This window comes from Stenotrophomonas sp. LC732, from assembly GCF_052446685.1.
Taxonomy (GTDB): domain Bacteria; phylum Pseudomonadota; class Gammaproteobacteria; order Xanthomonadales; family Xanthomonadaceae; genus Stenotrophomonas; species Stenotrophomonas muris.
On record NZ_CP199214.1, the window covers coordinates 107,501 to 219,124 of the forward strand.

The window sequence follows — 111,624 nt, forward strand, 5'->3', positions numbered from 1 at the left end:
AGTACGAGAGGACCGGAGTGGACGAACCTCTGGTGTTCCGGTTGTCACGCCAGTGGCATTGCCGGGTAGCTATGTTCGGAAGCGATAACCGCTGAAAGCATCTAAGCGGGAAGCGCGCCTCAAGATGAGATCTCCCGGGGCACAAGCCCCCTGAAGGAACCATGTAGACTACGTGGTTGATAGGTCAGGTGTGTAAGTACAGCAATGTATTGAGCTAACTGATACTAATGATCCGTGCGGCTTGACCATATAACCTCAAGTTGCCTTGGCTTTACGACAACGTCGTAAGAGCATCCAAGTGCACGCTACGTCACAAGAACTATGCGAGGCTGGCGCCTTGTCCCACCGGGACGAGTGCGACGCTCCAAAAGCCTCCCTGGTGAAATTAGCGCTGTGGAACCACCCGATCCCATCCCGAACTCGGAAGTGAAACGCAGCTGCGCCGATGGTAGTGTGGCTCAAGCCATGCGAGAGTAGGTCATCGCCAGGGTTTACACCCAAAACCCCGCTGCTTGCGCAGCGGGGTTTTTCTTATTAAGTGAAGGCACTGCATTTTGCGGGTCCCTTCCGCCCCAAGGGCAAGATCGCGAAGCTGGCGCTGCAAGCGCTGCTGCAACCGTCTCCCTGGTGAAATTAGCGCTGTGGAACCACCCGATCCCATCCCGAACTCGGAAGTGAAACGCAGCTGCGCCAATGGTAGTGTGGCTCAAGCCATGCGAGAGTAGGTCATCGCCAGGGTTTACACCCAAAACCCCGCTGCTCATGCAGCGGGGTTTTTCTTTGTGCGCAGAAAGTGCAGGTAGTGCCGGCCGCTGGCCGGCAACCCGATGGCGTTGCATAGCCCGGTAGATCCACGCCATGCGTAAGTGCTCCGCGAGGAGCATGGCGCCAACCAGGGTTGGCCGCTACCAATCGATTGCCGGCCAGCGGCCGGCACTACCGGCAGATCCACACCAACCGTGGATGAGCCGCCGACGGTACGCAAAAGAAAAGCGGCGCCCCGTGGGGCGCCGCTCTGCTCTCAACAGTGCTCAGTCGAGCATGGCCCGACTTTACTTGGCCGGGACCTTGTCCTTCATCATCGCGTCGCGGGCTGCCTTGAACGGATTGCCTGCATACCAGTTCGGCCAACGATCGCCACCGGCCAGTTCCTTGCCCACGCCGTACATCAGCTGCAGGTCTTCGACGGTGCCGTCCAGCTTCCAGGTGGCGGCGTCGAACTCGTCCTTCGGGCCGTGGTAACGGTTGGCGCCGTAGTCCGCCGCCGCCTTGCGGCCCGCGTCCACGCCACCCTCGCGCAGGTCTTCGCCGCCATCGGCGTACAGGGCCGGCACACCCGCTTTTGCGAAGTTGAAGTGATCGGAGCGGAAGTAGAAGCCACTCTGTACCGAGGTCTCACCGTGCAGGGTGCGGTCCTGAGCGGCGGCCAGCGGCTTGAGGATGTCCTCCAGCTCCGAGCTGCCGAAGCCGGTGACGGTCACGTCCTTGGCACGGCCGGCCACCGACATCGCATCGATGTTGATCACGCCGGCGATCTTGTCCAGCGGGAAGGTCGGGTGGGCGACGTAGTACTTGGAACCCAGCAGGCCGGACTCCTCCAGGGTCACCGCCAGGAACACCACCGAACGCTCCGGCTTCGGCTCCTGGTGGGCCATGGCTTCGGCCACTTCGAGAATGCCAGCCACGCCGGTGGCGTTGTCGACCGCGCCGTTGTAGATGTTGTCGCCGGTCTCACCCTCATGCTTGCCCAGGTGGTCCCAGTGCGCCATGTACAGGACGGCCTCGTCAGCGCGCTTGCTGCCCGGCAGCACGCCGACCACGTTGCGCGACTGCTTCTGTGCGATCTGGCTCTTCAGGTCGACCGCAGCGGTGGCCTTCAGCGGCACTGGCTTGAAACCGCGCTTGCTGGCGTCCTTGTAGGCCTGGGCGAGGTCCAGGCCGGCACCGGCGAACAGCGCCTTGGCCGCGTCGGCGCTCAGCCAGCCCTGTACCGGGATGCGCGCTTCCGGGTCATCCTTGGCGGGCAGGTCGTACTGCGGGCCAGCCCAGGAATTCTTCACCACGTCCCAGCCGTAGGACGCGCCGGCGGTGTCGTGCACGATCAGCGCGGCGGCGGCGCCCTTGCGGGCGGCCTCCTCGAACTTGTAGGTCCAGCGGCCGTAGTAGGTCATGCGCTTGCCGTCGAACAGCTTCGCGTCGTCGACGTGGAAGCCCGGGTCGTTGACGAACATCACGACCGTCTTGCCCTTCCAGTCCTGACCGGCGTAGTCGTTCCACTTCTGCTCCGGCGCATCGACGCCATAGCCGACGAACACCAGGTCGCTGGCATCGACCTTCACTTCGGCCTGGCCGGTACGGGTGCCGACCACCATGTCGGTGCCGAACTTCAGTTCGGTGGTCTTGCCGCCCTGGGTGATCTTCAGCACGGTCGATTCATCGGCCGTGGTCTCGGTCATCGGCACATCCTGGAACCAGCTGTCGCCGTTGCCGGGCTGCAGGCCGATGCGCTGCATCTGGTCGCGGATGTAGTTGACCGTCAGTTCTTCGCCCTCGCTGCCCGGGGCGCGGCCTTCGAACTCATCCGAAGCCAGGGTCTTGACCATCTCGGCGAAGTCGCCGGCGTTGATCTCCGGTGAGAACTGATGGGCGGCCGGCTTCGCGGCAGCGGTATCGGTGGGCGGCGTGGCAGCCGGCGTGGATTCGCCTTTGCAGGCACTGAGCGCGGCCGCGGCGGCCAAGCACAGGAGGAGTTTGCGGGGCATCGTCGATTCCTGGAGAACAAAGGGCGGTCGCATCTCATGCGCGACCGGTAAACGCGAGTATCACTGAAGCGGCGGGTGCGACGGGTTCAGTCGGCCGGCGCGGTTTCGGTATCGAACGGGATCGGCTCGGCCCCGGTGACCGGGCCGATGCGTGCGGTGCGATGCACGTACAGCACCACCTCGCGCTCGAACTGCAGCGGCCCACTGACGACCGCGTTGGGGCCGATGATCACGCGCGGCTTGCGGCTGGCGGTGAGCGAGACACTGAAGTTCGGCTTGCGCACATGCACGCCGCCGTTGACCTGCGAACCGATGCCGACGGTGATGTCACCGTTGACGGTCTCGACGTCTTTGCCGACGCGGCTCTCGACCAGGCCGATGCCGCCGTTCACGGTCTCGACGCCGCCTTCGATCTGGCTGCTGCGATCAGTGAAGATGCTGCCGTTGACGGTGCTGACGCCACCGCTGGCGATCACTTCACGACCCAGGCGGACACCGCCGTTGACGGTCTCGATCTTGCCGGTGCGTGCGCGGTCGGCAACCTTCACCCCGCCGTTGACGGTGTCGATGCTTCCGGTCTCGACGCCTTCGCCGACGCGGATGCCGCCGTTGACGGTGTCCAGCTTGCCGTAGCGTTGGCCGGGTTCGGCGCTGATGCTGCCGTTGACCTTGCTGATGTTCTCCTGGGCGCAGACCGGCCCGGTGACCAGCAGTACGCCCAACAGCAGCGGAATGGATAGAGTTTTCATGGGAACCTCGATGGATGTGCGGCTGGCAGGCCGCGTGCGGAGATGTCACCATTCCCCGGTACCCCCCGCAACTGCCTGAAGTCACTGGAAAGCCCTTGCGCGACAACGCCTTCCCATCACGCCGACATCACATCGCCGCCGTACGCGGCGGGCGCTGGCTGCTGCTGGGGCTGGCTGTGGCGCTGGCCCTGCCCCTGCCGGGTGCTGCGCAGACCACCCGCGAGACCGAGCGCAAGCTGCAGAAGCTGCGTACCGAGCTGAAGGGCGTGGCGCAGGAGCGACGGCAGATCGAAGGGCAGCGTGGCCAAGCATCGCAACAGCTGCGCGAGGCCGACGAGAAGGTGGCACGCACCGGCCGTGCGCTTGCGCAGACCGAAGCGGCGCTGCGCGAGCAGGCCCAGGCCCTGGCCCAGGCCGAGCAGCGCCGCAGCAGCCTGCAAACCAACCTGGCCCAGCAGCACCGCGAACTGGCCGGCCTGCTGCGCGCGGCGTATCAGCTTGGCAATCACGCACCGCTGAAGCTGCTGCTGTCGCAGGACACGGTGGCCGATGCCAATCGCGCCCTGGCCTACCATCGTTACCTGCAGCGCGAACGAGCGCAGCGCATCACCACGCTCACCGCCGACCTGAAGGAACTGGAAGCGCTGCAGGCGCAGATCGCCGAGCGCAAGCAGAAGCTGCAGGGGGCGCAGCAGGACCAGAAGCAGCAGGCAGCGGCGCTGGCGGCCGACCGCCGTGACCGCGCGCAGACCGTGGCCTCGCTCGACGAACGCTTCAAGGACCGGCGCGAGAAGGAACAGGCACTGGGCCAGGATGCCAAGGCGCTGGAAACGCTGCTGGCCAATCTGCGTGCCGCTGCCGCCCGGGCCGAAGCCGAGCGTCGCGCGGCGGCACGTCGAGCTGCTGCCGAAAAGGCCGCTGCCGAGCGGGCCGCACGCCAGGCGGCCGCACAGGGCCGGCCACCTCCGCCGGCAACCAAGGTTCCACCTGCGGTGGCGTCGGCACCGGCACCGAAGGTCGGCGGCCTGGGTTGGCCGTTGTCCGGCAACCTGCTGGCCCGCTATGGCGGCAAGCTGCCCGATGGCCGTACCAGCAGCGGCGTGCTGATCGGCGCGCCGGCCGGCAGCACCGTCACGGCCGTGGCCGACGGCACCGTGGTGTTCTCCGACTGGATGACCGGCTACGGCATGATCCTGATCGTCGACCACGGCAATGGCTACATGAGCCTGTATGCCCACAACGACACCCTGCTGAAGGATGCCGGCGCACGGGTCAGCCGCGGTGATGCGGTGGCCAAGGTCGGCAATTCCGGTGGCCAGGGCGTCACCGCGCTGTACTTTGAGCTGCGCCGTGGCGGGCAGCCGGTCAACCCGGACAGCTGGCTGCAGCGGCGCTGAATCCAGGCCTGCCGGATGCGAGTTGGATTCAACGGGAATTTAGCTGTGCTTCGCGCATAATCGGTGCATGTGCCTTGGGCACGATGCCAACGTCGACAGGAGTGATCCATGCGCGCAGCCCGTACCGCCACCCTCTTGCTGGCCCTGTTGCCAGCGCTGTCCTGGGCGCAGCAGACCGCGCCCGCCCCGAGCCAGGAAACCAGCGGGCAGGCAGCGAACAGCGAGGAGGCGGTGACCTCGAAGGTGCCGCTGGAGGACATCCGCCGTTTCGTGGCCGTGTACAACGCGGTGCGCGCCGCCTATGTCGATCCGGTCGATGACAAGAAGCTGATGCAGTCGGCCGTGCGTGGCCTGCTGCTCGACCTCGATCCGCACAGCACCTACTTCAACAAGGAAGACGCGCAGGCCTTCGACGAGCAGGCCAATGGTGCCTACGAGGGCATCGGCGTGGAGCTGCAGCAGCAGCCGGACAACGCCAGCATGAAGGTGATCGCGCCGATCGACGACACCCCGGCGGCCAAGGCCGGCATCCTCGCTGGTGACCTGATCATCGCCATCGACGGCAAGCCGATCAGTGCGATCGATGCCAGCGAGCCGCTGCGCGGCCCGGCCGGCAGCAAGGTGGTGCTGACCATCGTGCGCGAAGGCAAGCCCAAGCCGTTCGACGTGAGCCTCACCCGCCAGACCATCCGCGTGACCAGCGTGCGCAGCCGCCTGCTGGAACCCGGCTATGGCTACATCCGCCTGAGCACCTTCCAGGCCGATACCGGTTCGGACTTCCAGAAGCACGTGCAGCAGCTGCAGAAGCAGTCCGGTGGCCAGCTCAAGGGCCTGGTGCTGGACCTGCGCAGCAACCCGGGTGGCCTGCTGACCGCTGCCGTGCAGGTGGCCGATGATCTGCTCGACAAGGGCAACATCGTCAGCACCCGTGGCCGCATCAGCATCAGCGATGCACGATTCGACGCGACCCCGGGCGACCTGCTGAAGGGCGCACCGGTGGTCGTGCTGGCCGATGCCGGTTCGGCCAGTGCATCGGAAGTCCTGGCCGGCGCGCTGCGCGACAACAAGCGGGCGCGCGTGGTCGGCAGCCGTACCTTCGGCAAGGGCTCGGTGCAGACCGTGCTGCCGCTGGACAACGGTGATTCGGTGAAGCTGACCACCGCGCGCTATTACACGCCCAGCGGCAAATCGATCCAGGCCACCGGCATCGTGCCGGACGTCGAGCTGAAACCGGCCGCCACGCCGGCCGAGGATGCACTGCCGGCCAGCCTGAGCGACTACAGCGAAGCCACCCTGCCGGGCCATCTGCGCGGCGATGACGAAGGCACCGAGGGCTACCACGCCGGTGCGGTGCTGCCGGGCGATGGCCCGATCAACGACGCGCTGGCCGAGCTGAAGAACCCAGGCTCGGTGGCCGCACGGTTGAAGGCCGAGGCCGCCAAGGCGGATGCGGCCAAGGCCGCGAAGGCCGCTGCGGCGAAGCCGGAAGCAAAGCCCGAAGCAAAGCCGGAAGCAAAGCCGGAAGCAAAGCCCGAACCCGTCCCGGCCAAGCCTTGATTTTGTAGAGTCGAGCCATGCTCGACTGATCTACGAACGAGCGGGTGAGCGTGGAGCCGGCCAGCGGCCGGCACTACCAGGGGTCAGAATCCGTGCCGCTTGCGCAGGCGGCGCGCGATCGCGGCGCGCACGTACACGCCATACACCACGCCGAACACGAAGCCGCCGATGTGCGCCCACCAGGCCACCATGCCGAAGCTGGGGCCGATATGGGCGAACACCACCTGCAGCGCGGCCCAGACGCCGATCAGCAGGTAGGCCGGGGCGCGCACGAACTCCAGGAACAGGCCCAGCGGGATCACCACGCCCAGCCGGGCACCGGGGAACAGGGCCAGATAGGCGCCGATCAGCGCCGACACCGCGCCGCTGGCGCCGATGATGATCTGGTCCGGGCTGCCCATGGTGTAGATCGCCACCAGGTTCGATACCGCGCCGCCCACGAGGAACAGCAGCAGCAACCGCCAGGGTCCCAACACCCGCTCGGCGGGGAGGCCGAAGATCAGCAGGAACACCAGGTTGCCCAGCAGGTGCGACCAGTCGGCGTGCAGGAACAGCGCAGTGAACAGGCGCAGCACGCTGCCGTCCTGCAGGGTCGCCCACCAGTCCAGCGGACGGGTCAGGCCGGTGGACAGGGCGCCCCAGTCCAGCCAGAGACTGCCGCGGGCATCGTCCGGGCGCGAGATCGACCACAGGAATGCCAGCCACAATGACGCGAACAGCACGGGCGTGGCCCAACGCAGGGCCGCCTTCTTGCGCGACGGGAGGGAGACGAACATGCCAATAGCCTAGCGTGCGGCCACGTTCGGTGGGGACGGTCCTGTTCAGCTTTTGAGACGAAAAAACCGCCTGCGCTGTTATTGTTTCATTAACAGCTCTGGGTAATACTCGCATACGGCGTCGTATGTCGGGAGGGGAATCCGGCGCGCTCCGATGGGTCCCAGGACCCGGCGGGCGCAGGCGCACTCAGAGCACCATCACCGCTTACCGGAGAGAGAACTACGATGCAAACCGCTTCCACCATTGCCCGACTGACCCTGCTGGCCGTCGGCGTTGCCGGTGCGCTGGCCGCCGCCGATGCCAATGCTGCCGCCTTCCAGCTGAAGGAAAACAGCGCCAAGGGCCTGGGCCGCGCGTTCGCCGGCTCCACCTCGACCGAAGGTGACGCCTCGGTCATCGCTACCAACCCGGCGTCCATGCGCCTGCTCGACGGCACCCTGGTCCAGGGCGACGTCAGCGCCATCAGCTTCGGCGCCAAGTTCCGCGGCCAGGGCAAGTACGCCAACGGCGCGCCGATTTCCGGTGGCAACGGCGGCGACGCCGGCATGATCGCCCCGGTTCCGGCCGCGTACTTCCACGTGCCGTTCGGCGAGAACGACAACATGCACTTCGGTGCTTCGCTGACCGTGCCGTTCGGCTTCAAGACCGAATACGACCGCGACTGGGTCGGCCGCTACAACGGCGTCAAGACCGAGCTGCAGGCCATCGACCTGGGCGTGGCGTTCTCCTATGACGTCAACCCGTACCTGTCGTTCGGTGCGTCGGTGTTCGCCGAGCGCCTGAACGTCGACCTGACCAGCGCTGTCGACACCGGCACCGCGATCAACGCCACTGCCCAGCGCACCGCTGCGGCGCGTGTGCTGGCTGCCGGCGGCACCGCGGCCCAGGCTGCGGCGGCGTCGCAGGCGGCTGCACGCCAGGCCGCCCAGCTCGGCTTCTCGCCGGGCACCGCCGATGGCTACCTGCGCATCAAGGGCGATGAAGTGTCGGTCGGTTACACCCTGGGCATGACCGTCACCCCGGTGGAAGGCACCAACATCGCGTTCAGCTACCGCTCGAAGGTCGAGCACAAGATCACCGACGGCAAGGCCGATTTCACCATCCCGCAGAATGCGGCGGCCTTCCTGGCCACTGCTGCCCCGGGTACCTTCATCGACAGCAACGGTCGCGCGACCATCACCCTGCCGGCCAGCGCCACCGTGGGCTTCACCCACCGTGTGAACGACCAGTGGCAGATCATGGCTGAAGTCACGCGCACCGCGTGGAGCAAGTTCGACCAGGTCGTCGTCGATTACGACTCCAACCAGCCGGACAGCGTGCTGCCGTTCCACTACCGTGACACCACCTTCGCGTCGATCGGTACCGATTTCCGCGTGAACGACAAGCTGACCCTGCGCGGCGGCCTGGCCTATGACCAGACCCCGACCACCGATGCCCACCGCGACGTGCGCGTGCCGGACACCACCCGCAAGTGGATGTCGCTGGGCATGACCTACGCCGCTTCGGACAAGATGGAATACAGCGTGGGCTACACCCACCTGTTCACCAAGGATCCGAACATCACCTCGACCTCGGCCACCGGCAACACCGTGACCGGCAAGTACAAGGTCAGCGGCGACGTGCTGGCGGCGTCGATGCAGTACAAGTTCTGATTCGGGCGATTGCCTGGAGCAGTACGAAGGAGGCCCCGCGCAAGCGGGGCCTTTCTTTTTGTGGGGACGGGCCGGGGCGTCCACGCAGCGCACGGATCCACGACAATAGCGACATGAACCTGTCCGATCCGAACTTCCAGCTGGAGCTGGCTGCCAACATCGCCGTCGCCGGCTCGATCCTGCTGGCCGGCCGCAACAACGTGCACACCTGGTGGCTGGGCATCGTCGGCTGCGCCTTGTTTGCTGCCGTGTTCGAACGATCGCATCTGTATGCGGACATGGTGCTGCAGTTCTTCTTCATCGCCATCAGCGTGCTGGGCTGGTGGCAGTGGCTGCGTGGTGACCATGGCGCGCCGTTGCCGATCACTTCATTGCGGCCGCGCGCCTGGGCCTGGCTGGCGCCGCTGGCGGCAGTGGCCACGTTCGGCTACGGCTGGATGCTGACCCGCCTGACCAATGCCTATGCGCCGTACATCGATTCGGCGGTGCTGGTGTTGAGTGTGATCGCGCAGGTCCTGATGATGCGACGCAAGCTGGAATCGTGGTGGGTATGGCTGCTGGTGAACACCGTTGCGGTGCCGCTCTACTACAGCCGTGGCCTGCACCTGACCTCGATCCTGTATGTGGGCTTCTGGATCAACGCGCTGGTCGCCTTGCGCCATTGGCGGCACCTGATGCGGGACGAGGCCCGGGCGGCCGATGCCGCTGCCTGAGCGCGTTGCACGCGGCCTGGTGGTGGGCAAGTTCTGCCCGCTGCATCTCGGCCATGAACGACTGATCGACTTCGCCGCCACGCGCTGCCAGCAGCTGCTGGTGATCGGCTGGTCGCAGCCGGGCTTTGCCGGCTACAGCGCTGCGCGCCGCGAGCGCTGGTTGCGTGCGCGTTTCCCGCAGGCCACGGTAGCGGTGCTTGACGACGCGCGACTGGCCGCATTGTGCACGCAGCATGGCTTGCCGGTGCGAGCGCTGCCGCAGGACAGTGATGACGAACAGGTGCAGCGTGACTTTACCGCCTGGCTGTGCCTGAACCTGTTCGGTGGGCCGGTGCAGGCGGTGTACACCGGTGAGGACTACGGTGACGGCTTCGCGCAGGCGCTGGCCACGCACTTCGGTGCGCCGGTACGCCATGAGCGGCTCGAACGCGCATTGGACGTCGGGCAGGCCTGCGGCACCGAGCTGCGCAGCGATCCGCATGCGCATCGCCATGGGCTCGCACCGCAGGTGTATGCCGACCATGTACAGCGCGTGGCCTTCATCGGTGGCGAGTCCAGCGGCAAGACCACGCTGGCCCGCGTGCTGGCCGAGCGTCTGCAGACTGTCTGGGTGCCGGAGTATGGCCGCACGCTGTGGGAGCAGCGAGGCGGAGAGCTGACGCCGGGCGATCTGCTGCGCATCGCAATGACACAGCCACAGCACGAAGACGAAGCTGTGCGGCGTGCGCATCGCTGGCTGTTCTGCGATACCACGCCGCTGGTGACGCTGGGCTACAGCGGCTGGATGTTTGGCACGGCGCCGCAGCCGCTGCGGCAAGCGGCACGACGACGCTACGACCTGCTGTTCCTGTGCGCGCCGGATATTCCGTTTGACCAGGATGGCACGCGCGTGGGCGAAGCCTTCCGGACGCAGCAGCATGCGTGGTACCTGGAGCAGCTGCAGGCAGAGGGTGTCGAGCATGTGCTGCTGGAAGGCGATCTGGAGACGCGCATCGCACGCGTGCAGGGCGAGCTGGCGAAGCGGGCGGACAATCGGTTCAGTGTCGCCTTGCCTCTGTAGAGCCGAGCCCACGCTCGGCTGCGCCAGAAAAGCCGAGCATGGGCTCGGCTCTACAGCCAGGAAAGCCGAGCGTGGGCCCGCCTCTACAGGAAGCAAAGCACAAAAAACCCCGCGTTCGCGGGGTTTTTTGTTTACTGCATCAAGCAGGCGATCAGTCGCCCAGGGTCAGCAGCGAGGCGTTGCCGCCGGCGGCTGTGGTGTTCACCGTCACCGTCTTTTCGGTAGCGAAGCGCAGCAGGTAGTGCGGGCCGCCGGCCTTCGGGCCGGTGCCGGACAGGCCCTGGCCGCCGAACGGCTGCACGCCGACCACCGCGCCGATCTGGTTGCGGTTGACGTAGACGTTGCCGACGTGGACGCCGTTGCTGATGCGATCAACGGTCTCGTCGATGCGCGAATGCACGCCCAGGGTCAGGCCGTAGCCGGTGGCATTGATCTGGTCGATCACCGCGTCGAGCTGGTCGCCCTTCCAGCGGATCACGTGCAGGACCGGCCCGAAGATTTCCTTGTGCAGCTGGCCCAGGTCCTTCAGTTCATACGCGCGCGGTGCGAAGAAGGTGCCATTGGCCGCTTCGGCGGACAGCTCGGCGGCCGCGATCAGGCGCGCTTCGCGGTCCATGCGCTCGGCGTGGTCCTGCAGGATCTTCAGCGCGTCGGCGTCGATCACCGGGCCGACGTCGGTGGACAGCAGGCCCGGGTTGCCGACCTTCAGTTCCTTCATCGCGCCGGCCAGCATGGTCATCACCTTGTCGGCGATGTCGTCCTGCACGAACAGCACGCGCGCGGCCGAGCAACGCTGGCCGGCGGAGGTGAAGGCCGAACCGATCGCGTCCTTGACCAGCTGTTCCGGCAGCGCCGAGGAGTCGGCGATGAAGGCATTCTGGCCGCCGGTCTCGGCGATCAGCACACCGATGGCGGCGTCACGCGCGGCCATGGCGCGGTTGATCGCACGTGCGGTGTCGGTGGAGCCGGTGAAGGCCACGCCGGCCACGCGCGGGTCGGCGGTCAGTGCGGCACCGACGGTGGCGCCGTCGCCCGGCAGGTACTGCACCACCTCGGCCGGCACGCCAGCTTCGTGCAGCAGCTTCACCGCGTAGTAGCCGATCAGGTTGGTCTGTTCGGCCGGCTTGGCGATGACGCTGTTGCCGGCGGCCAGTGCAGCAGCGACCTGGCCCAGGAAGATCGCCAGCGGGAAGTTCCACGGGCTGATGCAGACGAACACGCCGCGGCCGTGCAGCTGCAGCTCGTTGGACTCACCGGTCGGGCTGGGCAGCTTCTCGGCGTGGCTGAACTGCTCGCGCGCCTGCTTGGCGTAGTAGCGCAGGAAGTCCACGGCTTCGCGCACTTCGGCGATGCTGTCGGGCAGGCTCTTGCCGGCTTCCTTCACGCACAGCGCCATGAACTCCGGCATGCGCGCTTCCAGCTGGTCGGCGGCGTGCTCGAGGATGGCGGCGCGGCTGGCGGCCGGGGTGCGGTTCCAGGCCGGCTGCGCGGCTACGGCATTCGCCAGCGCCTTCTGCACGGTGGCGGCATCGGCGGCCAGCCACTGGCCGACCACTTCGCGGGTGTCGGCCGGGTTGGTCACCGGCAGCGAGGCGCCGGCCGGGTTCGCACCCGGCACCAGCGGGGCGGCCTGCCACGGCTTCACGGCCGCGTTGAGCTGCTCGGCGAGGGCGCGCAGTTCGTTGTCGTTGGCGAGGTTGGCGCCCATGGAGTTCTTCCTGTCGTGGTTCTGGCTGCGCAGCAGGTCTACCGGCAGCGGGATCTTGGGATGCGGAATCGAAGCGAACGAGGCGACCATCTCGACCGGATCGCGGATCAGGTCGGCGATCGGCACGCGCTCATCGGTGATGCGGTTGACGAAGCTGGAGTTGGCGCCGTTTTCCAGCAGGCGGCGCACCAGGTACGGCAGCAGGTCTTCATGCGAACCGACCGGGGCATACACGCGGCAGGGCAGGCCCAGGCGATCGGCCGGCACCACTTCGGCGTACAGGTCATCGCCCATGCCGTGCAGCTTCTGGTGCTCGTACACGCCACCGTTGGCGATGCTGCGCACCGCAGCGATGGTGTGCGCGTTGTGCGTGGCGAACATCGGGTAGATCGCGTCGGCATGGGTGAACAGGCGCTTGGCGCATGCCAAGTAGGACACGTCGGTGTTCTGCTTGCGGGTGAACACCGGGTAGCCCGGATAGCCTTCGATCTGCGCGCGCTTGATCTCGGCATCCCAATAGGCGCCCTTGACCAGGCGCACCTGCAGGCGGCGACCGGCGCGGCGCGCCATGTCGGCCAGGTGGTCGATCGTGTACGGTGTGCGCTTCTGGTAGGCCTGCACGACCACGCCGAAGCCGTCCCAGCCGGCCAGCGAGGCGTCGGAGAACACCTGCTCGATGATGTCCAGCGACAGTTCCAGGCGGTCGGACTCTTCGGCGTCGACGGTGCAGCCGATGCCGTAGCTCTTGGCCAGCTGCGCCAGCTCCAGCACGCCCGGCACCAGGTCCTTCAGCACGCGCTCGCGCTTGGCGTGCTCGTAGCGCGGGTACAGCGCCGACAGCTTGATCGAGATGCCCGGTGCGTTGTTGACGTCGCCATCCGGGCGGCCGCCGCGGGCCTTGTGATCACCGCCAATGGCGTGGATCGCGCGACGGTAGTCTTCCAGGTAGCGCAGCGCGTCCTTCATGGTCAGCGCGCCTTCGCCCAGCATGTCGAAGGAGTAGCGGTAGTTCGCGTTGTCGCCCTTGTGCGAGCGCGACAGCGCCTCGCTGATGGTGCGGCCCATGACGAACTGGTGGCCCATGATCTTCATCGCCTGGCGCACGGCCAGGCGCACCACCGGCTCACCGACGCGGCCGACCAGGCGCTTGAACGCGCTGGGCGCATCGGCGCGGGTGGCGTCGTTCATCTGTACCAGCTTGCCGGTCAGCATCAGGCCCCAGGTGGAGGCGTTGACCAGCACCGAGTCGCTGCCGCCCAGGTGCTTTTCCCAGTCGGCATCGGCCAGCTTGTCGCGGATCAGCTTGTCGGCGGTGTCCTGGTCCGGAATGCGCAGCAGCGCTTCGGCCACGCACATCAGCAGCACGCCTTCTTCGCTGCCCAGGTCGTACTGGCGCATGAAGGCTTCGATCGCGCCCTGGTCCTTGGCACGCACGCGCACGCGGCCGACCAGGTCGGCGGCCAGCGCCTGCACCCTGGCCTGCTCGTCGGCCGGCAGCCGGGCCTGCGCCAGCAGCTCGCGGACGTGGCTGGCCTCGTCCTTCAACCAGGCATCGGTGATGGCCTGGCGGAACGGGTTGGGGGGCGCCGGCAGTTCCGGCGACAGCAGCGCGCCGGGACGCTGGGCGTCGCTGGCGGCAGGGGAGGAGGAAGGTGCGTTCATGCCGGTCCGGCCAATGGAAAACTTGGCGATTTTAATCATTTTTGCGGGTTGCGGAAGTGCCCCGCAGCCACCTTAGTGAAGGGCTGATAGCCCCTAATGGTGGTGGATTCAGCGTGTTCAGCAAGCCCGGCAATATTTGTGCTGAATTCGGCATTCGCGCCGCCGACCCCATGCTGTGTTGCAGCATGGGAAAAAGTGTGAATGCACCCTTGCTACCGGCGAGAGGGCGGGGCTACCATCGAGACGTTTCCCGCGGCAGGAACGCGGTTGCGACATGATCGAGGTGCTTCCAGCTCCGGATGGGTCAGGTACGCAGCTGCGGCTGCGTCCCCCACGGGCGCTCGATGCCCGGCAGTTCGTCCTGTTGTTCACCGTGTTGTCGGGTGCGATGTGGCTGGTGTCCGCCCTCGGGTGGTTGGCCGGCAGTGCATTCGCCCCCCTGTTCGCGCTGCTGTACAGCCTGGTGCTGGCGGCGGCACTGCGTGCCTTGTGGCGCAGCGGTGAACGGCAGGAGGAGATCCGGGTAGTGCCGGCGTACGTGGAGGTCATCCCCGTACCCGGTGGATCGCCGGTGTTCCGGGCCCACCCCCACTGGGTGCGCCTGCTCACCGGCGATGAGAGGGTCCGGCTGGCATCCAGCGGCCGGCAGGTGGAGGTGGGGAGTTTCCTCGCGCCGGCCGAACGTCAGACGCTCGCAGAGACACTTGAAAGCTTGCTCGCCGCCAGCGATGGCGGCAACCGACGACGCTAAGGGTCTAGGCAATGAAGCAAAGCAGCAGGTGGGGCACGAAGTGCGTTGCAGTGGTCACCGCCATGGTGGCCGGGGGACTGATGCCGGCGTTGGCCTGGGCCCAGGCGGCCGATCCCAAGCCGTGGCAGCTGAACATGGGCAAGGGGGTGACCCAGACCTCGCGCCTGGCCTGGGAATCGAACAATCTCTCGTTGATCATCTGCACGGTGATCGGCGTCATCGTGTTCGGCGCGATGGCCTACGCCATCTTCAAGTTCCGCAAATCCAAGGGGGCAGTCGCCGCCACCTTCAGCCACAACACCAAGGCCGAGATCATCTGGACGGTGATCCCGGTGATCATCCTGATCGTGATGGCGTGGCCGGCCACGGCCAACCTGATCAAGATGTACGACACCCGCGATGCCGAGATGACGGTCAAGGTCACCGGCTACCAGTGGATGTGGAAGTACGAATACCTCGGCGAGAACGTCACCTTCACCAGCCGACTGGACCGCGAGTCCGACCGCGTGCGGCAAAGTGGCATCGTGCCGACCCGTGAAAGCCATCCGCACTACCTGCTGGATGTCGACAACCGGCTGGTGCTGCCGGTCGACACCAAGGTGCGCTTCGTCATCACCTCCGACGACGTGATCCACGCCTGGTGGGTGCCGGCGCTGGGCTGGAAGCAGGATGCCATTCCCGGCTTCATCAACGAAGCCTGGACCAGCATCGAGCAGCCTGGCGTGTACCGCGGCCAGTGCGCCGAGCTGTGCGGAAAGGACCACGGCTTCATGCCGATCGTGGTCGAGGCGGTGTCCAAGGAGGAATTCAAACAGTGGCTGGCGCAGCGCAAGCCGGCGCCGGCTGCCGCGCCGGCCACGCCTGCGGCACCTGCCGAACCGGCTGCACCGGCGGGCGAGGCGCCGGCTGCGCCTGCTGCTGCAGAAGCGGCCAGCGCACCTGCCACTGCAGCCAGCGGCGCGTGATGTAAAGCCCGCGGCCGCCCGCGGCCGTGGTGACAACCGATTCTGAGAGGTGTTTTGCAATGGCGCACTCGGCAGTTGGGCACGACGATCACCATCACCAGCAGAGTTTCTTCGAGCGTTGGTTCTTCTCGACCAACCACAAGGACATCGGCACGCTGTACCTGGGTTTCAGCTTCATCATGTTCATCATCGGTGCGGCGATGAGCGTGGTGATCCGCGCCGAGCTGGCACAGCCCGGCCTGCAGTTCGTCAAGCCCGAGTTCTTCAACCAGATGACCACCGTGCATGCGCTGGTGATGATCTTCGGTGGCGTGATGCCGGCCTTCGTCGGCCTCGCCAACTGGATGATCCCGCTGCAGATCGGCGCGCCGGACATGGCGCTGCCGCGCATGAACAACTGGTCGTTCTGGTTGCTGCCGGTGGCCTTCAGCCTGCTGCTGCTGACCCTGTTCCTGCCCGGTGGTGCGCCGGCTGGTGGCTGGACGCTGTATCCGCCGCTGTCGCTGCAGGGCGGCTACAACGTGGCCTTCAGCGTGTTCGCTATCCACGTGGCCGGCATCAGTTCGATCATGGGTGCGATCAACATCATCGCCACCGTGCTGAACATGCGTGCGCCGGGCATCGACCTGCTGAAAATGCCGATCTTCTGCTGGGCCTGGCTGATCACCGCGTTCCTGCTGATCGCGGTGATGCCGGTGCTGGCCGGTGCGGTGACCATGCTGCTGACCGACAAGTTCTTCGGCACCAGCTTCTTCAACGCCGCCGGTGGCGGTGACCCGGTGATGTACCAGCACATCTTCTGGTTCTTCGGGCACCCCGAGGTCTACATCATGATCCTGCCCGCCTTCGGCGTGGTCAGCGAGATCATCCCGACCTTCAGCCGCAAGCCGCTGTTCGGCTACCAGGCGATGGTATACGCCACCGCGGCGATCGCGTTCCTGTCGTTCATCGTCTGGGCCCACCACATGTTCACCGTGGGCATGCCGCTGGGCGGCGAGATCTATTTCATGTTCGCCACCATGCTGATCTCGATCCCGACCGGCGTGAAGGTGTTCAACTGGGTCAGCACCATGTGGCGTGGCTCGCTGACGTTCGAGGCACCGATGCTGTGGTCGGTGGCGTTCGTCATCCTGTTCACCATCGGTGGCTTCTCCGGCCTGATGCTGGCCATCGTGGCGGCCGACTTCCAGTACCACGACACCTACTTCGTGGTCGCGCACTTCCACTACGTGCTGGTGACCGGTGCGGTGTTCGCGCTGATCGCCGCGGTGTACTACTGGTGGCCGAAGTGGACCGGGCGCATGTACAGCGAGAAGTGGGCCAAGGTGCACTTCTGGTGGTCGATCGTGTTCGTCAACCTGCTGTTCTTCCCGCAGCACTTCCTCGGCCTGGCCGGCATGCCGCGCCGCATTCCCGATTACAGCGTGGCGTTTGCCGACTGGAACCTGATCAGCTCGATCGGTGCGTTCGGCATGTTCGTCACCCCGTTCATGATGGCCGCGATCCTGCTGTCCTCGCTGCGCAACGGCGAGAAGGCCGAAGCGCGTTCCTGGGAGGGTGCACGCGGCCTGGAATGGACGCTGCCGTCGCCGGCACCGGCGCACACCTTCACCACCCCGCCGACCATCCGCCCGGGGGATCTGGCGCATGACGACATCACGCATTGAGGTGGGGCATGCATAACGAGAGCCCGCTGCAGACCTGTAGAGCCGAGCCATGCTCGGCGGATGAGAAGCAGCCGACCAGCGGTCGGCTCTACCAGGGCGGAAGCATCGAGCAGCAGCGCCAGCGTGCGAAGCGCACGGCGGTGTGGGTCGGCGCCATCGCTGTGCTGGTCTACGTCGGCTTCATCCTCAGCGGGGTGATCGGCCGATGAGCGAGGCACCGGCCAGCACACCGTCACGCAGTGCCGGGCTGCCGCGCCTGATCGGCGTGGCGGTGGCGGTGTTCCTGCTGACGTTCTCGCTGGTGCCGCTGTACCGCATCGCCTGCGAGAAGGTGTTCGGCGTGCGCCTGGAACGCGGTCCCGGTGGCGAAGCCAGCGCAGGTGCCGCGGCCGGCAAGCGCACCGTGCGGGTGGAGTTCGATGGCGGCGTCAATTCGCGACTGCCGTGGTCGTTCCATCCTGAGCAGCTGACCATGGACGTGGTGCCCGGCGAGCTCAACGAGGCGCTGTACTTCGCCCGCAACGACAGCGCAGCTGCCGTGGTCGGCAGCGCGGTGCCTTCGGTGGCACCGGCGCGTGCGTCGGGCTTCTTCAGCAAGACCGAGTGCTTCTGTTTCACCGCGCAGACGCTGCAGGCCGGCGAGAAGCGCGACATGCCGGTGCGCTTCATCGTCGATCCGGACCTGCCGCCGGAGATCAGGACGATCACCTTGTCCTACACCTTCTACCGCAACGACGCGCTGTCCGATCGGCTGGCTCCGGCCGCCACCTCGGACGGCGCGCACGCCGCACCCTGACCCGGATACCGACATGGCCCAGACACCGACCGACGCCAACGTGTACTTCGTCCCGGCCCAGAGCAAATGGCCGTTCGTGGGTTCCATCGCCATGATGGTGACCATGGTGGGCGTGGCCAGCTGGCTCAACGATGCCAGCTGGGGACGCTGGACGTTCTACATCGGCATCGCGATGCTGGTGCTGACCCTGTTCTGGTGGTTCAGCGACGTGGTGCGCGAATCGCAGGCCGGCAACTACAACCACCAGGTCGACGGATCATTCCGGATGGGGATGATCTGGTTCATCTTCTCCGAGGTGATGTTCTTCGGCGCGTTCTTCGGCGCGCTGTTCTACACCCGCAACCTGGGCCTGTCGTGGCTCAGTGGCGAAGGCCGTGGGGTCATGACCAACGAGCTGCTCTGGCAGGGCTATTCCGCCGGATGGCCGACCAATGGCCCGGCGGCGATCGGTGGCGCGTTCCAGACCATCCCGGCCTGGGGCCTGCCACTGATCAATACGTTGATCCTGTTGACCTCCGGCGTGACCCTGACCATCGCCCACCACGCACTGAAGGCCGGCAACCGCCGCCAGCTGCTGATCTGGCTGGGCCTGACCGTGGTGCTCGGCCTGGGCTTCCTGACCCTGCAGGCAGAGGAGTACATCCATGCCTACAAGGAACTGAACCTGACGCTCGGCTCCGGCATCTACGGGTCGACGTTCTTCATGCTGACCGGCTTCCACGGCGCGCACGTGCTGCTGGGCACGATCATGCTGATCGTGATGTGGCTGCGTTCGGCCAAGGGACACTTCACCCGCGACAACCATTTCGGTTTCGAAGCCGCCGCGTGGTACTGGCACTTCGTCGACGTGGTGTGGCTGATGCTGTTCCTGTTCGTCTACGTGCTTTGATCAGGCGCGCATCGGTGGTCTCAGCCGCCGATGCCGTGTGGTTTGATCCAGCCCATGTAGATGCTCACGATCACCAGCAGGATCAACGCTACCGACACCGCGATGCGGCGCGTCAGTGCATTGACCGTGCGCTTGGTCTGGCCGCGGTCGACCAGCAGGTAGTACAGGCCGGCGCCCAGATTCCAGACGATGACGATCAGAAACGCGATTACCAGCAGGGTCTTCAGCGAATCACTCATGCGCGGCTCGAGGGCAGGGTGGATGTGCCTATCTGACCGCGTTTGCGCGGACTTGTCATGATGCGCCAGCACACGCGCGTGTTCGGATGGTTGCTGGCCGTGCTGGCGATGGCCGGATTCACCGCATTGGGGCTGTGGCAGCTGCAGCGCATGCATGCCAAACAGGCAATGTTGGATGCACAGGGTCCAGCCGTGGCTCAGACGCTGTCGCTGGCCCAGGCGCTGGCCGCACCGGGCGCGTTGCATGGCGTGGCCGACCATGGCCGCTTCCTGCCCGGCGTGGTGCTGCTGGACAACCAGATCCGGCATGGCCGCGCCGGCGTGAAGATCTATCGCCCCTTCCGCAGTGACGACGGCAGCGTGCTGCTGGTCGACCTCGGTTGGCGTGCGCTGCCGCCAGATCGCACGCTTCCGGAGGTGCCGTCGCCGCCTTCGCCGGTGGCCGTGCGCGGGCTGCTCGCGCCGCCACCGTCGGCGGGACTGCTACTGGGCCCGGCGTTCTCTGCTACCGGTGAGGCCGGGCGCTGGCTGGCCAGCCGGTTGCCGGACGACGGGCTGGCGCGCGCGCTGGGGCTGCAGGCGCTACCCGACCGCGTGCTGAGGCTGGACCCGGCGCTGCCCTTTGGCGACGAGCGCGATCTGGACCTGCTGCCGAACACGCTGCCGCCTCAGCGCCACCTGGGCTATGCCGTGCAGTGGTTAGGGCTGGCCCTGACCGTGCTGGTGGTGGCCGTGGTGCTGGAGCGGCGGCGGAGGCGCGTGATTACCCGGTAGTGCCGGCCGCTGGCCGGCAACCCCCGCAATCCTGGATGCCGGCCAGCGGCCGGCACTACCGGCATCCCCTATCCAACCATGAGAAAATGCCCCGCATGAACACTGCTACGTCCCCGCAGGCGCGCGGTTCCGGCCGCCGGACCCTGGTGCTGCTGTTTGCCGTGTTCTTCGGGGCGATGGCACTGGCCGCCGTGCTGCGCTTCTCCGGCTGGCAGCCGACCGGGCACCGCAATGCCGGCCAGCTGCTGAAGCCGCCGGTGGACCTGCGCCAGCAGGCGCCGACCCTGGCCAGCGGCCAGTCCTACCCCTGGAACCCCGAGGCCCGTACCTGGCGCCTGCTGGTGGCGCCGGCCGGTGCCTGCGACGCGCAGTGCGTCACTTTGTCGCAGGGACTGGGCAAGGTGTGGCAGCTGTTCGGCCATAACGCCGATAATGTCGAGATCCTGTGGCTGGGTACGCCACCGGCGTCGATCGCCTCGCTGCCCGCGCTGCGGCCGCTGGCTCCGTCGCCAGCCCTGCGCGCGGCGTTGCCGGGCGTCGACGATCCGGCGGGACTGCCGGTCTACGTGATCGATCCGAACGGCTTCGTGATCATGCGCCATGCCCCGGGTTCCGACCTCGGTGGCCTGCGCAAGGACATGGCCACGTTGCTGAAACTGAAGTGAGTCCCGTTTGATGAGCCTTTCCGCGCGTCCGGCGCTGCACCGCAATTTCCACCGCCTGGCGTGGTTCGCCATGATCATGACCGCGAGCACGATCATGTTCGGCGCCTTCGTGCGCCTGTCCGATGCCGGCCTGAGCTGCCCGGACTGGCCGACCTGCTATGGCCAGGCCACTTGGCCGCAGCACGTGGAAGAGACCATCGGCCACCCGGCGGCGGAGATCCGCCCGCTGGAGACCCACAAGGCCTGGCGAGAACAGGTGCATCGCTTCCTGGCCGGCGCGCTGGGCATCGAGATCCTGACCCTGGCGCTGCTGGCCACGCGCAAGCGACGATTCGGAAGCACGGCGGTGGTGACCGCCTGCGTGCTGGTGGCCGCCGGCATACCGCTGTACATGATGGGCTGGCACGGCACCGCCAGTGCCCTGGCCTTGACCGGCGAGGCGATCCTGCTGATCGCCGCGCTGCGCTGGAGCAACATCGATCTCGCACGTGCGGCGCTGCTGACCTTGGCGGTGGTGATCTTCCAGGCCCTGCTGGGCATGTGGACGGTGACCCTGCTGCTCAAACCCATCGTGGTGATGGGCCATCTGCTGGGCGGCATGCTGATGTTCGGCCTGCTGGTGTGGATGGCCTGGCGCGCGACGCACATGCCGATCACCCTGGCTGAAGCGCCGAAGCTGAAGTGGCTGATGCGCATCGGCGTGGCGGTGCTGGTTACCCAGATCGCGCTGGGTGGTTGGGTCAGCGCCAACTACGCCGCACTCGCCTGCGGCGGTGGCAGCGCCTCGCTGGACAACTTCCCGCGCTGCGCCAACCAGTGGTGGCCGCAGCACAACTTCGTCGAAGGCTTCACCCTGTGGCGCGGCATCGGCGTGGATTACGAAGGCGGTGTGCTGGATGGCGCTTCGCGCATCGCCATCCAGATGGCGCACCGCCTGTTCGCGGTGGTGGTGGCCGTCTACCTGCTGTGGCTTGGCGTGCGCCTGTTCCGGTTGCCGAGCATGCGTGGCTGGGCCAGCGCGCTGATCGCGCTGCTGGTGCTGCAGGTCACGCTCGGCATCCTCAACGTGAAGCTGGCGCTGCCGCTGGAAGTGGCCGTGGCCCACAACGGCGTGGCCGTTGCCCTGTTGTTCGTACTGGTCAGCCTGCTGGCCCGCCTGCGTGCCCCGGACTGATTCCATGTTTTCCAATTACCGCCAGTACTGGGACCTGACCAAGCCCAAGGTCGTCGCCCTGATCGTCTTCACCGCCCTGGTCGGCATGGTCCTGGCCATCCCCGGCGTGCCGAGCTGGGAGCAGGTGCGCGCCGGCCTGCTCGGCTTCCTCGGCATCTGGCTGGCGGCCTCGGCCGCGGCCGCCATCAACCAGCTGCTGGACGCGCACATCGATGCGCAGATGGCGCGCACCTCGTGGCGCCCGCTGGTGGTGGGCAAGGTCAAGCCGTGGCAGGTGCTGGTGTTCGCCGGCGTGCTGATCGTGCTGTCGATGACCCTCCTGGTGCTGTGGGTGAACCTGATCACCGCAGTGCTGACCTTCGCCTCGCTGATCGGCTACGCGGTGATCTACACCGTGTACCTCAAGCGTGCGACCTCGCAGAACATCGTCATCGGTGGCCTGGCCGGCGCGATGCCGCCGATGCTGGGCTGGGCCGCAGTGACCGGCATGCAGGGTTCGTCGGACTGGGCGTACTCGTCGCTGCTGGTGCTGATCATCTTCATCTGGACCCCGCCGCACTTCTGGGCGCTGGCGATCTTCCGCCGCGAGGATTACGCCAAGGCGGAGATCCCGATGCTGCCGGTGACCCACGGCGTGGCGCACACCCGCAAGCAGATCATGGTGTATTCGGTGGTGCTGGCGCTGGTCTGCCTGCTGCCGTACCTGGTGGGCATGAGTGGTGCGTTCTACCTGGGCGGCGCGATCGTGCTCAACGCCGTGTTCCTCTGGTACGCCTGGCGCATGCTCGACCCGCCGGACGAGCTGTTCTCGATGAAGATGTTCTATTACTCCATCGTCTACCTGATGGCGCTGTTTGCCTTCCTGCTGGTGGACCACTGGATCCTGCCCTGGTTGTGACCTCGGGGTCGGATCCCCGAAGGGGCTCTGACCCCACCTGATCGCGCGGACATCCTCGCATGACGTGGATCACCTTGAACCGCCGTCTCGGCGTCGCCATTGCTGTTCCTGACCCCAGGGAAAGGAAGCAGCAGGGATGCATTCGTTCTTCCGTTGGACCACCGCGCTGATGCTGGCGCTGGGCATGGCCGTGACCGCGCATGCCGACGACACTACCGCGCAGATCCGCCAATACGCCGCTGGCCATCGCATGCTGGTGCTGGGCGAATTCCACGGCACACGCGAGACGCCACTGCTGGTGCGGCAGCTGGTGGACGACTACAGCCGCAATGGCGCGCCGGTCCTGCTGGCGCTGGAACTGCCACGCGCCGAGAACCCTGTGCTGCGCGACTATCTGGAATCCGATGGCGGGGCCGCGGCGCGCCAGCACCTGCACGGCCGCGCGTTCTGGACCGTACGCGACGACCAGCACGATGGTCGCCGCAGCCGCGACATGCTGGCGATGATCGAAGGCCTGCGCGCGCTGAAGGCGCAGGGCCGCGCGATCGAGGTGGTTGGCTACGACGTCAATCACAGTAACGGCGGTAGCCAGGCCCGCGATGACCGCATGGCCGCCGAACTACGGCGCCTGTACCAGCGCCTGCCCGATGGTGCACGGATGGTTGTGCTGACCGGCAATGTCCACGCCATGCTGCAGCGCCCCGCCGATGCTCCGCCGGAAATGCAGACCCAGCCGATGGCATCGGTACTGCGCGACCTGGATATCTACAGCGTGCGGCTGGAAGCGTTGCGCGGCCACTTCTGGGGATGCATGGACCGCTGCAAGGCGCTGGCGCTGCTCGAACGGCCCGCGCGTGCGCCGGAGGTCAACACCCACGCCGGCCGCGAGTACGACCTGTGGGTGTGGATGCCGCAGCTGAGCGTGGGCACGCTGGTGGAGCCGTGAATCCACGCATGGCGTGGATCTGCTGTAGATCCACGCCACGCGTGGATGGATTTCCGGGTCAGGGCTTGCGCCGCGCATACCGCTGCGCGATCACACCGCAGACGATCAGCTGGATCTGGTGGTAGATCATCACCGGCAGCACGATGGCGCCCAGGCTGCCGCCGGCGAACAGCACCTTGGCGATCGGCACGCCGGTGGCCAGGCTCTTCTTCGAGCCGCAGAACACGATGGCGATCTCGTCCTCGCGGTTGAAGCGCAGGCGACGGGCGATGAAGGTGATCAGCGGCATGGCGATGCCCAGCAGCACAGCGGCCACGATGGCCACAGCCAGCAGCGACAGCAGCGGGGTCTTGCTCCACAGGCCTTCGGTCACCGCTTCGCCGAACGCCGAGTACACCACCAGCAGGATGGTGGCCTGGTCGGTGTAGCGCAGCAGCGCGCGCTGTCGTTCCACCCAGCCGGCAATCCACGGCCGCAGCAGGTGGCCGGCCACGAACGGCACCAGCAGCTGCAGCATGATGCCGCCGATCGCATGCAGCGGATCATGGATGCCGCCCGAGGTGCCGGCCAGCGCGGTCAGCAGCAGCGGGGTCAGGAACACGCCGAGGATGCTCGACAGCGAGGCGCTGCACACCGCTGCGGGCACGTTGCCATGCGCCATCGAAGTGAACGCGATGGACGACTGCACGGTGGAGGGCAGGGTGCACAGGAACAGCACGCCGAGGTACAGCTCCGGGGTCAGCAGCCAGCCCGACAGTGGCTTGAACATCAGCCCCAGCAGCGGGAACAGGATGAAGGTGCAGGCCAGGATGGTCAGGTGCAGCCGCCAGTGCAGCATGCCGCCGATGATCGACTCGCGCGGCAGGCGCGCGCCATGCAGGAAGAACAGTGCAGCGATGGCGACGGTGGTGACATCGTCGAGGACGATGGCGGCGGCGCCCTTCATCGGCAGCAGCGAGGCCAGGCCGACGGTGCACAGCAGGGCGAGGGTGAAGTTGTCCGGTCGCAGGCGCGACCACCAGCGGGTCATGGTGGGCAGGGTCCTTGGTGCGGAGGGTTCAGGGCGAGGTGACCGGCGTTGCCAGGCGTTGGCGGGTGGCGGCTTCCAGCGACTTCAGGCCAGCACGCTGGCCCAGCTGAAGGGCCTGTTCGGGGCTGGCATGTTCGTACCGTGCATTGACCAGGCCGAGCACGGCGCCGGCGCGGTTGCCGGACGCACAGTGCAGCAGCACCGGCCCCTGGCTCTGCTGCAGGGCCAGGTGCACGGCGCGCACGTTGGCCGTATCCAGGCCATCGGCGCCGGCCACCGGAATGCGCACGTAGCGCAGGCCCAATGATTCGGCGAGGCGGGTTTCATCGAAGCCCCGGTCCTCGCTGGGCTGGCGCAGGTCGATCACGGTGCGCACGCCCTGTGCAGCCAAGGCCTGCAGCTGTGCGGCGCTGGGCTGGCCGCCGGCATACAGGCCGGGGCGGACTTCGTTGAGGGGCGCGTCTTCGGCCAGGGCCGTCAGTGACAGGCAGAGCGACAACAACAGCAGGCAGGTCAGGCGCAGCAGCATGGTCTTCTCCGTGAAAACGTTCTGCCGCTACAGGCGCAGTCCGGCGCGCGCCTTCAGCAGCTCGCGCAGTTCGTACTTGTCAGTATCGTCCAGGCCCTGCTGGCGCTGCTTTGCCAACAACTCCTCCAGACGTTGCACCAGCAGCTGTTTCTCCAGCTGTGCCACTGCGTCGTGCAGTTCCTGGGTCCAGCTGGCCTCGGTGCCGGGCAGCGTCTGTGCGGCCAGGGTATGCAGCGAGGCCTGTTCCTCGCGCCCGTCGAAGTGTTCCAGCAGGGCGCCGGTACTGATGTCCGGGCGCTGTTCGACCAGCCCCAGCAGCTCCAGCAGCAGTTCCACGCCGGGCAGGCGCAGGCCCTGGAAGTGGTGCTTGCCGCCCAGCGTCAGCGCCAGCGACGGCTGCTGCAGCAGTACGGCGATCGCGCCGCGCACCAGGCTGCGCTTGGCCACGGGCTGGATCGTCCGCTGCGGCTGGCGTTGCGGCATCGGCGCGCGCGTGGCCTGGGCAGTACCGCCCAGGCCGGTCAGCTGCGCCAGCTGCTGCTTCATCAGGTCGCCAAAGGCGCCGTCGGGAATCTGCGCCAGCATCGGCTTGGCGCGTTCGGCCAGGCGTGCCTTGCCATCGAGCGTGCCCAGGTTGATCTCGCGGGTCAGTTCGTCGAAGAAGAACTGCGACAGCGGCGTGGCCTGCTTCAGGCGCTCGTTGAACGCTTCGGCGCCTTCCTTGCGCACGATGGTGTCCGGGTCTTCGCCATCGGGCAGGAACAGGAAGAAGGCCTGGCGGCCATCCTTCATGCGCGGCAGCACCGATTCCAGCGCCTTCCAGCCGGCGCGGCGGCCGGCGGCGTCGCCGTCGAAGCAGAAGAACACGTCCGGTGCGTTGCGGAACAGCAGCTCGGCATGGTCCGGCGTGGTCGCGGTACCCAGCGTTGCCACCGCCTGGGTGACGCCGAACTGGAACAGCGAGACCACGTCCATGTAGCCCTCGACCACGATCAGCCGCTCGATCTTCTGGTTGGCCTGGCGCACCTGCCACAGGCCGTACAGTTCGCGGCCCTTGTGGAACAGCGCGGTCTCGGGCGAGTTGAGGTACTTGGGGCCGTCGTCCTTCTCGAACACGCGGCCGCCGAAGGCGATCACCCGGCCACGGCGGTCGAAGATCGGGAACATCACCCGGTCGCGGAACTTGTCGTAGACGTGGCCGCGGTCGTTCTTCGAGAACAGGCCGGCGCGGTCGAGCAGCTTCATGCGCCGCTCGTCCTTGCCCAGCGCGTCGCGCAGGCCGCTGTAGCCATCCGGTGCGTAACCGATCTGGAAGCGTGCGCGGTTCTCTTCGTCCACGCCACGCCCATCCAGGTAGCTGCGGGCCTTCTCGCTGCCCTCCAGGTTCTTCTGGAAGAACTTGGTCGCCGCGTCCAGCGCCGAGTACAGCTCGCGGCTGTCGTCCTGCTGCTGCGGGCTGCGCGGATTCTCGTTGCGCGGCACTTCCATGCCGGCGCGCTTGGCCAGTTCATCCACCGCGTCGAGGAACTCGAGGCGGTCGTAGTTCATCAGGAAGCTGATCGCGGTGCCGTGCGCGCCACAGCCGAAGCAGTGATAGAACTGCTTGGTGGGCGAGACCGTGAACGACGCCGATCGCTCGTCATGGAACGGGCAGCGGGCGGCGTACTCCTTGCCCTGGCGCTTCAACGGCACGCGGCTGCCCACCACCTCGACGATGTCGGTGCGGGCGAGCAGGTCGTCGATGAAAGCGTCGGGGATACGGGCCATGGGCAACAGGGCAGGGCGCGGTGCAGGACCACGCGACGGAACCGGGGGCGGTCGGCCTAGTTTACCCCCTGTCGGGCACCTGGCTGGCGGTTGCCGGATCAATGCCGGCTGCGGCCAGGTGATGACGCGCGCGCAGGCGCTCATCGATCACCGCCGTCATCAATGCGCCAACGAAGAACACGACGGTGGCGTAGTAGATCCAGACCAGCGAGATCACCAGCGCACCCATCGAGCCGTAGGCACTGCCGGGGGCCACGGTGGCGATGTAGACGCCGATGCCGTAGCGGCCCAGTGCGAACAGTGCCGAGGTGATGACGCCGCCGATGAAGGCCTGCCGCCAGGCCACGCGGCGGTCGGGCAGGTAGTGGTACATGAAGGCGAAGCCGACTGCGTAAAGCAGCAGGCTCGTGACGTACCCCAGCGCGGGCAGGATCGAGGGCAGCTGGGCGAAGGCCACCTGCAGTACCGTGGTGGCCGTCATCGACAGGATCAGCAGGAAGCCCAGGGCCAGCACCACGCCGAACGAGAACACGCGCTTGCGCAGCCAGGCCTTGAGGCCTTCCAGGCGCTCGCCGCTGGTGCGGAAGATCAGGTTCAGTGCGTTCTGCAGTTGGGCGAACACGGCGGTGGCGCCGACGAACAGCAGCAGCGTGCTCCACACACCCGCCAGCGAGCCGACATCCGGCTGGTTGTCGGCGTTCTTCAGAACGGTTTCGGCCACGGTAGCCGCGCTGCTGCCGGCCACCGAGCTGATCTGGTCGATCAGCGCCTGCTGGGCCGGTGGGTACAGCGAGGCGGTCAGCCACAGCAGCAGCACCAGCAACGGTGCCATCGACAGCAGGGCGTAGAAGGAGACGGAAGCTGCCTGGGTCAGCACGTCGACGTCGATGAAGCGCTTGGCCACCGCCATCGGAAAGCTGTCCTGCAGGCGCTTGAGGTACTTGTGCAGGGACACGGGAACGTTGGGCTCGGGTTCAACCATGTGTGCGGTTGTAGCAGGCGACCGACGAAGGTGCGGTGAAGCGGGTGCATCAATGGGGTCAGAGCCCTTCCGCGCTGCGGAAGGGATCCGACCCCAGGTGCTGGATTACGCCAGCAGCTGCTTGACCAGCTTGGAGACCAGGCCCATGTCGGCCTGGCCGGCGAGCTTGGGCTTCAGCGCGCCCATCAGCTTGCCCATGTCGGCCGGGCCGGCGGCACCGGTCTCGGCGATGGCGGCCTGGATGGCGGCCACAATCTCGGCCTCGCCCATCTTGGCCGGCAGGTAGGCTTCGATGACCACGATCTCGGCGCGCTCGATCTCGGCCAGGTCTTCGCGGTTGGCGGCTTCGTACTGGCTGACCGAGTCCTTGCGCTGCTTGACCATCTTGTCGAGCACGGCGATCACGGCGGTGTCGTCCAGCTCGATGCGCTCGTCCACTTCGCGCTGCTTGATGGCAGCGTTGATCAGGCGGATCACGCCCAGCTTGTGCTTCTCGCCCGCCTTCATGGCGGCCTTCATGTCTTCGGTGAGCTGCTGCTTCATGCTCATGAGGAACCTCGTGGTGGTAGGTGGGGCGGGGCGGATGCCCGAACCCGGAAACGCAAAAAGCCGGCGACGCTCGCGCGTGCCGGCTTCGGCTCCATCGCGACAGGCAGGCCCGCCGCAATGAAGATGCGTCCGATCAGTACAGGCGCTGACGCTTGGTGACGTCGCGCGACGAGCGGCGCAGCTGACGCTTCACAGCAGCGGCGGCCTTGCGCTTGCGCTCCTGGGTCGGCTTTTCGTAGAACTCGCGCTTGCGGGTTTCGGCCAGCACACCGGCCTTTTCGCAAGTGCGCTTGAAGCGGCGAAGAGCAAACTCGAAGGGCTCGTTCTCGCGGACTTTGACGCTGGGCATGGAATCTCCGGGACACAGTAGAACCGGGTCACGCCCGGCGAGCCGCACATTATAGCGGCGAAACGACAAACTGCAAGCGGCCAACCCTGAATACGGGCCGGGGGTTCGAAAGCAGTGAGATCTGCACGTCCCCCGAGGGGGCGGCAGGGGCGTCATAATAGCAGGCATGCGAGTCCTTGGCATCGAATCTTCCTGTGATGAGACCGGCGTGGCGGTGTATGACACCGACCTGGCCGGCAGCGCGGCCCTGCGCGCCCATGCGGTCTACAGCCAGATCGCCCTGCACGCCGAATACGGTGGTGTGGTGCCCGAGCTGGCCAGCCGCGACCATGTCCGCAAGCTGCTGCCACTGGTACGCCAGACCCTGGCCGACGCCGGCCTGGGCGTGGGCGATATCGATGGCGTGGCCTACACCGCCGGTCCCGGCCTGGTCGGCGCGCTGCTGGTGGGCGCTGGCGTGGCGCGTTCGCTGGCCTGGGCGCTGGAGGTGCCGGCCGTGGGCGTACACCATATGGAAGGCCACCTGCTGGCCCCGCTGATGGAAGACGACCCGCCGGAAGCGCCGTTCGTGGCGCTGCTGGTGTCCGGTGGCCACACCCAGCTGGTGGCGGTGGACGCCATCGGCCAGTACCGCCTGCTGGGCGAGACCCTGGACGACGCGGCCGGCGAGGCCTTCGACAAGACCGCCAAGCTGATGGGCCTGCCGTACCCGGGCGGCCCGCAGCTGGCCAGGCTGGCCGAGCAGGGCACGCCGGGCGCGTACCGCTTCGCGCGGCCGATGACCGACCGCCCGGGGCTGGATTTCAGCTTCTCCGGCCTGAAGACCCAGGTCCTGATGGCCTGGCGCGACAGTGACCAGAGCGAGCAGACCCGCGCCGACATCGCCCGGGGCTTTGAGGACGCGGTGGTCGAGACCCTGTCGATCAAGTGCGAGCGCGCACTGGAAGCGGCCGGCACCAACGTGATCGTGGTGGCCGGCGGCGTCGGCGCCAACACGCGCCTGCGCGCCCGCCTGCAGCAGATGGCCGAGCGCCTCGGCGGCCGTGCCTGCTTCCCGCGGCCGGCACTGTGCACCGACAACGGGGCGATGATCGCCTTCGCCGGCGCGCTGCGCCTGCAGGCCGGCCAGTACAGCCCGCCGAAAGTGGATGTGACCCCGCGCTGGGACATGGCGACCCTGCCGGCGGTGTGAACCGGTAGCGTCGGGCGACGGCCGGCGGACGCATTACCGATGCACTGCCAACGGCGACGCCGCCAGCACGGTTGTCGCCCGCTCATGGCGCTGCAGCCAGCCCAGCGTGTGTGGGCAGCGGGCATGGATCAGCCGCCCGATCGCGGCCAGGTCGGCGCCGATGTCACGTTCCAGGACCGGCTCGTGGTGGGCGATGCGGTTGCGCAGGTGGCGGATGCGTCCGATATCCGCATGGATGGCTTTCCTGACGGCACTGGGATGAGCAGAGGGAGCATGCTGCAGAACCCTGCTGAGTGCGGGTATCCAAAGCGTGGAGTCGAAGCGACAGGTGAAGAGCTGCTGCCAGAACACCATCGGCAGGTTGGCGACGATCCCGGGTGTATCGGTTACGCGGCTGGCAAGTTGTTCCAGTACCGTGCGCGGAGAAGTACTGGATGAGGTTGGCAGCCTCCGTCGGAAGGCACCATTCCAGGGCCAACGCGGGCCATGCTGCCTGGCGAGCACAGCTGCAGCGGCGTTGCGGGTGACCACTTCGCACAGATGGACCGGCATCATCAGTGCACTGCACATCCGCATGTTCCACAGGTACAGGGATTCGGCTGTGACGTCGGGGCTGCAGCTCGATGCGATTCTCTCGTAAGTAGACAGACGCTCCGCTGACAACGCGCGCCGCAGTACATCGTATGGAGCCATCGTCATGTGCGGTGGTGAAGGAGGAATCGATGTTCGCGAGAGTGGGCGGCGGCGACCATCAGGGAACGTCCTTGTCCGCGCGGCTGATTTTCTGCGTTTTGCCTCGGACGAATACCTGACCTGTCCTGTCGGATTTGGCCTTGACCGGCGATCTGGTCCTTGCCTAATCTGCGTGCCTGCGCCACCGGGACTCGCGGCTGGATTTCAGCTCCCCCCGGGGACAAACGGTAGTACCAAAGGGCCCCGCTAGCAGGGCCCTTTGTTTTTTCCGGGCCGCCCCACGCTGGTGGCCCACCGCCCGTTCCGGGCAGGCTCACCGCCGTGCCGTTACCATGGCCGCCTGTATTCGTGCCGGTAAGCGCAATGGACAAGGTTTTCATCGAGGGGCTGACGATCGACGCCCTGATCGGTATCTACGATTGGGAACGACGGATCCGCCAGGACCTGGTGTTCGACCTGGAAATGGGTTTCGACAACCGTCGCCCCGCTGCCACCGATGACATCGCCCACACCCTGAACTACAAGGCGGTGAGCAAGCGCCTGGAACAGTTCGTGCGCGAGTCGGAGTTCGGCCTGGTCGAGACCCTGGCCGAGCGCTGCGCGCAGATCGTGCTGGACGAATTCGACGTGAAGTGGCTGCGCCTGAAGCTGAGCAAGCCGGGCGCAGTGCGCGGCGCGCGCGCGGTGGGCGTGATCATCGAACGCACGCGGGACTGACCCGGTCGTGCCGGCCGCTGGCCGACAACCCCGGTAGTGCCGGCCGCTGGCTGGCAACCTTGGCAACAACGAAACAGACAGGAGACAACTGATGGTGGACGCGGTGGTGGCGGTACAGTGGCTGGAACGGCTGCAGAACACACTGGAACCCTATCCCGGCGCCTACCTGGCGTTGATGATCTCGGCGCTGCTGATCGCCGCTGGCCTGGCCAACTGGGTGACCAAGCGCATCCTGCTGCGCGGGCTGCGGCGGCTGCTGAGCCGCCTTCCGGGCGCTGATACCGGCCGCGGCAGCCACCTGATGCGGGTGATCTCGCGCCTGTCGAACGTGGTGCCCAGCCAGGTGATCGCCTCGGGCATCCGCATCGTGCCGGACCTGCCGCCGGGCCTGGTCAGCTTCATCATCGGCGCCTGCCAGGCGTGGGCGATCCTGACCGTGGTGCTGGCCATCTCGCATGCGCTGGATGCGGCCAACGATCTGTACGAGCGCCGCCCCGAGGCACGCAACAAGCCGATCAAGGGCTACCTGCAGGTCGCCAAGATCGTCCTCTTCGTGATCGCCGGCCTGTCGATCGTCGCTACGCTGGCGGGCGTCGACCTGCGCTATCTGGTCACCGGCCTGGGCGCGGCCACGGCGGTGCTGATGCTGATCTTCCAGGACACCATCCTGTCGCTGGTGGCCAGCGTGCAGATCAGTGGCGATGGCCGCGTGCGCATCGGCGACTGGATCGAGATGCCCAGCCAGAACGCCGACGGCGACGTCATCGACATCGCGCTGCACACCATCACCGTGCAGAACTTCGACAAGACCATCACCACCATCCCCACCAAGAAGCTGGTGACCGAGTCGTTCAAGAACTGGCGCGGCATGCAGGAGGCCGGCGGGCGCCGGATCAAGCGCGCGCTGTACCTGGACCAGCACAGCGTCGGCTTCCTGGACGAGGGTGACCTGGCCTTCCTCGGCGAGTTCGCGCTGCTGCGCGACTACCTGCGCGACAAGGAACAGGAACTGGGGCAGTGGAACGGGCGCCTGCGCGAGCAGGGCGTGGCCGAGGTCAACAGCCGCCGCGTGACCAACCTGGGTACGTTCCGGGCCTATGTGGAGCGCTACCTGCGCAGCCATCCGGGTATCCATACCGACATGACCCTGCTGGTACGGCAGCTGCAGCCGACCACCGAGGGCCTGCCGCTGGAGCTCTACTGCTTCACCCGCAGCACTGCCTGGGCCGAGTATGAGGCGGTGCAGTCGGACATCTTCGACCACCTGCTGGCGATCCTGCCGGCCTTCGGCCTGCGGGTATTCCAGGCCTCCAGTGACGCCATGTTGATGGCCGGGCAGCGCCAGTTGGCCGGCTCGGAGTAAGCTGCGGTGCCCCCGGCGGGGCCATACGGACCCCGCTGGTGGCTGAAACTGAATGAAGAAACCTCTCGCCAAACGGCTCGGGATCGCTAGAATGCCGGGCTTGTAAACGTTTTCATCAAGGACTGCCGGTGGCCTCCGATCGCATCGAATCCCTCATTGCCCAGATGACCGTCGAGGAAAAGGTCGGCCAGCTGGGTGTCTTCGCGGACATGGTCCGCCCGTTCGCCCCGGACGTGAACCCGGAAGCCAACGTGCGCAATGCCGACCAGGTGCTGCAGCAGGTGCGCGAGGGCAAGGTCGGCTCGCTGTTCAATGGTGTGGGCGCCGAACTGGGCCGCCGCATCCAGCAGGTCGCCACCGAGGAGAGCCGCCTGGGCATCCCGGTGATCCTGGCGGCCGACGTCATCCACGGCATGCGCACCGTGTTCCCGATTCCGCTGGGCGAGGCCGCCAGCTTCGAGCCGGACCTGGCCGAGCGCACCGCGCGCGCCACTGCGATCGAAGCCACCGCCGCGGGCCTGCACTGGACCTATGCGCCGGCCGTGGACATCGCCCGCGACCAGCGCTGGGGCCGTGGCGCCGAAGGTGCCGGCGAGGATGTGGTGCTGGGCTGTGCGTTCGCCGCCGCCCGCGTGCGTGGCTTCCAGGGCAGCGACCTGCGTGCGGCCGATTCGCTGCTGGCCACGCCCAAGCACTTCGCCGCCTACGGCGCGGTGATGGCCGGCATGGAATACAACATGGTGGACATCTCGCCGCAGACCCTGCGCGACGTGCACCTGCCGCCGTTCAAGGCCGCCTTCGAGGCCGGCGCGATCACCGTGATGTCCTCGTTCAATGACATCAATGGCGTGCCGGCCAGTGCCAATGCCGAACTGCTGACCGACATCCTGCGCGGCGAATGGAAGTTCCCGGGCGTGGTGATCTCCGACTACACCGCCGACATGGAGCTGGTCGCGCACGGCTACGCCGCCGATGACCGCGATGCCACGGCCAAGGCGTTCACCGCCGGCCTGGACCTGAGCATGCAGAGCGGCTTCTATGCCGAGCACCTGCCCGGCCTGGTCGAGAGCGGCGAGGTGCCGATGGCGGTGCTGGATGAGGGCGTGCGCCGCATCCTGTGGCTGAAGGAGACCATCGGCCTGTTCGACGACCCGTACCGTTCGCTGGACCCGGCGCGCGAAGCGGATACCTCGCACATTGCCGCGCATGACGAACTGTCGCGCGATGCCGCGCGGCGTTCGATCGTGCTGCTGAACAACCGTGACAACGTGCTGCCGCTGCAGAAGACCGGGCAGAAGATCGCGCTGATCGGCCCGTTCGTGCAGGACCGCGAGAACATCGAAGGCTGCTGGACGCTGTTCGGCGACAAGCAGCGTTACGTGGACCTGGAAACCGGCGTGCGTGCCGCCATCGGCGACGAAGCGCTGCTGGAAATCGTGCCGGGCTGCGAACTGGAAGCCGCGATTCCGGGCGGCACGGAAGCCGCTGTGGCTGCCGCACTGCGTGCCGACGTGGTGGTGCTGGCGCTGGGCGAACCGCAGCGCTACAGCGGCGAAGCACAGTCGCGCGTGGAGATCACTCTGCCGCCGGCACAGCAGGCGCTGGCCGAGGCCGTGGCGATGACCGGCAAGCCGCTGGTGGTGCTGCTGCGCAATGGCCGCGCGCTGGCATTGCAGGGCGCAGTGCGCAATGCGCAGGCCGTGGCGGTGACCTGGTACCTGGGCACGCAGACCGGCCATGCCGTGGCCGATGTACTGTTCGGCGACTACAGCCCGTCCGGCCGCCTGCCGGTCAGCTTCCCGCAGGTGTCCGGCCAGCAGCCGTACTTCTACAACCACCCGCGCACCGGCCGTCCGGAACTGCCGACCATGTCGGAGTTCAAGGCGCGCTGGCGCGAGATTCCCAATGAACCGCTGTACCCGTTCGGCCATGGCATCGGCTACACCACCTTCGCCTACGGCGTGCCGCAGCTGAGCACGGCACAGCTCGGCTGGGACGACACCCTGACCATCACCACCGTGCTGACCAACACCGGCCGCGTGGCGGGCGAGGAAGTGGTGCAGCTGTACATCCATGATCGCGTGGCCAGCCGCGTGCGTCCGGTGCGTGAACTGAAGGACTTCCGCAAGGTGGCGCTGCAGCCGGGCGAGTCAGCCGAAGTGGTGTTCACCTTGACCCGCGAGCAACTGGCCTTCACCGGCCGCGACGGCGTGCTGCGTGCCGAGCCGGGCCAGTTCGACCTGTGGGTCTGTGCCTCGTCGGCCGCCGGCGAAGCGGTGCAGTTCGAGCTGCTGAAGGCCTGATCGAAAAAAAGGGGACGGAGGGGATTAAGTCGTTTGTGCCAAAACGACTTAATCCCCTCCGTCCCCTTTTTTTGTGGTCCTCACTGTGGCGGCGCTACCATCGGGCCTCCTGTTCCAATGGAGTGCGCGCATGCGCCGGATGGCCTACCTGATTCCCGCCCTGCTGCTGGCGGCCTGTTCGCAGCCGGCGCCGCCGGCCGAGCCTGCAGCGGATGCGCCGCCGCCGATGGAGGCCAGTGCTGCTTCGACGCCTGCGGCTGAACCGGCGGCGCCGGCTGCCGAAGCCGCCGCTGCACCTGCCGCACCGGCAGCCGAGGCGGCCGCCGAGGATGCGCGTGCGCGCATCGAGTCGCTGCTCGGCGATGCCGCGCAGTTCGAAAAGGTCTTCAATGCGTTCAAGGCCGCCGTGGTCGGCGGTGATCGCGCTGCGGTGGTCGAGGAAGTGCGATTCCCCTTGAACATCAGCGGCGGAAAGAAGATCTCCGGCCCCGGAGAGTTCCAGCGCAACTACGAGAAGATCATCACGCCGGAGGTGGTCAAGGCGGTGTCCGAGCAGGACTTCGGCAAGGTGTTCGTCAACCAGCAGGGCGTGATGATCGGCAGCGGCCAGGTGTGGTTGAGCGGCCAGTGCCTGGACCAGGCCTGCACGAAGACCGAGGTGAAGGTCATCACCATCCAATGAATGCAGACGCCCCGCGTGCGGGGCCGTTTGGCAAGGGTAGTGCCGGCCGCTGGCCGGCAACCGCAGGATGCCGGAAGGATCCAGGGTGCCGGCCAGCGGCCGGCACTACCTCAGGTCTTCGGCGTGAGCTTCAGCAGGCGCGCCTTGCTGCCGTCTTCCAGCAGCCACAGCGCGCCGTCCGGGCCCTGTTCCACTTCGCGGATGCGCTCGCCCATGTTGAAGCGCTCGGCTTCGCGCGCGCTGTCGCCATCGAAGGCCACGCGCACCAGCGAGGTGGACGACAGGCCACCGATGAAGCCGCTGCCCTTCCACTGCGGGAACAGGCTGCCGCTGTAGATCACGAAGCCGGCCGGCGAGATCACCGGCGTCCAGGTCACCTTCGGCGCGGCGAATTCCGGGCGCGTATCGTGGTCGGGAATCGGCCGGCCGTCGTAATGGTCACCGTTGGAAACGATCGGGTAGCCGTAGTTGGCGCCACGCACGATCAGGTTCAGCTCGTCGCCGCCGGCCGGGCCCATCTCGTGCGCCCACAGCTTGCCGTTGGCATCGAAGGCCATGCCGAGGATGTTGCGGTGGCCCAGCGACCAGACCTGTGCGGCCACCCCGCCCTGCGACGCGAACGGATTGTCGGCGGGCAGGCTGCCATCGTCGTTGAGGCGGATGATCTTGCCGAGGTTGCTGCCCATGTCCTGGGCCGGATCGAACTTCTGGCGCTCGCTGGAGCTGATCCACAGCTTGCCGTCCGGGCCGAAGGCGAGGCGATGCCCGTAGTGACCCTCACCGCTGACCTTGGGGTTCTGCCGCCAGATCACCTTCAGGTCCTTCAGCTGGCCACCGCCGTTGGCATCCAGTGCCAGCGTGGCCCGGGCTACGGCGGCACCGCGGGTATCCAGCGTGCCTTCCTCGGCATAGCTGACGTAAACGACATGATTCCGGGCGAAATCCGGGTGCAGGATGATGTCGCCGAAACCACCCTGGCCAGCATAGGCGACCTTCGGAACGCCGGTGATCTCGTGCTTCTGGCCGCTGGCCGGGTCCAGGTGCTGGAGCTTGCCGCGCTTTTCGGTGACCAGCAGGCTGCCGTCGGGCAGGAAGGTCATCGCCCAGGGCTGGTCGAAGCGGCTGACTTCGGTGGCGGTGAACGGGCGCTGGTCGGTGGCGGCAGAGGCCGCCGTGGCGGTCTGCGCACCGTTGGCGGCCGGATCGGCGGCATTGCAGGCGGAGGTGGCAAGGATCGGCACAAGGCCGAGGGCGAGCAGCAGGGGCGTGCGGGTCATGGGTATCTCCAGTGCGGGGATGCGGATGGCCGGGCTGTCCCTTGTATACCACCGGCACCGTGAGCGTCGTGGCCCGAAGGTCCTGCGCCCCCTGTGCGAGCGCGGCGGGATCGTCTAGGGTGGGCACGCCCGGGCAAAGCGTGCCCGCCTGCCTGCCAAGGACCTGCAATGAACACTGCCATGCCCCACAAGCCGTCCACCGCCTTCATCGCCGCCTCCTGGGTGGCCCTGCTGCTGGGGGCGGCGGCGTACCTGATCGGCCTGTTCAACGCCACGATGGCGCTCAACGAGAAGGGCTACTACCTGACCCTGCTGCTGTTCGGCCTGTTCGCGGCGGTGTCGCTGCAGAAGAGCGTGCGCGACCGCGTCGAAGGCATTCCGGTGAGTGGCCTGTACTATGCGCTGTGCTGGTTCGCGCTGCTGTCGGCGCTGATGCTGCTGCTGGTCGGCCTGTGGAATGCCACGCTGGCGCCGAGTGAGAAGGGCTTCTATGGCATGGCGTATGCGCTGTCGCTGTTCGGCGCGGTGGCGGTGCAGAAGAACACCCGCGACCTGATCGCCGCCGGTGGGGGCGAGAGCAAGCGCAGCGCGATCGTGCCGCCGCTGCCGGAACAGGAGTGATCGATCCGATGTAGAGCCGGGCCATGCTCGGCTCAGTCGAGCGTGGCTCGACGTTACAGCCGAGGTGCGAGAGCCGAGCGTAGGCTCGGCTCTACAGAAGCCTGGCGCTATCGTGCCAGCCGCGGATCCGCCAGCTGTGCCTCCTCCCAGCCACGACGCACCGCATTGCGTGCCTGCGCCCAGTCCAGGCGGCTGCGGCCGCGTTCGTTGGCCCAGCGTGATTCGAGCTCGGCCTCGACCTGTTCATAGGCGCGGATCATGTCCTGTGCACGCGCGGCGTGGCCGATGCGATAGGCCGGCTCGTAGTCCTCCAAGAACAGCTGGTCGTCGTAGTACGGCTCGGCCGTGTAGCGTTCGCGCCAGTAGTTGCTGATCGCGTCGCGCGGCGTGCTGTCGTCCGGTACGCGGCCGGGGATCTGGTACTCGGTCATGGAAGGCTCCGTTGTGGACGTAGCCCGATCGTGCCTGTGTGGCGGTTAACGGCCCGGTCCGGCAGCGTGATCACCAGATCAATCCGCCGGGCATGGCCCGGCGCTATCGGTCATCCGGCATCGGTATCTTTTCGCGGCAGCGTGTAGATCACCGCGCCGATGGCGAACGCCACCAGCGCAGCAGCGATGTTCTGCCAGCTGGCACTGGCGAACAGCGCCAGGCACAGCAGCAGCGCCAGCACCGGAATCAACGGCCCGCCGGGCAGCTTCAAGGCGCCCGGGCGGTCGGCGTAGCGCTTGGCCAGTACCAGGACTGCTGCGGCAGTGCCGATGTAGGCGAACAGGCGCGTCGTCATCGACAGCAGGGCCAGCTGCACGAACGAACCGGACAGGGCCAGGCCGAGCGCGATCAGGCCCTGGCAGAGGATCGACGCGGCCGGGGTGTGGAAGCGTGGATGCACCTGGGCCAGGATCTTCGGGCCGTAGCCATCGCGGGCCAGTGCGAACAGGAAGCGTGGGCCCATCATCATCGTGTTGCTGTTGGTACCGAGGATGGAGATGGTGGCACCGACGGTCAGGATCAGCGCCAGTGCTTCGCCACCGAAACCGGCGGCGGCATCGGCCAGCGGGGTGGCCGAACTGGACAGGCCGGCCAGCGTTCCCTGCGCCACCACCTGCACCGCGCCGTAGATGACGGTGACGGTGATGATCATGGTGATCAGGGCGAACGGAATATCGCGGCGCGGATTGCGGTACTCGCCGGCGGCGGCCGGGATGTTCTCGAAGCCCGCGTAGGCGTAAAGCAGCAGCAAGGCGGCTTCGCCCATGCGCTGCAGGTCATGCGGGTCCGGGCGTTGGCCGGAGAAGGCCAGCTGTGGGTCGATGTGGAACGCACCGATGGCCACGAACAGCAGCAGCGGCAGCATCTTGCCGATCACCAGTACCACGCCGGTGCGCGCGGCCGAGCGCACGCCGATGATGTTGATGCCGGTGAGGAAGCCCAGCGATACCACGATCACCGCGATGCGGCCCAGGCCGGCATCGGCCCACGGCCAGAAACGCGCAACCGCGTCGGCCAGCGCGTTGCTGAGCGCAGCGGCCGAGCTGATGCGGGTCAGCCAGATCATCCAGCCGATCTCGAAACCGGCGAAGCGCCCGAACGCCTCGCGTGCATACAGGTAGCTGCCGCCGGGTTCATCGAAGTAGCTGGCGGCCTGCGCGTAACACAGCACCAGCAGCGCGACGACGATGCCAGCGGCGACCACGCCCCACAGGCTGAAGGGGCCGAGCAGGGCGACGGTGGCGGCCGGCAGCAGGTAGATGCCGCTGCCGATCACATCGTTGATCGACAGGCCGACGATCTGCCAGCGGCTGACCGCGCGTTGCAGCTGCGGTTCGTCCTGCGTGCTCAACGGACGTCTCCGGCCAGCGCGGGCAGTTGCCACTGCGCCTGCAGGCGCTTGTACTCCGCGCGCGGCAGGAGCACGAAACGCGGCGCGTCCTGCGGCCGCAGCCAGTCCAGCAGTGCCTGCATGCGTTCCTGCGGCATGGCCGTACAGCCGGCGGTGGCCTCGCCGGGCTGGCGCCACAGATGGGCGAAGATGCAGCTGCCCTTGCCGGGCTGGTTGTCCGGGTTGTGGGCGATGACGAAGCCTTCCCGGTAGCGCACGTCGCCCTTGTTGTGCAGGTCCAGCCGCATCGGCTCGGTGGAGCCCTTGACCGCTGCATTGCCGACCTTCTTTTCATCGACGATGCGGTTGTAGAACGGCGAACCGGGCACGTCCATGCAGTAGCTGCTGTCCAGCATCGGCTGGTAGGGCATGGCAGTGCCGCGGCGGGTGACGGCATAGCCGAACGCACTGCCGAGCGCGAATATGCCGGCCGGGCTGCGGCCATCGCCTTCCTGCTTCTGCGGGCCATCGGCCTGCGCCGGATGCAGGCCCAGGCCCCAGGCGCTGCCGGTGCGGCCAAGCGCCACCGGGAACGCCTGGCCATGCGGGTGCCAGCCCTGGCCGTCGCGCACGTAGGCCTGCAGTTGCCCCTGGGTGCTGTCCCAGCCTTCGCTGGTGACCACGATCAGCTGGCGCGCGCCATCCAGCGGCGCCGCGTGAACGGACACCGCCGTAGCAAGCAGCAGTGCAGCGGTAGCGAGGCGGACCAGCGATCTCATCAACAGGTGCTCCGATCAGGAATCCAGCAGGTGGTCGATCCGCTCCAGGTTCACCGCAAGCTGCTGCTGGCGATCCGGATTGGTGTGGCAGAGCAGCACGAACAGGAAATCGAGCAGGGCGTGCATGGCGCTACGGTACAGCAGCTGCGCGACCTGTGGCGTGCGGTCGTGCGCGCAGACCGCCAGTGCCGCATCCGCATGCGCGCGCAGCGGGTTGGCGGTGTGGCGGGTGATGGAAATCACCTTGCCACCCATGTCCTGGAACTGCCGCGACAACTGTGAAAGCTGGGGCAGGTTGCCGAACTCGGAGAACATCAGCAGCGCATCGCCGGGGCGTGCGGCCGAGAGGTTGGCCAGCATCAGGATCGGATCGGTATGCGGCACCACCAGCAGTCCGAGCAGCGACAGCCGCATGGCGAACTCGCGGGCGAACAGGCCGTCGTCACCCAGGCCGTAGACGAACAGCTTTGGTGCGCCGTCGAGCAGCTGCACGATGCGCTCGATCTCCCCGCGTGGATTGGCCTGGCGTGTTTCCTCCTCGGCCTGGGCCTTGCTGCGGCGCAGGGCCTCGCCCAGGCGCTGGTAGTCATCGCCGCTGTCGGGTTCGTCGGGCGCCTGCTGCGGATCGGCACCGGCGCGGGCCACGTCCTGGCCGATGGAGTACTTCAGATCCGGGTAGCCCTTGAAGCCAAGCTTCTGGCTGAACTTCACCACGCTGGACTGGCTGATGCCGAGCGCGCTGGCCAGCTGCTGGGAGGAGTAGTCGCGCAGCAGGTGGGCGTTGTCGAGGATGAAGTCGGCGATGCGGCGCTCGATGGCCGACATCTGCCCACGCTCGGTGCGGATCTTCAGCAGGGGCGGCATGCGGGGTGTCCGGGCATGTGTAGGCGCGTTGCGGTTGGCAGCTTAGAGCGTGTCATGGAATGGGTCGGATGGGTTCCAGCCGCGAAGAGATTACGGAGTGCAGTTGTTGCCTTTGACGTTGAGTCCGCCTTCAAGCGAGCCGAGCACCGCAGGTCCGGCGAGGGCGAAGAGGCGCGGGTGTCTGAGCGCAGCGAGTTCCCGCGCCGTCCCTCGACGGGCCGAGGAGCGCAGGGAACCGGTGCGTAGCACCGGCTCGCGGCCGGCGGAGCGTTTCTTTTGGTTACTTTTCTTTTCGCGAAAAGAAAAGTAACGCGCGACCCAACGTCAGTGGCACGCAACGTCAGCCGCAAGGCAGAAATCAACCCAGCATCTCCAGCCCGCGCACTTCGGTGATGCCCAGCCCCGGCACGTCGCTGATGCTGATCTCCGATTCGTTGAAATGCACGCCGCCGCTGACCGGATCGAACTGGCCCAGCGAGGGGCCGTCCAGATCGACCTTGGTGATCACATCGCTCTTGGCCACGGCCAGGTGCACGGCGGCGGCCACGCTGATGCTCGATTCGATCATGCAGCCGATCATGCACGGCACGCCGTAGATGCCGGCAATGTCGGCGATGCGGATCGCGTTGGACAGGCCGCCGGTCTTCATCAGCTTGATGTTGATGATGTCGGCCGCGCGCTGCTGGATCAGGTCCATCACCTGGCTCGGGCTGAACACGCTCTCGTCGGCCATCACCGGCGTGTTGACGCGGTCGGTGACGTACTTCAGGCCGCTGATGTCGGCCGCTTTCACCGGCTGCTCCAGCAGTTCAAGCACCACGCCGGCGTCTTCCAGGGTACGCATCGCATGCACTGCCTGCTTGGCGGTCCAGCCCTGGTTGGCGTCCAGGCGCAGCAGGGCGCGGCCTTCCACGGCGGCATGGATCGCCTTGACCCGTTCGATGTCCAGGCCGATGTCCTTGCCGACCTTGATCTTCAACGACTCGAAGCCGCGTTCGATCGCCGACAGCGAGTCGGCCACCATCTTGTCGATGTAGTCCACGCTGATGGTGATGTCGGTGGTGATCACCGGGTCGCCACCACCGAGCATCTGGTACAGCGGGGCGCCGTGCAGCTGCGCCCACAGGTCGTACAGCGCGATCTCCACCGCCGCCTTGGCGCTGGTGTTGCGCTCCATCGCGGTCTGCACCAGCGTGCACAGGTGGTTGAGGTTGACCACGTCCTGGCCGATCAGGCGCGGGGCGATGAAGTGGCGGATCGCTTCGATGATCGAGCCGTGCGTATCGCCGGTGATCACGGCGGTGGCCGGGGCTTCACCATAGCCGGTGTTGCCGGTGTCGGTGCGGATCAGCACGACCACGTCTTCCACGGTTTCCACCGTGCGCAGGGCGGTCTTGAACGGTGTCTTCAACGGCACGCGCAGCATGCCCAGTTCGATGGCGGTGATCTTCATTCAGGAGTCTTGGCCCGCAGGCGCTGGATGTTAGTGATGCGGTCGATGTAGCGGACGGTATCGCTGGCCATCATCGGCTCCAGCGGCGTGACCGAAACACCATTGAGATGGGCCTGCACGCGCGTGCCGTCGGCACCGAACCAGCTGCCGCCCGCCGTATCGTGGATCACCCACGTACGGCCGTCGACGTGGCCGATGGCCATCATCACGTGGCCGGGGATGTAGACCAGATCGCCGACCTTCAGGTCGGTGACGGCACGGTCGCGCAGTGCCTTGCCGTCCTTGCCGGTGAACGGCAGGCGATCCAGCGCCGGGCTGACCGCCTGTGCACTGGTATTGCGTGGCAGCAGCACGCCGAAGCTGCGGTAGATCTCGGAGACGAAACCGCTGCAGTCGCGGGTGTCGTAGTCGTGGCCCCAACCGTAGCGCTCGCCGAGGAACTTGAAGGCCTGCTGCAGCAACAGGCGCGGGGTCAGGGCCAGGTAGTCGGCGGCGGTGTCCTGCGAGCGCGGCAGCAGGGCCGGTACCAGTTTCAGGCGACCATCTGTCTCGCGTACCGGCAGCTGCACCACCCACGATGCGTGCGCCTGCTGGCCGTTCACCGGTTCTGACGCGGGCCAGTCGGCCAGCACCGGCAGGCGCACGCCCATGTCCAGCTGCAGGCGCGAGACACGCGGTTCTTCCGGGGTGTAGGCGGTCTGCGCGGTGGCACCGGTGATGATCCGGTAGGGCCCCTTCGCGCCGTAGCCGAGCACCGTGGCCTTGTCGCCGCTGGCGATGGCGTCGGCTTCGATCCACGCGCTGTAGCGCTCGCTGTGCACGAACAGCCAGCGTCCGTCGGCACTGCGGTGGACCGCGGCGACCTTGTCGCCGGGGAACAGTGCCGATTCCTGGAAGCGGTCGATGTCGGTGTCACCGACGGTGCTGAAGACGCGCTCGCGGGTGGGGAAGGTGCGCAGTGCGGCACGCTTCACCACCAGCCCGTAGGCCGGTGCCACCTGGGCGGGAATCGCATCAAGGCCGAGGTTGGCTTCGATCGCGCTGCGCAGGGCCGGCGCGATGGGCGTGCCCTTGTCGCTGTAGAGGGTGCGCGTGGGCCAGCTCGACAGCGCGGTGATGCTGGCACGCACCGTCGCCGCATCAAGCTGGGCTGGCAGCGCCGCGATGTCGCGGATATGGCTGTCCTGCGCCCGCATCCGTGCGTTCTGCGCCTCGATCTGCGCGCGATCCAGGATCGGCGCATCGGCGTTGTCCAGACGCGCCGCCCAGTACTGCGGCGTCAGGTAGGCCTCGTGCAGGCCGATCACATAGGGCAGCGGTGCGCCGGGATCGGGCGCCGGGGCGGCCTGTGCAAAGGCCGGTGCGGCCAGCAGGCACAGGGCCAGGGTCAAGCGGCGCGGCCAATGCCGGTGCCGTTCGCGGGAAGCCAGGCTCATGCGGTGCACACCCTCCTCGAATGCCTTGTGGAATATTTATTCCTTTCGGCATCGAAAGCAAGAATAAATTATTGACCGGCATCCCGGCCCGTGTTACACAGCCGTTACCACCCGCGCTGGGGAAGTGTCGCTGTGGATCCTGCCATTCGCAAACCGCGTCTGCCTGCTGCTGCCGGCCTGTGTGCCGCGCTGCTGCTGTGGGTGTCGGTCACGCAGGCGGCAGACGGGCGCAGCAGCCAGCAGCGTGCGCGCCAGGCGCAGGTGATCGACCTGATCGACGGCGGCCGCTTCAGCGACGCCGATGCGTTGCTGGCGACAGGGAGCGATGCTGCCGAAGGCGCGTTCCAGCGTGAGCGCATGCGCCGCATCCGCCTGGATCTTTCCCTCGACGAAACCGCCGCCAAGTCTGCCGTGCGCCGCTGGATTCCCGACCTGACCGACGAGGAATTCGCGCGCTGGGACCAGCTTGGCCTGATCGAGCATCTCGATATCGATGGCGAGCGTTGGTACTTCAAGCGCGCACCGTCGAACCTGTTCCTGCTCAGCGACGAGGCACGCGCACGCCGCCGTGCGGATGCACCGATGCCGCCTCCAGGGCCCAACGAAGTGCTCAACGCGCACCACACGCGCGTGGTCGCCGCGGCCGAACAGAGTGGCCGGGCGTCGGTGCTGCCGCAGCGTATCGAATTCACCCAATCGCTCACGGTGAAGGCCGATGCCGTGCCGGCCGGCGAAACCGTGCGTGCCTGGATTCCGTACCCACGCGAGATCCCCGGCCAGCAGGAGCAGGTGCAGTGGCTGGGCAGCAGCCCAGGCAAGGCGCGGGTGGCACCGGCCAGCACCTTGCAACGCACGGCCTATCTGGAGGCCAAAGCGGTGGCCGGGCAGCCGACCCGCTTCGAGATCCGCTACGCGGTCACGATCTTCGCCCGGCACACCGCGATCGACCCGGCCGTGGTGCAACCGACCCCGGCCGATACGGCGTTGAAGCCGTATCTGGCCGAGCAGCTGCCGCATGTGCGCTTCACCCCTGCGTTGAAGCTGTTCTCCGACCAGGTGCTGCAGGGCGAGACGCGCCCATATGAAGTGGTGCGCAAGCTGTTTGCTGCGGTCGACCGTATTCCCTGGGCCGGTGCGCGCGAATATTCCACGCTCAGCAACATCAGCGATTACGCGCTGCGTTCCGGCCATTCCGATTGCGGGCAGCAGACCCTGCTGCTGATCGCGCTGCTGCGCCTGAATGGCATTCCCGCGCGCTGGCAGTCGGGCATGGTGTTCTCCGACGATGGCAGTGGCTACAACAACCTGCATGACTGGGGACAGGTCTACCTGGCGCCGTATGGCTGGCTGCCGATGGACGTGACCACCGGCGCACTGGCCAGCGATGTGCCGGCCCTGCGCAACTTCTACCTGGGTGGCCTCGATGGCTACCGCATCGCCTTCAACGATGATTTCGGCCAGCCCCTCGTGCCGGCCAAGCAGCACTTCCGCTCGGAAACGGTCGACTCGCAGCGCGGCGAGGCCGAGTGGGCAGGCGGCAACCTGTACTTCGACCAATGGAGCTACGACTTCCAGTGGCGGGTACTGCCAGCCAGGCAACGCTAGCGCGACACATCGCATTCCACACCATTCAATTCTTGCAGGAGAGAGCAGGGGATGAAGGCTTACAGCATCAAGCGGGCGGCGTTGTGCGTCGCTCTCGGGGCGTGTCTGGGCGTGATCGCGCCCAGCGCATTCGCACAGGATGGTTCAGTGGTCGGCCGGCTGGTCAGCGATGCCGGCCAGGTACCGGCCGGTGCCACGGTGACCGTACGCAACCCGGCAACGGGCTTCGTGCGCTCCGTGCAGGCCGAAGCCAACGGCAGCTACCGCATTCCGCTGCTGCCGGTCGGCACCTATGACATGGAGGTGAGCCTGCCGGGTGGAGGCGCCAGCCGTGTCGGCCAGGTGACGGTCAGTCTCGGCAGCGCGACCACGGTGAACGTGCCGCTGGGTGCGGTCAGTACCTTGGGCACGGTCGAAGTGCGGGCGCCGCAGGTGGTGTCGATGGTGGATGTGAAGTCCACCGAGTCGGCCACCAACATCACCCGCGAGGAACTGTCGCGCCTGCCAGTGGACCGTGACATCACCGCGGTGGCGCTGCTCGCGCCGGGCGCGGTGAAGGGCAAGGGGTCGCTGGGCGGGCAGGGCATTTCCTTCGGCGGTTCGTCGGTGGCCGAGAACACCGTCTACATCAATGGCCTGAACGTCACCGACTTCTACAACCGGGTCGGCTTCTCGTCGGTGCCGTTCTCGTTCTACCAGGAATTCCAGGTCAAGACGGGCGGCTACTCGGTGGAGTTCGGGCGCAGCACCGGCGGCGTCATCAATGCGGTGACCCGCTCGGGCAGCAACGATTTCAAGGCCGGTGCCGAGCTGGTGTTCGAGCCGCGCGCGTGGCAGTCGCAGGCACGCGACCGCTACGACGGCAGCGGCAGCCGCTACATCACCGCCAGCCGCGACGACTACAGCCGCAGCGCGCTGAATGTGTTCGCTTCCGGTGCGCTGGTGCAGGACCGCCTGTTCTTCTTCGGCATGTACGAGGCGCGCGACTACCGTCCCGCCTCGACCAATGATGCCGGCACGCGCCTGAGCCAGGGCAAGGCCGATGATCCGTTCTGGGGCGGCAAGATCGATTGGCAGATCACCGACAACCAGATGCTGTCGCTGTTCGGCTTCTCGGACAAGAGCAAGACCCTCACCGACGTCTACGCTTACGACTACGCCACGGGGCAGACCGTGGGCGAGCGCAGCAACCAGATCTACAACACGGTGGGTGGCAAGAACTGGTCCGGTACCTACAGCTGGCAGGTCAACAACGACCTGACCATGAAGCTGATGTACGGCGAGAACAAGCGCAACCGTGTGCAGAGCTCGTTGATGGACCAGAACTGCAACCGCGTGTTCGACAACCGCACGGCCGGCCAGGGCGTGCCGCCGTCACTGCAGGGCGACCGCAGCTGCACCAGCAGCTCGCAGCTGGAGTCGGCGCTGGACACGCGCAAGGCCGCGCGCGCGGACTTCGAATGGACGTTGGGCAACCACCTGCTGCGGTTCGGCCTGGATCGGGAAGAGAACACCTCCGATTACAGCCGCGCCTATCCGGGCCCGGGCGGCTTCCGCTACGACATCTACTACCGCACTCCCGGCAGCTCGCTGAACGGTGGCGTGGTGCCGGCCAGCGGCGTGGTCGTGCGCACCCGTCGCTATGAAGTGGACGGGGCCTTCGAGACGATCAACTCGGCCTACTACCTGGAAGACAACTGGCAGGTGACGCCGAATCTGCTGCTGAACATGGGCCTGCGCCTGGAAGCCTTCGACAACAAGGGCGGCGACGGCAGCAGCTACATCAAGATCGACGACATGCTGGCCCCGCGCCTGGGCTTCTCCTGGGACGTGCGCGGCGATGGCACGACCAAGGTGTTCGGCAACCTGGGCCGATACTTCCTGCCGGTGGCCAACGTCATCAACATCAAGCAGGCCGGTGGATTCCTCGACGAGCGCACCTGGTACGAGTTCCTCGGCTACACCGGCGCAGCCAACAACATCCCCAACCTGGGCGCGCAGATCGGCCCAGTGGACAACTCGCAGGGCGACGGCAGCGTGCCGGACCTGCGCGCGGAAGTGAACCGGGACATGGACCCGGTCTACCAGGATGAAGCGATCCTGGGCTTCCAGCAGATGATCAACGAGGCCTGGTCGGTGGGCGCCAGCGTGACCTACCGGCGCCTGCACAATGCCATCGATGACATGAACATCACCGCGACCGGGCAGTGTGGTGCCATCGACGGCGTGTGGATCATGGGCAACCCGGGGCGCACCAACACCGTGTGGGGTGACACCGACTGCGACGGCCGCAACGATGGCTGGATCAGCATCGACACCTCGAAGGAAGGTTGGGCGCTGTATGACGACAACGGCAATTATGTCGGCCAGCGCGGCTGGGTGAAGCCCAAGCGTGACTACAAGGCGCTGGAACTGCAGGTCGACCGCGCCTGGGACGGCAAGTGGGGCTTCAATGCGTCCTACACGCTGGCCTATGGCCGCGGCAATGCCGAGGGTCCGGTCAACTCCGATACCGACTTCGCCGATGCCGGTCGCACCGAGAACTTCGACAATCCGTGGGTGAACTACGGGGGCTATGGCTACCTGGCCAATGATCGCCGCCACCAGTTCAAGTTCCGTGGCAGCTACGCGCTGACCGAGAACCTCAGTGTGGCGGCTACGCTGGGCGTGCAGTCGGGCAGCCCGATTACCCGCTTCGGCGCCGGCAATCCGTTCGACGACACCGACTTCCACAGCTACTACGTGTGCGTGTCCAACTGCCAGGCGACGGTTCCGTCCCAGCGCGTGTTCGTGCATTCGCCACGCGGTGGCGATGGCCGCACGCCCTGGACCTATGACCTGGACGTGAGCGTCTCGTACAAGGTGCCGATTCCCACCGATCTGCGCCTGAAGCTGGCGGTGTACAACGTGCTCAACCAGCAGCGCGTGGTGACCGTGGACCAGGACTACGAGCCGCAGGACAGCATCGGCACGCCGAACCCGCTGTACCGCTACGGCACCGGCTTCCAGTCACCGCGCTATGCGCAGTTGACCGTGACATGGGCCTACTGAAGCCCGCACGGCAGGCTCGAAACTGTGTCTGCGCGGCGGCGCTGGCGGTGTTCCCGGTTGCGGTGGCACAGACCACCGCGACCGCCTCCCTCGATGCCGATGTCGCTGCCGTCGTCCAGCTCGAGCACCTGCCCGGGCTGGCGATGGCGGTGGTCGACAACGGGCAGGTGGTCTATCGCCACGCCGAGGGCGCGCGTGGCGATGGCGGCCGCATCGACGAGGACACGTTGTTCAAGATCGCCTCCAACAGCAAGGCGATGACTGCTGCACTGCTGGCGCGGCTGGTGCAGCAGGGCAGGCTGCGCTGGGATGATCCGGTACAGCGGCATCTGCCGGGCTTCAGCATGCACGATGCGTGGGTGGGCCAGCAGATGCAGGTGCGCGACCTGCTGATCCACAACAGCGGCCTGGGCCTGGGCGCCGGGGACCTGATGCTGTGGCCGGAACCGAACGCGTTCACCCGTGCCGACATCATCGCCGGATTGGCGCATCTCAAGCCGGTCAGCAGCTTCCGCAGTCACTACGCCTACGACAACCTGATGTATGTGGTGGCCGGCGAAGTGGCGGCGGCAGCGGGTGGCAAGCCGTATGACCAGCTGATGCGCGAGCAGGTGTTCGAACCACTGGGCATGACGCGCTGCCAGGTGGGGGCGTGGTCGGTGAAAGGCGTGGGCAACGTAGCGCAGCCGCATGCCTGGCGTGGCGAACGCAATGAAGTGGTGAACGCCGATGGTGGAACCAGCCCGGACCTGCCGTCGATGGCGGCCGGCGGCATCCGTTGTTCGTTGCGCGACATGACGCGCTGGATGCAGGTGCTGCTCGATCCCACCCTGGCGCCCGGCTGGCTGGACACGGAGCAGCGCCGCACGCTGTGGACCCTGCACATGCCGATGCCGCTGGGCGAGCGCCAGCGGCGCTGGGACAATGCGCATTTCTACGGCTACGGCTATGGCTGGCGCGTGTCTGACATGGACGGCCAGTGGAAGGTGGCGCACACCGGCACGTTGTCGGGCATGTACTCGTCGCTGGCGCTGCTGCCTGATCGCCGGGTGGGCGTGGTGATGCTGATCAACGGCGAAGGCGAGGACGCACGCACGGCCCTGATGCAGGCCGCGCTGAAGCGCTTCACCGCAGCGGACGATGCGCGCCCGGCAATGGACTACCTGGCCGAACTGAAGGCTGACCAGGCAACGCGGGCCGCGACCGGCCATTCGCGGCGATCCTCCGCGGCGGCGCAGGAGACGAGCCGTACGGATCTGTCCCGCTGGCAGGGCCGCTACCGCGATCCGTGGCTGGGCGCGGCCTCGCTTTGCCCGGGCAAGGACGGCCTGCGTTTCAGCGTGGACAAGTCGCCCAGGCTGCAGGCCACGGTGCTGCAGCTGCAGGGGCGCTGGCTGCTGCGCTGGGATACGCTGGGCGACGAGGCGCAGGCGTGGTTGCAGCCGGGCGAAGGCCCGGCACCGACGCTGGACCTGCGCGCCATCGACCCGGACATCGACTTCAGCTATGACTTCCAGGATCTGCACTTCACTCGTGCTGGCGACTGCGCTGGCGGCGACCACCCGCGCCGCTGAGCCACCGCGCGTTTCACCGGCAACCGACGCGGCCAGCGCCGGACTGGTGGAGATCCGCACGTTGTCGCCGCGCATCGACCTGGATATCCGCTACGCCGGTGCCAACAACTTCACCGGCGCGCGCGTGCCCGGCTACGAGGCGCCATCGTGTTATCTGCTGGCGCCGGTGGCGAAGGCGCTGGCACAGGTGGAACAGGACCTGCGCGGCGATGGCTTCGGCCTGCGGCTCTACGACTGCTACCGGCCGGTGCGTTCGGTGCAGGCGTTCATGGCCTGGGTGAACGATCCGCGCGAGCGCTCGCGCAAGGCACAGCAGTACCCGGACCTGGACAAACCACGGTTGCTGGCCGACGGCTACATCGCCGAGCGCTCCGGCCATAGCCGCGGTGCCACGGTTGATCTGGGCCTGCTGGATTGCCGCAGCGGTGCATGCACGCCGCTGGACATGGCCACCGACTTCGATTTCTTCGGTCCACGCGCGCATACGCAGGCAAGTGGATTGAGCGATGCGCAACAGGCCAATCGCCAGCAGCTGGTGCGCGCGATGGCGCGGCGGGGCTTCGTCAACTATCCGCAGGAGTGGTGGCACTACACCCTGCAGCCCGAACCGGATCCCGGCACCGCGTACGACGTCCCGGTACGGTAGGGGCATCGGCAGGGCTGCGCCCCGCCTCTGACAGTTTCCCGCGTGGTCCGTTGTAGAGCCGAGCCCATGCTCGGCTGCTCCTTGTTCAATCGTCGAGATATTCGATTTGGATGGAGATTCATCCACGCATGGCGTGGATCCACTGTGGCTGCCGATTGGGTCCGGCGCAGATCCCTTACACTGGCCGCCTCTTCATCCCTGCCCACCCGATGAACCTTCCCCTGCACTTCGGCCTGCTCGGCACCCTGGAAGCCGGCGCCATCGCCCTGCTGGTCGGGCTGCTGGTGTACTTCGTGTGGTCGCGGCTGTGCCGGCTGCTGCACTGGTCGGTGGGACATGCGATCGGCTGGTCCTGCGTCATCTCGGTGGTGGCCTCCGCTGGCATCGATGCGTGGAAGCTGTTCTACATGGGCATCGTGCGACTGGAGTCGCCGCTGTACGCGCGCCTGTTCCTGGCCACCATCCACGATCCGAACGAGCTCGGCAGCCGTGTCGTGCTGGAAATCGCCGGCGCGCTCGCCGGTGTCGCCTTGGGATGGGTGTTGTTCAGTTCGCGGTCATTGGAAAAAACCGTCGACTGACGCAGGTTTTTCGTTGCCTGCCGGTTAAATGCAGAGGCGCTGAATGCGCATCTTATGAGCTGCTCACTCCTCGCTAACCAGCGCGCTAAAGCATGCGTGGATGCGAGTGGTTAATCGTGCGTGTGGAGGCCGGTCGCGGCCCCAAATCGATTCAGAAACGCGGTGGCAGGGTAGGTGCCGTGCGGAAACAACAGGCCGCGCAACACCACCCAATATGCAGGAGACACCCCTGATGACTATTCGCAACCGCAAGCCCCTGATCGCCCTGATCGTCGCCGCCGGCAGCGTGCTGGCCATTCCGGCGATGGCCCAGTCGGCCAAGCAGCAGGCCGCACATGCGCAGAATGAAGCGGCGCAGGCCCAGCAGGCGGCAGCACAGGCCGGGCAGGCGGCTGACCAGGCGACCGATGCGGCCGCAGCGGCCTCGGCGCAGGCCAACGGTGGTGGCCAGACCTGGGCCAGCATCGATACCGATGGCAACGGCACCATCAGCAAGACCGAGGCGCAGGTGAACGCCGGCCTGGCCCAGGTGTTCGACCAGGCCGATACCAACAAGGACGGCGAGCTGAGCGCCGACGAGTACAAGGCCTACGTGGCCGCGCAGCAGGCCGGTGCGGGTGCCGGCGCGGCGCAGGGCCGCTGATCCAGACCTGATTCGGGAAGACCGGTGCATGGGGACCCGGGCGGCTGCGGCCGCCCGGGTATTTCTCGTCATCGCCACCCCTGTATCCTTGGCCGATGAACACGTCCACGCCTGCGCCGCCGCGCGCCATCGGCCTGGTCGGTTTTGACGGTGACGACACGCTGTGGAAGAGCGAGGACTACTACCGCAAGGCCGAGCAGGATTACCTTGACCTGCTGTCGCGCTATGTCGACGTGCACGACACCCAGACCGCGCGCCACCTGCTGGAAGTTCAGCAGCGCCACCTGGGCACCTTCGGCTACGGCGTGAAGAGCATGACCCTGTCGATGATCGAAGCGGCCATCGACATCACCGGCCAGCGCATCGAGGCCAAGGACATCCAGCGCATTCTGGATATCGGCCACGATACCCTGCGCCACCCGGTGGAACTGATCGACGGTGTGCGCGAAGCGGTGGCGGCCATCGCCGAGCACTACCCGGTGGTGCTGATCACCAAGGGCGATCTGTTCCACCAAGAAGCGAAGATCAAGGTCGCCAACCTGGCCGAGCTGTTCCCGCGCATCGAGATCGTTTCCGAGAAGGACCCGGAGACCTACGCCCGCGTGCTGGCCGAATTCGACCTGCCGATGCAGCGCTTCGTGATGGTCGGCAACTCGCTGCGCTCGGACATCGAGCCGGTGGTGACCCTGGGTGGCTGGGGCGTGCATACCCCGTACGCGGTGACCTGGGCCCACGAGACCCAGCACGGCGTGGCCGACGACGAACCGCGCATGGTCACCGCCGATACCGCCCACGACTGGCCGGCCGCACTGGCGGCGATCGAGGCCAAGGCCGCTGCGGCGGCCTGACAGGGCCCGGCAGCTGCGGCAGAATCGGGGCATGAACGTCCGACTGCGCGCGCTGTTGTTGTCCCTGCTGCTGGTGCCGGCCACCGTGCCGGCCCAGCAGACCGCCGAGCGTTCGGCGGCGTACACCGTGGAAACCGGTGACCGCTGGATCGATGCCCAGTTGCAGGACATCAACCATTACGCCGAACGCTACCCCGATGCCTTCCTCGATGAAGTGTCGCGCTACGCCGATGTCCCCCGCGGCTACATCAATGCGCTGTTCACCACCCATGGCTGGCAGGCCGGGGATATCTATTTCGCCTGCTTCTGGGCCAAGGCCAGCGGCCAGACCTGCCGCGACAGCGTGCGCGCCTTCAGCCAGGACCCGGAGGGCGGCTGGGAAGCGGTGGTGAAGCGCATGCCGGCCAAGCCGGACAACCTGCATTACCGCGCTGTGCGGCATGCCATCGTGGCCAGCTACCAGCACTGGGACCGGCCGATCACCCTGGATGCCACCCTGAAGCGCCAGTTGAAGCGGTAGTGCCGGCCGTTGGCCGGCAACTGCACCCTTACAGGCATCAGGAGGTTGCCGGCCAGCGGCCGGCACTATCCGGCCATGTTGCTCTGCGTATCGCCGCCGCCGCGCGCTCCGGCGACAATACGGGTCCGAGCTGTTCCCCGTTCCCGTAATCGAGTGACTGATGAGCGCCTCTTTCGTTTCGCCTGATGTGATCCGCCGCCTGTTCGCGCAGGCCATGTCCCGCATGTACCGCACCGAAGTGCCGCTGTACGGCACGCTGGTGGAACTGGTGGAGCGGATCAACGCGCAGGTGCTTGCCCAGGACCCGGCACTGGCCGCGCAGCTGCAGCGCAACGACGAGCGTGCGCGCCTGGACGAAGAGCGCCATGGCGCGATCCGCGTCGGCACCGCGCAGGAGCTGGCGACGCTGCGCCGCCTGTTCGCGGTGATGGGCATGTACCCGGTCGGCTACTACGACCTGTCGGTAGCCGGCGTGCCGGTGCACTCCACCGCGTTCCGCCCGCTGACCGGCGCCGCGCTGGCGCAGAATCCGTTCCGCGTGTTCACCTCGCTGCTGCGCCTGGAGCTGATCGAAGACGAAACCCTGCGTGCCGAGTCGGCGAAGATCCTGGCACGCCGCCGCATCTTCACCGACGGCGCACTGGCGCTGATCGACCAGGCCGAGCGTGACGGTGGCCTGTCGCAGGCCGACGCCGAGCGCTTCGTCGACGAAGCACTGGAAACCTTCCGCTGGCACGGCGATGCCACGGTCGATCTGCCGACCTACCACGCGCTGCACAATGCGCACCGCCTGGTGGCCGACGTGGTCAGTTTCCGTGGCCCGCACATCAACCACCTGACCCCGCGCACGCTGGACATCGACGCGGCGCAGGCGGCAATGATCGAGCACGGCATGGCGGCCAAGGCGGTGATCGAAGGGCCGCCGCGCCGCGCCTGCCCGATCCTGCTGCGCCAGACCAGCTTCAAGGCGCTGGAAGAGGCCGTGCATTTCCCGGATGCGGACGGTGGCGATGCCGGCACCCATACCGCGCGCTTCGGCGAGATCGAACAACGCGGCCTTGCGCTCACCCCGAAGGGCCGCGCGCTGTACGACCAGCTGCTGTCGCAGGCACGCGATGCCGGTGGCGAAGGCAGTACCGGTGGCGACTACGGGCAGCGCCTGCAGGCGGTGTTCGCCAGCTTCCCGGATGACCATGACACGCTGCGCCAGGAAGGATTGGGCTACTACCGCTACCAGCTGACCGACGCCGGCCGCGCCGCGCCGGAACGCGTGGCCGATCTGCCTGCCGAAGTGCTGGTGGCCGCCGGCCTGGCCACGGCCGATCCGATCGTCTACGAGGATTTCCTGCCGGTCAGTGCCGCGGGCATCTTCCAGTCGAACCTGGGCGGCGAAGAACAGCGCGCGTATGCCGCGCACGCCAACCGCGAGGCTTTCGAGCAGGCACTGGGCGTGGCGGTGAATGACGAGTTCGAGATCTACGAGCGGCTGCAGGCTGAGTCGCTGGCGGCGCTGCGCACCGCGTGAAGGTAGAGCCGGCCGCTGGCCGGCTGTAGGGGAAGCCGGCCAGCGGCCGGCTCTACCCGATGTCCGGACCTGGGGTCAGCCCTTCATCGTGCCCGTATCCAGCCAGCGCTGGTGCCACGACAGTGCTTCGGGCAACAGGTGCGGGGTGTGCTTGCCGTAGCTTTCGCGGCTGGCACGGTCGAAGTAATCCTGCAGCTGCGGGCGGAAATCCGGGTGCGCGCAGTTGTCGATCAGCACCTGCGCGCGCTTGCGCGGGGTCAGGCCACGCAGGTCGGCCAGGCCCTGTTCGGTGACGATCACCGACACGTCGTGCTCGGTGTGGTCGACATGGCTGGCCATCGGCACGATCGCCGAGATGGTGCCGTTCTTGGCAGTGGACGGGCTCAGGAACGCCGACAGGAAACCGTTGCGGGCGAAGTCACCCGAACCGCCAATGCCGTTCATGATCCGCGTGCCCATCACGTGCGTCGAGTTGACGTTGCCGTAGATGTCCACCTCGATCATGCCGTTCATGCCGATGCAGCCCAGGCGGCGCACCAGTTCCGGATGGTTGGAGATCTCCTGCGTGCGCATGATGATGCGCTCGCGGTAGAAATCGATGTTCTCCTTGAACGTCTCGTTGGCCTGCGGGCTCAGCGCGAAGCCGGTACACGAGGCGTAGCTCAGCACGCCATCGCGCAGCAGGTCGAGCATGCCGTCCTGGATCACTTCGGTGAACGCGGCCAGGTCGCGGAAACCACTCCTGGCCAGGCCGGCCAGCACGGCGTTGGGGATGTTGCCCACGCCCGACTGCAGCGGCAGCAGGTTCGGCGGCAGGCGGCCCTTCTTCACCTCATGCTTGAGGAACTCGATCAGGTGCGAGGCGATCTGTTCGCTGGTCGCATCGATCGGGCTGAACGGGCTGTTGCGGTCCGGGCCGTTGGTGCGCACCACGGCCACGATCTTGTCCGGGTCGCAGCGCAGCGCGGTGTCGCCGATGCGGTCGTTGGCGTTTACCAGCGGAATCGGCTTGCGGTGCGGTGGCAGCGCGGTGCCGTAGTAGATGTCGTGCATGCCGTCGACGCCGGCCGGTTGCCATTCGTTGACCTCGACGATCACCTTCTTGGCCAGGTCCAGCCAGGTCTTGTTGTTGCCGACCGAGGTGGAGGGCACCAGCGAGCCATCTTCGCGGATGGCCGAGACTTCGATCACGGCGGTATCGATCTCGCCGTAGAAGCCGAACCACACGTGCTGGGCGACGTGGCTGAGGTGGATGTCGATGTAATCCAGCTTGCCCTCGTTGATGCGGTTGCGCGCATCCGGATCGCTCTGGAACGGCATGCGCATGGCGATGCCATCGGCCTTGGCCAGCGCGCCATCGAGTTCCGGCGCGGTGGAGGCACCGGTCATCAGCTTGATCTGGAAGGGCTGGCCCTGGGCGTGCACCGCTTCGATGCGGCGGGCCAGTTCGACGGGAACGGCCTTGGGATACCCGGAGCCGGTGAAGCCGCTCATGGCCACGGTTTCACCGGGCTGGATCAGCGCGGCTGCGGCCTCGGCGGAGACCACGCGGTCACGAAGACGCGCGTTGGCGATGCGATCAACAGACATGACGACAGTGTTTCTGGGGGGAAACCCGATTATCGGCCATCCTCATCCGTACGGGGGGTTCTACCTTCGTGGAATGGCTTTTCCCCACCGGGGTCACCCATACCCACCGGTTTTGTTTTGCAGTGCAGCGTGCAAAGTGCTTTCGCAGCCCGCACGATGGCCCTGCATCCCGACGTGGGGGAGGGAGCAGAGCCCGCTGGCAGTTCGCTGCAAGCGGGCTTTTTTATTGCCTGCCGCCCAGAATGAATGCGCGGCACCCCTTTGGGGTCGGATCCTTTTGCCAAGGGCAAAAGGCTCTGACCCCACCCGCGGCATCAACCGGCGGCACCTCAGGGTCAGAGCCCTTCGCCGTTGGCAAAGGGATCCGACCCCGCGAGAATCAGCGCATGACCCTCGCCCCCGCTGACCTGCCCGCCTCCCTGCAGCCTCTTGTCGACCGCGCCCTGGCGCGCCTGGCCCAGGTCCTGCCCGAGCCCGTTCCGGCCGAGCTGCTGCCGCTGCTGACCCGGCTGGCGGTGGCCAGCGACTTCGCGCTGGACACCCTGGTACGGCAACCGGCGCTGCTGGCGCAGCTGGCCGCGCCCGGCTGCCCGCCGATCCCGGCGCCGGTGCTCGATCCGCTGCAACCCAGCGACTGGCCGGCACAGCTGCGGCGCTGGCGCACCGCGATGTCCACGCGGCTGATCTGGCGTGACCTGGCCGGGCTGGACGACGTGGCGCAGACCCTGGCCGGCGCCACCACCCTGGCCGAGGATTGCCTGCGGCTGGCGCTGGACGCCCTGCAGCAGGAATTCGCACAGCGGCACGGCGTGGTTCGTGATGGCGCAGGCGTCCCCCAACAGCTGGTGGTATTCGGCCTGGGCAAGCTCGGCGGTGGCGAGCTCAACTTCAGTTCCGATATCGACCTGGTCTATGCGTACCCGCAGGGCGGCGAATCCGACGGTCCGCGCGCGCTGGCCGCCGAGGAGTATTTCGCCCGCCTCGGCCAGCGCCTGGCCAAGCTGCTGGACGAAACCACGGTCGATGGCTTCAGCCACCGCGTCGACCTGCGCCTGCGCCCGTTCGGCAGCGCCGGTCGCGTCGCGCTGTCGTTCGCGGCGATGGATCAGTACTTCCAGCGCGAAGGCCGCGACTGGGAGCGCTATGCGTGGCTGAAGGCGCGCGCGGTGGCCGGCGATATCGACGCCGGCGAAGCGTGGTTGCAGACCCTGCGCCCATTCGTATACCGCCGCTACCTGGATTTCACCGCGCTCGACGGCCTGCGTGAGATGAAGGCGGCGATCACCGCCGAAGTCGCGCGCCGCGAGCTGCACGAAGACATCAAGCGCGGCGCCGGTGGCATCCGCGAAATCGAGTTCCTGTGCCAGGCGCTGCAGCTGATCCGCGGTGGCCGCGAGCCCGCGCTGCGCGAGCGCCGCCTGCTGGTGGCACTGGACGCGCTGGTGGCCGCCGGACAGATTGCGCCCGACGATGGCGCTGCGCTGCGCGAGGCCTACCTGTTCCTGCGCCGGTTGGAGAACCGCCTGCAGATGCTGCGCGACGCGCAGACCCACGTGCTGCCCAGCGACGCGCTGGACCGCGCGCGCATCGCCATCGGCCTCGGCTACCCGGATTGGGAGGTACTGCGCGCGGCACTGGCCGAACAGCAGCAGCGGGTCAGCACCGAATTCGCCGCGCTGCTGGCCCCGCGCAAGGGCCAGGCCGCGCCCGACGCGCTGGCCAACTACTGGCGCAGCCTGCCCGAGGGCAGCAACGCGCCGTTGCTGGCCGAAGCCGGTTTCCTCGATGCCAATGGCGCCGATCAGTCGCTGCGCGATTTCGCCCAGGGCACCGGCGTGAAGTCATTGTCCGACGCCGCGCGTGCACGGCTGGATCGCGTACTGCCGGCGCTGCTGCATGCGGCCACGCGTTCGCCGCAGCCCGATGCCGCGCTCAAGCGCGTGCTTGGCCTGCTGCAGGCGGTGCTGCGCCGGACCAGCTATCTGGCGCTGCTGGACGAACAACCGAGCGCGTTGGCGCGTCTGGTCGATGTGCTGGCGCGCAGCGCGCTGCTGGCCGAGCGGCTCGCCGCGTACCCGCTGTTGCTGGACGAACTGCTGGACGTGCGCGTGTCCGGACCGATGCCCGATGCCGCCGGCATGCTGGCCGAGTGCCAGCAGGTGCTGGCGGTGGAAGATCCCGAATCGGCACTGCGCTGGCTCAACGAGACGCGGCTGGCGCTCAGTTTCCGCATGGCGATGGCCACGCTGGACGGTCGCCAGGGCGCGGTGGACAGCACGCGGCAGCTGGCGGAACTGGCGCAGGCGGTGGTGGTCACTGTGCTGGCAATGGCCGAGGCGGACATGCGCGCCGCGCACGGCGCGATTCCCGGTGGACGTTTCGCGATCATCGGCTACGGCAGCCTCGGGGGGCTTGAACTGGGCTTCGGTTCCGACCTGGACCTGGTATTCCTGCACGACAACCCGGCCGGCGTGGAGGCCAGCGACGGCGCGCGGCCGCTGGAGCCGGGGCGCTGGTATGCGCGGCTGGCGCAGAAGGTGATGGCGCTGCTCGGTGCGGTCACCGCCGCCGGCCGCCTGTACGACATCGACGTGCGCCTGCGCCCGGATGGCGGCAAGGGTTCGCTGGTGTCTTCGCTGGCCAGTTACACCGAATACCAGCGCGAACGTGCGTGGACCTGGGAACACCAGGCGCTGGTGCGCGCGCGTGGCGTGGCCGGCGATGCCAGCCTGCTGGCCGATTTCGAGCAGGTGCGTGCACAGACGCTGGGGCGTGAGCGCGACATTGATGTGCTGTATGCCGACGTGCTGAAGATGCGTGGGCGCATGCGCACCGAACTGGACCGCAGCGACGCCGCACGGCTGGATCTGAAGCAGGGTGCGGGTGGCGTGGTGGACCTGGAATTCCTGCTGCAGACCGGCGTGCTGGCGCGCAGTGCGCGGCACGTGGCGTTGCTGCAGCCGCGCGATACGCCGTCGTTGATCGATGCGTTGGCTGGTGTTGGTTTCCTGCCCGATGCCACTGCGCAGGCGCTGCATGGCGCGCACGCCACGCTGTTGGACGTGGGCCTGGCCTGCACGCTGGACCGCCGCCCGCGGCTGGCCCCGACCACGCCGGCGATTGAAGAGGCGTGTGCAGCGATTGCGGCGGCGTGCAGAGCGGCAGAGCTGCCGTTCGCCTGAGTGCCGGATGGCGGAGGACTGCCGTTGGTAGATGCCAACCTTGGTTGGCATGAATGCCAAGCGCCAACCAAGGTTGGCGACTACCGGATCAATGGCCCTGCGATGCCCGCTCCTGGTGGGTGCCGACCGTTGGTCGGCACAATCTGTCGGCACCCACCGGATCAATGGCCCTTCGATGGCACGCCGTTGGTAGATGCCAACCTTGGTTGGCATGAATGCCAACCAAGGTTGGCGACTACCGGATCAATGGCCCTTCGGTGGCCCGCTCCTGGTAGGTGCCGACCGTTGGTCGGCACAATCTGTCGGCAGCGATGAGTTCTGCAGGGCGTGTCGACCAACGGTCGGCACCCACCGGATCAATGGCGGTCAGCTGGTGGCGCGCAACGGCGCCATCTTCCACAACAACGCGCGGAACGGGGCCAGCAGGCAGACACCGATCGCCAGCTTCACTGCCAGGTCGCCGGCGGCCCAGCTCACCCACGGCAAGGTAGAACCGGCAAACGCGATCGACCAGAAAAGGGTGGTGTCCACCGTCGCGCTGCAGGTGGTGGCCACCATCGGTGCGCGCCACCAGCTGCCGCGGCGCAGGCGGTCGAACACGGTGATGTCCAGCAGCTGGGCCACGATGAACGCCGAGCACGAGGCAATGGCGATGCGCGGGGTGGCCACCCAGATCGACAGCAGCACCGCCACCGCGAAGCCGATCCACGCCACGCGGCGCGCCGGGCCCGGGCCGAAGCGGCGGTTGATCAGGTTGCTGACCAGGAACGCGACCGGATAGCTGAAGGCGCCCCAGGTCAGCCAGTCGTTGATCGGGTACTGCACCAGCACGTTGGACAGCAGCACCACTGCACCCATGGCCAGTACCGCCAGCACCAGGGCGCGCGGGGTCAGCGGGGCAAACAGAGGGGCAGGACGCACGGACATGGCGAGCCAGGGGGACAAAGGGGATCGCCCATTATCCGCCCGGCCTGCGGCAAAGCCAAAACCGGTCGTTCAGCTTTACAGCGCTTCACTCATCACATCACCGGCGGCATAGGCCGTCGGCACATAGGCCAGGGTCTGGCCCTGCGCGCTCTTCACGTTCCAGCCGGCACCGGCCTCGGTGGGGTCGAAATGCACCCGTTGCCCGACCACGAAGGCTGCAGTCGGGTTCTCGCCCGGCGGCTGCACCGGCCAGCGCAGGGTGGCGGTGTGGTCGGCCTTGTCCGGTACCTGCAACTGCACCTGGCGTTCGCCCGTGGGCGTGGTCTCCACCTTCTTCACTTCCATCGGCGGCAGCGGCACCGCCTTGGTGCGGGTCGCCCTGGCATTGCGTTCGCTGGCCTTGAACGGCGCCTTGGACAGTTCGGACAGGCCCATCGAGGCCGCCATCGGCAGCGACAGCACCACGAACGAGGTCACGATCACGCTGGCCTCGCTGCTGTTCAACTGCGGCGCGGCGCCGGCATGGACGGTGGGCACCAGCAGCGCTGAGAGCAGCAATGCAGTGGTGGGAACGCGCAGGCAACGGAACATGGAGACCTCCTGGTCAGCGTGGGGCGGCGGCTCAGCGCCGGGTATCGAAGATGTCGCGCGGGCCGGTAGCCTCGGGCAGGTATTCCAGCGCACGGCCCTGGTTGTCCTTCAACTGCCAGCCCTGGTCATTGCCCGTCGGCTCGAAGTTCACGGTCTGGCCCACGGTGAACTGCACGGCCGGGTCGCCAACGCCGCGCGGGTACTGCATCGACGCGGTGTTCTGCGGATCGTTGGCATCGCGCAGCAGCACTTCGCGGCGGCCGTCGACGGTAGTGGCAATCGCGCTCACCTCCATCTGCGGCAGCTTGATCTGCTGCGGGCGGGCCAGCGGCTGGCCGGCATCGGCGGCATCCTGGGCTTCCTTCGCCGCGGCGGCGCGGGCCGAGGCCACCATCTGCGTGGACATTTCCAGGCTCGGTCCCTGCGGGCCCGGGTCATGGATGATCACGATGCGGCGTTCGGCATGGGCGGCCGATGACCAGGCCAGCGCGGTGACGATCAGCATCGATACCAGGGAGTTGTGCAGCAGACGCATGTCGTTCTCCTTGCGGGATTCAGGGCGAGGCGGCGGTGGCACCGGCCACCGGCACATGGGGGATCACCAGTTCCTGCTGCAGCTGGCTGCGCTGGTGCAGGAAGTCGAACACCGATTCCACCGTCACCACCGAATAGTTGCCGGAGATGCGTTCGCCGGCCGGATGGTCGGTGGTGGTGGCGTTGGCCACGAACAGGCGCGCACCCACGCGCTTGCCCAGGCCGATATGCAGCACGCTGGGCTGGTACTTCTGCTGGCGCAGCCACTGCTGTGCCTGTTCGCGCTTGACGATGGCCGGCGCGCCTTCGGCCTGCGCCATCGCCGCCGCCAGCACTTCCAGCACCCACTGGTTGGAGTTCTGGTAGTCGGTGGCGAACGGGTAGGCGACCACGTTGTACTTGGTTTCGTGCAGCGCCTTGGGCTGGATCGAGGGCGGCACCAGCATCGCGCGCAGTGCGGCACGCAAGGGGGCCGACGGCACGCCGATGCGCAGGTCGGTATGGCCGCCGCTCTCGCCGACGAAGTTGCCGAGGCCCTCGTGGTACAGCTGTGAGCTGTCGGTCTTGCAGCGGTTGAGCAGGTGCATCGCGCGCCAGCGGCCGTCGTCCTCGCGCAGCAGGAAGGCCAGGTGGCTGTGGCGCAGGCCGTAGCGGCTCAGGTCCTGGCCACCGCGCGCGGCCACCACCACGTCCACATCGGGCAGCGCGTCCAGGCGTTCGGCGGTGGTCCAGGCCACGTCCAGCATCGCCGCCTGCGACGCCACGCTGGGGGAGCGCTCGCGGCATTCGGTGCTGTTGGCCCAGGCCGGTGCGGTCGCCAGCAGGCTGGCGATCAGCAGCGCGGCGCGGTGCAGGCGGGAAAAACGATCCATGTCGGTACCTTCAACGGCGGGCAGGCCCGCGCGCCGATCATACGCTGCTCAGCGCAGCGGGCGATCCACGCCCTTGCGCTTGAGCTCCTTGTCGCAGGCGTCACTGATGGGAGCCACCGGCAGTGGCGGGCGCTGGCCCTTCGGATCGCGCAGCGCCGGTTGTTCGCGGTACGCGTCCAGCTGCTGCTGGCATTGATACGAGATCGGATCCAGCTCGGTGGGCGCGGTGGAACACGCGGCGAGCAGGGCCAGGGGCAGCAGGAGCAGGGTACGCATGAAGATGTTCAGTCCAACGGGGGGCCTTGGACTGTAACCGTGGTGCCGGATCGAAATGTTCAGAAAACGCTGCGCACCCGGCATTACCGCGATGCCAGGCGCCCAGGATTGCCGGCCAGCGGCCGGCACTACCCCAGTGCCAGGCGCTGTTTCACTTCCGCCGCCACCCGCGCGGTTTCGCGCAGCGGCTCGATGCGGTCGTACTGCCAGTCCAGCCAGTGCGCCTGCAACCGCCCACGTTCGCGCAGCTGCTGCTGGAAGCGCGCCAGGCGGCCCTGCGCTGTGTCGGCCAGCGCCACCATCACCGGCATGCGCGTGGCGCACGCCTCCGAGAGCAGGTTCACCGAATCGGGCGAGACCACCACGCGGTTGGCCCAGCCGAGCAGGCCGCCATAGGGATTGGTACCGTCGCCACCATCGCCCCAGATCACGTGCGGCAGGTCGGCGAATTTCGCGCGCAGGATCTCCGCCAACGCCGGTGGGGTGCGTCGCGAGGTGGTGGCCAGCAGGCTGCCGCCTTCGCTGCGGATCTGGTCGGCCAGCGCCTGGAATACACCGACCATCGCCGTCTCATCCCACGGCGCCAGTGGCGTCGGCCCACCGACCAGCAGTGCGGTGCGCGGGCCGGGCAGGGTGCTGAAGCCGGCGAACGCAGCGCGGCCCCAGGCCAGCCAGTCATCGTCCACCGGGTTGAGGCTGCCGAGCAGGGTCAGCACGTTGCTGCCGCGCAGGGCATCGTGTTCGGGCACCACCACCACGTCCCAGTGGCGCGCGCCGATGCGCGGGTCGAGGATCTGCACCACCTGGCTGCCGCGTGCGCGCAGCACGCGCAGGGCGCCAGCGGCCTGGCGGCCACAGCCGATCGCCAGCGCCGGGGCGTCGGCAGCCAGCGTCGCGAAGGCCTCGCCGTAGCCGTTCACATCGCCGGGCAGGCGGCGCGGCGACAGCCAGCGCCAGGGCGCGCGCGGTTGCAGCAGCAGCGGTCGGTGGGTGCCCTGGCGCAATGCCGAGGCCAGCGCGACCGCCTGGCGGACATTGCCCGCACGGCCGTCAGTGACCGTCCAGGGCGCGCTCGATCGTTTCACCATTGGCATTAATTCGTTTCAGTCCTGCTGGGTGTTGCAACAGTCGCGACACTCTACACTGCGGCTCGTCGATTCGCCCCGCGCCGCCCGCGGGCACTGACTTCCCTTCGCCGCCCTGGAGATCCACCGATGTCCCACGCGCTCGACGCCGCCGCCCTCGACCAGCTGTTCCGTACGGCCCGCACCCAGAACGCCTTCCTCGACAAGCCGGTCCCCGAGAGCCTGCTGAAGGAACTGTACGACCTGGTGAAGTGGGGCCCGACCGCGGCCAACACCACGCCAGCCCGCTTCGTCTTCGTCACCTCGAAGGAAGCCAAGGACAAGCTGGCCCCGGCGCTGTCCGAAGGCAACCTGGCCAAGACCATGGCCGCGCCGGTCACCGTCATCATCGGTTTCGACCTGGACTTCCACGAGAAGCTGCCGTACCTGTTCCCGCATACCGATGCCAAGGCCTGGTTCGACGGCCCGCAGGAAGGCCGCCATGAAGCCGCCATCCGCAACGGCAGCCTGCAGGGCGCCTACCTGATCCTGGCCGCGCGCGCGCTGGGCCTGGATGCCGGCCCGATGTCCGGCTTCGACCCGGCCAAGGTCGACGAAGCCTTCTTCGCCGGCACCTCCATCAAGTCGAATTTCCTGGTCAACCTGGGTTACGGTGATCCGGCGGGCCTGTTCCCGCGCCTGCCGCGCCTGTCGTTCGACGAAGCGGCGCGCATCGCGTAAGTCGCTGTATCGGTTTCGGGCCCGCCGTCGTGCGGCGGGCTCTTGCTGCACCGTGTACCCACCCTACGATCCGGAGAGTTCCTCAGATGAGCGCCACCCGTAAACTGCTGCTGCCGCTGGCCCTGACCCTGGCCATCGCCGCCTGCTCCAAGCCGGCCGACACCGCTGCCCCGGCCGCCGATGCCGCCGCCCCGGCCACCACCGAGCAGGCCGCCACCCCGGCGGCTGATGCCGCTGCTGCCGCGCCGGCCGCCGAAGCGATCAAGATCGCCTCGGGCACCTACAAGCTGGATCCGAGCCACACCGACGTGCTGGCGCAGTGGAGCCACTTCGGCTTCTCCAACCCGAGCGCGCACTTCGGCAACGTCGAGGGCACCCTGGTGTACAACGCCGAAGACGTGACCAAGTCCACCGTGGAAGTGAAGCTGCCGCTGAGCGGCCTGAACAGCTTCACCGCCAAGTTCGACGAGCACCTGAAGAGCGCCGACTTCTTCGACGCCGCCAAGTTCGCCGATGCCACCTTCAAGAGCACCAAGGTGGAAGCGGCCGGCACCAACAAGCTGACCGTTACCGGCGACCTGACCATCAAGGGCATCACCAAGCCGGTCACCCTGGATGTCACCGTCAACGGCGGCGGCGAGCACCCGATGGCCAAGGTTCCGGCCGCCGGCTTCGATGCCACCACCACCCTGAAGCGCAGCGATTTCGGCGTCGGCGCGTATGCTCCGAACGTCAGCGATGAAGTGAAGATCCGCATCACCACCGAAGCCACCGGCGAAAAGCCGGCCGCTTGATGCACCCCGCTCACTCGTCGTGAGAAGGCAGAAGGCCCGCTGAAAAGCGGGCCTTCTTTTTGGGTGCGGGGGAACGCGCGTTGGTAGATGCCAACCTTGGTTGGCACATGGGCACTCCGCAGGCCAACCAAGGTTGGCCACTACCGGGTACGCGCCCTCAGCGCAACGCGCCCAACCATGCCACGCACGCTTCGCTCGGACTCTGCTTGGCCTTCACCGCCAGCCCGCTCACCCGCACGAACGTCTGCGCGGCCTGCGCCACCACCTGGCGTGCGATCAGCGCCGCCTGCTTGGTCGCGGCCTGTTGCTTGCGCAGCTGCACGATGTGCACCGACGGCCGGCCCACCGGCGCGTACTTCTGGTCGCGGCGCAGCACGTCGGCCACCTGGGCCACTTCGAATTCGGCCTGCAGGTAGCGGTGTTGTGCCGCCACCAGCTCGCGCAGCGGCGCGCGCAGTACGGCGGTGTCGGCGAACGCGGCCAGCGCCGCATCGCAGGCGGCGTCATCGGCAAAGCGGGTACGCAGCGCATCCACGCTGGCCAGGGTCAGTTTGGCCATGTGGGCCTCGTTGCTGCAGGAAAGGAGCGCGATTGTCGCATTGCCTGGCGGCTGATGCGTTGAACCGGGTGTCGGAATCCGTGTAGAGCCGAGCCCACGCTCGGCTCATCGCGCGCAGCGCGAGGGTTTTCCGATGGCGGAGCGGAGAGCAGCCGAGCGTGGGCTCGGCTCTACAATGGCCCGCTGTATCACCCACGGAAGGAAGACCCATGCAGGACGCGCAGTACTGGTTGAACGAATTCTGGTCGGGCCTGAGCGTGCTCGATCTGCTGGGCGGCAGCGTGCTCGGCACGTTGCTTGGCCTGGTGCTGGGCATCCTCGGCTGGCGCTGGCTGCACAGCCGGGGTTGGTTGCAGCGGCGCAAGCGCTGGCATCACTGGCTGCTGGCCAGCTACGTGGTGCTGCTGCCGCTGGCCACGGCCATCTTCGGGCTGCAGCTGGGCTTCACCGCCGGTGCGCACCGCGCGCTGTTCAAGCAGCTCGATCATTTCCAGCCGCACCTGCAGACTCTGGTGGAAGGCTGGAGCGAAGGCTTCACCGACTCGCTGGACGACCCGCGCATGCGCGAGGCGTTGCGCAGCCAGGGCACGGTGGGCGATGTGGCCGACACCATTGCCTCTGCCTACCTCAGCGAACATCCGTTGCCCGGCCTTGATCGTCTTGGCAATGGCCCGTTGGCACGCGGCACCGACTGGGTGATCGGCAAGGTGCGCGAAGGCCTGCTGCGCGGCATGGTGGAAGACACGCTGGTGGACAAGGCCGGCACGGTCGGGCTGGAACCCAAGGTGGTGCGTGAGGCGCTGACCATGCATGTGGATGAGCTGCTGCACACCCGTGGCGTGCTGCGGCTGGTGAAGGCGCAGATCAACGGCATGATGCCCGGCGTGTACTTCGGGCTGCTGTTGCCGCTGCTGGTGGTCGCACTGCTGGTGGCGCTGGAGATCTGGGCCGCGCAGCGGTTCGGGTGGGTGCGGCAGGGGGGCGTGCCGCCGGTCGCGGTCCCTCCTGTAGAGCCGAGCCAATGCTCGGCTCATCGCGTGTAGCGCGATGGGTCCATCGGTGGCCGAGTGGAGAGCAGCCGAGCGTGGGCTCGGCTCTACACAGTCAAGGGCGTGAGGACCAACGGTCCGCACCCACCAGGCAGGTTCTGGTGCATGGGGTCAGATCCCTTTTCCACAGGAAAAGGGATCTGACCCCGAGCCGGTCAATCGCCGTCGGTTTCGTCCGGGTGGGCCTTCCAGTAGCCGGTCGAGCGGATCCAGTCGCGCGGCACGCCCAGGTGGCCTTCGATGAACTTGCGCATCATCCGCGCGCGGCGCGATTCGGCTGCGATCCAATAGAAGACATCGCCGTCCGGTGCCTCGAAGTCGGTCAGCATGTCTTCCAGCAGCGTGCTGCTGGCCGCCGGGAAGCCGTTGCGCTCCAGCCAGTGGATGCGCACGTTCTCGTACTGCGGCAGGTCCTGGCGTTCGGCTTCGTCGCGCACTTCGATGAAGGCCTGCACCTCGGCACCGTCGGGCAGCACGTCCAGCCAGCGGGCGATGGCCGGCAGCGCGGTTTCATCGCCGATCAGCACATAGGCATCGTAGCTGTCAGCCACCACGAACGAGCCGCGCGGGCCGCCGATCACCAGCGTGTCGCCCGGCTGCGCGCGCTCGGCCCACGGCCCGGCAATACCCTGGTCGTGCAACACGAAGTCGATGGCCAGCTCGCCGGTTTCATGGTCCCACCAGCGCGGGGTGTAGTCGCGGGCCGGCGAGGGCTCCTTGCCGGCCGGATAGCTGCGGCCTTCAGCGGTCAGCACCGGCAGCACCATCTCGCCGCTGCTGTTTGGGAAGAACAGCTTGATGTGGTCGTCGGCGCCGGGCGAATCGAAGCCGGCCAGATCGTCGCCACCCAGCACCACGCGGCGCATGTGCGGGGTGACTTCTTCGATGCGCAGCACGGTCAGTTCACGGAAGCGCACATCCAGGCGCAGGCGCGTGTTGTTGTGTTCGGTCATGGGGATACCTGTAAAGGTGTCGCGCGGGGGCGCGCGGCGTAGGGGAGGACCTGGCTGGATTCAGTCTGGCTGGGTCGTTGAAAACGGTGGGCTCTCGCTATCGGCGGTACCGTTGAGCAGGGCCGAGGCCCGCGTCAGCAGCGCCGCCACTTCTTCCGCCTCGCCCTCGGCCCAGCGGCCGTGGTGATGCACCAGCGCCCGCTTGAACTCGCGCAGGGCAGTGGCCAGCGGCGGCGGCAGCGAGGCCTTGGTGATCTCGCGGGCACGGTCGAAGGCGCGTCGCTGCGCCAGGCGTACCTGGGTGCGCTGCACCTTCAGCTCGAACTCGCCGGCGGCGGTGATGCGGAAGATCCGCTTGCCGTCCACTTCCTCGGCCTCGATCCAGCCGGCCTGCTCGAAGCTGGCCAGCAGCGGGTACATGGTGCCGGCGCTGGGCGTATAAGCCTGCATGAACTGGTTGCTGATCAGCTGCATCAGCTCGTAGCCATGGCGCGGCTGCTCGCCGATCAGGGCCAGCACCAGCAGGCGCAGGTCGCCGCGGCTCAGCACGCGTGGCTGGCCGTTGCGGCGCGGCACCGCCGAATCGGTGGAACGGGCTCTGGGAGAGGGGCTTCGGCTCATTTCGATATATCGGTAAACGAGTGTGCAAACGATATATCGATATATCGAAGCCGGCAATCACCGATCCGGCCACAAGCAGGTGCGTTTTGGGCCACGGCCGTCTGCGGGCCCACAGCAAATGGGGCGCCCCTTGCGGGGCGCCCCGGCGAACCGTGGAAGGGAGCAGGGCCGCCAGGCCCCTCACTCGCGGCCCACGCTGGACCCGCAGCCGGTACCGATCCAGAGGCAGGTGCGACATGTTGTCGCCGGTTCAGTACCGTTGCCCGATCCGCCCCTACAGCGGTGCCGGAGTTGCCCTACAACCGTCATCGGCAGCAGTAACACTGCGTCCTGCACATGGGCGCAGCGGCCCGCAAGCGACAGCCCGCGCAGCCGCCAAGGCCCGCCGCAGGGCCGTCAGCGGGCCCGGCAAGCCCCTTGCGGACACTGGCCGGTTGCATCCATACGCCTGCGTAGCCAAGTGACGAAAGCCCTTGGTGCGCTACACTTTGCGGTCTAGAAATCTATACAACAGTCGCGCGCGTGCGTGCGGTTATGGGAGCGCTAATGAACTGGTTGAACGAGGTGCTGAACAACGACCCGAATCCTGTGGAAACCCAGGAGTGGATCGAGTCGTTGAAGGCCGTTATTGATGTCGAGGGCTCCGAGCGCGCGCATCAGCTGCTGGAAGGCATGGTGGAACTGACCCGTCGTTCGGGCGCCTACCTGCCGTTCTCTCCCACCACCGAATACGTCAATACCATCGAACCGCAGTTCGAGGCCAAGAGCCCGGGCAACGCCGAGCTGGAATGGCGCATCCGTTCGATCATCCGCTGGAACGCGATGGCCACCGTGGTGCGCGCCAACCGCAAGCCGGGTGACCTGGGCGGCCACATCGCCTCGTTCGCCTCCGGCGCCACCCTGTACGACGTGGGCTTCAACCACTTCTGGCGCGCCCCGAGCGAGAACCACCCGGGCGACCTGCTGTTCATCCAGGGCCACAGCGCCCCGGGCATCTACGCGCGTTCCTTCCTGGAAGGCCGCATCAGCGAAGAGCAGCTGGACAAGTTCCGCATGGAAGTGGACGGCGGTGGCCTGTCCTCGTACCCGCACCCGTGGCTGATGCCGGACTACTGGCAGACCCCGACCGTGTCGATGGGCCTGGGCCCGCTGGCCGCCATCTACCAGGCGCAGTTCATGCGCTACCTGGAAAACCGTGGCCTGATCGAGAAGTCCGACCGCAAGGTGTGGTGCTTCATCGGCGACGGCGAGAGCGACGAGCCGGAAACCCTGGGTGCCATCGCCCTGGCCGGCCGTGAAGGCCTGGACAACCTGATCTTCGTGGTGAACTGCAACCTGCAGCGCCTGGACGGCCCGGTGCGCGGCAACGGCAAGATCATCCAGGAACTGGAAGGCGTGTTCCGTGGCGGCGGCTGGAACGTGATCAAGCTGCTGTGGGGCGGTTACTGGGATGCCCTGCTGGCCAAGGACACCAATGGCGTCCTGAAGAAGCTGATGATGGAAACCGTCGACGGCGAATACCAGAACTGCAAGGCCTTCGGCGGCGCGTATACCCGCGAGCATTTCTTCGGCAAGTACCCGGAAACCGCTGCGATGGTCGCCGGCCTTTCCGACGACGACATCTGGCGCCTGAACCGCGGTGGCCACGACCCGCACAAGGTGTACGCCGCCTACCACCAGGCCGTGAACACCAAGGGCATGCCGACCGTCATCCTGGCCAAGACCGTGAAGGGTTACGGCATGGGCAGCGCCGGTGAGGCACTGAACCCGACCCACCAGACCAAGAAGCTGGACGACGAAGCGGTGCGCCACTTCCGCGACCGCTTCAACATTCCGGTGACCGACGCGCAGCTGGCCGACGGCCAGGTGCCGTTCTACCACCCGGGCCCGGATTCGCCGGAAGTGCAGTACCTGCAGGAACGCCGTGCCGCGCTGGGCGGTTACCTGCCGCAGCGCCGCCGCAAGGCCGACAAGACCTTCGTGGCACCAAAGCTGGAAGCGTACGAGCGCCTGCTGAAGAGCAGCGGCGAGCGCAGCTACTCCACCACCATGGCCTTCGTGCAGAGCCTGAACATCACCCTGCGCGACAAGGAACTGGGCCCGCACATCGTGCCGATCGTGGCCGACGAAGCCCGTACCTTCGGCATGGAAGGCCTGTTCCGCCAGATCGGCATCTACGCGCCGTTCGGCCAGAAGTACAAGCCGGTCGACGCCGACCAGCTGATGTTCTACCGCGAAGACCAGAGCGGGCAGGTGCTGCAGCAGGGCATCAGCGAGCCGGGTGCGATCAGCTCGTGGATGGCCGCCGGTACCAGCTACTCGGTCAGCAACGTGCCGATGCTGCCGTTCTACATCTACTACTCGATGTTCGGCTTCCAGCGCGTGGGCGACATCGCCTGGCAGGCAGCGGACATGCGTACCCGCGGCTTCCTGCTGGGTGGCACCGCCGGCCGCACCACGCTGAACGGTGAAGGCCTGCAGCACGAAGATGGCTTCAGCCATCTGGTGGCCGGTGGCATCCCGAACGTGCGCAGCTACGACCCGACCTTCGGCTTCGAAGTGACGGTGATCCTGCAGCACGGCACCAAGCGCATGATGGAAGACCAGGTGGACGAGTACTACTACGTCACCCTGATGAACGAGAACTACACCCACCCGGAAATGCCGGAAGGCGCGGCCGAAGGCATCGTCAAGGGCATGTACCTGCTGACCGACGCCGGCAAGCCGAAGAAGGGCGAGCTGCGCGTGCAGCTGCTGGGCTCGGGCACCATCCTGCGCGAAGCCATTGCCGCGGCCGAGCTGCTGGACAAGGACTTCGGCGTGACCGCCGATATCTGGAGCTGCCCGAGCTTCAACGAACTGCGTCGCGATGGTTTCGACGTGGAGCGTGCCAACCGCCTGCATCCGGAAGGTGAGCAGCGCAAGGCCTACGTGACCGAGCTGCTGGAAGGCCGCCAGGGCCCGGCGATTGCCGCCACCGACTATGTGCGTGCGTATGCGGACCAGATCCGCGCGTTCGTGCCGATGTCGTACACCGTGCTGGGTACGGATGGTTTCGGCCGCTCGGATACGCGTGCGAACCTGCGCCGGTTCTTTGAGGTTGACCGGTACTACATCGCGCATGCCGCGATTGCGGCGCTGGCGAAGGAAGGGAAGATGACCGCGAAGGATGTGGCCCGGGCGATCAAGCAGTACAAGATTGATCCGGAGAAGGCTAATCCTGTTGGGGTTTGATTTCTTGGTTCAATTGTGAAGATAAGGAAGGCGGCCCGCGGGCCGCCTTTTTTACTTAAAGATATAGTTTGCGAGTGACGGTACAAGAGTATGGCTGCTAGTCTTGAAGAAGTTCGCTGTTTGCTATCTCCAAGTAGCCTCCGTCGCATAGCCATGCTGAATCCGCGGCAGCCTGATAAAGTGCAGCTTGCCAGCTGTTTCGAACAGGGAATCTTCGTCTTCTTGCAGTTTCCAAGAAATGCTGGCGAAGCTCGTGCGGATCTTCACTATTCGGTGAGTTAATTATGTCCATGTAAATATTAACCAGCTCCTGTCCGGCCTGGGCTGAATAAAGCTTAGCTAGTCTGAAGTCTCTAAAATGAGCCTCCGCGGAGAGATAAAAATCATCGCTCCAGCTTGCAGGCTTCGACGTCGAGAAAATGGCGGCAGGTGGTGATTCGGGGGTTATCCTGGCGACAATCCAGGTCTCAGTGTCGCCATTGTCGAAATATGGGTGGAATGTTTGATCCCCCGGAGAAGTTGATCGTCGAGTTCCAGAGTCGGTGTTGCAATCCTTGCAAGCGGGCACGAGATTTATAGGCGTAATCGCCAATGCTCCATGCAATGACTTTGCTAGATAATGATCAAGGGTCGATACTGTGCGTTGATTGCACAGAGGGCATATCATTCCCCTCGCGAGACCTTTGATGTGATCGTAAAGGATCCGAGTTTCAGGAGTCGAGCTTGAAAGTTTGTTGTATAGGAAGGATATTTCATCCTTCGACAATAGGGCTCCGACAGCTGGTGACTCAGCAATTTTATAGAGCTCCCTCGTGTCTGCCTTTGTTCGGTAATCAATCTCAGCTTCGGTAAAGTTACTTAGCGCGGCGTTTGCTCGGGCTACGAGGCTATGGTCTTCCGTATGACGAAGACATACAGCTAGAACCTGGGAGACACTATAGCTCGGCTCTCTCACTCTTCTCATGTCACTGACTCCGAATTATCGCGAGCAGCGATAAGGCCCCTAGCAATAAGGCGGCCTTCCGTTCCCAGTTTTCCGCCAAAGTGTTGGATGAGCTGCTCATAGGAATGACTGACGCTGACCGCATCCTGGATCATTTTCATAAATCCAGTGTGGGTAACTTCGAGTCCGAAAACTTGTCTTGTCAGGACGGAGACGTTCTCTGCAAAGGTTTCAATTTCGGGACGCTCGGCATTAGAATAGCGGCCGGATCTATGAATTATCCAAGTGCAATCGCGCGGCACTTCCTGAAGTACAACTGGGGAGTGTGTCGCAATAATCGCAACGCCATTTCGGCTTGACAACAGTTTGGATACACTTCGTACGAGAGCTGAAAGAAGGGGGGGATGAAGGTGCCCTTCCGGTTCATCAAGAAATATGAGGGTCTTCTCTGCGACAAGGTCGACCAACTTGGTTACTGTTAGCAGAACGATCTTGTGGCCCGAGCTTAAGCGTTTGAAATAATCGGATGCGGCAGCACCCAGGTCACTGGAATTAATTTCAAGCAATTGAAGAGGGTTGGTGTCCGCAAACACTGGGTCGCCGTACAGGCCGTGTGTTGTCACGCGCCAGCGCTCCCGCTTTACTCCTTCAAAGCATCTTTTAATGCACTCAACAAATTCTTCGCTCAACTGCGCTGGATTTTTGGTCTTTATCTGTCCGTCGTTGCCGCGAATGCGTAGTCCCACAAAATTCACCGGCATGCCGGAGTTTAATGCTGCAGGAAATTCGATTTCATCAAATGCACTAAATGAAACGGAAACTATCCCGGTGAATCCCCAGTTTTCGTGGCCCTTTATCAGTTGTGTAGAGCCGTCGCCTGCGTTGAGTACTGAAAAGACAATGTTCTGTATCAGCCTCGTCTTTCCTACTCCATTCCTTCCTATTACTGCATGAACGTTTGTTGGTGGTACGGATTCCGGAATAACAGAAAAGCTCAGGGCGCCATTTTCAGATCCGTCTACTGTCATTCCTGGTATCGAGAATGAAAAATCAAACGCAGTAAGCGTTGCGTCTCCCAATGAAAGTCGGTGAAGTCTGCCCGTTACGTTTTCAAGGCGAACATGCCGGAGTAAAGACTCGCCGGTTACATCTTCGTTCTTGACCTCATCAAGCAAATTTTGAATCGCCCAGGGTTCCGTAGACACCTCGCAGCCATAAACTATGGCTTAGGCGGAGGTGGTTATGAGCACGAAGCGGTACACCGATGAGTTCAAGATCGAGGCGGTCCGACAGATCGTTGAGTACGGCCGTCCGGTAGCGGAGGTTGCCGAGCGACTGGGCGTGTCGATCCATAGTCTTTACGGCTGGAAGCGGCAACAAGGCAAAGGCGATGTTGGCCGGCGTGTCGAGCAGGACCAGAACGCGGAAGTGCGCCGCCTCAAGGCTGAGCTACGCAGGGTCACTGAAGAGCGAGACATCCTAAAAAAAGCCGCCGCGTACTTTGCAAAGGGGTAAGAGCAAAGTACGCCTTCATGAAGCAACACGCAGATGAGTTCGGCCTCGCGGCGATGTGTCGGATGCTTGGCGTCCATCGCAGTGGCTACTACGCCTGGCTAAAAGAGCCGGCAAGCGCTCGCGACAAGGACGATCAGCGGTTGCTCGGCCTAATCAAGCACAGCTGGCTGGAAAGCGGCTCTGTGTATGGCCACCGCAAAGTGACCACAGATCTGCGCGAGCTTGGCGAGACGTGTAGTCGTCATCGCGTGGCACGCTTGATGAAGAGCGAGGGGCTGCGGGCAATGGTCGGCTACGGTCGGCGACCACGCCCATTGAGCGGCCCTGTTGGATCAGTCGCCAAGAACGTTCTGGCTCGCGGCTTCAAAGTCAGTGAGCCAAATCGCGCGTGGGTCACGGACATCACCTACATCCGCACGTACGACGGCTTCCTGTACTTGGCGGTAGTGCTTGATCTGTTTTCGCGTCAGGTCGTTGGATGGGCAACCCGACCAACTCAACATACGGACCTGGTTTTGCAGGCGCTATTGGCTGCAGTGTGGCGGCGCAAGCCAAGCCCCGGGCTTCTGCTTCACTCCGACCAGGGAACCCAGTTCACCAGCGAAGACTGGCAGAGCTTCCTGCGCGAGCACGACATCGTGTGCAGCATGAGTCGACGAGGAAACTGCCATGACAACGCAGCGATGGAGAGCTTCTTCCAGCTACTGAAGCGGGAGCGTATTAAGCGGAGGATCTACAGCAATCACGACGAGGCACGGGCCGACGTCTTCCAGTACATCGAGATGTTCTACAACCCAAAACGGCGGCACAGTTCCAACGACGGGCTGTCCCCGGTAGAGTTCGAGAAGCAGTACGCACTAAACGGCTGACGACTGTCTAGAAAACCCTGGGCGATTCAGAGGAGCGTAAATTTCTCTTGAGAAATTATCTGCTATTCGATCGCCAGGCAATCGGGATGCCTTGGGTGGTCAAGTCCCATCATTTAGATTGACGCCGTCCAGCAGAAGCTTTTGATAAAATAATGCGGACTTCCTGGCTTTAACGTCACGAGATGTTATATGTTTAAGGCCGGCATGGGGTGACGCTAACGGCCTGCATCTACTAGTATGGAGGCCTGCACAGATTTGACTGGTAGCACATGGGACGTATCAACGCACGGATCGAAGCCAAGGATTTCCGCCTCGGCGCCGAGTACTCTCGCCAGAATGTCGCGCAAGTTGCCGGTCTACCTGTCCCCGCTGAGATCTATGGCACAGCCTGGGCTGACGGCATCCTAGAACTAGAGAATGCCGTGTTGCTGTTCGTCACACTGGAGAAGGAGGGCGAGGCCAGCTACTTGGATGTCTTCGACGGCACTGACTTCTACTGGGAAAGCCAGAATCGGAACAGCCAGAGCTCCCCGATCATCCGCAGGATGTCAGGTGGCTCGCCCACCTATCTGTTCGCTCGGATCAGGGCAAAGGCTCGAGGCGCCTCTAATGCGGTTCCATTCGTTTACTGCGGAAAGCTCGACTTCGTGGCGATGGATGGTGAGCACCCTGTTACATGTCTGTTCGATGCGGTCGACATTGAACCCGGACATGGCGGGAGCCTGGCCGAGATCCTGCAGTGGCGCCCTAGCGCTTCCTCAACTGAGTTTTCTGCGCGTCAACTAAGGTTGAAGAAGGGCGGAAATGTTCTGCCACCAGCGGTTGCGAGTTCCTTCGCAGTTCCTACCCCCTCGATGGCGAATGGGCCGCTGATCTGGGAAGTCGTGCTCACCGATGGTGCCATACGCAACGGCTACATCTCAGTTGACCCCAATTGGTCAGGCTTCGATGCAGCCATGCTGGGCCGTCCAGACGTAGCGTCAGGAAGAGAAGCTACCTTTACGTTCCCGGATGGCTATCAGATCACCTCCGATCTGCGAGCCAATGGACCAGGCTCAGCTCGCATCCGCGCACGTATTGCGCCCGCTTTTAGGCGTCTTGGGGTAGCGGCTGGCGATTCGCTGCTCATCATTCAAGAGACAATCGGGCAGTACCGAGTTGAGGCGCGCAAGGGCAGCCGAGACACGTTTGAGCTCGGCTACGTACGTCTGCGCGAACGCTTCCTCGCACAATTCCCCGGATTCACCGGCTTCTCTAAAGATCAGCGCCTGCTGCGCGAAACTATCTACAAGCGTCAGCTAGTAGAGCACTACAAGTCATTGCTGCTGCCTGCGCTGGATGCAGGTGGGCCGAAGGGCGTGTGGTCTGCGCTGATCAAATTGCTGCGAGTTCGTGTTGGCGCTGAGAACCCGCAGCCGCAGAATGTGGTTGGATGGAGGATCGTGGCGCAGTTGGCCGAATTGTCGGGCATAGATCAGTTAAGACTAGGCAAGGCTGTCCTTTCAATGCTTAGGGCTGAACCAGTGTCTACTGGGCTGGAGGCATTCAATCGAGGAACCTCCAAGCTGAGCTCGCCGCTACAGCCCGCTGCTCAGCGATCGCTCTCAAGTCTGTTGCTCACGCTTGAAGACTCGAAGCACTACTTCTTCGTCAAGACCGGGCAGATACGCCGTGCCCTGGAGATGCTCGATCCGACCTTTGATTTCCGCAAGGGTGGCATGACCGGTGAGGAGTGGGAGCGCATTCGCGCGCTAGCAGACCGACTCGCAGTTCGTCTGTCTGAAGACGGATGGCGGCCGGCAGACATGATCGATGTACAGTCATTCCTCTGGGTAGCCATCGCCTACGAGCAGGGGGACGGTGCAGATGCTGAGGAAGAAGATGAAGCTGAAGCTGAAGCTGAAGATGAAGCTGAAGCTGTGGAGCAGGATGACGACATGCCGGTGATTCACGCTCCCACCAACACCATCCTCTATGGCCCGCCCGGTACCGGCAAGACTTACGGTGTGGTGGATAAGGCTCTGGAGATCCTTGATCCGGAGTTGCTGGCCGCTACCAAGGGCCAGGGCACTGGCGCGCGAGCCGCGCTCAAGCAACGCTTCGATGCGCTGCATGAAGAAGGACGCATCCGCTTTGTCACCTTCCACCAGAGCTTCGCTTATGAGGACTTCGTGGAGGGCCTGAAGGCTCGTGCGGGCGCAAGCGGTGCGCTCGAGTATGGCGTTGAGAACGGGGTCTTCCTCGAACTCTGCATCGATGCGCAGCACAGCGACCTGCCATACGTTCTCATCGTCGACGAGATTAACCGGGGCAACATCGCCCGCATCTTCGGCGAGCTCATTACCCTCATTGAGCCCAGCAAGCGGCAGGGTATGGATGAAGCGTTGTCCGTTCGCTTGCCGTACTCCAAGCAAGATTTTGCGGTGCCAGCCAACTTGCACATCATTTGCACAATGAACACTGCGGACCGCTCGCTGGCCTCGATGGACGTAGCGCTGCGCCGACGCTTCCGGTTCATCGAAATGCCGCCCCAGCCGGAGCTGCTTGATTGGGACGTCGACGGTATTCGCATGGGTGAACTGTTAAGCACCCTAAACAGTCGCATCGAAGTTCTGCTCGGGCGGGACCACCTCATTGGCCATGCGTACTTGATGGGCGCCAAAGATCTGCCTGGGCTGGCTGAGGCGTTCCGCCTGCGCATTCTGCCGTTGCTGCAGGAGTACTTCTTCGAAGACTGGCGTCGTATCGCTTGGGTGCTGAACGATGATGCGAAGCCGCAGGGTGAGCGCTTCTTGCGCCGGCGCGAGCTGCAGTTGAACCGCCTGTTTGCCCCGGAAGCACAGCTCGCACCTGACACCGCCAATTGGTATATCCATGAGGCAGCGTTCGAGCAGGCAGCCAGTTACAGGGGAATTCTCGTCGGCCAGGCAGACTGACCGATGTCTGTGCTGACTGTGCGCGAGTATGCGCGGATCGGCGTTTCAGTAGGCGGTCCGCGGCAGGAGGGGCTGGATGCCGCCTTCTTGCCGCAGGCGTCCTTTGACTGGCTCTGTGGTGAGTTCGAGCGCTTGCGCGCGGGTGGAGCGGCGCTCATGCAGCGCGATGGCGCACGCTGGCTGCGTCTGGACCAGTACGTTGGTGTGGTGGAATGTCCCGACGGCACCACATTGGAGGTGCTGCCGAAGCACGTTGCACATGCGGATGATGCTCTCGGCGCGAGGCGGTTGCTGCGCCGCATGCTGTGCACAGTGCTAGACCTCCCACCGAGGGAAGGTAGTCCCGCCGACGTGACTCTGTTCGATACGCCCTTGAATGAGTGGGTCATGGGGCGATTCATCGGCGCGCTGGATGAACTACTAAAGCGCGGGCTTCGCTTCGACTACACACGGGTCCGCGAGGAGCAGTTGTTCCTGCGTGGTCGCTTGGATATTTCGCGTCAGCTCCGTCAGTCGCCCACTCGTGCCCACGTCTTCAACATCGAGCACGATGTGTTTAGCGAGGACAGGCCTGAGAACCGGCTACTGCGCGTCGCCCTGGATCGCGTGTGTGCACGTACGCGCAACGGGGGAACCTGGAGACTTGCCCAGGAATTGTCTACGCGTATGGGCAGCGTGCCACGAAGTACCCAGGTGGCTAACGATCTGCGCGCCTGGGGCAGCGACCGGCTGATGACCCACTATCGTGAAGTTCGTCCGCTGTGCGAGCTGATCTTGTCGGGCCAGAGTCCTTTGGCATTGGCAGGCGATTGGCGCAGCCCAAGCATGATGTTCCCCATGGAGCGGCTCTTTGAGCGCTACGTGGGCGCTTGCCTCGCCCGTCAGTTCGCGCCGGAGTGGCAGGTTGGTGGTGCAGCGTCGGAGTACCTGTGCAGCCATGGTGAGGCAAACTGGTTCAATCTGATTCCAGACTTTCTGCTGCGGCGGGGCGATGAGCTCCGCGTACTTGATACGAAGTGGAAAGTGCTGGATGCAACGGCCAGCAACGCGCGCGAGAAGTACGGGCTTAAACAATCCGACTTCTACCAAATGTTTGCATACGGACAGCGCTACCTGGGTGGAGTGGGGCAGATGGCGCTCGTCTATCCGCAGCACACGGGATTCGCGCAGCCCCTTCCCGCATTTGATTTCAGCGCCGAACTACAGCTTTGGGTGTTGCCCTTTGATCTAGAGCGTGGATTGCTGGTGATGCCTACACACTGGCGGCTGACTGGCAACGTCTGTCCTCAAGTGAACCCACCCGCCGCGTATAGCGGCGAGCTCAGTAGCTGGGTTTCCTTAACTATCTGAGCCGGCCGCTCATGCACACGTGCTACTCCCGCACTTGCAACCGCTCAGTCACCTGCGCAGTCAACGCCACACAAGCCATCTTCAACCCTTCCATCACCCGATCCCCCAGGTACTCCTCGGGTGCGCCGTTCTGCCGTGTCCGCTCCGCAGCCAGCATCAACTCCGCCACTACGCGCAGCCCCGCCAGCGCGCAATCCGCATCCGCCAGTTGAAGACAACGCCCGGGCAGTTGATGCCGCTCCGGCCAAGGCTGGCCGTCCGCAGCTGCACCGGTCCCGATGCGGTGCAGCGTGGCGACGAAGGCGTTGGGATCGACGGAACGTTCGTGTTCGGATTCGGCGTTGTCCGGATCGTACTGCGCGTGCAGGGAACGGAAGTCCGATGTGTTCATGGCAATGCTCCGTACAGGACAGATAGCAGCGCCACCAATAAAGGTGGCGGACGGTGCGGGCTCGAAAACCGGTAAATGCCAGACCGGCGGGTCCGAAGACCCCCACGCACCGCCCGCCATGGAACGCGAACGGATTGCCAGCCGACGCCACATAAAAGGTGACGTCGGCTGGCAAGCGCATACAGCTGGCATAAACACGGGTTTTCGAGTCCCGCGCCACCCTTTTCCGGTGGCACACCAAGGTGTACTCGCATGATTGCGAGATGCCAAGAAACCGTAGACCGCAGAGGCCGTAAATGCTGACGCTTACGGCATTGTTGCATGGCGCGCGGGCGGCAGAACTCTTGCGGTGCAGCGGTTTCGGCCGGTGTTAAGTTACCGCCCGAACGCGAATTGAAAAGCACGGTTTGCAGAGGGTCGGGGTCTCAAAAGCGACAATCCGCCCGCATGGCTGAGGTCCGAAGTTGGCCGATTGCGACACGGCTTAACTTTGCAGCGCCACGCCCGGCCGAGGCCACAGCGCATCGTCGCGCTCCAGGTCGTAGTCGCTACCGAACGCCAGCGCCGCCTCGCGCGGCGTGAGGTCTGCGTAGCAGCCCAGCAGGTGCTCATCCATGCCGGCGTCGCTATGGTCGATGGCGAACAGGTGGAGGAGCTCCTTGTCGAAGGCTTCCAGCCATGCGGGGTCGAGCTTGGTCATGGTCATCCTCCTGAGTGCAGGAATAGTGCCTGCACCATCGCATGCCTGCTAACTCCAGAACTGGCCCGTGCAATGTTCATCGGCAGGAATCCCCATCCCACCCCAAGGTTATGTGAAGCCAGTTCAGGTCCTGCGGGCCGGTGCGGTGTATAAACTGCCGACACCTGAGTGCCCGAATGCGAGGAATGGATGCGACAGCTACTGAGGCCATGGATGGTACTGCTGCCCCTGCTCGCGGGTGGCTGCGGCGCCCAGGCACCCCAGATGTATGGCGATGGTTTTCCCGTCGCCAAGCCGATGGACCTAGTCCATGCAGGTGCGACGGTAGAGGCGCGTTTTGAACTGCCACCGCCTTGGGAGAAGGATCCCAAGCCACGCACGTTCCTGATCGGCTTCCGCACCGGTGGGCCTGCAAAGCGCCCGGACATGAAACCGGGCGATGTCGACTTCCTCGAAGACGCCCGGATTCCCCTGAAGGTGCAGCTGTGGAAACTGGAGGGCGACACCGAAACGCCCATAGCACTACAGGCACTGAATCGCGATCTGCCTGCTGTCTGGCAGGGCAGCCGATATCAACCGGCCAAGGGCGATGTGTACGAATACAGGAGCGCCGTCGGCGCGGATTCGAACAGTCTGGTCAACGCAGGAAAGTACGACATATCCCTGGCTTACAGGGAATACGAGGTGGCCCGTGCCGATTCCGGGGATCTGACGGCCGGGAAGTACCGGCTGAAGGTGACCAACCTCCAGGCCAACCCGGAAGTTGCACATCTCAACTTCGAGCTTCTCGTCGCCAACTACAACGTGAAATAGGGTTATGGACAGTCACCAGTCTCAACAGTCCTTTAGAAGGAGCTGGCCCATAGTCGGCAGCTTGACACGCGAGTGACTGAGCAAGTCCACCAGAAAACGCTGCAACGTGAGGCGGCGGCCCGAACGTCTGGCGGCATGCAGATGGGTTAGTGCCGGCACACAGTCGCGCTCAGGGAGAGGCGCGCGAGCTACATCGATGGTGCCGAAGCCCGATGCTGCTCCTGCGCATGCTGCATTTCTGCCGACCTCTCACGCGCTTGGCGCTCACCAATCGCCTCAACTTGGTTCAAGCTCTCCTGCACTGGCCGCTGGGCGGCCTCCGCAGTCGCAGTGTGAGTGCGAAGGGAAGCAGGGTCGGACATCGCACCCTGCACCACAAAGATGTTATGTGCGGCGGGGGAGGCATCTGTCTGTCTGCTCAGCACAACATGGTCCGCGCGGGTGATTCCGGCATCCTTGGCTGCGGCCAGCAGACTGGTAGACATACGCTCGCTGGTGTCATCGAAAGTTCGGCCGTTGGCCTTGTCCAGTGCTTCCACCTTGCTCCGAATCTGGTCCAGCAGCGCCTGATCTGCTGGACTGAGCGAGTGGGTGGGCGAGGACTGCATATCTGCAACGCTCTGCGTCGGTGGCGAAATGGTGTGTGCGCTGCCGGTGTTCTTCAGCTCCACCCAGCCCAACCCGCCCTTTCCGAAGTCGCCAACAGGCAGGATCTTTGCGCTGCCAAAGTCGAGGCCATTGCGCTCAAGCTGCTTCGGCTCCAGACCAAGCTCATGCAGGTCGATGCGGATGGCCGGGGGTTGGCGACCTTCAGCCAGGAAGGCATGGCTCGTCCCGATCACTGATAGCGGATAGGTACCGTAGTAGTTGCGGTAGTCGGAATCGCCGTGCCGGCCCAGCGTGCCAGTGCCGTCATAGAAGCACTGCTCGACGGCCTTGGTGAGCTGGACGCTCTCATTGTTGGGGCGCTTGGCAAGCGCATCATACGAAATGCCATCCGCCAAGCTCCTGGTTGCACCCTCCGCTCGAATGCAACGGGAGAGCGAGCGGGACGCAAGCATTGCCTCCAGTCCGTTGTCATCCAAGGTTGGATTCAACGCTCTGAATCGGCTATTCAGTGCCCGCAGGCCCGAGACCTCCGCCAGTGCCTCGTCCTGTCGTCCCTTGTCCAGAAGCGTGCGCACCGGCTCGGTCAGGTTCACCGAGCCTGACCGGGAATCGTGTGAAGCGCTCAGTTCCTCGCTGTAGGTCTGCTTGAAGTCCTTGAGTGCTGCGGCGCGTTCCTTAGCCAGGATGCCGTGCATGGTCTCGTGGCCTAGCACTTCGGTAAGTCGTTCTTCAAGCCGGGCGCCGGTTACGCTCTGGAAATTGGAGGCGCTGATGAAGATCGTTGGAGGGTTTCCATCCGCCCCCTCCTGGAAGTGGCCGCCATTGTGATGTCCGTAGGACACGGCAATCCGGCCGATCTGGCCGCTGGTGGCTGCGTTTGCCAGAAGGTGATTGAGGTAGGGGGAGCCTGCAATGCTGCGTCGGATCGCATCCTCGGCACCACTGGGAAGCTGTTTGTCTGCGCGCAGATCGGCCAATAGTGGCTCGACGCTGGATTCGATTCCCTTCATTTGTCTCCTCCTCCAAACTGGACCGCGTAGACGCAGGTTCTCGCTGTATCACCTTCATCGGAACGATAGGTCAACAGGCTGGTATCCATATACTGCTTACCACCGGTGATGGGGCGCCGGTACTGCCTGATGCCCCCTCTCTGAAATGGCACTTCTCCTCCGGTCCTGTATCCGAGGGCTTCGAGGGCTCGTCCGGCACTTTCGGCTTCCCAGTAGCACACGCCATTCGGAGCATCCGTCACTGGCTGCTTGCCCAGCTGATAGAAGATCACCTCTTGGTTGGGGAACTCACGTGCCGACTCAACCGACAGATAAGACGCCCCATAGTTGTAGCCGTTCGTCGTTGCCAGGTCCTTGGCGATGTGCCTGATGCTGACCTTTTCGTCTGGCACGAGTGAGACACCGATCGCCGTGCCGAGCTTGTCCGGACTGATGTCCGCCCTTGACCTGAGCGAATCCGCGTAGGCAAGAATCCGTTTCTGCAGCTCGGCCATGGAGATGCGGGCGGGCTGCGTATCTGCGGCAGCGGCACGTTCATTGAGGGCAGACGTATCCGGCGATCGCGCACATGCAGACGTCAGAGTAAGCATGGCCGATAGTCCGGAAATTGCGCCAGCGCGAGCTAGATGCGACATCACATGACGCGGAAGCAGTAGAGGCCGCCAAGCCGAGATCGCGGGAAGCGAGGCTAGCGCCCCTTGGATTGCGGTGCCCATCGGCAAGTCCCTTGCAGTGGAGAGGTCACTATACGGGGCAGACCCCGAGTGACTCTACCGGCGGGGTATTGATCGCCCACGTTTGCTGGCTGGTTCACACATTCAGCATGTCAGCCGTGGCCCTGGCTTTGTCCTCCACCTGCCCCCCATCCCACCTATGCCATCATCCGGCCAGGACCGCAGCACCCATCAAGGCTGAACAGGCATGGAGCAGGCAACACGCTACACCGCAACGCTGTACCTGGCCGCCCCCGGCACCCCGCTGAAGAGCGGAGGCATTTCGCCGCGCGGCCACATGTACCTGCAGGTCGCTGCGGGCGACGAGGCTCACAGCTACGGCTTCGCACCACCGCGCCAGGCGCCGGGCGAAGCCCCCACCGGCGTGCAGTACGCGCAGGTGCGCCACGATGATGCCGACGAGCACCTGGACCCGTACTACAGCCGCACCCTGGAAATCACCGAGGAGCATTACGGCTGCCTGCGTGATTTCGCCGAGGAGCCGGCCGAGTTCGAATTCGATGTGGATCGCCCGGCCACCATCAACCGTTGCAGCGATTTCGTCTGGGCGGCCCTGCACTACGCCGGCCTGCATTCGCTGCCGGCGCCGCTGGATGGCGGCAGCAACCTGGGCGAGTTCGCGGTGCTGTTCAACCTGCCAGAGATCCAGTGCATTGCCGCGCCGTTCCCGGGCAGTGATCTGAATGCCGAGACCCATCATGCGATGCCCGAGCGCGAGGCCGAGCATCATCGCCAGGGCGACCGCGCCAGCGATGAGCCGCCGCCGACGCCGATTGAAGTGGCCGGCACGCTACTGGACCCTTCGCATCCGGACCATCGCCTGTTCTCGCAGCTGATCCAGAAAGTGGCCGAACTGGACGCCGCGCACGGCCGCCCGTTCGATGCGGCCAGCCAGCGCATCAGCGCCAGCCTGCTGGTGCTGGCCAAGCAGAACAATCTCTCGCGCGTGGACCACGTGCTGCTCAGCCGGCCGACAAAAAGCAGTCATGCCGCCGAGAGCATCTTCATCGTGCAGGGCGACCGCAACGACCCAGGGCACCGCCGCGCCAGCATCGCCACCGAGGTGGCGGCCAAGACCGATGTGGCAGATTCGCTGCGGTTGAAGGAGCAATGACGCGGTCACTGCGGCGGGGGCTGGTGGTACTGGCGGTGCTGGGTGCGCTGGCGGCATGCCGTGCGTCACCAGCGCCTGAGGTTGCGCCGCCCCTGCTGACGCGCGCACAGGCCGAGGCGCGCACGGTTGTGCCGTTCACGCGGGCCGTGCAGTTGCAGAAGGCCGGTCGGATTGCCGACGTCACGTTTGATTTGCCGGCAGCCCAGAAGCCGGCCATTCCGATCCTGAACATTGGGTTGCGGCTGCAGGATACCGACGCGCGACGGCTGCTGGATGCTTCGGAGAAGATCACTCTCGGACGTTTGCCAGCGCGGCTGCGCCTGGAGCGGATTGATGGCAGCGCGCCTCGTCATGTGCAGCTCTGGCAGCGTACCCGCGACGGACGCGACTCGCAGAAGATCGGGGATGATGGCGTGGTCACAGACCTGACGACGGGGAGTGTGGACATCAACAGCTTGGCCGAGGCCGGGTTGTACTCTGAAGACGTGCTCTATCGCACGCTGCAGCTGGCGCAGGTCGGAGGCATTGCACCCGGGCGCTACGTTCTGCGGGTCGACCTTGTGGAGGATCGACCCCAGCTGGACGGCCTGAACGCAGAACTGATCGTTGGCTACCAATCACTAGGAAAGTAGACATGCACAAGGACGATGCCGAACGCTACAGCGTAACCATTCATCTGGCGGCCCCCGGCACGCCGCGCTACGGCCGTGATGCCGAGGGAAACAGGTTTCTGCTGGAGCCTTCGTTCGCGGGGCACATGTTCCTGTCGCTGCGCCGTTCGGGTGAACCCTTGCCGGAGAGCATTGGTTTCACCCACGCAGGCACCAAGGACGAGCCGAACAGGGGCAAAGTCGATGACATGGACGTGTCGGTCTACGACAAGCCCCGCTTCGAGCGCACGATCGAGATCAGCAAGGCGCAGTACGACCGCATCCTCGAGTTCTCGGCAGACCCGAAGAAGCACGGCTTCGACATGGAATACGACTTCTTCTCCAACGCGTGCACCGACTTCGCATGGGGTGCCCTGAACCACGCAGGCCTGCGACCGGTCGGGCTGGCCGGGGAGATCACCAACTACGAGGGCGCCACCAAGGTCCTGGACAACATCCGCGCCGTCAACGCCATTCCGCAGCAGGTGAAGGACAGCGAGCTGGACAGGGTGCAGTGGAACCCGATGCCGAAGCAGACGTTCCGCGAGTGGATGTTCACCGAGAACGGCGAGCAGTGGCGCGGCAACAGCAGCCTCGCGGCAAGCGGCACGCCCGCAGACCCGGCGCACGAGGATCATGCCCGCCTCAACCAGATCCACCAGCAGGTGGCCGACCTCGGCGCTTTCGGTGCACGCAACGGAAATGTCAGTGCCAGCCTGCTCGCGCTGTCGAAGGAGCAGCAGTTCTCGCGCGTGGACGAAGTGGTGCTGGGCGAGCCGCGCGGTGATACCGCGCCGAAGCTGTTCATCGTGCAGGGGGACCGCAATGACCCGGCACACCAGCGCGCCAGCGTGCCGGCGGAGCTGGCAGCGCAGGCACCGGTAGAGACCTCGTTCGAAAGGGTGGCGCAGTTGCAGCAGAACCCGCCGCAGCGCGATGTGCAGCACCTGCAGGAAGAGCAGCAACTGCAACAGAGCCACGGCCCACGGATGGCATAGCCGGCGGACGCGGTTCCAAAGTCGAACGTCTACCACGCCTGCGCAGACGCACGCCACGCCCCCCACCTGCTACCATTCCCCCGCAACCCCAGCCAGCCCACCCCGCGCAGACAGATGCGGGGCGGGCCGTCGCCGTACGGCCCAGCGAGCCAGGACACCTTCCCGTGCCCATTCAAGGACGCTCGCATGTTCCGTAATCCTCTCTTCCGCTCGGCCGCCCTGGCCGTTGCCGTTTCGCTCAGCCTCGGCGTGCCCTCCGCGTTCGCCGACAACGCTCCCGCCGCCAGTGCCACCGCCGCCGTGCAGCGCCAGGCCGTGGCCAAGGGCCTGTACGAGCTGGCCTACAGCCCGAAGCAGAACGCCGTGTTCGTGGCCTCCTCCGGCGGTTTCGGCGATGACGCCGGCCCGACCCAGGTGCTGCGCCTGAATCCGGCCACGCTGGCGGTGGAAACCCGCATCCCGCTGGAGCGCAAGGCGTTCGGCGTGGTGCTGGATGACGCCCACAACCGCCTGTACGTGGGCAACACCGTGGACCTGTCGGTGACCGTGGTCGACACCGCGCAGAACAAGGCCGTCGGCACCATCCAGCTGATGGAGAAGAAGACCGGCAAGGACGGCAAGGCCGCCTACACCCATGACCTGCGCGAGCTGGTGGTCGACAGCGCGGCCAACCGCCTGTACGTGACCGGCCACAGCAGCCAGCCGGACGTGAGCAGCGTGCTGTTCGTGATCGATACGAACACGCTGAAGGTGATCAACACCATCGATGGCCTGGGCAATGCCAAGGCACCGGGCCTGGCGCTGGATGTGGCCAACAAGCGCGTCTATACCAGCAACCTGCTGGCCGAGCTGGTGGTGGTGGGCACCGACTCGAACAAGGTGGTGGCGCAGCACAGGATCGCTGCCGAGCAGCCGATGAACATCGCGCTGGACCCGGCCGGCAAGCGCCTGTTCGTGACCGACCAGGGCTCGGAATTCCTGCGTGGCTACCAGGCCAAGAGCAGCGGCCTGGTCAGCAAGCATCCGGGCCAGCGCGTGCTGGTGCTCGACCGCAGCACCGGCAAGGAACTGGCCAGCATCCCGACCGATGCCGGCCCGCTGGGCATCCTGCTGGATGCACCGCGCAAGCGCCTGTACGTGACCAACCGCGAAGCCGGTACCGTGACCGCCTACAACAGTGACAGCTACCAGAAGGTGGCCACCTACACCGTGCCGACCCACCCGAACAGCCTGGCGCTGGATGCGAAGAACAATGTGCTGTTCGTGAGCATCAAGAACGGCGAGAAGGATGACAAGGGCGCTGACGAGAGCGTGGCGCGCATCCAGCTGTAAGGCGCTGACGCAAGGCCCCGCGCCGTCGCGCGTCGCATGAGGAAGGCAGGGCGCAGGCTCTGCCTTCTTCTTTGCCCGGTTGCAGTGCAAGAGGCTGCCCGCTAGGGTTGAAGCCCATGGCAGGGAGCCAAAGGATCTGAATCATGCTGGCTATCCGCCGCTGGCTGCGCGTCGGCCTGGTCTTCACGCTGGTGGGTGCACTCGGCGCCTGCAGCCGCATACCGGATGCACCGGAGCCGCTGGATCTGGTCAAGCCGATCAACGTGACCCAGTCTGGCCAAGCGGTGCGGTTCGAGTTCGAGACGAATGCCCGCAACTTCCACCCGGGTCGCACGTATGCGCTGGAGCTGGAGTTGCAGCGCCAAGAGACGCGAAAGCCCGACGAGCCTGACGTGGGCACAATGCGGATCCCGTTCGAGGTGATCCTGCAGCAATGGCGTGCTGATGCCTGGAAGGATGTTCCCACCTACGACAGCCATCAAGCCGGGGTGCTCAATGCCGGTGAGCAGCTTCCGGAATGGCATGAATCCGGCGAATGGCGGTATACGTCGCCGCACATGGGCAGTGATGGCCAGTACACGCTGAGCCTGGTTGCTCTGCCAGTGGAAATTGACTCCCGCTACCGCGTGGACGTGCGCACGGTGCAGAGGACCGAGGCACTGCAGGATTACTCGGCCCGTTTGCGGATCCATGCCGCCCGTCCCGCCGGAAAGTAATCAATCGCCTGGTTGCGGCGCCACTGGTCGCTCGCCAGGATAGGTACTTCATGGCAGGACGCCAAAGGGTCTTCATCATGCTGGGTATCCACCGCTGGCTGCGCGCCGGCCTGATCTTCACGCTGGTGGGTGCACTCGGCGCCTGCAGCAGCCGCATACCGGATGCACCGGAGCCGCTGGATCTGGTCAAGCCGATCAACCTTGCCGAGCCAGGCCAGACGGTGCGGTTCGAGTTCGAGACGAATGCCCGCAGTTTCTACCCGGGTCGACCCTACGTGCTGGATCTTGAGGTGCAGCGACATGGACCCGGGCCTGACAGTGGGCCTGACATGGACACTGTTCATGTCCCCTTCCAGCTGTCCCTGCAGCGCTGGGTCGCAGGTGCCTGGCAGGACGTTGCAACGTCTGATGTCCATCAGGCAAGGGCGCGCAGTCTGGGTCAGCCGCTCCCCGAATGGCATGCATCGGCAGACTGGCGCTACGCGCAGCAGGTATCGATGGACGCCAGCCGATACAGGTTGAGCATCGTCACCCTGCCGATGGAAACCGATGCCCGCTACCGCCTCGATGTGCGCACGGTGCAGCCCACCCTCTTGCTCCAGCATTACCCGGCACAGCTGCGGGTCCACGCGGACCCTCTGTCGGGAAAATGATCAGAGACTTGCGCCGCTCCGCCAACAACGCTGGAGGCGGCTCAGCCCAGACGGTGTGCCGGGTTCTGCTGCTGCTCCTGCTCACGGGCCTGCTGTTCGGGCACTAACCCCACGGCCGACTGCTGCGGGGCCAACCCCAATTTCTGCATCGACTGCTCCACCGGCGTCTGTATCGCCACAGCGGTCGGCATCATCGCGCGCAGGTGCGCCGGATTGGCCGGGTCGCCCTGCACCACGAAGACGTTGTGCCCGGCCGGGTGCTGGGCCGTGGCGTTGCTGACCAGCACATGGTCGACCTGCTGCAGGCCCTGCTCGCGGGCGAGCACGGTCAGGCTGGCGGTCAGGCGCTCGCTGGTCTGGTCGAACGGACGGCCATGCTGGGCGTCCAGTGCGGCCACGCCCTGACGGATCTGCTGGTTGAGGCCGTAGTCGGGGTGGTTGGGGGTGATCTCTGCCATGGCGATCGAACGGTAGCGGTGGGTCGGGGTGAACCCCGCCAGTATAGATCCGGCCGGTGAAGGGCGCCGGAAAGGTCAGTCCGCCGGCCGGTGGTCATAGCTGATCACCCGTTCGGCCAGCCAGTGCCCGTCCACGCGGCGCCAGACCTGGATGAAACGGGCCTGGCCGACCCAGCGTTCCACACCGTCCTTGCCGCGCTCGTGGAAGCGGTGGTCGCCGATTTCCAGCGCCCGCTCGTCGTGCAGCGGGAACACCTGCAGCGAGGAGTCCACCAGCTCGCGGCGCAGGCGCCAGCCGCCCTTGCGCGCGTTGTCGCACAGGTTGGCTACGCTGCGGCGGAAATCCTCGCGGTTGCTGGCCGACTTGCCGTCCTTGTCATGGAAGAACTCCATGTCTTCGGTGGTCATCGCGGCGGCCTTGTCGGCGTCGCAGGCCTCGAAGGCCACAGCAAACAGCTGGGTATCGGCCTGGCGGATCTGTTCGCGCAGGTCATTGGCGGGCGACGGTGCGGTGGCGAGGCCGGCGGCCAGCAAGGGCAGGGTGAGCAGCAGCATGGTGGTGAGGCTCCAAGGAGGGTTCACGCAGGCTGGCATGGCGTTTGGGCCGCTGCACCCGGCTTCCGACGAAACGGCCCTGCCACGGAATGAATGCCCATACTGGCCGCCCGGTTCCAGCCTTGAGGCCGTTGCCTGTGCAGGGGATGTCATGAGCGACCGGGATTCCCTCACAGCCGCCACAGGTGACGGCCGCTAGCCTGCACTCCTCCCCTTCCACAGGAGCGCCCATGCCTGCTTCCCGCATCCGCCTGCATGTTGAAGACAGTGGTGGCGACGGCCGCCCGGTGATCCTGATCCATGGCTGGCCGTTGTCCGCCGATGCCTGGAAGACCCAGGTGGCGATCCTGCGCGATGCCCAGTATCGGGTCATCAGTTACGACCGGCGCGGCTTTGGCCGCTCTGACAAGCCGGCCGACGGCTATGACTACGACACCCTGGCGGCAGACCTGGCGGGGTTGATCGAGGAACGTGACCTGCGCGATGTCACCCTGGTCGGTTTCTCGATGGGCGGTGGCGAGGTGGCGCGCTACGTGGCCAACCACGGCCAGGATCGCCTGCACAGTGTGGTGTTCGCTGCGGCGGTGCCGCCGTTCCTGCTGCGTAGTGACGACAATCCGGAAGGTCCGCTGACCCAGGACAAGGCCGATGAAATGCGCAGCGGATTGGAGAAGGACCGCGAGGCGTTCTTCGACGGCTTCACCCGCGACTTCTTCAGCGCCAACGGCCAGTTTATGGTGACCGAAGAGACACGCCAGTCGGCGATCGCACTGTGCCACCAATCCGACCAGACTGCGGCGCTGGGCTGCATGAAGGCGTTCGCCACGACCGATTTCCGGGATGACCTGAAGAAGATCACGGTGCCGACGCTGATCCTGCACGGCGACAGCGATGCCATCGTGCCGTTCGAGGGCTCCGGCCAGCGTACCCACAAGGCCATCAAAGGCAGCGAAGTGGTGATCCTGGAAGGCGCGCCACATGGCTGCAACACCAGCCACGCCGACCGCTTCAATCTGGCCCTGCTGAACTTCCTGAAGCGCTAAGCTGCGGCCATGCGCCAGACCAGAACCACCCCATGGAAGAAGCCCGACCCCAAGGGCCAGACGTCGCAACCGCTATCGGATGCGCAGAAGGCGGCGGCACGGCAACGTGCCGAGGAGAACGGGCGGCGCTATCCCAACCTGGTCGACAACATGTGGGCGGCGAAGCTGCCGCGTGGGTCGTGAGCGTTGTCGCCGAGCATGGCCCGGCGACAGGCCTATTTCAGTTCTATATTAACTTTGAGTCTGTGCTTTATCTGCCGTCAGTGGGCGCTGACTTGAGTCGCTAGCCTATTCCGGCGTAGCGACTGCTGCCGAGCAAGCACGAGTTGCAACTCGGGGAAGTGCCGATCGCCGCTGGGAGCTGCCACTCCATGCCGCAGGCCGGAAGCCAGAAAAATCCTCCCGGCGGATGGGGACGCTGCGCATCTCCGTCGGCGTATCGGCGATCCGACAGCCAATCAGGACCTCCGCGCCAATCCTTGAGATCACACTTACCGGCCCTGCGCTGTAAAGGCCGTTGTCGTACGTCGTGACCCGGCATTGGTCGATGATGCCGGCCTCCCGGAGGACGCCGCATCCTCTGGCGGAGAGGATGACGGTTTGGCCTTCCATGCGGCCCAGCTTGAGTGCGGCAAAGCTGAGATCGGCGATATGGTTGAAGGCACCCAGCCCCAAGAGCAGGCTGATAGCGACTACGGTGAGGCCTCCGACGCGGTTCCACGTCTTCTTTCGGCCTGACTGATAGATCACCCAGTTGATGATGGGCACCAGCAGAAGCAGTGCTGAAATGCCCAGTGGCTTGATCTGCGCCTCCGGCGGAGCCAGAAATTCGTAGAGCAACGTTGCGGTCGGAATCACGACCGCGTAGATGGACCACGCGGCAATGGTGAGAATCATTGTCCATGAGAGCCCGCAGTGGCTGAGGAAGCGTCGCCCCTTTAGGGTCTGGGCACTTGCCAGCAGAACCGCCGCCAGCACCAGCGCGACCACGACGTAGACAAGTTCGAATACCAGATGGTCCGACAGGCCGAACAGAAGCACTGCGTGGGTCAGGAACGCGAGCAGGAAGCCTGCACAGATGGCCAGCAGCGAGAGCGCCCAGACGTACCTCCTGCGTTTAGTCAGCGACTGAACTGGTAGTGACGAGCCGCAGCAACCGCACTCGCTCATTACGGCTATCCGGCGTGTTGCGTACTGACGCCGGAGCTCGGGACGCTGAGGTCTGCGGATGACCCTGGCCTCGCTCAGCAGATGGAATGCATAGCCCGGGAGGAATAGCGGGACCAAGAAATAAACCGCACCGATCACGCTGACGGCCAGCATGGAGGCACCGACGACACCGAGGTCGGTAATCGCTAGTTGCGGCACATAGTTCATTCTCACGAACTGAAGGATGAGAAGCAAAAGGCTGCCTATGCCTACGACCCAGCCGTGCTTCCTGATGAGCTTGAGTATGAATCCAATGGTCTTTGCGGGTGATTCCGACGTGCTCATCGGGAAGTCCTTTTCGGTATTGATGCCGTGGGTACCTGCTGCCGCGCTTGCAGCTCCACCGAAACATCGGCCCAAAGCAGGGCATCTTTAGCGGAAGGGTCATGGCATCGTCCGTGAAGAAGCGTTCCGCGCCCTCCGTAGCATCGCTTACGGTCGGCGCTGCTACGCTGCGATGGGCATCGTTGTCGCATCCGCCAGCCGACACGTGCGAAGCGCTTGGTTAGGATGGCTCTTTGCTGTCATGGATGAACCGATGAGCGCCGCCACTTCCCGAATCCGCCGCATCTGTGGGCAGGGGCCGATCCTGTTGATGCTCCAGTGGGTCGCGCTGCTGTCTGTGGTGCTGGCTGCCGGCTTCTTCCATTACCGCGTGGAGCTGTTGCTGGAGCCGGTGACGGTGGCCTGTGGGGGGCCGGACGCGCAGGCGCGATTGCAGGTTGCCGAACAGGTGATGGCGCGTGCGGGCGCACTGGATGACTGGCAACCCCTGGGCTGGATTCCATGGGTAGGCCTGGTGCTGGCCTTGCTGGGGGCCATGGCGGTATGCGCAAGCCGTGCGCTGTGGCTGCGCGATCGGCTGCGCACGGCGAACGTGGCGCTTATGGTGCTGCACGGTGGCGCACTGGCTTTGGCCGGATGGGTACTGCACCTGTACGAGGATGCGTGGAGTAATGTGGCGCGGCTGTCACCCACGGCGTGCCTGGTGGAGCTGGTGTCGGAGGGCGATGTACCGCTGGAGCAGGCGCAGCGCGTGGTGTTCCATATCCTGACGCGCGTGAACGCGCCACTGCTGCGCAATCCGGATGATCTGGCGCTGGTGTTGACGGTGCTGTTGTTGGCCGCGATGGCCGGCGGCGTTGCCCTGTGGCATGCGATCGCGCGGGCCCGGGCGGGCTGAGCACGCTCGGCGGCGCGCGGCAATCGCGCTACAGTCGACGCCTCGCCACTCCAGGGAAGACCCGATGCGCTTGTTGCTGCGTGCGTTGCCGTTGTTGCTGTGTTCGCTGGCGGTGCATGCCGCCGAGGTGGACCGCCGTATCGCGGTGACCATCGACGATCTGCCATGGGCACGGCTTGACCAGATCGTGCCGCCGGATCTGCAGGAACGGCATGAGGCGTTGATGGCCCAGCTGCGCGAGGCTGGCGTGCCGGTGGTGGGCTTCGTCAACGAGAACAAGCTTGAGGTTGATGGACAGGTGCAGCCGACGCGGGTACAGATGCTGCGCGACTGGCGCGATGCCGGCTATGTGCTGGGCAATCACACGTACTCGCACATGGATCTGAATGCGAAGGGCCTGGCGGCGTTCCAGCAGGATTTCCTGCGCGGCGAGACGGTGCTGCGGCCGCTGCTGGCCGAGAAGGGGCAGGCGCCGCAGTGGATGCGCCACCCTTACCTGCGTGCCGGGCGCACCGCGGATGAGCGGGTGCAGATGGATGCGTTCTTCAAGCAGCATGGCTACCGCGTGGCACCGGTGACGGTGGACAACGGTGAGTGGGTGTGGGCGTTCGCCTATGCCAACGTGATGAACGAGCAGGCGGACTCGCCCGCGCGCGCGGCGACGCTGGCGCAGCTGCGCAAGGGCTACGTGCCGTACATGCTGAACAAGCTGGACTATTACGAGAAACAATCGCAGGCGCTGCTGGGGTACGCGCTGCCGCAGGTGTGGCTGATGCACGCCAATGAGCTCAACGCGGCCACCTTCGCCGAACTGGTGGCGGCCACGAAGCGCCGCGGCTATCGCTTCATTTCGCTGGACGAGGCGATGCGTGACCCCGCGTATGCGCGGGGTGCTGAAGGCTACAACGGCCGCTATGGCCCTAGCTGGCTGCACCGCTGGGCGATGGCGGAGAACAAGCCGAAGGACTTCTACGCCGGCGAGCCCGAGGTGCCGACGTGGGTGATGAAGCTGGCCAAGGTCGATTCGGAGTAAGGCTCAGCGCTTGACGGCCAGCACGCCGTCCAGCGCCAGTTCGGCCTTGAAACCGGCCTTTTCCAGGCGCTTGGCCACTTCGCGCGGCACGTCGCGGCCGCTGGTCAGCTTGTTCGGCGCACCGGTGTAGTGGAACAGGCGGCCGCCCTTGCGGATCACGCGGGCGAGGTGGTCGTAGAACACCTGTGAGTACAGCTCGCCGGCGATGCCGAAGCGCGGCGGGTCGTGCAGGATTGCGTCGACACTGTTGCTGGCCACCTGTTCGATCTGCTGCGAGACGTCACCGTGGCTGAACTGCAGGCGGCCACCGGCGGCAGCCGAGTCCGGATCCGGCGACCACGGGTTGAGCGTGCGCAGCCACATCACATCGGCGTTCTTCTCGAACGAGCGGATCTGGCCGACACCGGCTTCCAGCGCACAGGCAGCGAAGTAGCCGAGGCCACCGCAGGTATCGAGGATGACCTTGCCGGCCGGGGCGACCAGCTCCACCTTGCGGCGTGCATCCTCGAACGGCGACAGCTTCGAGGTCGGCAGCATCTTGATGCCGTCGATCTCGAAGGTCGGTGCGCCCCATTCGGTCGGCACCAGCTTGATCAGCGAGCCGCTGTAGCGCGAGATCGGCGCGAAGTCCTCGCCATCCCAGTAGTACAGGGTGCGGTCCTTCAGCTTGCCCGGCCAGGGATAGGGCTGGCCCCGGAAGTGGAAGCCATCCGCATCCAGCGCCACGCTGTCCTGGCTGCGGCCGAGATCGAGCGAGCCCTGCCAGTCGGCGGCGCCCTTGTCACGGGCACGGCGCAGGGTATCGGCGCTGTCGCGGGTCAGCAGGGGGCCGGTGTAATGGGGCACGGCGGGTACCGGGGCGGTTCGGGGGAGGGCATGGTACCGCAGCTGTTGAAGAGCCGAGCCCGCCCTAGGCTCCACCATGCCTGCATCCACGCATGGCGTGGATCTACTGCAAACGTAGCCGGGCGTGGGCTCGGCTCTACAGTTCAATCGCACTTCACCGCATACACCGGCCCAGCCCCGATCAGCATCAGCGCCATGTAGTCGCTGTCGCTGGCCTTGCCCTTCAGCGTCGCGCCCTTGTTGAAGTGGAAGATGCCGAAGCCGCCGGACATGCGGATCAGGGCACTGTCGATCTGGTCGGCGTCGTCGCGAAAGTAGCGGCTGATCTCGCTGGACGTGGCCTTGTGCAGGGCGTTCGGTTCGCGCTGCCACTGCTCGCCACGGCTGAAGGAAACGAAGTACTGGCCGCCTTCCTTCTCGATGCGGAAGTCGGCGGGCTTGCGCGCGCCGGTGGCGAAGCAGCCCTGCAATGGGTCGGCGGAGAAGGGAAGCCGCGCATCGTCGCCGCAGGCAGTGAGCAGCAGGAGGGCACCGGGCAGCAGCAGGCGGAGCGTGCGCATGGGATGTCCCTACAGGGCAGGTGCGGCTAGTGTAGGCAGCACGCGGGCGTGGCCCGTACAGAAATTCGGCAAGGACACAGGGGTTTTCGGATGGCGCAGGGCAAGGCACCGTGGTGCGGCGTGGCCAGTTGGCTGGGGATTGCTGTGGGGTGGGGGGCAGGCACCGTGGCGGCGCAGGCGGCAGTCGCTGCCGGTGGCAATGGCATGGCCGCTGGGCTGGGCGTGGGCGTGCTGGGCGCGGCCTTGGTGGGCGGCGGCCTGGCAGTGGCCGCGCGCGTGCGTGGCGAGCGCTGGCCATGGATCGGCATCAGCGGTGCGGTGCTGAGCGCGCTGCCGCTGCTGATGTACCTGCTGCGGATGATGCTGAAGCTCTAGCGGTAGTGCCGGCCGCTGGCCGGCAACTGCAGGTGGCGTGCGGTGTTCATGGGGTTGCCGGCCAGCGGCCGGCACTACCTGGCGTGCATCACTCGCTGCGGTGGATCTCCACCGTTACATGCACCAGTTCTTCGTGGATGGCCAGCGCGTTGCGCACGGTATCGGCATCCAGCGTGGCGTCACTGGTGACCACGCTGGCGCTGACCGCGTATTTGCCACGACCGACCTGCCAGACGTGCAGGTCGGCCAGGCGTGCCGGCCACGGGCCCTGTTCGATCACTTCGCGCACTTCGGCCACCACCGGCGCGTCCATCTGCGCGTCGAGCAGGATGCGGCCGCTGTCGCGCAGCAGGCCGACCGCCCACACCGTGACCAGTACGGCGCCGACCAGGCCCATCACCGGGTCCAGCCAGGTCAGGCCGAGCAGCTTGCCGCCGAGCAGGGCGACGATGGCCAGCACCGAGGTGGCGGCGTCGGCCAGCACGTGCACGTAGGCCGAGCGCAGGTTGAGGTCGTGACCGTGCGCATGCCCGTGGTCGTGGTGTTCGTGGCCATGCCCGTGGTCATGGCCGTGGTGATGATGCGCGTGGCCCGGGCTGTCGTGCAGCCACCAGGCACACAGCAGGTTCACGCCCAGCCCGACCGCCGCGATGGCGATGGCTTCGTTGTAGTGGATCGGTGCTGGTACCCACAGCCGCTCCAGCGACTGCACGGCCATCAGCGCGGCCACGCCGAGCAGGGCGATGGCGCTGGTATAGCCGGCCAGGATCTCGATCTTCCAGGTGCCGAAGGCGAAGCGCGGGTCGTGCGCGTAGCGGCGTGCGCAGCGGTACGCAAACACCGAGAGGCCCAGCGCCAGCGCATGCGAACTCATGTGCCAGCCGTCGGCGAGCACGGCCATGGAGTTGAACCACCAGCCGCCGACGATCTCCACGACCATCATGCTGACGGTGAGCCACAGGGCGCGGCGGGTATTGCGTTCGGCCAGCGGGTTGCCGTCGTCGAAGCGGTGTTCGTGGCGACGGGCGGCGGCAAGGGCGTCCAGGTGCATGGGGGCCAGCGGTGGAGTGGATACCCCCATAGGGTATATGATTCCGGCATGGCTCATGTACACAAGCATCGAAAGCAGTTGCTGACCCGGGTGCGCCGCATCGGCGGCCAGGTGGCGGCGTTGGAGCAGGCGCTGGACAGGCCGGAGGGTGAGGCCGGCGATTGTGCGGACGTGCTGGTGCAGGTTGCCGCCGTGCGCGGTGCCGCCCATAGCCTGCTGATGGAGCTGCTGCACGAGCACCTGCAGGAACACGTGGTGGGCGCCGAAGACCCGCAGCAGCGGGCGGCCGAGGCCCAGGTGCTGGTCGAGCTGCTGCGCCGCTACGGCAAATGACCGGGTAGTGCCGGCCGCTGGCCGGCGACTGCAGGTTGTCTTCCCCGTTCATGAGGTTGCCGGCCAGCGGCCGGCACTACCCGTGGCGGTGCCGCGCGTTCCAGATATGCGTGGCGGCCAGCAGCAGGCTGCCGGTGACCGTCATCGGTGTTTCCCAGTCGTGCGAGGGCAGCGCCAACGCGCCGGCCAGCAGCAGGCCGAGCCCGGCGCCGGCGGTGGCCCAGGCCAGCACGGGCAGCGGGTGACGGCGTTCTGCCCGCCACAGCGCGTAGCCGGTCAGCGGCAAGGCGATGGCCACGAACAGCAGATGCACCCATTCCGCTTCGGCCCACGTGCCGAACAGCGGCAGCGCGGCGGCAAGCAGGGGCAGCGCCAGGCAGTGCAGCAGGCACAGGCTGGACAGGGCGACCGCGCTGGCATCAAGCAGGGCGGCAGAAGGCGACTTCATGGGGGGAGGTTCCTTGCGCAGTAATTGTTATACAGTAACATTTCCGTTCCGCAGCCAACCCGCTCCGACATGAACACTGTTTCCCGCGCCGACCGTCGCCTTCCGGTCACCGTGCTGTCCGGCTTCCTCGGGGCCGGCAAGACCACCCTGCTCAACCAGATCCTGCGCAACCGCGAGGGCCTGCGTGTGGCGGTCATCGTCAACGACATGAGCGAGGTCAACATCGATGCGCAGCTGGTACGCGAGGGCGGCGCCGAACTGCGCCGCACCGAAGAGACGCTGGTGGAGTTCAGCAATGGCTGCATCTGCTGCACGCTGCGCGATGACCTGCTGCAGGAAGTGCGGCGCCTGGCCGATGCGGGGCGCTATGACTATCTGCTGATCGAGTCGACGGGCATCGGTGAGCCGATGCCGGTGGCGGCCACCTTCGCGGTACGCGACGAGCAGGGCTTCAGCCTGAGTGACATCGCGCGCCTGGACACGATGGTGACGGTGGTGGATGGCAGCGCGTTCCTCGCCGACTTCGGCTCGACGCTGCGCCTGGCCGAGCGTGGCCAGCAGGCTGGGCCGGATGACGATCGCGGCGTGGTCGACCTGCTGTGCGAACAGGTCGAGTTCGCCGACGTGATCGTGGTCAGCAAGGTCGATCAGACCGATGACGAAGTGCTGCAGGACACGCTGGCCGTGCTGCGTGGCCTGAACCGCGACGCGAAGCTGCTGCTGTCCAGCTTCGGTGACGTGCCGCTGGCCGAGCTGCTGGACACCGGTCGCTTCGACTTCGAGCGTGCGCAACGTGCGCCGGGCTGGGTAAAGGAGCTGCGTGGCGAGCACACGCCGGAAACCGAGGAGTACGGCATCGCCAGTTTCGTCTACCGCTCGCGGCGACCGTTCCATCCCGCGCGTTTCGCCCGCGCGTTGCAGTCGGGCATGCCGGGCGTGATCCGCAGCAAGGGCTGGTTCTGGCTGGCCAACCGCATGGACTGGGTGGGCGAGCTGAACACCGTAGGTGCCGCGACGCGGACGCAGGCGGCGGGGTTCTGGTACGCCGCTCGCGATCGCGTGCGTGCCGGGCTGGAGGACACGCCGCCGTTGCTGCCGCCCACGCCGCTGCCGTACAGCGACCTGGGCTGGGCGCGGCAGCAGGCCGATTGCTGGAGCGCACCGTTGCCGGGGCCGGAAGACTTCCCGGATGCGGCCGCGCACTCGGCGATGCAACGCCTGTGGCACCCGTTGTGGGGGGATCGCCGCCAGGAGCTGGTGGTGATCGGCGTGCACATGGATGAGCGTGCGGTACGTGCGGAACTGGATGCCTGCCTGCTCAACGACCAGGAGCTGCGTGCGGGCCCGCTGCTGTGGCATCAGTTGCCGCAGGCGTTCCCGGTGTGGAAGCGGTGACGGTGCACTGAGGATCGATGGGTTGCCGGCCAGCGGCCGGCACTACCCCTGGTCGATATGCCATGCGTGGATGGATGCATGGCGGAGTCGAGCATGGCTCGACTCTACAATGTGATCCGTCGCGGCCAATCCTGTAGAGCCGAGCCCATGCTCGGCTGCTGCAGTAGATCCACGCATGGCGTGGATCTACAAGGCGTCACGCCACTGCCAACCCTCGGTGCTCACCTGCAACACCTGCGTCGGCTGCAACGCCTGCAGCAGGTGCCGGTCGTGGCTGACCATCACCAGCGCGCCCGGCCATGCCACCAGCAGTTCTTCCAACGCCTGCAGGGCACCCAGATCCAGCGCATTGCCGGGCTCGTCCAGCAGCAACAGCTGCGGTGCGGGGTCGGCATACAGCACGCTGGCCAGCGCGCCTTTCACCCGTTCGCCATCGCTGAGGTGATGGGCTGCACGCCGGATGCGCTGCGCGTCCAGCCCGAGCAGGGCCAGCCGTGTGCGCAGTTCACCGGTATCGGCCGCCGGGTTGGCAGCCTGCACGGTGTCGAGAATGCTGCGCTCGCCGGAGAGCCCCAGCAGCTGCTGGTCGAGCAGCGCCAGTGGTGCATGCCGTTGTACGTTGCCACTGCGTGCAGGCAACTGGCCGGCCAACACGCGCAACAGCGTGGACTTGCCACTGCCGTTGTCACCAACCACGGCGATGCGCTGGCCGCGGCGGATGTCCAGCTGCAACGGCGCGCGGCAGCCATGCGGGAGCACCAGCGACTCCGCCTGCAGCAGGCGTGCGCTGCCGCGTTCCCCCTCGCCGGCAAACAGTGCCAGCTCCGGTGTGGCGTGAACCGCCGAGGCTGCAGCGCGCAGCTGGTCTGCGCTGGCCTGCAGGCGCTCGGCCTGTACCTGCTGTGCGCGGCCGTGGCTGCCCTCTGCACGTTGTTTCTGTCGGCCGAGCAGGATCGGCGCCTGGTTGGCCTGCTTTGCATCGCGATTGCCACGTGCCTGGCGTTGCTGCTGGCGTTCGTGCTGTTCGCGCGCACTGCGCTGCTGCTGCCGGTGCTGGGCGCGGGCGTGGTCGAGCTGTGCCGCGGCCGCTTCGCGTTCGGCGGCACGCGCGTCGGCGTAGTGCTGCCACGGCCCGCCATAGCGATGCAGCCCGCGCGCGTCGAGCTCGACGATCTGCTGCATGTGCGCCAGCAGTTCGCGATCATGGCTGATCACCAGCAGGCCGCCGCGCCACTGCTGCAACCGTTCGTACAACTGCTGGCGATGGCGGGCATCGAGGTGGTTGCTGGGTTCGTCCAGGATCAGCCAATCAGCGCCGCTGGCCCAGGCGCCGGACAGCGCCACCTGCATGGCCTGGCCACCGCTGAGGCGCGCGGCGGGTTGGGCGGGATCGAGGTCGTCGGGCAGCCGTAGCGCCTGCCATTGCTGCTGCAGGCGCTCGCGCAGGTCCCAACGGTCGCCGACGCAGGCGAAGTCGGCCTCGTCCACGCTGCCGGCTTCGATGCGTTGCAGTGCGGCCAGTTCAGCGCCAACGCCGGCCAGTTCACCGACCGTGCCAGCGGGTGGATAGCCGGGCGTCGGCAACAGGAACACGCGGCCGCTGCCGCGTACCTGCCCGTTCTCTGGCTGCACCCGGCCGGCGAGCAGGCGTGCGAGCACGCTCTTGCCAGCGCCATTCGCACCGACCAGGCCGGTGGCGACCGGATCGAAGGAAAACGTCAGAACGGAAAACAGCGGGCGGCCGTCGGCCAGTCGATACGACACGCGATCGAGCGTGAGGGAATACGGGGTCATGCGACCTCCATGAATGCCGGGTTCTCCCCTGCGCGCAGGGGCGGGAAGAGTCAGGCCGTCTGATGGGAAGACGGCGGCATCAATGGCGCATTGGTCGCGAGCCTCTTGGAGGAATGAGGGGCCAGTATAGCGGGACTGGCTGAATGGCTGCGTGCAGCGGTAGAGCCGAGCCATGCTCGGCTGACCTTAAGCATCCACGCATGGCGTGGATCTACGGCACGGTACCCAGCCGGGCGCCGACGAAGTCGATGAACACCCGCAGCTTCGGCAGCACGTGTCGGCCCGAAGGCCACAGTAGGTGGAAGGTGCCGCAGGAGTGCACATGATCCTCCAGCACGGGGATCAGGCGGCCGTCGGCCAGCGCATCGCGCACCGAGTGCACCGGCACGAAGGCCAGGCCGACATCACGCAGTGCCAGCGCCACCCGCGCTTCGATGGTGTTGGCCACCATGTGCACCGGAAGTTCCTGCGGTGCTTCGTCATCGGGCCAGTGGATCGGCCACGGCTCCAGCTTGCCGGTGCTGGGGAAGCGATAGTGCAGCAGCGTGTGCTGCATCAGTTCCGCCGGCGTGCGCGGAACCCCGCGGCGCTGCAGGTAGCCCGGCGAGGCGATTACACGGCGCGGGAACACCCCCAGCCGGCGTGCGTTCATCCGCGAGTCGCTGGGTTCACCGACGCGCAGCACTGCATCGAAGCCTTCCTCGATGACATCGACCAGGCGGTCGCTGAAATCCAGGTCGAGGCGGATGTCCGGATACGCCGCCATGAACTCGGCCATCAACGGCAGGGTGAGATCGCCGACCAGCGGCAGGCTGATGCGCAGCGTGCCGCTGGGCGTGGCGTGCGGTTGTGCCAGCTCGGTGCGTGCGGCATCGCGCTCGTCGAGGATGCGCCGGCAGCGCGCCAGGAACAGCTGGCCCTCGGCGGTGAGCGTGATGCTGCGCGTGCTGCGGTGGAACAGGCGCACGCCCAGTGCATGCTCCAGCCGGGCAACGCACTTGCCGGCGGCAGATGCGGAGATGCCCTGCAGGCGCCCGGTCTCGACGAAGCTGCGCGTGTCGGCGGCGTGCACGAAGGTCTGCAGGTTGGCGAGATTGTCCAGGACTGACATCGGCGTAGGGGCAATGAAAGCGGCAGGGTAGGGGCGGCGTGATCACGGCGGGCGGCGCCGCCACCGCAACACTGTGGTGCAGGGTGGGGGCGCCTGCTGTTGCGGCCTTGCAGTTCCGGCCATCATGCCGATTGCGGACTCCACGGTCCATGATGCCCGGAGCGGCAACCGGCTTTTTGCACCGCGCCGTGCTGCCTAACGTGGCGGGCCTCTCCCCACGGATCACCGCGATGAATGCCGCTCTTTCCCTCGGACCTGCACCGATGCTGCCTTCGGTGCAGCGGCTGCTGCAGCAGGTCCACCCGACGCGCCTGGTCGGTGCGGTGGTGCTGGTGTGCGAGCACGGCGTGCTGCGCCATGCCAGCGCGACCGGGCAGGCCGATCGCGAGTCGGCCCTGCCGATGCAGCGCGACCAGCTGTTCCGGCTGGCATCGGTCAGCAAGCCGCTGTTGAGCACGGTGATCCTGCGCCTGGTGGCCGAGGGCGTGCTCGACCTCGATGCGCCGGTGCGGCGCTGGCTGCCGGATTTCCGGCCGGCGCTGGCCGATGGCCGCCGGCCGCCGATCAGCCTGCGCCAGCTGCTCAGCCACAGCAGCGGGCTGGGCTACCGTTTCCTGGAAGCCGATGCGCACGGACCGTACGCCCGGGCCGGCGTCAGCGATGGCATGGACGCCAATCCGGTGTCCCTGGCCGAGAACGTGCGCCGTATCGCACAGGCGCCGCTGCTGTTCGAACCGGGCAGCCAATGGCTGTACTCGTTGGGCGTGGACGTGGCCGGTGCAGTGGCCGAAGCGGCGACCGGTGAAACGCTGCAGGTGCTGTTCGAGCGTTTGCTGGCTGCCCCCCTGGGCCTGCGCGATACCGCGTTCGCCACGCGCGATGCCGCACGGCTGGCCACGCCGTATGTGAGCGGCACGCCGCAGCCGCATCGCCTGCAGGAAGGGGAGGTGGTCGCGCCGTTCGAGGGAACGGTGGGCATCGAGTACAGCCTTGCGCGTGCCCTCGATGCCAGCCGTTTCGCTTCGGCCGGCGCCGGCCTGGTGGGTACTGCCGATGACGTGATGTCGGTGCTGGAGGCGCTGCGTGACGTGCAGCGCTCCGGCCTGCTGCCGCCCGCGCTGGCGGCAGAGATGGCCAGCCCGCAGGTGGGCGAATTTGGGCCGCCGGAACCGGCCGGCTGGGGCTTCGGGCTGGGCTTTGCAGTACTGCACGAGGCCGCTGCCAGCGGCACGCCGCAGCGCGAAGGCACCTGGCGCTGGGGCGGTGCTTATGGGCACAGCTGGTTTGTTGATCCGGCGCGTGGGCTGAGCGTGGTGGCGCTGACCAACACCCTGTACGAAGGCATGGATGGTGCCTTCGTCGACGACCTGCGCGATGCGGTCTATGCCGACCTGAAGGCTGCGCGATGAGCGGCCACGCCATCGATGCGGCCAGCCCGGCCGGTGAGGCCACGCGCTTGCCGTGGGCGGGCCTGCTGGCGCTGGCAGGCGGCGGCTTCATCACCCTGTTGACCGAGACCCTGCCGGCCGGCGTGCTGCGACCGATGGGCGACAGCCTGGGCGTGAGTGATGCGGCGGTGGGCCAGCTGGTGAGCGTGTATGCGCTGGGCTCGGTGATGGCAGCACTGCCGATGACGGCGTTGACCCAGCGCCTGCCGCGGCGTCCGCTGTTGCTGGCGGCCATCTCCGGCTTCGTGGTGGTCAATACGTTGACGGCGCTGAGCAGCAGCTATGCGCTGATCCTTGCTGCGCGTTTCCTGGCCGGCGTGAGCGGTGGCCTGCTGTGGTCACTGGTGGCTGGCTATGCCGCACGCATGGTGGTGCCGTCGCTGCAGGGGCGCGCGATCGCGGTGGCGATGGTGGGATCGCCGTTGGCGCTGTCACTGGGCGTGCCGGCCGGTACGTTGCTGGGCCAGCAGGTCGGCTGGCGCTGGGCGTTCGCGTTGATGAGCGTGCTGGGCGTGGGCCTGCTGGCGTACGCGCGCTGGGCACTGCCGGCGCTGCCAGCGGCCGGTGCCGGTCAACGTGCGTCGCTGGCCAAGGTCTGGCGCATGCCGGGCGTGCGCAGCGCGCTGCTGGTGATGGTGCTGTACGTGCTGGCGCACAACGTGCTCTACACCTACATCGAACCGTTGGCGGTGGAGGCGGGTGCCGGCCCGTGGCTGGACCGGCTGCTGCTCGCCTTCGGCGTGGCGGCGATTGCCGGCATCGGGATTGCTGGTTGGGGCGTGGATCGCCACCTGCGTGCGCTGGTGTGGGCGGCGGTGATCGGCTTCATCGTACCGGTGCTGGCCTTGCTGGCATGGCCGGGCGTGGCCAGCGCGCTGCTGCTGGCGACGATCCTGTGGGGCGTGGCGTTCGGCGCGGTGCCGACCCTGTTCCAGACCGCCTTGGCACGACGCGCCGGCGCCGCTGCGGACCTGGCGCAGTCGATGCTGGTGACCGGCTGGAACCTGGCCATTGCGGCCGGCGGCGTGGCAGGCGGCGTGCTGCTGCAGGCCAGCGGCCCGAGCCAGCTGGGATGGTTGCCGCTGCTGTTGCTGGCGGTGACCGTCGCGTGGTTGCTGGCACGGCCGAAGGCGTGGGCGTAAGCGCCGATCAATGCTGGCGCGGTGCCGGCCAGCGGCCGGCACTACCGTGGGCCGCGCCATCCACGCATGGCGTGGATCTACCGAGTGCAGCGACCCGCGTTTGCTTTCTTCTGTTGATTCCGTGGTAGGGCCGCCGCCGGAACCTGTCAGAGACCGTCCCGGCCAACGCCGGGATAGCTGTACGCGACCCACCACCAGGGGCTCTGCCGTTGGCCGTCCTACTCGATCCCTTCACGCTCGATCGGCACGCTGCGCGGGTTCTGCATGTGCTCGCGTGCAGCGCCGTACTGCTGCTGCCGCTTGTGGTGGAAGGCGACGAACTCATCACGCGGCAGCGGCCGCGAGAACAGCCAGCCCTGGCCGAATTCCACATGCCGGCTGTGCAGGTAGGCCAGCTGCGCTTCGGTTTCCACGCCCTCGGCCACTACCCACAGGCCCAGCTCCTTGGCCATGTCGATGATGTGCGGCGTGACCGGGCTGGTGGCGCTTTCGGTGCCGATCGCATCGATGAACGACTTGTCGATCTTCAGCGCATCCAGTGGCAGCTGCTGCAGGTACTGCAGGCTGGAGAAGCCGACGCCGAAATCGTCGATCGCCACGCTGTGGCCGGCGCGGCGGGCGGCGGCAAGCATGGTGCGCGCGCGGTCCAGGTCGAGGAAGCCACGTTCGGTGGCCTCCATCCAGATCTGCTGCGGCAGGATGCCGCTGCCGGCCATGTGCCGGGAAATCATCTTCAGGGCGCGGCCGCTGCTGATGTCTTCGGCGGCGAGGTTGATCGCGATGTGCGCGCTGCGGTCGGCCACCAGCAGCTCGCGCATGTCGCGCACCACGTTCTCGATCACCAGGTCGGTGACGTCGGCGATCATGCCGGCCTCTTCGGCCAGCGGAATGAACAGGTCCGGCCGCACCTGGGTGCCATCCGGGCGTTGCCAGCGCACCAGCGCCTCGGCGCCGACGCAGATGCCGGTGTCCAGTTCGATGATCGGCTGGTAATGCAGGTACAGCTCGCGGCGGCGGATGGCGGTGGCCAGCTCACCGCGCAGCGACAGGCGGCGCCGCGACAGCCAGATCACCAGGCCGGCCCCGGCGGCGGCCAGCAGCAGGCCGACCGGCACGTACAGCCATGCCTGCTGGCGGAAGGCGGCGGCCAGCGCGGTGCGCGGCGTGGTGGCGATGGCCAGCCATTCCTCGTTGCGCGCGGTGGCGAACAGCGTGGCGTGATCCAGGCCTTCGCCGGGGTCGCGCAGCAGTGCCTGCAGCAGGTCCGGATCCAGGCCGGGCTGTTTGGCCAGCAGGCGTCCATCGGGGCTGGCCAGCGCCAGCCGCACGTTCGGGTCGGCAATGACATCGACGAAGCGGCGCGGGTCCACCAGTGCGTCGTAGGACCCATACAGGACCGCCAGCACCTGGCGGCGGCCGCTGATTTCCGGGCGCACATCCACTGCAATGCCTGCGCCATCGCTGGTGACGTGGTCCGGCGTGGGTTGATCCACATCGGACAGGAACGGACCCCACGAGGTGCAGCGCAGCTTGCCACCTTCGAAGTAGCCCATCTGGTCGATCGATGGGGTGGTCATCACCAGGGTCTGCATGCGCCGGATGTGTTCGGGACTGCAGGATGCGTAGGCACCGGCCTCGGCCGATTTCAGTGCCGCCAGCGCTTCCTGGTAGGACAGGTCGGAGCGGCGCAGGGTGCGATCGGCGATGTCGCGCAGGCGCTGCTGTTCGACGCTGATCGCGCGGTCCCAGGTGGCGTAGGCCATGACCGCGATCGGCAGCGCAGCGGCCAGCAGGGCCAGGGCGGTGCCGCCGATGATGACGCGCAGCCGGCTCATGGCCGGGGCTCCAGCGGGGCGGGCGGGGCAGGGCGCATGGTGGGCCGGTCCTTGGGCAGGTGCGGCTATCTGAGCATGGCGCCGGGCCGGGCGGAATGGGATCAATACGGTATTCGGTCACATTGTGGTGAAAGCGGCCCGCTTTGACGCAATAGGTCCGTCTGGCGCTGGCGCTCGGCGCCGCGGAGGACTACCGTCGAATGCTTCGCCCGCCCCTTTTGCCCGCGCCCATGACCGAGCCCGCAACGCCCCCCGAGCACCTGCGCCGCAGCCTGTCCAACCGCCACCTGCAACTGATCGCCATCGGCGGTGCCATCGGCACCGGCCTGTTCATGGGATCGGGCAAGACCATCAGCCTGGCCGGCCCCTCCATCGTCTTCGTCTACCTGATCATCGGCGCGATGCTGTTCTTCGTGATGCGCGCGATGGGCGAACTGCTGCTGTCCAACCTGCAGTACAAATCCTTCATCGATTTCTCCACCGACCTGCTCGGCCCGTGGGCCGGGTTCTTCTGTGGATGGACCTACTGGTTCTGCTGGATCGTCACCGCCATCGCCGATGTGATCGCCATTGCCGCCTACGCGCAGTTCTGGTTCCCCGGGCTTGAAGCCTGGAAACCGGCGCTGGCCTGCGTGATGCTGCTGCTGGCATTGAACCTGGTGACGGTGAAGCTGTTCGGCGAAATGGAATTCTGGTTCGCGCTGATCAAGATCGTGGCGATCTGCGCGCTGATCATCACTGGCGCCGGGCTGGTGGCGTGGGGCTTCACCTCACCCAGCGGCCACACCGCGTCGCTGTCGAACCTGTGGAATGACGGTGGCATGTTTCCGATGGGGCTGGTCGGCTTCTTCGCCGGCTTCCAGATTGCGGTGTTCGCCTTCGTCGGCATCGAGCTGGTCGGCACCACCGCCGCCGAAACCGCCGACCCCGAGCGCAACCTGCCCAAGGCGATCAACTCGATCCCGGTGCGCATCATCATCTTCTACGTGCTGGCGCTGATCGCGATCATGGCGGTCACCCCGTGGCGCCAGGTGGTGCCGGACAAGAGCCCGTTCGTGCAGCTGTTCGTGCTGGCCGGCATTCCCGCCGCCGCCAGCCTGATCAACTTCGTGGTGCTGACTTCGGCCACGTCCTCGGCCAACAGCGGCATCTTCTCCACCAGCCGCATGCTGTACGGCCTGGCCGAAGAGGGCCACGCCCCGCGCGGGCTGTCGAAACTGTCGCGCGCCGCAGTGCCGGCCCGTGGCCTGCTGTTCTCGTGCCTGTGCCTGCTGGGCGGCACGCTGCTGATCTACCTGATTCCCAACCTGGTGACCGCCTTCACCCTGGTGACGACGCTGGCGACGGTGCTGTTCATCTTCGTCTGGTCGCTGATCCTGGTGGCCTACATGGCCTATCGTCGTCGCTATCCGGAGCGCCATGCTGCATCGATCTTCAAGATGCCCGGCGGCGTCGCGATGTGCTGGGCCTGCCTGGTGTTCTTCGCCGCCGTGCTGGTGCTGCTGAGCCTGCAGGGCGACACCCGCCAGGCGCTGATCGCCAGCCCGGCGTGGTTCGTGCTGCTGGGCGTGGGCTATTGGGTGCGTCGGAGGACCGCGAAGTGATCCGAAGTGGGGTCAGATCCCGTTGCTCAGCAACGGGATCTGACCCCGGCAGGTCGCGGGAGGTTGCCGGCCAGCGGCCGGCACTACCACGGGTGCAGGACGCCGCCCTGCCGGCCCCCATTCACCCAACATTAGCGGGCACGGCCGGATCATCCGGCCGCCATGTCCCCTCGCCCCCTCCTGCTCGCGCTGTTGCTGCTGCCCAGCCTGTGGCCCGGGCTGGCCGCCGCGCGCACCGTCTACCGCTGCGTGCAGGGCAACACCGTCAGCCTGGCCACCGCGCCGGAGCCGGGATCGCGGTGCACGCCGAAGGAGATCGACGACAACGCCGTCCAGACCCCGAACCTGTGGGGCAACATGGGCGTGTTCAGCGGCGTGCTGTACGAGCGCGAACAGGACGGGGCGCTGGTCTACTCCACGCGCAACCTGCCCGGCTCGCGGGTGTTCCTGAAGTTCACCGTGGCCACGCCGCCAGGCGAGCCGGCGCACGAGGGCCTGGGCAAGGTCGGCACGCCGCAGCTGGCGCAGCACGCCCGGCAGTTCAAGGCCGCGTCCAAGGCCACCGGCGTCGATGATGCCTGGCTGCGTGCCATCGCCCACGCCGAAAGCAATTTCGACGCGCTGGCGGTATCCAGCAAGGGCGCACAGGGCGTGATGCAGCTGATGCCCGAAACCGCGCAGGAATACGGGGTGAGCGATCCGTTCTCGCCGCAGCAGTCGATCGAGGGTGGCGCGCGCTACATGCGCGCGCTGCTGCGCCGCTACAACGGCGACCGCCCGTTGGCGGCGGCTGCCTACAACGCGGGCATCGGTGCGGTCACCCGCTACAAGGGCGTGCCGCCCTACGCCGAAACCCTGGCCTACGTGGACAAGGTGATGGCGCTGTATGCACGCTACCGGGAAGCGATGGGCATCCGCACCGAAGTGCCGGCGCGCTAGCGGACGGTGCTGCCTGCACGTGGCGTTGTAGAGCCGAGCCGATGCTCGGCTGCGCCAATTGCCGCCGAGCATCGGCTCGGCTCTACACAAAAGCCGCTCAGCGCGAGGTGGAGCTGCTGACCAGGTCGTAGCGCTCGATGCGGCCGACGCGTGCCACCTCGGCCTGCACGTCGGCACGCTGCTTGAGTGCACGCCACGCGGCATCGATGCGCACATCGCCCGGCAATGACGGATAGGTCCGCATGTCCTGCAGGCTGGCCAGGGTTTCCCCGCGTTCGATGGGCGAGCGCAGCTGTTCGATCAGCACGGCGGCGGCACCGTCCAGGTTGCCTTCCTCCAGCAGCATTTCGCGATGGAACAGGCGGGCATCCTCGCGCTGGGCCAGGATCACCGCGCGTGCTGCGTCGCGCGCCTCGGCATCACCGCGCTCGCGGGCGGCGGCGAACTGCAGCAGCGCCTGCGCGGCCTTGCCGTAGCCGGCGAGGCCCGGCATGTCATTCACTGCCTGCGCAGCGTCCTGCATGCGCCCCAGCGAACTGAAGACGAAGCCGACATTCATCTGGTGCTCGACACCATCCGGGCCGAGTGCGCCGATGCGTTGGGCCTGTTGCGCCGTGGCCAGTGCCTCATCGGTGCGGCCCAGCCGGCGCAGTGCGGTGAGCCGGCTGTTGAGCAGCCAGGCCACCCATTCCGCTTCGGCGGCGGCAGGTGATTCGCCGTTGCTCGCGGCACCGGCCATGCCCTCGGTCAACGACAGCACTTCCTCGTTGCGGTCCAGCATCAGCAGGGTGGTGCTGAACTCGGCCATGCGCGCGTCCAGTGCACGGTCGAGCAGGCCGGAGACGCGCAGTTCATCGAGGTGGCGCTGCGCCGCCTGCACCGGATCGAAACGCGCATCGCCGCGATCGACATAACGGTCGAAGCGCTTGTCGCTGCGCAGGCGGATGATCTCGGCCGGGCTGTCGATGCGGGCCAGCGTGGCTGGAATGCTGTCGCCACGGCCATTGTCGGCCTGCAGCGTGGCCAGTGTCAGCCACAGCCCGGTGGGTTCCAGGCCGGCACTTTTCCAGCCGTTGTCAAACAGCGCCTGCAGCAGGTCCATGCGCTTCATCGGCTGGTCACGCAGGCGGTACTGCAGGTAGTTGATGGCGTGGTGATCGACCGGCAGCGGCGCGTCGGCATGCTGCAGTGCCTTCACCAGGAAGGTGGTGGCTGCGGCCGGCATGTTGTCCGACAGTTCCACCGACACCTGGGTAAGCAGGATCTGTGCATCCTCCGGCAGGGCCTCCTGCGCCCGCTGCAGGTAGCGGCGGGCCAGGGCCGGCTTCTTCTGCATCAGTGCGGTCCAGCCAGCGACCTGCGAGGCGCGGCCACGATGCTCGGCATCGAAGTCGTCCAGCAGGGGATCCTCCATCAGCCGTTCCATGCTGATCAGCGCGCCCAGCGTGTTGCCACTGCGTGACTGCTGGATGGCCTCATCCCAGCGCGTGGCATAGGCCTGATGCATCGCATCGGCGGTGATTGACGGCTTCTGCGGCGCCACCGTGATCGAGGCAGTGGCGGATGTGCTGGCCAATGCGGCCAGCAGCAGGGCGGTGAGCGGGAGAACGCGGGGCATGGAGAATCTCCATCCGTGGGAACCGCATTGAACCTGCTGCAGCCAGCGAGGACAAGCACGACGAAGCGAATTCTGGCGTTCAGCCGCACAATCGGCCGTGGCGGATCGCACGCGCAGCGTCT

102 protein-coding genes and 3 rRNA genes (1 of these 105 running past the window's edge) are annotated in these 111,624 nt (G+C 66.2%); 60 read left to right on the top strand and 45 right to left on the bottom strand.

The annotated features are described in order from the left end of the window. The 3 genes from ACT6SE_RS00585 to rrf (ACT6SE_RS00595) all read left to right on the top strand — a co-directional run. Positions 1–249, top strand: a 23S ribosomal RNA gene (locus ACT6SE_RS00585); it begins 2,629 nt to the left of the window's first position. A 126-nt stretch (positions 250–375) separates the two neighbouring features. Next, positions 376–490 (top strand): 5S ribosomal RNA (gene rrf, locus ACT6SE_RS00590). Between the two features lie 133 nt (positions 491–623). Further along, positions 624–738, top strand: a 5S ribosomal RNA gene (rrf, locus tag ACT6SE_RS00595). Between the two features lie 314 nt (positions 739–1,052). On the opposite strand, the gene ACT6SE_RS00600 is transcribed toward rrf (ACT6SE_RS00595), so the two are convergent. After that, positions 1,053–2,762 (bottom strand): M28 family metallopeptidase, encoded by a 1,710-nt coding sequence (locus tag ACT6SE_RS00600; RefSeq protein ID WP_046428183.1) that lies wholly within the window; start codon positions 2,760–2,762, stop codon positions 1,053–1,055. An 86-nt stretch (positions 2,763–2,848) separates the two neighbouring features. After that, positions 2,849–3,511 carry a hypothetical protein gene (locus ACT6SE_RS00605; RefSeq protein WP_046428185.1) on the bottom strand — a complete coding sequence of 221 codons (663 nt, stop codon included), beginning with the start codon at positions 3,509–3,511 and terminating at the stop codon, positions 2,849–2,851. Between the two features lie 95 nt (positions 3,512–3,606). Here ACT6SE_RS00605 and ACT6SE_RS00610 point away from each other — a divergent pair, with 95 nt between their 5' ends. Continuing rightward, complete coding sequence (locus ACT6SE_RS00610) at positions 3,607–4,908, top strand: murein hydrolase activator EnvC family protein (RefSeq protein WP_014645683.1); 1,302 nt, start codon at positions 3,607–3,609, stop codon at positions 4,906–4,908. Positions 4,909–5,016: 108 nt separating this feature from the next. Further along, positions 5,017–6,465, top strand: coding sequence for a S41 family peptidase (locus tag ACT6SE_RS00615; protein WP_046428188.1), 1,449 nt, complete (start codon positions 5,017–5,019; stop codon positions 6,463–6,465). 83 nt (positions 6,466–6,548) lie between these two features. Here ACT6SE_RS00615 and ACT6SE_RS00620 read toward each other — a convergent pair whose 3' ends face one another. Then, the gene (locus ACT6SE_RS00620; RefSeq protein WP_005414994.1) at positions 6,549–7,241 is read right to left on the bottom strand and encodes a rhomboid family intramembrane serine protease; all 693 of its coding nucleotides are present in this window, start codon (positions 7,239–7,241) and stop codon (positions 6,549–6,551) included. 225 nt (positions 7,242–7,466) lie between these two features. Between ACT6SE_RS00620 and ACT6SE_RS00625 the strand changes: the two genes are divergently transcribed. The 3 genes from ACT6SE_RS00625 (at position 7,467) to ACT6SE_RS00635 (ending at position 10,667) form a co-directional block, all read left to right on the top strand. Then, positions 7,467–8,894: an outer membrane protein transport protein gene (locus ACT6SE_RS00625; RefSeq protein ID WP_444811079.1), complete on the top strand. Its 1,428-nt coding sequence runs from the start codon at positions 7,467–7,469 to the stop codon at positions 8,892–8,894. Between the two features lie 113 nt (positions 8,895–9,007). After that, positions 9,008–9,607 carry a nicotinamide riboside transporter PnuC gene (gene pnuC / locus ACT6SE_RS00630; protein WP_049420306.1) on the top strand — a complete coding sequence of 200 codons (600 nt, stop codon included), beginning with the start codon at positions 9,008–9,010 and terminating at the stop codon, positions 9,605–9,607. After that, the gene (locus tag ACT6SE_RS00635; protein WP_049420308.1) at positions 9,594–10,667 is read left to right on the top strand and encodes an AAA family ATPase; all 1,074 of its coding nucleotides are present in this window, start codon (positions 9,594–9,596) and stop codon (positions 10,665–10,667) included. The genes pnuC and ACT6SE_RS00635 overlap by 14 nt, the downstream gene beginning before the upstream one ends. 151 nt (positions 10,668–10,818) lie before the next feature. Here the strand turns inward: ACT6SE_RS00635 and putA are convergent, their stop codons facing one another. Next, a complete protein-coding gene (gene putA / locus ACT6SE_RS00640; RefSeq protein ID WP_046428197.1) occupies positions 10,819–14,037 on the bottom strand; it encodes a bifunctional proline dehydrogenase/L-glutamate gamma-semialdehyde dehydrogenase PutA in 3,219 nt (1,072 codons plus the stop codon). A gap of 274 nt (positions 14,038–14,311) precedes the next feature. Between putA and ACT6SE_RS00645 the strand changes: the two genes are divergently transcribed. From ACT6SE_RS00645 to ACT6SE_RS00670, 6 genes are read left to right on the top strand one after another with little or no spacing between them, the layout of a single operon-like run. Further along, positions 14,312–14,788, top strand: a complete 477-nt coding sequence (locus tag ACT6SE_RS00645) for a DUF2244 domain-containing protein (protein WP_046428199.1) — start codon at positions 14,312–14,314, stop codon at positions 14,786–14,788. 11 nt (positions 14,789–14,799) lie between these two features. After that, positions 14,800–15,753 carry a cytochrome c oxidase subunit II gene (gene coxB / locus ACT6SE_RS00650; protein WP_046428202.1) on the top strand — a complete coding sequence of 318 codons (954 nt, stop codon included), beginning with the start codon at positions 14,800–14,802 and terminating at the stop codon, positions 15,751–15,753. A gap of 59 nt (positions 15,754–15,812) precedes the next feature. Next, positions 15,813–17,420, top strand: coding sequence for a cytochrome c oxidase subunit I (ctaD, locus tag ACT6SE_RS00655; protein WP_004153896.1), 1,608 nt, complete (start codon positions 15,813–15,815; stop codon positions 17,418–17,420). 8 nt (positions 17,421–17,428) lie between these two features. Next, entirely contained in the window at positions 17,429–17,629 is a 201-nt protein-coding gene (locus tag ACT6SE_RS00660) for a hypothetical protein (RefSeq protein WP_032957755.1), read from the top strand. Next, a complete protein-coding gene (locus ACT6SE_RS00665; protein ID WP_014645692.1) occupies positions 17,626–18,216 on the top strand; it encodes a cytochrome c oxidase assembly protein in 591 nt (196 codons plus the stop codon). The genes ACT6SE_RS00660 and ACT6SE_RS00665 overlap by 4 nt, the downstream gene beginning before the upstream one ends. A 13-nt stretch (positions 18,217–18,229) precedes the next feature. Further along, the gene (locus ACT6SE_RS00670; RefSeq protein ID WP_005407793.1) at positions 18,230–19,105 is read left to right on the top strand and encodes a cytochrome c oxidase subunit 3; all 876 of its coding nucleotides are present in this window, start codon (positions 18,230–18,232) and stop codon (positions 19,103–19,105) included. Between the two features lie 20 nt (positions 19,106–19,125). Here ACT6SE_RS00670 and ACT6SE_RS00675 read toward each other — a convergent pair whose 3' ends face one another. After that, a complete protein-coding gene (locus ACT6SE_RS00675) occupies positions 19,126–19,344 on the bottom strand; it encodes a twin transmembrane helix small protein (RefSeq protein WP_005412025.1) in 219 nt (72 codons plus the stop codon). Positions 19,345–19,401: 57 nt separating this feature from the next. Between ACT6SE_RS00675 and ACT6SE_RS00680 the strand changes: the two genes are divergently transcribed. From ACT6SE_RS00680 to ACT6SE_RS00700, 5 genes are all read left to right on the top strand, one after another. Next, positions 19,402–20,118: an SURF1 family protein gene (locus ACT6SE_RS00680; protein ID WP_046428210.1), complete on the top strand. Its 717-nt coding sequence runs from the start codon at positions 19,402–19,404 to the stop codon at positions 20,116–20,118. Positions 20,119–20,213: 95 nt separating this feature from the next. Next, complete coding sequence (locus tag ACT6SE_RS00685; protein WP_046428212.1) at positions 20,214–20,783, top strand: hypothetical protein; 570 nt, start codon at positions 20,214–20,216, stop codon at positions 20,781–20,783. Between the two features lie 10 nt (positions 20,784–20,793). Next, positions 20,794–21,957: a COX15/CtaA family protein gene (locus ACT6SE_RS00690; protein ID WP_041863006.1), complete on the top strand. Its 1,164-nt coding sequence runs from the start codon at positions 20,794–20,796 to the stop codon at positions 21,955–21,957. A 4-nt stretch (positions 21,958–21,961) separates the two neighbouring features. After that, positions 21,962–22,855 (top strand): heme o synthase, encoded by an 894-nt coding sequence (gene cyoE, locus ACT6SE_RS00695; protein WP_046428214.1) that lies wholly within the window; start codon positions 21,962–21,964, stop codon positions 22,853–22,855. 136 nt (positions 22,856–22,991) lie between these two features. Next, positions 22,992–23,801, top strand: coding sequence for a hypothetical protein (locus ACT6SE_RS00700; RefSeq protein ID WP_014645698.1), 810 nt, complete (start codon positions 22,992–22,994; stop codon positions 23,799–23,801). Between the two features lie 58 nt (positions 23,802–23,859). Here the strand turns inward: ACT6SE_RS00700 and ACT6SE_RS00705 are convergent, their stop codons facing one another. The 6 genes from ACT6SE_RS00705 to rpsU form a co-directional block, all read right to left on the bottom strand. After that, on the bottom strand, positions 23,860–24,831 hold the full coding sequence (locus ACT6SE_RS00705) for a bile acid:sodium symporter family protein (protein WP_032957769.1): 972 nt from the start codon (positions 24,829–24,831) through the stop codon (positions 23,860–23,862). Between the two features lie 28 nt (positions 24,832–24,859). Then, complete coding sequence (locus ACT6SE_RS00710) at positions 24,860–25,360, bottom strand: fused DSP-PTPase phosphatase/NAD kinase-like protein (RefSeq protein WP_046428217.1); 501 nt, start codon at positions 25,358–25,360, stop codon at positions 24,860–24,862. A gap of 27 nt (positions 25,361–25,387) precedes the next feature. Next, entirely contained in the window at positions 25,388–27,127 is a 1,740-nt protein-coding gene (gene dnaG / locus ACT6SE_RS00715) for a DNA primase (protein ID WP_032957772.1), read from the bottom strand. Positions 27,128–27,188: 61 nt separating this feature from the next. Further along, positions 27,189–28,109: a YihY/virulence factor BrkB family protein gene (locus ACT6SE_RS00720; protein WP_032957774.1), complete on the bottom strand. Its 921-nt coding sequence runs from the start codon at positions 28,107–28,109 to the stop codon at positions 27,189–27,191. Positions 28,110–28,214: 105 nt separating this feature from the next. Next, positions 28,215–28,658: a GatB/YqeY domain-containing protein gene (locus ACT6SE_RS00725; RefSeq protein ID WP_014645703.1), complete on the bottom strand. Its 444-nt coding sequence runs from the start codon at positions 28,656–28,658 to the stop codon at positions 28,215–28,217. 133 nt (positions 28,659–28,791) lie between these two features. After that, positions 28,792–29,007, bottom strand: a complete 216-nt coding sequence (gene rpsU, locus ACT6SE_RS00730; protein WP_002808376.1) for a 30S ribosomal protein S21 — start codon at positions 29,005–29,007, stop codon at positions 28,792–28,794. A gap of 166 nt (positions 29,008–29,173) precedes the next feature. Between rpsU and tsaD the strand changes: the two genes are divergently transcribed. Then, positions 29,174–30,199, top strand: coding sequence for a tRNA (adenosine(37)-N6)-threonylcarbamoyltransferase complex transferase subunit TsaD (gene tsaD / locus ACT6SE_RS00735; RefSeq protein ID WP_041863011.1), 1,026 nt, complete (start codon positions 29,174–29,176; stop codon positions 30,197–30,199). Positions 30,200–30,232: 33 nt separating this feature from the next. Here the strand turns inward: tsaD and ACT6SE_RS00740 are convergent, their stop codons facing one another. Continuing rightward, positions 30,233–30,898 (bottom strand): hypothetical protein, encoded by a 666-nt coding sequence (locus tag ACT6SE_RS00740; protein WP_041863013.1) that lies wholly within the window; start codon positions 30,896–30,898, stop codon positions 30,233–30,235. Positions 30,899–31,255: 357 nt separating this feature from the next. Between ACT6SE_RS00740 and folB the strand changes: the two genes are divergently transcribed. From folB to ACT6SE_RS00760, 4 genes are all read left to right on the top strand, one after another. After that, complete coding sequence (gene folB / locus ACT6SE_RS00745; RefSeq protein ID WP_005407807.1) at positions 31,256–31,609, top strand: dihydroneopterin aldolase; 354 nt, start codon at positions 31,256–31,258, stop codon at positions 31,607–31,609. Positions 31,610–31,700: 91 nt separating this feature from the next. Continuing rightward, the gene (locus ACT6SE_RS00750) at positions 31,701–32,972 is read left to right on the top strand and encodes a mechanosensitive ion channel family protein (protein ID WP_046428231.1); all 1,272 of its coding nucleotides are present in this window, start codon (positions 31,701–31,703) and stop codon (positions 32,970–32,972) included. A 128-nt stretch (positions 32,973–33,100) separates the two neighbouring features. After that, positions 33,101–35,275 (top strand): glycoside hydrolase family 3 N-terminal domain-containing protein, encoded by a 2,175-nt coding sequence (locus ACT6SE_RS00755; protein WP_014645707.1) that lies wholly within the window; start codon positions 33,101–33,103, stop codon positions 35,273–35,275. A 130-nt stretch (positions 35,276–35,405) separates the two neighbouring features. After that, positions 35,406–35,957, top strand: coding sequence for a hypothetical protein (locus ACT6SE_RS00760; protein WP_032957781.1), 552 nt, complete (start codon positions 35,406–35,408; stop codon positions 35,955–35,957). Positions 35,958–36,067: 110 nt separating this feature from the next. Here the strand turns inward: ACT6SE_RS00760 and ACT6SE_RS00765 are convergent, their stop codons facing one another. Beyond that, on the bottom strand, positions 36,068–37,234 hold the full coding sequence (locus ACT6SE_RS00765; protein WP_046428232.1) for a PQQ-dependent sugar dehydrogenase: 1,167 nt from the start codon (positions 37,232–37,234) through the stop codon (positions 36,068–36,070). Between the two features lie 168 nt (positions 37,235–37,402). On the opposite strand from ACT6SE_RS00765, the gene yiaA reads away from it, so the two are divergent. Further along, a complete protein-coding gene (gene yiaA, locus ACT6SE_RS00770; protein WP_014645710.1) occupies positions 37,403–37,855 on the top strand; it encodes an inner membrane protein YiaA in 453 nt (150 codons plus the stop codon). Positions 37,856–37,962: 107 nt separating this feature from the next. Here yiaA and ACT6SE_RS00775 read toward each other — a convergent pair whose 3' ends face one another. The 6 genes from ACT6SE_RS00775 to ACT6SE_RS00800 form a co-directional block, all read right to left on the bottom strand. Next, complete coding sequence (locus tag ACT6SE_RS00775) at positions 37,963–38,286, bottom strand: hypothetical protein (RefSeq protein ID WP_444811080.1); 324 nt, start codon at positions 38,284–38,286, stop codon at positions 37,963–37,965. A gap of 110 nt (positions 38,287–38,396) precedes the next feature. Further along, positions 38,397–39,698 (bottom strand): APC family permease, encoded by a 1,302-nt coding sequence (locus tag ACT6SE_RS00780; RefSeq protein WP_014645712.1) that lies wholly within the window; start codon positions 39,696–39,698, stop codon positions 38,397–38,399. Continuing rightward, the gene (locus tag ACT6SE_RS00785) at positions 39,695–40,456 is read right to left on the bottom strand and encodes a L,D-transpeptidase family protein (RefSeq protein ID WP_046428238.1); all 762 of its coding nucleotides are present in this window, start codon (positions 40,454–40,456) and stop codon (positions 39,695–39,697) included. The genes ACT6SE_RS00780 and ACT6SE_RS00785 overlap by 4 nt, the downstream gene beginning before the upstream one ends. Before the next feature lie 15 nt (positions 40,457–40,471). Beyond that, positions 40,472–41,320, bottom strand: coding sequence for a MurR/RpiR family transcriptional regulator (locus ACT6SE_RS00790; RefSeq protein ID WP_014645714.1), 849 nt, complete (start codon positions 41,318–41,320; stop codon positions 40,472–40,474). Between the two features lie 358 nt (positions 41,321–41,678). Beyond that, the gene (locus ACT6SE_RS00795) at positions 41,679–42,773 is read right to left on the bottom strand and encodes a dipeptide epimerase (protein ID WP_014645715.1); all 1,095 of its coding nucleotides are present in this window, start codon (positions 42,771–42,773) and stop codon (positions 41,679–41,681) included. Continuing rightward, positions 42,770–44,209 carry an SH3 domain-containing protein gene (locus ACT6SE_RS00800; protein WP_046428241.1) on the bottom strand — a complete coding sequence of 480 codons (1,440 nt, stop codon included), beginning with the start codon at positions 44,207–44,209 and terminating at the stop codon, positions 42,770–42,772. The genes ACT6SE_RS00795 and ACT6SE_RS00800 overlap by 4 nt, the downstream gene beginning before the upstream one ends. Before the next feature lie 132 nt (positions 44,210–44,341). Between ACT6SE_RS00800 and ACT6SE_RS00805 the strand changes: the two genes are divergently transcribed. The 9 genes from ACT6SE_RS00805 to hglS all read left to right on the top strand — a co-directional run bounded on the left by ACT6SE_RS00805 (position 44,342) and on the right by hglS (position 55,202). Continuing rightward, positions 44,342–45,814 carry a transglutaminase-like domain-containing protein gene (locus tag ACT6SE_RS00805; RefSeq protein WP_046428243.1) on the top strand — a complete coding sequence of 491 codons (1,473 nt, stop codon included), beginning with the start codon at positions 44,342–44,344 and terminating at the stop codon, positions 45,812–45,814. Positions 45,815–45,865: 51 nt separating this feature from the next. Next, entirely contained in the window at positions 45,866–48,865 is a 3,000-nt protein-coding gene (locus tag ACT6SE_RS00810) for a TonB-dependent receptor (RefSeq protein ID WP_046428244.1), read from the top strand. After that, positions 48,853–50,439 (top strand): serine hydrolase, encoded by a 1,587-nt coding sequence (locus ACT6SE_RS00815; protein ID WP_046428246.1) that lies wholly within the window; start codon positions 48,853–48,855, stop codon positions 50,437–50,439. Before ACT6SE_RS00810 ends, ACT6SE_RS00815 begins: the two co-directional genes overlap by 13 nt. Next, entirely contained in the window at positions 50,372–51,085 is a 714-nt protein-coding gene (locus ACT6SE_RS00820; RefSeq protein ID WP_046428247.1) for a M15 family metallopeptidase, read from the top strand. The genes ACT6SE_RS00815 and ACT6SE_RS00820 overlap by 68 nt, the downstream gene beginning before the upstream one ends. A 209-nt stretch (positions 51,086–51,294) precedes the next feature. Further along, on the top strand, positions 51,295–51,666 hold the full coding sequence (locus ACT6SE_RS00825) for a hypothetical protein (RefSeq protein ID WP_046428249.1): 372 nt from the start codon (positions 51,295–51,297) through the stop codon (positions 51,664–51,666). Between the two features lie 232 nt (positions 51,667–51,898). Beyond that, positions 51,899–52,309, top strand: a complete 411-nt coding sequence (locus ACT6SE_RS00830; RefSeq protein ID WP_014035758.1) for an EF-hand domain-containing protein — start codon at positions 51,899–51,901, stop codon at positions 52,307–52,309. 95 nt (positions 52,310–52,404) lie between these two features. Continuing rightward, a complete protein-coding gene (locus ACT6SE_RS00835) occupies positions 52,405–53,157 on the top strand; it encodes an HAD family hydrolase (RefSeq protein WP_046428252.1) in 753 nt (250 codons plus the stop codon). A 31-nt stretch (positions 53,158–53,188) separates the two neighbouring features. After that, a complete protein-coding gene (locus ACT6SE_RS00840) occupies positions 53,189–53,677 on the top strand; it encodes a hypothetical protein (protein WP_032960973.1) in 489 nt (162 codons plus the stop codon). A gap of 160 nt (positions 53,678–53,837) precedes the next feature. Beyond that, a complete protein-coding gene (hglS, locus tag ACT6SE_RS00845; RefSeq protein ID WP_014645724.1) occupies positions 53,838–55,202 on the top strand; it encodes a 2-oxoadipate dioxygenase/decarboxylase HglS in 1,365 nt (454 codons plus the stop codon). Positions 55,203–55,277: 75 nt separating this feature from the next. On the opposite strand, the gene ACT6SE_RS00850 is transcribed toward hglS, so the two are convergent. Further along, positions 55,278–56,792: an acetyl-CoA hydrolase/transferase family protein gene (locus ACT6SE_RS00850; RefSeq protein ID WP_032960979.1), complete on the bottom strand. Its 1,515-nt coding sequence runs from the start codon at positions 56,790–56,792 to the stop codon at positions 55,278–55,280. Between the two features lie 386 nt (positions 56,793–57,178). Here ACT6SE_RS00850 and glnE point away from each other — a divergent pair, with 386 nt between their 5' ends. Then, positions 57,179–59,974, top strand: coding sequence for a bifunctional [glutamate--ammonia ligase]-adenylyl-L-tyrosine phosphorylase/[glutamate--ammonia-ligase] adenylyltransferase (glnE, locus tag ACT6SE_RS00855; protein ID WP_046428257.1), 2,796 nt, complete (start codon positions 57,179–57,181; stop codon positions 59,972–59,974). Between the two features lie 366 nt (positions 59,975–60,340). On the opposite strand, the gene ACT6SE_RS00860 is transcribed toward glnE, so the two are convergent. The 6 genes from ACT6SE_RS00860 to ACT6SE_RS00885 all read right to left on the bottom strand — a co-directional run bounded on the left by ACT6SE_RS00860 (position 60,341) and on the right by ACT6SE_RS00885 (position 64,262). Then, the gene (locus ACT6SE_RS00860) at positions 60,341–60,901 is read right to left on the bottom strand and encodes a queuosine precursor transporter (protein ID WP_014645727.1); all 561 of its coding nucleotides are present in this window, start codon (positions 60,899–60,901) and stop codon (positions 60,341–60,343) included. Between the two features lie 75 nt (positions 60,902–60,976). Then, complete coding sequence (locus tag ACT6SE_RS00865; protein WP_014645728.1) at positions 60,977–61,492, bottom strand: hypothetical protein; 516 nt, start codon at positions 61,490–61,492, stop codon at positions 60,977–60,979. A gap of 31 nt (positions 61,493–61,523) precedes the next feature. Further along, positions 61,524–62,027: a hypothetical protein gene (locus ACT6SE_RS00870; protein WP_014645729.1), complete on the bottom strand. Its 504-nt coding sequence runs from the start codon at positions 62,025–62,027 to the stop codon at positions 61,524–61,526. A 19-nt stretch (positions 62,028–62,046) separates the two neighbouring features. Continuing rightward, positions 62,047–62,898, bottom strand: a complete 852-nt coding sequence (locus tag ACT6SE_RS00875) for a DUF2145 domain-containing protein (RefSeq protein WP_046428259.1) — start codon at positions 62,896–62,898, stop codon at positions 62,047–62,049. 48 nt (positions 62,899–62,946) lie between these two features. Next, positions 62,947–63,174, bottom strand: coding sequence for a hypothetical protein (locus ACT6SE_RS00880; protein ID WP_014645731.1), 228 nt, complete (start codon positions 63,172–63,174; stop codon positions 62,947–62,949). 128 nt (positions 63,175–63,302) lie between these two features. Then, positions 63,303–64,262: a mitochondrial fission ELM1 family protein gene (locus ACT6SE_RS00885; protein ID WP_046428262.1), complete on the bottom strand. Its 960-nt coding sequence runs from the start codon at positions 64,260–64,262 to the stop codon at positions 63,303–63,305. 126 nt (positions 64,263–64,388) lie between these two features. On the opposite strand from ACT6SE_RS00885, the gene ACT6SE_RS00890 reads away from it, so the two are divergent. Then, positions 64,389–64,979: a malonic semialdehyde reductase gene (locus ACT6SE_RS00890; protein ID WP_005415046.1), complete on the top strand. Its 591-nt coding sequence runs from the start codon at positions 64,389–64,391 to the stop codon at positions 64,977–64,979. 86 nt (positions 64,980–65,065) lie between these two features. Continuing rightward, positions 65,066–65,773: a YceI family protein gene (locus ACT6SE_RS00895; protein ID WP_005415047.1), complete on the top strand. Its 708-nt coding sequence runs from the start codon at positions 65,066–65,068 to the stop codon at positions 65,771–65,773. Between the two features lie 157 nt (positions 65,774–65,930). Here the strand turns inward: ACT6SE_RS00895 and ACT6SE_RS00900 are convergent, their stop codons facing one another. After that, positions 65,931–66,332, bottom strand: coding sequence for a hypothetical protein (locus ACT6SE_RS00900; protein WP_046428265.1), 402 nt, complete (start codon positions 66,330–66,332; stop codon positions 65,931–65,933). Positions 66,333–66,541: 209 nt separating this feature from the next. On the opposite strand from ACT6SE_RS00900, the gene ACT6SE_RS00905 reads away from it, so the two are divergent. Further along, entirely contained in the window at positions 66,542–67,375 is an 834-nt protein-coding gene (locus ACT6SE_RS00905) for a hypothetical protein (protein WP_046428267.1), read from the top strand. A gap of 161 nt (positions 67,376–67,536) precedes the next feature. Here ACT6SE_RS00905 and ACT6SE_RS00910 read toward each other — a convergent pair whose 3' ends face one another. Together ACT6SE_RS00910 and ACT6SE_RS00915 are read right to left on the bottom strand one after the other, a co-directional pair. Then, the gene (locus tag ACT6SE_RS00910) at positions 67,537–68,334 is read right to left on the bottom strand and encodes a siderophore-interacting protein (protein ID WP_046428269.1); all 798 of its coding nucleotides are present in this window, start codon (positions 68,332–68,334) and stop codon (positions 67,537–67,539) included. Between the two features lie 60 nt (positions 68,335–68,394). Then, the gene (locus tag ACT6SE_RS00915; protein ID WP_046428271.1) at positions 68,395–68,955 is read right to left on the bottom strand and encodes a PadR family transcriptional regulator; all 561 of its coding nucleotides are present in this window, start codon (positions 68,953–68,955) and stop codon (positions 68,395–68,397) included. A 546-nt stretch (positions 68,956–69,501) separates the two neighbouring features. On the opposite strand from ACT6SE_RS00915, the gene aceE reads away from it, so the two are divergent. Then, the gene (aceE, locus tag ACT6SE_RS00920) at positions 69,502–72,189 is read left to right on the top strand and encodes a pyruvate dehydrogenase (acetyl-transferring), homodimeric type (RefSeq protein ID WP_012478970.1); all 2,688 of its coding nucleotides are present in this window, start codon (positions 69,502–69,504) and stop codon (positions 72,187–72,189) included. A 960-nt stretch (positions 72,190–73,149) separates the two neighbouring features. Here the strand turns inward: aceE and ACT6SE_RS00925 are convergent. After that, complete coding sequence (locus ACT6SE_RS00925; RefSeq protein WP_444811081.1) at positions 73,150–74,337, bottom strand: AAA family ATPase; 1,188 nt, start codon at positions 74,335–74,337, stop codon at positions 73,150–73,152. 37 nt (positions 74,338–74,374) lie between these two features. Between ACT6SE_RS00925 and ACT6SE_RS00930 the strand changes: the two genes are divergently transcribed. From ACT6SE_RS00930 to ACT6SE_RS00940, 3 genes are all read left to right on the top strand, one after another. Beyond that, positions 74,375–75,516, top strand: a protein-coding gene (locus ACT6SE_RS00930; protein WP_087944428.1) for an IS3-like element ISStma9 family transposase whose coding sequence is annotated in 2 segments (ribosomal slippage) — positions 74,375–74,612 and positions 74,612–75,516 — 1,143 coding nt in all. Because the reading frame shifts where the segments join, the coding sequence is not laid out codon by codon here. Between the two features lie 269 nt (positions 75,517–75,785). After that, entirely contained in the window at positions 75,786–78,452 is a 2,667-nt protein-coding gene (locus ACT6SE_RS00935) for an AAA family ATPase (protein ID WP_046428494.1), read from the top strand. A gap of 3 nt (positions 78,453–78,455) precedes the next feature. After that, the gene (locus ACT6SE_RS00940; RefSeq protein WP_046428496.1) at positions 78,456–79,802 is read left to right on the top strand and encodes an McrC family protein; all 1,347 of its coding nucleotides are present in this window, start codon (positions 78,456–78,458) and stop codon (positions 79,800–79,802) included. A 22-nt stretch (positions 79,803–79,824) separates the two neighbouring features. Here the strand turns inward: ACT6SE_RS00940 and ACT6SE_RS00945 are convergent, their stop codons facing one another. Then, on the bottom strand, positions 79,825–80,193 hold the full coding sequence (locus ACT6SE_RS00945) for a hypothetical protein (protein ID WP_046428499.1): 369 nt from the start codon (positions 80,191–80,193) through the stop codon (positions 79,825–79,827). Positions 80,194–80,677: 484 nt separating this feature from the next. Beyond that, a complete protein-coding gene (locus ACT6SE_RS00950) occupies positions 80,678–80,893 on the bottom strand; it encodes a hypothetical protein (RefSeq protein WP_172412177.1) in 216 nt (71 codons plus the stop codon). 213 nt (positions 80,894–81,106) lie between these two features. Here ACT6SE_RS00950 and ACT6SE_RS00955 point away from each other — a divergent pair, with 213 nt between their 5' ends. Then, the gene (locus ACT6SE_RS00955) at positions 81,107–81,706 is read left to right on the top strand and encodes a hypothetical protein (RefSeq protein ID WP_046428504.1); all 600 of its coding nucleotides are present in this window, start codon (positions 81,107–81,109) and stop codon (positions 81,704–81,706) included. 188 nt (positions 81,707–81,894) lie between these two features. Here ACT6SE_RS00955 and ACT6SE_RS00960 read toward each other — a convergent pair whose 3' ends face one another. Together ACT6SE_RS00960 and ACT6SE_RS00965 are read right to left on the bottom strand one after the other, a co-directional pair. Next, positions 81,895–83,325 (bottom strand): XVIPCD domain-containing protein, encoded by a 1,431-nt coding sequence (locus ACT6SE_RS00960; protein ID WP_049420877.1) that lies wholly within the window; start codon positions 83,323–83,325, stop codon positions 81,895–81,897. Further along, the gene (locus ACT6SE_RS00965) at positions 83,322–83,819 is read right to left on the bottom strand and encodes a hypothetical protein (protein ID WP_049420876.1); all 498 of its coding nucleotides are present in this window, start codon (positions 83,817–83,819) and stop codon (positions 83,322–83,324) included. Before ACT6SE_RS00965 ends, ACT6SE_RS00960 begins: the two co-directional genes overlap by 4 nt. A gap of 427 nt (positions 83,820–84,246) precedes the next feature. Here ACT6SE_RS00965 and ACT6SE_RS00970 point away from each other — a divergent pair, with 427 nt between their 5' ends. The 6 genes from ACT6SE_RS00970 to ACT6SE_RS00995 all read left to right on the top strand — a co-directional run bounded on the left by ACT6SE_RS00970 (position 84,247) and on the right by ACT6SE_RS00995 (position 89,522). Then, a complete protein-coding gene (locus tag ACT6SE_RS00970; protein ID WP_046428516.1) occupies positions 84,247–85,173 on the top strand; it encodes an XVIPCD domain-containing protein in 927 nt (308 codons plus the stop codon). Next, a complete protein-coding gene (locus tag ACT6SE_RS00975; RefSeq protein ID WP_046428518.1) occupies positions 85,170–85,805 on the top strand; it encodes a hypothetical protein in 636 nt (211 codons plus the stop codon). The genes ACT6SE_RS00970 and ACT6SE_RS00975 overlap by 4 nt, the downstream gene beginning before the upstream one ends. Positions 85,806–85,807: 2 nt before the next feature. Next, complete coding sequence (locus ACT6SE_RS00980; RefSeq protein WP_046428521.1) at positions 85,808–86,821, top strand: XVIPCD domain-containing protein; 1,014 nt, start codon at positions 85,808–85,810, stop codon at positions 86,819–86,821. A 186-nt stretch (positions 86,822–87,007) separates the two neighbouring features. Continuing rightward, positions 87,008–88,153, top strand: coding sequence for a YncE family protein (locus ACT6SE_RS00985; protein WP_046428527.1), 1,146 nt, complete (start codon positions 87,008–87,010; stop codon positions 88,151–88,153). Between the two features lie 143 nt (positions 88,154–88,296). Next, positions 88,297–88,869, top strand: coding sequence for a hypothetical protein (locus ACT6SE_RS00990; RefSeq protein WP_046428530.1), 573 nt, complete (start codon positions 88,297–88,299; stop codon positions 88,867–88,869). 77 nt (positions 88,870–88,946) lie between these two features. Then, positions 88,947–89,522: a hypothetical protein gene (locus tag ACT6SE_RS00995; protein WP_046428550.1), complete on the top strand. Its 576-nt coding sequence runs from the start codon at positions 88,947–88,949 to the stop codon at positions 89,520–89,522. A gap of 41 nt (positions 89,523–89,563) precedes the next feature. On the opposite strand, the gene ACT6SE_RS01000 is transcribed toward ACT6SE_RS00995, so the two are convergent. Next, on the bottom strand, positions 89,564–89,980 hold the full coding sequence (locus tag ACT6SE_RS01000) for an XVIPCD domain-containing protein (protein WP_046428532.1): 417 nt from the start codon (positions 89,978–89,980) through the stop codon (positions 89,564–89,566). Positions 89,981–90,055: 75 nt separating this feature from the next. Then, positions 90,056–90,535, bottom strand: coding sequence for a nuclear transport factor 2 family protein (locus tag ACT6SE_RS01005; protein ID WP_046428535.1), 480 nt, complete (start codon positions 90,533–90,535; stop codon positions 90,056–90,058). 230 nt (positions 90,536–90,765) lie between these two features. Here ACT6SE_RS01005 and ACT6SE_RS01010 point away from each other — a divergent pair, with 230 nt between their 5' ends. Both ACT6SE_RS01010 and ACT6SE_RS01015 read left to right on the top strand, forming a co-directional pair. After that, entirely contained in the window at positions 90,766–91,578 is an 813-nt protein-coding gene (locus ACT6SE_RS01010) for an alpha/beta fold hydrolase (RefSeq protein ID WP_046428537.1), read from the top strand. Positions 91,579–91,587: 9 nt separating this feature from the next. After that, positions 91,588–91,761: a hypothetical protein gene (locus ACT6SE_RS01015; protein WP_444811082.1), complete on the top strand. Its 174-nt coding sequence runs from the start codon at positions 91,588–91,590 to the stop codon at positions 91,759–91,761. 105 nt (positions 91,762–91,866) lie between these two features. Here the strand turns inward: ACT6SE_RS01015 and ACT6SE_RS01020 are convergent, their stop codons facing one another. Next, positions 91,867–93,072, bottom strand: coding sequence for a hypothetical protein (locus tag ACT6SE_RS01020; protein WP_046428540.1), 1,206 nt, complete (start codon positions 93,070–93,072; stop codon positions 91,867–91,869). A 253-nt stretch (positions 93,073–93,325) separates the two neighbouring features. Here ACT6SE_RS01020 and ACT6SE_RS01025 point away from each other — a divergent pair, with 253 nt between their 5' ends. Beyond that, positions 93,326–93,970 (top strand): hypothetical protein, encoded by a 645-nt coding sequence (locus ACT6SE_RS01025; protein ID WP_080342709.1) that lies wholly within the window; start codon positions 93,326–93,328, stop codon positions 93,968–93,970. A gap of 64 nt (positions 93,971–94,034) precedes the next feature. Continuing rightward, entirely contained in the window at positions 94,035–95,003 is a 969-nt protein-coding gene (locus tag ACT6SE_RS01030; RefSeq protein ID WP_046428545.1) for a polysaccharide deacetylase family protein, read from the top strand. A gap of 3 nt (positions 95,004–95,006) precedes the next feature. Here ACT6SE_RS01030 and ACT6SE_RS01035 read toward each other — a convergent pair whose 3' ends face one another. Together ACT6SE_RS01035 and ACT6SE_RS01040 are read right to left on the bottom strand one after the other, a co-directional pair. Then, complete coding sequence (locus tag ACT6SE_RS01035; RefSeq protein ID WP_230548521.1) at positions 95,007–95,927, bottom strand: class I SAM-dependent methyltransferase; 921 nt, start codon at positions 95,925–95,927, stop codon at positions 95,007–95,009. 65 nt (positions 95,928–95,992) lie between these two features. Then, positions 95,993–96,409: a hypothetical protein gene (locus ACT6SE_RS01040; protein ID WP_046428555.1), complete on the bottom strand. Its 417-nt coding sequence runs from the start codon at positions 96,407–96,409 to the stop codon at positions 95,993–95,995. A gap of 90 nt (positions 96,410–96,499) precedes the next feature. Between ACT6SE_RS01040 and ACT6SE_RS01045 the strand changes: the two genes are divergently transcribed. After that, complete coding sequence (locus ACT6SE_RS01045) at positions 96,500–96,784, top strand: hypothetical protein (protein ID WP_032961769.1); 285 nt, start codon at positions 96,500–96,502, stop codon at positions 96,782–96,784. A gap of 88 nt (positions 96,785–96,872) precedes the next feature. Here ACT6SE_RS01045 and dmeF read toward each other — a convergent pair whose 3' ends face one another. Then, positions 96,873–97,835, bottom strand: a complete 963-nt coding sequence (gene dmeF, locus ACT6SE_RS01050; RefSeq protein ID WP_046428557.1) for a CDF family Co(II)/Ni(II) efflux transporter DmeF — start codon at positions 97,833–97,835, stop codon at positions 96,873–96,875. 48 nt (positions 97,836–97,883) lie between these two features. On the opposite strand from dmeF, the gene ACT6SE_RS01055 reads away from it, so the two are divergent. Next, positions 97,884–98,168, top strand: a complete 285-nt coding sequence (locus ACT6SE_RS01055) for a metal-sensing transcriptional repressor (protein WP_041863029.1) — start codon at positions 97,884–97,886, stop codon at positions 98,166–98,168. A 76-nt stretch (positions 98,169–98,244) separates the two neighbouring features. Here ACT6SE_RS01055 and ACT6SE_RS01060 read toward each other — a convergent pair whose 3' ends face one another. Further along, positions 98,245–98,616 carry a MerC domain-containing protein gene (locus ACT6SE_RS01060; protein ID WP_046428559.1) on the bottom strand — a complete coding sequence of 124 codons (372 nt, stop codon included), beginning with the start codon at positions 98,614–98,616 and terminating at the stop codon, positions 98,245–98,247. A 69-nt stretch (positions 98,617–98,685) separates the two neighbouring features. On the opposite strand from ACT6SE_RS01060, the gene ACT6SE_RS01065 reads away from it, so the two are divergent. Continuing rightward, positions 98,686–100,011 (top strand): GTP-binding protein, encoded by a 1,326-nt coding sequence (locus tag ACT6SE_RS01065; protein WP_014645761.1) that lies wholly within the window; start codon positions 98,686–98,688, stop codon positions 100,009–100,011. Between the two features lie 186 nt (positions 100,012–100,197). On the opposite strand, the gene ACT6SE_RS01070 is transcribed toward ACT6SE_RS01065, so the two are convergent. Both ACT6SE_RS01070 and ACT6SE_RS01075 read right to left on the bottom strand, forming a co-directional pair. Next, complete coding sequence (locus ACT6SE_RS01070; protein ID WP_046428562.1) at positions 100,198–101,805, bottom strand: ATP-binding cassette domain-containing protein; 1,608 nt, start codon at positions 101,803–101,805, stop codon at positions 100,198–100,200. A 211-nt stretch (positions 101,806–102,016) separates the two neighbouring features. After that, positions 102,017–102,916 carry a LysR family transcriptional regulator gene (locus ACT6SE_RS01075; RefSeq protein ID WP_046428565.1) on the bottom strand — a complete coding sequence of 300 codons (900 nt, stop codon included), beginning with the start codon at positions 102,914–102,916 and terminating at the stop codon, positions 102,017–102,019. A 230-nt stretch (positions 102,917–103,146) separates the two neighbouring features. On the opposite strand from ACT6SE_RS01075, the gene ACT6SE_RS01080 reads away from it, so the two are divergent. Then, positions 103,147–104,325 (top strand): serine hydrolase domain-containing protein, encoded by a 1,179-nt coding sequence (locus ACT6SE_RS01080; protein ID WP_046428568.1) that lies wholly within the window; start codon positions 103,147–103,149, stop codon positions 104,323–104,325. Beyond that, positions 104,322–105,506, top strand: a complete 1,185-nt coding sequence (locus ACT6SE_RS01085; protein WP_046428571.1) for an MFS transporter — start codon at positions 104,322–104,324, stop codon at positions 105,504–105,506. Before ACT6SE_RS01080 ends, ACT6SE_RS01085 begins: the two co-directional genes overlap by 4 nt. Before the next feature lie 218 nt (positions 105,507–105,724). Here the strand turns inward: ACT6SE_RS01085 and ACT6SE_RS01090 are convergent, their stop codons facing one another. Beyond that, positions 105,725–107,341 (bottom strand): EAL domain-containing protein, encoded by a 1,617-nt coding sequence (locus ACT6SE_RS01090; protein ID WP_046428574.1) that lies wholly within the window; start codon positions 107,339–107,341, stop codon positions 105,725–105,727. 230 nt (positions 107,342–107,571) lie between these two features. On the opposite strand from ACT6SE_RS01090, the gene cycA reads away from it, so the two are divergent. Continuing rightward, the gene (cycA, locus tag ACT6SE_RS01095) at positions 107,572–108,945 is read left to right on the top strand and encodes a D-serine/D-alanine/glycine transporter (protein WP_032962245.1); all 1,374 of its coding nucleotides are present in this window, start codon (positions 107,572–107,574) and stop codon (positions 108,943–108,945) included. 162 nt (positions 108,946–109,107) lie between these two features. Continuing rightward, a complete protein-coding gene (locus tag ACT6SE_RS01100) occupies positions 109,108–109,884 on the top strand; it encodes a lytic transglycosylase domain-containing protein (protein WP_046428579.1) in 777 nt (258 codons plus the stop codon). A 97-nt stretch (positions 109,885–109,981) separates the two neighbouring features. Here the strand turns inward: ACT6SE_RS01100 and ACT6SE_RS01105 are convergent, their stop codons facing one another. Beyond that, positions 109,982–111,502 carry a hypothetical protein gene (locus ACT6SE_RS01105; RefSeq protein ID WP_046428581.1) on the bottom strand — a complete coding sequence of 507 codons (1,521 nt, stop codon included), beginning with the start codon at positions 111,500–111,502 and terminating at the stop codon, positions 109,982–109,984. Positions 111,503–111,624: the final 122 nt, after the last annotated feature.

Excerpts from the sequence above, each read along its gene's own strand:
- ACT6SE_RS00600 (WP_046428183.1), bottom strand. The coding sequence starts at position 2,762 with ATGCCCCGCAAACTCCTCCTGTGCTTGGCCGCCGCGGCCGCGCTCAGT.
- ACT6SE_RS00605 (WP_046428185.1), bottom strand. The coding sequence starts at position 3,511 with ATGAAAACTCTATCCATTCCGCTGCTGTTGGGCGTACTGCTGGTCACC.
- ACT6SE_RS00615 (WP_046428188.1), top strand. The coding sequence starts at position 5,017 with ATGCGCGCAGCCCGTACCGCCACCCTCTTGCTGGCCCTGTTGCCAGCG.
- ACT6SE_RS00620 (WP_005414994.1), bottom strand. The coding sequence starts at position 7,241 with ATGTTCGTCTCCCTCCCGTCGCGCAAGAAGGCGGCCCTGCGTTGGGCC.
- ACT6SE_RS00625 (WP_444811079.1), top strand. The coding sequence starts at position 7,467 with ATGCAAACCGCTTCCACCATTGCCCGACTGACCCTGCTGGCCGTCGGC.
- pnuC (WP_049420306.1), top strand. The coding sequence starts at position 9,008 with ATGAACCTGTCCGATCCGAACTTCCAGCTGGAGCTGGCTGCCAACATC.
- ACT6SE_RS00635 (WP_049420308.1), top strand. The coding sequence starts at position 9,594 with ATGCCGCTGCCTGAGCGCGTTGCACGCGGCCTGGTGGTGGGCAAGTTC.
- putA (WP_046428197.1), bottom strand. The coding sequence starts at position 14,037 with ATGAACGCACCTTCCTCCTCCCCTGCCGCCAGCGACGCCCAGCGTCCC.
- ACT6SE_RS00645 (WP_046428199.1), top strand. The coding sequence starts at position 14,312 with ATGATCGAGGTGCTTCCAGCTCCGGATGGGTCAGGTACGCAGCTGCGG.
- coxB (WP_046428202.1), top strand. The coding sequence starts at position 14,800 with ATGAAGCAAAGCAGCAGGTGGGGCACGAAGTGCGTTGCAGTGGTCACC.
- ctaD (WP_004153896.1), top strand. The coding sequence starts at position 15,813 with ATGGCGCACTCGGCAGTTGGGCACGACGATCACCATCACCAGCAGAGT.
- ACT6SE_RS00660 (WP_032957755.1), top strand. The coding sequence starts at position 17,429 with ATGCATAACGAGAGCCCGCTGCAGACCTGTAGAGCCGAGCCATGCTCG.
- ACT6SE_RS00665 (WP_014645692.1), top strand. The coding sequence starts at position 17,626 with ATGAGCGAGGCACCGGCCAGCACACCGTCACGCAGTGCCGGGCTGCCG.
- ACT6SE_RS00670 (WP_005407793.1), top strand. The coding sequence starts at position 18,230 with ATGGCCCAGACACCGACCGACGCCAACGTGTACTTCGTCCCGGCCCAG.
- ACT6SE_RS00675 (WP_005412025.1), bottom strand. The coding sequence starts at position 19,344 with ATGAGTGATTCGCTGAAGACCCTGCTGGTAATCGCGTTTCTGATCGTC.
- ACT6SE_RS00680 (WP_046428210.1), top strand. The coding sequence starts at position 19,402 with ATGATGCGCCAGCACACGCGCGTGTTCGGATGGTTGCTGGCCGTGCTG.
- ACT6SE_RS00685 (WP_046428212.1), top strand. The coding sequence starts at position 20,214 with ATGAACACTGCTACGTCCCCGCAGGCGCGCGGTTCCGGCCGCCGGACC.
- ACT6SE_RS00690 (WP_041863006.1), top strand. The coding sequence starts at position 20,794 with ATGAGCCTTTCCGCGCGTCCGGCGCTGCACCGCAATTTCCACCGCCTG.
- cyoE (WP_046428214.1), top strand. The coding sequence starts at position 21,962 with ATGTTTTCCAATTACCGCCAGTACTGGGACCTGACCAAGCCCAAGGTC.
- ACT6SE_RS00700 (WP_014645698.1), top strand. The coding sequence starts at position 22,992 with ATGCATTCGTTCTTCCGTTGGACCACCGCGCTGATGCTGGCGCTGGGC.
- ACT6SE_RS00705 (WP_032957769.1), bottom strand. The coding sequence starts at position 24,831 with ATGACCCGCTGGTGGTCGCGCCTGCGACCGGACAACTTCACCCTCGCC.
- ACT6SE_RS00710 (WP_046428217.1), bottom strand. The coding sequence starts at position 25,360 with ATGCTGCTGCGCCTGACCTGCCTGCTGTTGTTGTCGCTCTGCCTGTCA.
- dnaG (WP_032957772.1), bottom strand. The coding sequence starts at position 27,127 with ATGGCCCGTATCCCCGACGCTTTCATCGACGACCTGCTCGCCCGCACC.
- ACT6SE_RS00720 (WP_032957774.1), bottom strand. The coding sequence starts at position 28,109 with ATGGTTGAACCCGAGCCCAACGTTCCCGTGTCCCTGCACAAGTACCTC.
- ACT6SE_RS00725 (WP_014645703.1), bottom strand. The coding sequence starts at position 28,658 with ATGAGCATGAAGCAGCAGCTCACCGAAGACATGAAGGCCGCCATGAAG.
- rpsU (WP_002808376.1), bottom strand. The coding sequence starts at position 29,007 with ATGCCCAGCGTCAAAGTCCGCGAGAACGAGCCCTTCGAGTTTGCTCTT.
- tsaD (WP_041863011.1), top strand. The coding sequence starts at position 29,174 with ATGCGAGTCCTTGGCATCGAATCTTCCTGTGATGAGACCGGCGTGGCG.
- ACT6SE_RS00740 (WP_041863013.1), bottom strand. The coding sequence starts at position 30,898 with ATGACGATGGCTCCATACGATGTACTGCGGCGCGCGTTGTCAGCGGAG.
- folB (WP_005407807.1), top strand. The coding sequence starts at position 31,256 with ATGGACAAGGTTTTCATCGAGGGGCTGACGATCGACGCCCTGATCGGT.
- ACT6SE_RS00750 (WP_046428231.1), top strand. The coding sequence starts at position 31,701 with ATGGTGGACGCGGTGGTGGCGGTACAGTGGCTGGAACGGCTGCAGAAC.
- ACT6SE_RS00760 (WP_032957781.1), top strand. The coding sequence starts at position 35,406 with ATGCGCCGGATGGCCTACCTGATTCCCGCCCTGCTGCTGGCGGCCTGT.
- ACT6SE_RS00765 (WP_046428232.1), bottom strand. The coding sequence starts at position 37,234 with ATGACCCGCACGCCCCTGCTGCTCGCCCTCGGCCTTGTGCCGATCCTT.
- yiaA (WP_014645710.1), top strand. The coding sequence starts at position 37,403 with ATGAACACTGCCATGCCCCACAAGCCGTCCACCGCCTTCATCGCCGCC.
- ACT6SE_RS00775 (WP_444811080.1), bottom strand. The coding sequence starts at position 38,286 with ATGACCGAGTACCAGATCCCCGGCCGCGTACCGGACGACAGCACGCCG.
- ACT6SE_RS00785 (WP_046428238.1), bottom strand. The coding sequence starts at position 40,456 with ATGAGATCGCTGGTCCGCCTCGCTACCGCTGCACTGCTGCTTGCTACG.
- ACT6SE_RS00790 (WP_014645714.1), bottom strand. The coding sequence starts at position 41,320 with ATGCCGCCCCTGCTGAAGATCCGCACCGAGCGTGGGCAGATGTCGGCC.
- ACT6SE_RS00795 (WP_014645715.1), bottom strand. The coding sequence starts at position 42,773 with ATGAAGATCACCGCCATCGAACTGGGCATGCTGCGCGTGCCGTTGAAG.
- ACT6SE_RS00800 (WP_046428241.1), bottom strand. The coding sequence starts at position 44,209 with ATGAGCCTGGCTTCCCGCGAACGGCACCGGCATTGGCCGCGCCGCTTG.
- ACT6SE_RS00810 (WP_046428244.1), top strand. The coding sequence starts at position 45,866 with ATGAAGGCTTACAGCATCAAGCGGGCGGCGTTGTGCGTCGCTCTCGGG.
- ACT6SE_RS00815 (WP_046428246.1), top strand. The coding sequence starts at position 48,853 with ATGGGCCTACTGAAGCCCGCACGGCAGGCTCGAAACTGTGTCTGCGCG.
- ACT6SE_RS00820 (WP_046428247.1), top strand. The coding sequence starts at position 50,372 with ATGACTTCCAGGATCTGCACTTCACTCGTGCTGGCGACTGCGCTGGCG.
- ACT6SE_RS00825 (WP_046428249.1), top strand. The coding sequence starts at position 51,295 with ATGAACCTTCCCCTGCACTTCGGCCTGCTCGGCACCCTGGAAGCCGGC.
- ACT6SE_RS00830 (WP_014035758.1), top strand. The coding sequence starts at position 51,899 with ATGACTATTCGCAACCGCAAGCCCCTGATCGCCCTGATCGTCGCCGCC.
- ACT6SE_RS00835 (WP_046428252.1), top strand. The coding sequence starts at position 52,405 with ATGAACACGTCCACGCCTGCGCCGCCGCGCGCCATCGGCCTGGTCGGT.
- ACT6SE_RS00840 (WP_032960973.1), top strand. The coding sequence starts at position 53,189 with ATGAACGTCCGACTGCGCGCGCTGTTGTTGTCCCTGCTGCTGGTGCCG.
- hglS (WP_014645724.1), top strand. The coding sequence starts at position 53,838 with ATGAGCGCCTCTTTCGTTTCGCCTGATGTGATCCGCCGCCTGTTCGCG.
- ACT6SE_RS00850 (WP_032960979.1), bottom strand. The coding sequence starts at position 56,792 with ATGTCTGTTGATCGCATCGCCAACGCGCGTCTTCGTGACCGCGTGGTC.
- glnE (WP_046428257.1), top strand. The coding sequence starts at position 57,179 with ATGACCCTCGCCCCCGCTGACCTGCCCGCCTCCCTGCAGCCTCTTGTC.
- ACT6SE_RS00860 (WP_014645727.1), bottom strand. The coding sequence starts at position 60,901 with ATGTCCGTGCGTCCTGCCCCTCTGTTTGCCCCGCTGACCCCGCGCGCC.
- ACT6SE_RS00865 (WP_014645728.1), bottom strand. The coding sequence starts at position 61,492 with ATGTTCCGTTGCCTGCGCGTTCCCACCACTGCATTGCTGCTCTCAGCG.
- ACT6SE_RS00870 (WP_014645729.1), bottom strand. The coding sequence starts at position 62,027 with ATGCGTCTGCTGCACAACTCCCTGGTATCGATGCTGATCGTCACCGCG.
- ACT6SE_RS00875 (WP_046428259.1), bottom strand. The coding sequence starts at position 62,898 with ATGGATCGTTTTTCCCGCCTGCACCGCGCCGCGCTGCTGATCGCCAGC.
- ACT6SE_RS00880 (WP_014645731.1), bottom strand. The coding sequence starts at position 63,174 with ATGCGTACCCTGCTCCTGCTGCCCCTGGCCCTGCTCGCCGCGTGTTCC.
- ACT6SE_RS00885 (WP_046428262.1), bottom strand. The coding sequence starts at position 64,262 with ATGGTGAAACGATCGAGCGCGCCCTGGACGGTCACTGACGGCCGTGCG.
- ACT6SE_RS00890 (WP_005415046.1), top strand. The coding sequence starts at position 64,389 with ATGTCCCACGCGCTCGACGCCGCCGCCCTCGACCAGCTGTTCCGTACG.
- ACT6SE_RS00895 (WP_005415047.1), top strand. The coding sequence starts at position 65,066 with ATGAGCGCCACCCGTAAACTGCTGCTGCCGCTGGCCCTGACCCTGGCC.
- ACT6SE_RS00900 (WP_046428265.1), bottom strand. The coding sequence starts at position 66,332 with ATGGCCAAACTGACCCTGGCCAGCGTGGATGCGCTGCGTACCCGCTTT.
- ACT6SE_RS00905 (WP_046428267.1), top strand. The coding sequence starts at position 66,542 with ATGCAGGACGCGCAGTACTGGTTGAACGAATTCTGGTCGGGCCTGAGC.
- ACT6SE_RS00910 (WP_046428269.1), bottom strand. The coding sequence starts at position 68,334 with ATGACCGAACACAACAACACGCGCCTGCGCCTGGATGTGCGCTTCCGT.
- ACT6SE_RS00915 (WP_046428271.1), bottom strand. The coding sequence starts at position 68,955 with ATGAGCCGAAGCCCCTCTCCCAGAGCCCGTTCCACCGATTCGGCGGTG.
- aceE (WP_012478970.1), top strand. The coding sequence starts at position 69,502 with ATGAACTGGTTGAACGAGGTGCTGAACAACGACCCGAATCCTGTGGAA.
- ACT6SE_RS00935 (WP_046428494.1), top strand. The coding sequence starts at position 75,786 with ATGGGACGTATCAACGCACGGATCGAAGCCAAGGATTTCCGCCTCGGC.
- ACT6SE_RS00940 (WP_046428496.1), top strand. The coding sequence starts at position 78,456 with ATGTCTGTGCTGACTGTGCGCGAGTATGCGCGGATCGGCGTTTCAGTA.
- ACT6SE_RS00945 (WP_046428499.1), bottom strand. The coding sequence starts at position 80,193 with ATGAACACATCGGACTTCCGTTCCCTGCACGCGCAGTACGATCCGGAC.
- ACT6SE_RS00950 (WP_172412177.1), bottom strand. The coding sequence starts at position 80,893 with ATGACCAAGCTCGACCCCGCATGGCTGGAAGCCTTCGACAAGGAGCTC.
- ACT6SE_RS00955 (WP_046428504.1), top strand. The coding sequence starts at position 81,107 with ATGGTACTGCTGCCCCTGCTCGCGGGTGGCTGCGGCGCCCAGGCACCC.
- ACT6SE_RS00960 (WP_049420877.1), bottom strand. The coding sequence starts at position 83,325 with ATGAAGGGAATCGAATCCAGCGTCGAGCCACTATTGGCCGATCTGCGC.
- ACT6SE_RS00965 (WP_049420876.1), bottom strand. The coding sequence starts at position 83,819 with ATGGCCGAGCTGCAGAAACGGATTCTTGCCTACGCGGATTCGCTCAGG.
- ACT6SE_RS00970 (WP_046428516.1), top strand. The coding sequence starts at position 84,247 with ATGGAGCAGGCAACACGCTACACCGCAACGCTGTACCTGGCCGCCCCC.
- ACT6SE_RS00975 (WP_046428518.1), top strand. The coding sequence starts at position 85,170 with ATGACGCGGTCACTGCGGCGGGGGCTGGTGGTACTGGCGGTGCTGGGT.
- ACT6SE_RS00980 (WP_046428521.1), top strand. The coding sequence starts at position 85,808 with ATGCACAAGGACGATGCCGAACGCTACAGCGTAACCATTCATCTGGCG.
- ACT6SE_RS00985 (WP_046428527.1), top strand. The coding sequence starts at position 87,008 with ATGTTCCGTAATCCTCTCTTCCGCTCGGCCGCCCTGGCCGTTGCCGTT.
- ACT6SE_RS00990 (WP_046428530.1), top strand. The coding sequence starts at position 88,297 with ATGCTGGCTATCCGCCGCTGGCTGCGCGTCGGCCTGGTCTTCACGCTG.
- ACT6SE_RS00995 (WP_046428550.1), top strand. The coding sequence starts at position 88,947 with ATGCTGGGTATCCACCGCTGGCTGCGCGCCGGCCTGATCTTCACGCTG.
- ACT6SE_RS01000 (WP_046428532.1), bottom strand. The coding sequence starts at position 89,980 with ATGGCAGAGATCACCCCCAACCACCCCGACTACGGCCTCAACCAGCAG.
- ACT6SE_RS01005 (WP_046428535.1), bottom strand. The coding sequence starts at position 90,535 with ATGCTGCTGCTCACCCTGCCCTTGCTGGCCGCCGGCCTCGCCACCGCA.
- ACT6SE_RS01010 (WP_046428537.1), top strand. The coding sequence starts at position 90,766 with ATGCCTGCTTCCCGCATCCGCCTGCATGTTGAAGACAGTGGTGGCGAC.
- ACT6SE_RS01015 (WP_444811082.1), top strand. The coding sequence starts at position 91,588 with ATGCGCCAGACCAGAACCACCCCATGGAAGAAGCCCGACCCCAAGGGC.
- ACT6SE_RS01020 (WP_046428540.1), bottom strand. The coding sequence starts at position 93,072 with ATGAGCACGTCGGAATCACCCGCAAAGACCATTGGATTCATACTCAAG.
- ACT6SE_RS01025 (WP_080342709.1), top strand. The coding sequence starts at position 93,326 with ATGAGCGCCGCCACTTCCCGAATCCGCCGCATCTGTGGGCAGGGGCCG.
- ACT6SE_RS01030 (WP_046428545.1), top strand. The coding sequence starts at position 94,035 with ATGCGCTTGTTGCTGCGTGCGTTGCCGTTGTTGCTGTGTTCGCTGGCG.
- ACT6SE_RS01035 (WP_230548521.1), bottom strand. The coding sequence starts at position 95,927 with ATGGTGGAGCCTAGGGCGGGCTCGGCTCTTCAACAGCTGCGGTACCAT.
- ACT6SE_RS01040 (WP_046428555.1), bottom strand. The coding sequence starts at position 96,409 with ATGCGCACGCTCCGCCTGCTGCTGCCCGGTGCCCTCCTGCTGCTCACT.
- ACT6SE_RS01045 (WP_032961769.1), top strand. The coding sequence starts at position 96,500 with ATGGCGCAGGGCAAGGCACCGTGGTGCGGCGTGGCCAGTTGGCTGGGG.
- dmeF (WP_046428557.1), bottom strand. The coding sequence starts at position 97,835 with ATGCACCTGGACGCCCTTGCCGCCGCCCGTCGCCACGAACACCGCTTC.
- ACT6SE_RS01055 (WP_041863029.1), top strand. The coding sequence starts at position 97,884 with ATGGCTCATGTACACAAGCATCGAAAGCAGTTGCTGACCCGGGTGCGC.
- ACT6SE_RS01060 (WP_046428559.1), bottom strand. The coding sequence starts at position 98,616 with ATGAAGTCGCCTTCTGCCGCCCTGCTTGATGCCAGCGCGGTCGCCCTG.
- ACT6SE_RS01065 (WP_014645761.1), top strand. The coding sequence starts at position 98,686 with ATGAACACTGTTTCCCGCGCCGACCGTCGCCTTCCGGTCACCGTGCTG.
- ACT6SE_RS01070 (WP_046428562.1), bottom strand. The coding sequence starts at position 101,805 with ATGACCCCGTATTCCCTCACGCTCGATCGCGTGTCGTATCGACTGGCC.
- ACT6SE_RS01075 (WP_046428565.1), bottom strand. The coding sequence starts at position 102,916 with ATGTCAGTCCTGGACAATCTCGCCAACCTGCAGACCTTCGTGCACGCC.
- ACT6SE_RS01080 (WP_046428568.1), top strand. The coding sequence starts at position 103,147 with ATGAATGCCGCTCTTTCCCTCGGACCTGCACCGATGCTGCCTTCGGTG.
- ACT6SE_RS01085 (WP_046428571.1), top strand. The coding sequence starts at position 104,322 with ATGAGCGGCCACGCCATCGATGCGGCCAGCCCGGCCGGTGAGGCCACG.
- ACT6SE_RS01090 (WP_046428574.1), bottom strand. The coding sequence starts at position 107,341 with ATGAGCCGGCTGCGCGTCATCATCGGCGGCACCGCCCTGGCCCTGCTG.
- cycA (WP_032962245.1), top strand. The coding sequence starts at position 107,572 with ATGACCGAGCCCGCAACGCCCCCCGAGCACCTGCGCCGCAGCCTGTCC.
- ACT6SE_RS01100 (WP_046428579.1), top strand. The coding sequence starts at position 109,108 with ATGTCCCCTCGCCCCCTCCTGCTCGCGCTGTTGCTGCTGCCCAGCCTG.
- ACT6SE_RS01105 (WP_046428581.1), bottom strand. The coding sequence starts at position 111,502 with ATGCCCCGCGTTCTCCCGCTCACCGCCCTGCTGCTGGCCGCATTGGCC.